The following is a 112975-nucleotide window of genomic DNA, read 5'->3' on the forward strand; positions in this document are numbered from 1 at the left end:
GCTCGACATGGCCGCCAACGTGCTCTACCTGCTCGCCCAGCGCCAGGGCATGCTGAGCCTGGTGGCCGTGCTGGTGTCGCTCTACCCGGCCAGCACCCTGCTGCTGGCCAGGCAGGTGCTCGGCGAGCGGCTGCACCCGATCCAGATCACCGGCGTGGCCTGCGCGCTCGGGGCGGTCGCGCTCATAGCCGTTGCATAAGAGGCAAGCGCTTGCTACCTTTCGGCCGTGCGCCCTCGCCGGCCTCGACCTGACAGCGAGTCGTTGAGGCATGTCGCGTTGCCGTACGACTCCGACGAGCGGTTCGCCGCCGTGGTGCTGCCGCACGTGCGCGAGGCCCTGGACGAGGGCAGGCGGGTGCTCGTCGTCACCTGCACCGCCAGGCTCGGCCTGCTCGCCGAGGCGCTCGGCCGCGACGCGGGCCGCATCGACGGCAGGATCGCGGCCGCCTGGTACACCCATCCGCAGCGGACGCTGGCCGCGTACCACGAGTACGCGACGGAGGGGCCCGCGCTCATCGTCGGCGAGCCCGTCTGGGCGGGCCGTGGCCGGCGGGAGACCCGCGCGTGGATCCGCTACGAGTCGGTGCTCAACGTGGCGCTGCGGGGCACGGGAGCGCGGCTGCTGTGCCCGTACGACAGCCGCGGGGTGCCACCGGACGTGCTCGCGCACGTGGCGCTCACCCATCCCCTGGTCCTCGGCCCAGGCGGCGAGGCGGCGAGCGACGCCTACGTCCGGCCGCACGAGCTGGTGCTCGACGGGGACCACGCGCCGCTCCCGGACCCGGACGGGCGGGTGGAGGCGCTGCGTTTCACGGCGCCCGAGCTGAAGGCGCTCAGGCACGCGGTGGGCGACTACGCCAGGGCGGCCGGGATGGACCGCGACCTGATCTCCTCGCTGGTGCTCGGCGTCTCGGAGATCGCCGCCAACAGCGTCGAGCACGGCGCCGGGCACGGCACGATCAGGATGTGGGTGAACGGCAGGGAACTCGTCTGCGAGATCGCCGACCCGGGTGGCGCGCTGGACGACCCGCTGCCCGGCTACCTGCCGCCGGAGCCCGAGGCCTCACGGGGATACGGGCTCTGGATCAGCCGCCAGCTCTGCGACCACGTCGAGCTGCGCGCCGATCGGGGGACGCTGCGCGTGCGCCTGCACATGCGCCTGAACGCGGGATGAGGCGGGCGACCCGCCGCCGGCGTCAGGCGACGCCGGCGCTCTGCGCGGGGACGCGGACGGCGCCCTCCTCACGGGCGTACGACTCGAGCATGCCGCGGAGCTGGCGGCGGCCACGGTGCAGGCGGGACATCACGGTGCCGATCGGCGTGCCCATGCGCTCGGCGATCTCCTTGTAGGGGAAGCCCTCGACGTCCGCCAGGTAGACGGCGACGCGGAAGTCCTCGGGGAGCGAGCGCAGCGCGTTCATCACGACGCTGTCGGGCAGCCGGTCGAGCGCCTCCGTCTCGGCCGACTTCAGGCCGGTGGAGGAGTGCGACTCGGCGGCGTGCAGCTGCCAGTCCTCGATGTCCTCGGCGGCGGACAGTTTGGGAGAACGCTGCCGCTTGCGGTAGTCGTTGATGAAGTTGTTGGTCAGGATCCGGTGCAGCCAGGCCTTGAGATTGGTGCCCTCGCGGAACTGGTGGTAGGAGGTGTAGGCCTTGGCGACGGTCTCCTGGACGAGGTCCTCCGCGTCGGCGGTGTTGCGGGTCAGGCGCATCGCGGACGCGAAGAGCTGCGACGTCACGGGCACGACATCGCGCTCGAACCAGTCCTGACGCTGCTCATCGGTCATAGTGATCAAGTCATATCCCCCTAGCGCTATAGCCCCATCCCGGCACAGGCCTGCCGACAGTAGATTCCATGGTCGCAAGGCCCACGTAAGGGCCGCGTTAACGGTTACGCCTGGTCAGGGAGGTGAAGAGTCCATCTGGCTCGCGGCGTGCGTTATCACGTCCACGGCTGGACTTGTCTCATTACCATAACACTGCCCTTCCGATTTGCCGGAAAAAGTGGCGAGAGTCACATGAGATAGCGTATGACCATGGAATTTGTCGATCGTCACGACACCGGCACGCGTCACTGGGTGGCGGAGGCCATCCGCAAGGTGGAGGCCGACGCCAATCGAAGCTGTGACACGCACCTTCATGTCTTTCCGTTGCCCCCGCAGTGGGGGGTAAACCTCTACTTGAAAGACGAGTCGGTGCACCCGACCGGTTCACTCAAACACCGTTTGGCCCGTTCCCTGTTCCTGTACGGCCTGGCCAACGGCTGGATCGGGCCGTCGACCACGATCGTGGAGGCGTCCAGCGGATCGACGGCGGTGAGCGAGGCCTACTTCGCCCGGCTGCTGGGCCTGCCGTTCATCGCGGTGATGCCCGCCTCCACCTCGCCGGAGAAGTGTCACCTGATCGAGTTCTACGGCGGCAAGTGTCATCTGGTCGACGACCCCACCACGATCTACGAGGAGTCGCACCGGCTCGCCGCCGAGACGGGCGGCCACTTCATGGACCAGTTCACCTACGCCGAGCGGGCGACGGACTGGCGCGGCAACAACAACATCGCCGAGTCGATCTTCGCTCAGCTTGCGCTGGAGCCGCATCCGGTGCCCACCTGGATCGTCGTCGGCGCCGGCACCGGCGGCACCTCCTCCACGATCGGCCGCTACCTCCGCTACCGCCGCCACCCGACGCGCCTGGCCGTCGCCGACCCGGAGGGCTCGGCCTTCTATCCGAGCTGGGTCTCGGGCGACCCCTCGATCACCGCCCGCGGCTCGCGCATCGAGGGCATCGGACGGCCCCGGGTGGAGCCGTCGTTCCAGCCGACCGTGATCGACCGGATGCTGGCCGTGCCCGACGCCCGCTCCATCGCCGCGATGCACTGGGTGCGCGAGGTGACCGGTCGCGACGTCGGCGGGTCCACCGGCACCAACGTCGCCGCGTGCGTCGAGCTGATCAAGCAGATGCGCGAGGCCGGCGAGCGCGGCAGCGTCGTCACCCTCATCTGCGACGGCGGCGAGAGATACCGGGGCACCTACTGCGACCCCGCCTGGCTCGCCGCCCAGGACCTCGACATCCACCCGCACCTGGCCGATCTGCGCGCCTTCCTGCCCGGCTGACGGGCGCACGACCGACGCGGGGCGGGCAGGGACGGCAGCACGAGCGGGACGGGCGGGACGGGCTAGGAGGTGGCCTTGGCCGGGTCCACCCCGAAGATCTTGGCCACGTCGTCGAGCATCGCATGGGCGCCCTGGATGCCCACCGCGGTCATCCACGTCTGGTCGCTCACGTCGTGCTTCTCACCCTTGAGCTTGTTCCACAGCGGGTTGCCGACGAACTTCGCCTTGGGCCCGTCGCTGGTGGGGTCGGGGTAGGTCGCGACGAAGATGTGGTCGGCGTCGAGGTCGGCGATGCGCTCCTGGCTGACGTCCACCACGATCGAGTCCTCGACGGTGGGCTGGCCCTCGGGGCGGGGGAAGCCGACGTCCTTCATGACCAGGCCCGAGTACGACTTCTCCACGTACAGGCGGACCGTGGGCTCGCCGGCGAACCGGACGATGGAGATGGCCGGCAGCTTGCCGCCCTCCTTCTCCTTGATCGCCGCGCCGATCTTGGCGGCGCGGTCCTCGAACTCCTTGAGCCTGGTGTCCGCGAGGTCCTCCTTGCCGAGCGACTGGCCGACGAGGCGGAGGTTCTCCTTCCAGATCGCGCCGGTCGTCTCGCTGAAGACCGTCGGGGCGATCTTGGCGAGCTTGTCGTAGAGGGCCTCGTGCCGGACCTTGGCGGAGACGATCAGGTCGGGCTTGAGCGCCGCGATCTTCTCCAGGCTCGGCTCCTCCAGGGTGCCGACCGGGGTGGCCTCCTTGCCGTGCTCGGCGGCGACCGTGCCCAGGTAGTCGGGGAGCTTGTCCTCGATCGACCGGTAGGTCGTGTAGCCGACCACCGGCGTCTCCAGGGTGAGCACCGCGTCGACGAAGCTCTGGTCGAGGGCGACGACCCGCTTGGGCTGGGTCGGGATCACCGTCTCGCCCATCGCGTGCTTGATGGTGCGGAACGGCTGTCCGCCCTGGTCGGCCGTGGCCTGCCCGGCCGCCGGCGTCCCGGAGTCTGTCGAACCGCAGGCGGCAAGCCCCGCGAGCAGAGCCATGGCGCCCACAAGCGCGCGCAACGGTCTCATCGGAATCCCTCTCCCTTGCAAAGTTTAGGTAACCCTAATTTAGGTTAGCCCTGCCTAAGCTGACATACTTCACCGGGATCGGGCAAACGCTTGGAGGGAAACGTGACCGCCACCGCCGTCGCGCCACGTCTCCACGACCTGCACCGCCGGCGCCTCGTCGTGCTCACCGCCCTCCTCGCCGCCCTCGGCGTGGCGGTGGTGCTCAGCATCACCATCGGGGCCAAGGCCGTCCCGCTCCACGACGCCTGGCGGGCCCTGACCGACCCGACCGGCACCGAGAACGACATCGTCATCCGCTCGCTGCGCCTGCCACGGACGGCGCTCGGCGTGCTGGCCGGCCTCGCGCTGGGCGTGGCCGGGGCTCTCATGCAGGGCCACACCCGCAACCCGCTCGCCGACCCCGGCCTGCTGGGAGTCACTCAGGGCGCGGCGTTCGCGATGGTGTCCTCGATCATCCTGCTCGGCGCGCAGAGCGTGTTCGCCTACATCTGGTTCGGCCTGGCCGGCGCCCTGCTCGCCAGTGTCGGCGTGTTCGCGCTCGGCATGGTGGGCGGCAGGGGCGGCCCCACTCCGGTCACGCTGGCGCTCGCCGGAACCGCCGTCAGCGCCTTCCTGTACGCGCTGACCTCCGCCATCGTGCTCCTGGACGAGCAGGCCATGGACGTCTTCAGGTTCTGGCAGGCCGGCTCGATCGCCGCCCGCGGGTCCGACGTGGTCTGGCAGGTCCTGCCGTTCATCGCCGCCGGACTGGTGCTGGCCATGGCCAACACCCCGGGCCTGAACGCGCTGTCGCTCGGCGAGGACGTGGCCCGCGGCCTCGGCCAGAACATCGCGCTGACCCGTGCCGTCGGCGTCACCGCCGTCACGCTGCTGACGGGCGCCTCGGTGGCCGCCTGCGGGGCGCTGGCGTTCGTCGGCCTGCTGGTGCCCCATCTGACCCGGCCGCTGTCCGGCACCGACCACCGCTGGCTGGTGCCCTACTCCGGGCTCGCCGGCGCCGCGCTGCTGCTGCTCGCCGACGTGATCGGCCGTGTCGTCGCCCATCCCGGGGAGCTGGAGGTGGGTGTGGTGCTCGCCCTGGTCGGCGCGCCGTTCTTCGTCGCGCTGGTGCGCCGCAGGAAGCCGGTGAGGCTGTGATGACCGCCTTCCCGCTGCGCGTGGCCGGCCTGTCCTGGCAGGTACGGCTGCGCGGCACCGTCGTCACGCTGGGCGGCCTGCTGCTGCTCGGCCTGCTCATGGCCCTGAACATGCGCCTCGGCGACATCGAGATGAGCCTCGGCGAGGTCGTGCGGGCCACGTTCGACCCGGCCGACGCCGGCCACTTCGTGGTCATGGAGCTGCGCCTGCCGCGCGCGCTGACCGGCGCGCTGGTCGGCGGCGCCCTCGCGCTGTCCGGCGCGATCATCCAGTCCATCGCCCGCAACCCGCTGGCCAGCCCGGAGATCCTCGGCGTGACCACCGGCGCCTCGGTCGCGGTCGTCGCCGGCGTCGTGCTCAGCGGCAGCGCGTACGGCGGCGCCAGCGGCCTGTTCTCGGCCGTGGGCATCCCGGTGCTCGCCCTGCTCGGCGGCATGGTGGGCGCGGTCACCGTCTACGCGCTGGCCTGGAGGCGCGGCCTCGACGGCTACCGGCTGGTGCTGGTCGGCATCGGCGTGGCCGCCGTGTTCACCAACGTGAAGTACTGGCTGCTGACCGTCGGCGACGTCAACGACACCGGCCGGGCCATGGTGTGGATCAGCGGCTCGCTCAACGGCCGCGGCTGGGAGCACGTCGGCCCGGTGGCGCTGGCCCTGGCCGTGCTGGTGCCCCTGACGCTGCTCGGCACCCGCTCGCTGGCGGCGCTGCGGTTCGGCGACGACACGGTCACCGCGCTGGGCGTGCGGATGAACCCGGCCCGCGCGCTGATGATCCTCGCCGCGGTCCTGCTCGCCGCCGTGGCCACCGCCTCGGCCGGCCCGATCGCGTTCGTCGCCCTGGCGGCGCCGCAGATCGCCCTGCGGCTGGCCCGCTGCCCGCAGCCGCCGCTGCTGTCGTCGGCCGTCGTCGGCGCGGTCCTCACGGCCGGCGCCGACCTGATCGCCCGCACGGCCTTCTCCCCGCTCGAACTGCCCGTCGGCATCGTCACCGCCGTGCTCGGCGCCCCGTACCTGATTCACCTGATCTGGAGGGCAAGGAAATGAGGCTTCAGGCGGCCGGCGTCACGCTCGGGTACGGCGAACGCACCGTCGTCGAGAAGCTCGACCTCGGCGTCCACTCCGGCACGGTGACCACGATCATCGGCCCGAACGGGTGCGGCAAGTCCACGCTGCTGCGCGCCCTCGGCCGGCTGCTGAAGCCGCAGGGCGGCGAGGTGCTGCTGGACGGCAAGCGCATCGACCGGACGCCGACCCGCGAGGTGGCCAAGGTGCTCGGCGTGCTCCCCCAGGCGCCGACCGCTCCCGAGGGGCTGACGGTGGCCGACCTGGTCGCGCGGGGCCGCCACCCGCACCAGACCTGGTACCGGCAGTGGTCGTCGGACGACGAGGCGGCGGTGGGCCGGGCCCTGGAGATGACCGGCCTGGCCGACCTGGCCGAGCGGCCCCTGGACGAGCTGTCGGGCGGGCAGCGGCAGCGGGCCTGGATCTCGATGGCGCTGGCGCAGGGCACCGACCTGCTGCTGCTCGACGAGCCGACCACGTTCCTCGACCTGGCGCACCAGGTGGAGGTGCTGGAGCTGGTCCGGCAACTGCACCGGGAGGCGAGCCGGACCATCGTGATGGTGCTGCACGACCTCAACCTCGCGGCCCGCTACGCCGACCGGCTGGTGGCGATGCGCGAGGGCCAGATCGTCGCCGCCGGCGATCCGCACGAGGTGCTGACGGAGGACCTGCTGCGCGAGGTGTTCGACCTGGACGCCAAGGTCATTCCCGACCCGGTGGCGGGGACTCCTCTGGTCGTGCCGATCGGTCCCCGTTCCCGTCCGTGAGCGACCCCGGGAGGTCGGGGGCGAGCGCGGCGGCGCCGGCCGGTGGACCCCGGTGCCCGCGCGATGGGTTGACGGCCGGCGGCGGCCGGTCCTCGACGGCTCACTCCCCGGCGAGCGCCCGCGTGATGTCCGGATCGTCGGGAGCCAGCTCGGCGGCTCTGAGCAGGTCCTGTCTCGCCTCGTGCGCGCGGCCCGCGGCCCGGTGCACCAGTGCCCGGTTGAACAGCAGCTCGGCCGACTCGGCGAGCTTGAGCGCCTGGGTCAGGTCGTCCAGGGCGGCGGCGTGGTCGCCCGACTCGAACGCCAGCGCGCCCCGGCTCGCCCAGGCCGCCACCAGGTCGGGATCGAGCTCCAGCGCCAGGTCGAAGGCGGCCAGCGCCGCGGCCCGGCTGCCGGCGGCCGCCTCCACCTGCCCGAGCACGCACCTCAGGTGGGGGTCGCGCGGGGCCAGCGCCAGCCCGCGCTCGGCGTCGCGCCGGGCGGCGTCGTGGTCGCCGGCGGCCGCCAGCAGACCTGACCGGTTCGCGTAGGCGGGGACGAACTCGGGGTCCAGCTCCAGCGTGTGACCGAGATCGGTGAGGGCGCCGTCGAGGTCGCCGGTGGCGTAGCGCACCTCCGCCCGGTTGTAGTACGCCTCGGGGAAGGGCGGGCTGAGCCGGATGGCGGCCTCGTAGTCGGCCAGCGCGTCCGCGTGCCTGCCCAGCCCGTGGAGCACGGAGCCGCGGTCGAGGTAGTAGTCGGGGTAGCCGGGATCGGCGCCGATGGCGACGGCGTAGTCGGCCAGCGCCTCCTGGACGCGGCCGGCCCGGGCCAGGAGCTGGGCGCGGTTGGCGTACAGCACGAGCCGGTGGATCGGGTGCTCGCCGGGCAGGTCGCGCTCGGCCAGCTCGACGGCCTCCTCGACCAGGGCGAGCGCGGCGGCCATGCGGCCCCTGCGTACCTCGACGAGGGCCTTGCCGTTGAGGTCGAAGCCGAGGTGGAAGGCCCGCTCGCGGCGGTCGGGGAGCAGCGCGGTGATCGTGACGGCCTCGTTGATCCAGGCCAGCGCCTCTTCGGGGTCACGCCGGGCGTGGTCATGGTGGCGCACCAGGATCATGGCGGTGCCGTACGCGAGGGTGGCGCGGTGGCGGGGGTCGGTGCTGTCCCGGCGGGCGCGGTCGTACAGGGCGCGCGCCTCGTCCTCTCGTTCGACGGCCTCCAAGGCCGCCGCCACCCGCTGGACGAGGAGCCGCCGGCGCTCGGGCGCGGACGCGTACGACGTCCCGCGCAACGCCTCCAGACCGGCCTCGGCCATCGCGTGATGGAACCCCTCGTCGCGGAAGCGGTCGAAGTCAGCGCGCAGCGGGCCGGTCCGGGGTTCGGCGCCGCCGGGGACGATCCGCAGCAGGCCGGGGTCGATCCGCCTCCGCAGCACCTCGACCAGCTCGGTGTCGGTGGGGTCGGCCTCGCCGAGGTTGTCGGCCGTGACGGTCAGCGGCCCCGCCCGCTCCAGGTGGTCGCGGACGAACTCGGCCAGCCCGTTGGCGATCCGGAGCGTCCGGCGGGCGCCGGGGATGAGGATGCGCTGCGCTCTCGGCAGACCTTCGGCCAGCGTCCGCCTGCGGGCCGTGATCCCCAGGCCGGGCGCGGCCACGCGGATCTCGATGTCGTGCGCGGCCACCAGGTCGGGGCTGCGCTCCAGTGCCTCGGGAACCAGCCGGCCCAGCAGCGCGGCCCCGAGCGTGTAGGGGCCGCGGATCCGGCGGTCGGCGTCCAGAACGATCGTGTCCATGCGTCCCTCTCCCGTGGTGCGTGTCCGGTGCGGCCGCGGCCGGCGTCCCGGTGCGGGACGCCGGCGCAGGCCGTTTCAGACGCCGTGCCTCGGGGCGGCGCTCCCGGAAGGCTTCACGGTTCCGGGCTTGTGAACGACGATCTTCTTCATCGGGACCCTCTCACGTTCCAAACACGACGAGATCGCCCGAAAGGCGATCTCGGAGATGACCGGTTCATGTGAACACACGCCACCTCGGCGATCAAGGCTTGTCCCGGTAAGAGGTATTTCCTGTCACCCTATGAAAAAGGCCGAAATATGAGTGATATGTCGCCAAAAAGCGGGATCTAGTCGCCGAGGATGGCGTCCACGAAGACCTCGGGGTCGAACGGCGCGAGGTCGTCGGGCCCCTCGCCGAGACCGGCCAGCTTGACCGGCACCCCCAGCTCCCGCTGGACGGAGATGACGATGCCGCCCTTGGCCGTGCCGTCGAGCTTGGTCAGCGCGATGCCGGTGATGTTGACCACCTCGGCGAACACCTGGGCCTGCCGCATGCCGTTCTGGCCCGTCGTGGCGTCGAGCACGAGCAGCACCTCGTCGACCGTGGCCTTCTTCTCGATGACCCGCTTGACCTTGCCCAGCTCGTCCATGAGACCGGTCTTGGTGTGCAGCCGGCCGGCGGTGTCGACGATGACGACGTCCGCCTTGGCCTCGATGCCCCTGGCCGTCGCGTCGAAGGCGATCGACGCCGGGTCGGCCCCCTCCGGTCCGCGCACGACCTCCGCGCCGACGCGGTCGCCCCACGTCTGGAGCTGGTCGGCCGCCGCGGCGCGGAACGTGTCGGCCGCGCCGAGCACGACCTTCCTGCCGTCGCCGATGAGCACCCGGGCCAGCTTGCCGGTGGTGGTCGTCTTGCCCGTGCCGTTGACCCCGACGACGAGCACCACCGCCGCCCGCTCGCCGTGCTTGGCGACGTTGAGCGTGCGGTCGAGGCCGGGGTTGATCTGGACGAGGAGCTGCTCGCGCAGCAGGGCGCGAACGTCCTCGGGGCTGCGGCTGCCGAGCACCTTGACCCTGGTGCGCAGCTCCTCCACGATCGCCTGCGTCGGAGCCACCCCGACGTCGGCCGTGAGCAGGAGTTCCTCGATCTCGTCCCACACGTCGTCGTCGAGGCGGTCACGCGAGAGCAGGTCGAGCAGCCCGCGGCCGAGCGCGCTCTGCGAGCGGGCCAGCCTCGACCGCAGCCGCACCATCCGGCCGGCGGACGGCGGCGGCACCTCCAGCTCGGGCTTGACGACGACCGGCTCGGCCGGCTTGACCGGCGGCGGGACCGTGGTGGTCGCGCCCTCACCCTCCTCGCCCGCCGGCGCCGGGCGCTTCTCCTTCTCCTCGGGAAGCGGCACCGTCTCGGGCGGCTTGACCGGCGGCGGCGCTACCTTACGGCCCGGTCGGAAAAGCAGGAACAGGCCACCCGCCGCCAGCAGGGCGACGAGTGCCACGATCACGATGACACCGAGGTAACCATCCACAACATGTCAGTTTTCCAGATCAACCGGCATGGTCGGGCCCAGGGCCACGCCGATCGAGCGGACTTGTGGCTGATCAGGCGGGTTCGCACTCGCGCAGGCGCCGGCCGATCAGGCGGGCTCGCGCTCGCGCAGGCGCTGGCTGACCACCTGGGTGACGCCGTCGCCGCGCATCGACACGCCGTACAGCGCGTCGGCGATCTCCATCGTCCGCTTGTTGTGCGTGATGACGATCAGCTGCGAGCTCTGCCGCAGCTCCTCGAACAGGGTCAGCAGCCGCTGCGTGTTGGTGTCGTCGAGCGCCGCCTCGACCTCGTCCATGACGTAGAACGGCGAGGGCCGCGCCTTGAAGATGGAGATCAGGAACGCCACCGCCGTCAGCGAGCGCTCGCCGCCCGACAGCAGCGACAGCCGCTTGACCTTCTTGCCGGGCGGCCGAGCCTCGACCTCGATGCCGGTGGTCAGCATGTCCTCGGGGGCGGTGAGCACCAGCCGCCCGTCGCCGCCGGGGAAGACCCGGGTGAAGATCTGCTCGAACTCGCGCGCCACGTCCTCGTAGGCCGAGGCGAACATCTGCTCCACCCGGTCGTCGACCTCCTTGACCACGGTCAGCAGGTCGCGCCGGGTCTTCTTGAGGTCCTCGAGCTGCGAGTTGAGGAACGCGTGGCGCTCCTCAAGGGCCGCGAACTCCTCCAACGCCAGCGGGTTGACCTTGCCGAGCTGCTGCATCTGCCGCTCGGCGACCCGGGCGCGCTTCTCCTGCTCCTCGCGCACGTACGGCGTGGGCGGCTCGCCGGGGACGGGCGCCTGCGGGCCGTACTCGGAGATCAGCGTCTCGGCCTCGACGCCGAACTCCTCCAGCGCGCGCTGCTCCATCTGCTCCAGGCGCATCCGCTGCTCGGTGCGGGCCATCTCGCTGCCGTGGACGCGGTTGACCAGCTTGTCGAGCTCCTGCCCCAGCTCGCGGACGCGCACCCGGACCTGCTTGAGCTCGGCGTCGACGGCCACGCGGGCCAGGTCGGCGTCGTCACGCTCGCGCGCGGCGAGCCGGACCGACTCGGCGAGAATGGCGAGGACCTGCTTGGCGCCCGTGCTCACGGCCTCGGCCACCGCCGCCTGCCGCCTGCGCCTGGCGCGCTGGGCGGCGGCCTGGGCCCGTTCCTGCCGTTCGCGCTGCGCGGCGCGGATGAGGCCGTCGGCCCGGCCCTCGATGCCCTTGACGCGCTCCTCGGCGGTGCGCACCTGCAGACGGGCCTCCACCTCCCGCTGCCTGGCGCTCTGGCAGGCGGCGGCCAGCTCGTCGCGGGCGTCGGTCGTGGGTTCGGTCTCCAGCTCCTGGGAGTATTCGGCCTCGGCCAGCCGGATCTCCAGCTCGGCCAGCTCCTCCAGACCCTCGGCGCGCGCCTCCTCGGCGGCGGCGACGCTCCTGGCCAGGCGTTCGGCCTCGTCGTGGGCGGCCTTGGCGGCGGCCTCGAACTGGGCCAGCCGCCTGGCCACGGCGGCGTGCCGCTGGTCGGCCTCCCGCTGCCGGGCCCTGACCTGGTCGAGACCGCTCTGGGCGGCGCTCACCCCGGCCTGGGCGGTGCCGGCCGCGGTCTGCGCCTCGCTCACCCTCGCCTGGGCCGCCTCCAGCGCGGCCCGCGCCTCGTGCTCGGCCGCCACCGCCTCGTCCAGCGCCAGGGCGGTGCGCTCGGCCCTGGCCTCGGCCTCCGCCAGGTCGGCGACGGCCTCGTCCAGCGCGGCCCGCACCTGAAGCACGGACGTGCCTCCCTCGGAGCCGCCGCTGGCCAGGTGGGGACCGACGAGGTCGCCGTGCCGGGTGACGGCCCGCAGCCCGTGGTGCCGCTCGGCCACGCGGTGCGCGGCGTCGAGGTCGTCCACGACGACGACGCCGGCGAGCACGTGGTCGACGGCCGCCCGAAGGTGGCCGGGCACGGTCACCAGCGCGGCCGCCCACTCCCCGCCCTCGGGCGCCGGTCCGCGCGCCGGAGCGCCTTCGGAGTCGGCCCGGACCGAGCCTGGGACGTCGGTGCCGGGCGCGCCCGCGACCAGCAGGGTGGCCTGGCCCCCGTCCTTGGCCCGCAGCAGCTCCAGAGCCTGGACGGCCGTGCCGAGCGCGACCACGGCGACCGACTCGGCGACCGGCCCGAGCACGGCCGCGACCGCCGGCTCGGCGCCCGGCGTGACCTGCAGCGAGGCGGCGAGCGGCCCCAGCACCCCGTCGAGGTCGGCCTCCAGCAGCCTCGCCCCGCCGTCGCCCCCGCGGGCCAGGCCCAGCTCCAGGGCCTCTGTGCGGGCCCGGAGAGCGGCCACGGCCCGCTGGGCCTCCTGGTCCGCGGCCCGGGCCGTGCCGACCGCCGACGAGGCCGCCTGGAGGGCCGCGCGGGGCGCGTCAAGGCCGGCCTTGGCCTCCTCGACGGCGACACGGGCCTCGTCGGCGACGGCCTTGGCCTGCTCGACCAGCTCCTGGGCGGTGGCCAGTTCCTCGGCCAGCACCGGGTCGGCGGCCGGCTCCTCCTGGCGCTGCGTCTCCAGGTCGTCGAGGGCCCGCCGCTCGCGGTCGGCCGCGTCGGCGACGGCCCGGCTGAGCCGGCCGATCTCCTCCTCGGCGGCGCGCGACCTGCTGCGTACGGAGTCGACCTTGCCGCGCAGCCGGGCCAGTCCCTCGCGGCGGTCGGCGGCGGCCCGTGCGGCCAGGGCCAGCCGCTGCTCCTCGGCGCCCAGCGCGGCCTCCGCCTCGGCGCGCCGCTGCACGGCGTCCTCCAGCAGCTCCTGGGCCTGCTCCAGCTCCGCCCGGAGGATGAGCTCCTGCTCGCGCACCTCGGCGGCCTCGCGTTCGAGGTCCTCGGGGTCGCGTCCGCGGCGTTCGACGGCCGCGGCGTCGAGGGCGTGGCGGTGGCGCTCGGCGGCGAGCTGCTCCAAACCGGTGATGCGTTCGCGCAGGGAGGACAGCCGGAAGTAGGTCTCCTGGGCGGCGCTGAGCCGTGGCTGGGCCTCGGCCTCGGCGCTCTCCAGGGCGGTCTCGCGCTGCTGGGCCTCGGCCAGCTCGGCCTCCACCTGGGTGCGCCGGGCCAGCACCGCCGCCTCGTCGGCCGCCTCCCGCTGGAGGGTGTCACGCAGGATGCCCACGTCGTCGGCGAGCAGGCGCAGCCGCGCGTCGCGCAGGTCGGCCTGGATCACGGCGGCCTTGCGGGCGATCTCGGCCTGGCGGCCGAGGGGCTTGAGCTGGCGCCGCAGCTCGGTGGCGAGGTCCTGGACGCGGGTGAGGTTGGCCTGCATCGCGTCGAGCTTGCGCAGCGCCTTCTCCTTGCGCTTGCGATGCTTCAGGACTCCGGCGGCCTCCTCGATGAACGCCCGCCGGTCCTCGGGGCCGGCGTGCAGCACGGCGTCGAGCTGCCCCTGGCCGACGATGACGTGCATCTCACGGCCGATGCCGGAGTCGGACAGCAGCTCCTGGATGTCCAGCAGCCGGCAGGTGTCGCCGTTGATGGCGTACTCGCTCTGGCCCGACCGGAACATCAGGCGGCTGATCGTGACCTCGGTGTAGTCGATCGGCAGCGCGCCGTCGGAGTTGTCGATGGTCAGCGTCACCTCGGCGCGGCCCAGCGGCGGCCTGGACGAGGTGCCCGCGAAGATGACGTCCTCCATCTTGCCGCCGCGCAGCGACTTGGCGCTGTGCTCGCCCATGACCCAGGCCAGGGCGTCGACGACGTTGGACTTGCCGGAGCCGTTGGGGCCCACGACGCAGGTGATGCCCGGCTCGAAGCGCAGGGCCGTCGCGGAGGCGAAGGACTTGAAACCGCGCAGGGTGAGGGTCTTCAGATACAAGCGCCGGCCCCCTTCTCCCTGGACGACCTTCGACGTGCCCGGCGTCCCTGGACGGGACCCGGAGAAGCCTACTGGTCATCACCGGCCGGGCGCTGGCCGCCGCGACATCCTCAGCGGCCGGCCAGGCAAAACGCCGGGAAAGAGCTCCCGCAAGAGGGCAAATAACAAGGGACGCCTCGTGGAGACGTCCCTGGATCTTGCGTTCCGATCACTCTCAGGTGAGTGCCGGCTCGCGCTCCTGCATGCGGCTGAGTGCCTCATCGCGGGTTTGCGCCGCAAGAGCGTCATTCTGGGCCTGAAGCCGGATGAGTTCTGCCTCCAGGTCGCGGATGCGCTGCTGCAAGCGACGCATCTCGGAGACCATCCGAGGGTCAGGACCACCGACGTGGCCGAGTAGAGCCTTCGCCATGGTAAAGGGTCCTCCACGCTGAGTGACCAGACTGGTTCGCGCACTTCTTATTCCGCGGGAGGGGTGCGCGTGGTACCTAACAAGAGTCGCACCGGCAGTGTGGGCGGTCAAGTCGGACGGACCACCACGCCCCGCAGAGGGGCACTCCCGACATATAACTATACCCCATTTGGGCGGTTTAGCGAAACCGGCTACCGCTCCCTGAAACCGCCCAAACTACCTCGGACTTCGCTCCATCGTTCCACTACTCCATCGACCCTGCCCGGCGTGTCGCAACCCCTCAGCAGCTCCAGCAACTTGACGCACGCTTGACGCGGCCCCTGGGCCACCACCTCGACCCGGCCGTCGTCGGTGTTGCGAGCCCAGCCCTGCAGGCCCAGCTCCAGCGCCCGCGCCCGGGTCCACCAGCGGAACCCGACGCCCTGCACGTGTCCCCTGACCCACGCGGTCAGCCGCACGTCCTCCACATCCCACCCCTTCCCGGCGGATCTCACGCCACCCGGTGACGCCCGGCGGCCTCCTCGGCGGCCACCTGCGCGGTCACCTCGGCGAAGGCGCGCACCGCGGCGGTCTCGGCCGCGCCCAGCCACACCAGCCCGAGCACCGAGGCGGGCAGTCCCGTGACGGGGACGAAGGTCACGTCGTCCCGCTCGTGGTAGACCGCCGTCGGCGTGCAGAACAGCATCCCGCCCCGGCCGAGCGCCACCAGCGTGATGCCCTCCTGGCTGGTGGCGACCGTACCGCCCAGAGTGACGGGACGGCCCGCCGGGGTGCTGGCCGGGGCCACCAGCTCGCGCCAGCGGCGCGGCGCCGGCCCCTCCAGGCCGATCAGCGGCAGGTCCGCCAGCTCCTCCGCCGCGATGGCGGACCTGCCGGCGAGCGGATGCCCGGCGGACAGCCCGAGCCGTACGGGCACCTCGTTCAGCCCTGGACTCGTCCGCAGGTCGGGCTCGTCCACCGGCAGCAGGGTGAAGGCCACGTCCACCAGGCCCGCGCGGACCTTCCCGAAGGGGTCGGCGAGCGGCACCTCCACCAGATGGACCTCACACGACGGGTACAGCCGCTCGAACGCCCGCACGGCGCCGGTGACCAGGCCGGTCGGCGTCCCGAGGAAGCCGGCCCGCAGGACGCCCGTCACCTCGCGGGCGGCCGACCTGGCCCGCTCCACCGCGCCCGTCAGGCCGTCGTAGGCCGGTCGCAGGTCTGCCAGGAACCGCTCGCCCAGCGGCGTGAGCCGGACCCGCCTGCTGGTCCGCTCGAAGAGCCGGGCGCCGATCCGCGTCTCCAGCCCCCGGACGAGCTGGCTGACCCGGCCGGGCGACAGGTACAGCCGTTCGGCGGCCCGCGCGAAGTGCAGCTCCTCGCTCAGGACGACGAAGCACTCCAGTTCTCTGAACTCCATGTCACCCCTTAGTCCCACTAAACCAAGCCTGAGGGTCCCGTCATTGTTCCCCCGGCGCCACAGTCCGACGCTGGAGCGCATGACCACGACCACGACCCCGCCCCGGGACACCGGGGCCGCCTGGCTCGCCGTGACCACGGTCGCGGTGGGCACCTTCACCGTCGTCACCGGCGAGATGCTGCCGGTCGGGCTGCTGACCCCGATCGCGGCCGAACTGGAGGTGTCCGAAGGCACTGCGGGGCTGACGATGACGGCTCCCGGCCTGGTCGCCGCCGCCTCCGCCCCGCTGCTGACGCTCGGCGCGCGGCGCCTCGACCGGCGGACGGTGCTGTACGGGCTGATGGCGCTGCTGGCCGCGGCCAACCTGCTGGCCGCGCTGGCCCCCGCCTACCCGGTGCTGCTGGTGGCCCGGGTGCTGACGGGAGTGAGCATCGGCGGGTTCTGGGCGTTCGCGTTCGCCATGGCGGGCCGGCTGGTGCCGGAGCCCCAGGCCGGCCGGGCGGCGTCGGTGGTCGCGTCGGGGATCGCGGTGGCGTCCGTGCTGGGTGTGCCGGCCGGGACCCTGGTCTCCTCGTTCGCCGGCTGGCGGGTGGCGTTCGCCGCGGTCGCGCTGCTGGCGGCGGGCGTGTCCGTCGCGCTGGCCAGGGTGCTGCCGCCGCTGCCCGCCGAACGGGCCGCCCGCGCGGCCGATCTCCGGCGGGTCTGGCGTCCCGGCCCGCTCAGGGTCGTGCTGATCGTCACGGCTCTGGTGGTGACCGGTCACTTCGCGGCCTACACCTACGTCCGGCCGTTCCTGGAGCAGGTGGGGGGTGCCGGCGCCGCGGGCGTCGGCGCGATGCTGCTCGGGTACGGCCTCGCCGGTGTGCTCGGCAACTTCGCCGCCGGCGCCCGCGCCGCACGGCGGCCGGCGCGCGTGCTGGTCACCCTGGCCGCGCTGATCGCCGTCGCGACGATCGCCCTGCCGGTGGCCGGGGCGGCGACGGGCCCGGCCGCCGCGCTGCTCCTGCTGTGGGGCGTCGCCTACGGAGGGGTCTCGGTGACCCTGCAGATCTGGGTCGCCGGGACGGGCGGCGGCGAGGCGGGCACGGCCATGCTGACGGCCGTCTTCAACGCGGCCATCGCGCTCGGCGCGCTGGCCGGCGGGCGCGTGGTGGACGGCGTGTCGGTGTCGGCCGTGATGTGGCTCGGCGCCGGTCTCGCGCTGGTCAGCGCGGCCGTCGCTGGCATCGCGGGCAGGAGAACGACGAGCGGTTCATGAACGCCTCACGCATGATCGGGGTCCCGCAGCGCGAGCAGGGTCGATCGCGCCGGCCGTACACCTCCAGCGAGCGTTCGAAGTAGCCGCTCTCGCCGTTGACGTCGACGTACAGGCTGTCGAACGACGTGCCGCCCTGGTGCAGGGCCGCGGTCATGACCTCGCGCACGGCCGCCAGCAGTTCGGCGATCTTGGGCCGGGTGAGGGTCTGGGTCGGGCGGGCCCAGTGCAGCCTGGCCAGCCAGAGCGCCTCGTCGGCGTAGATGTTGCCGACGCCGCTGATCAGCGACTGGTCGAGGAGGGCCCGCTTGACCTCGGTCCTGCGCCTGCGCAGGGCGGCGGCGAACCGGTCGTCGTCGAACGACTCCTCGAACGGGTCGGGGGCGATGTGCGCGATCGGCTCCGGAACCCCGCCGGCCAGCGCGGTCAGCATGACGTGGCCGAACGTCCGCTGGTCGACGAAGCGCAGGTCGGAGCCGCCGTCGCCGAAGCCCAGCCGGACACGCAGGTGCTTCTCCGGCGGCGAGCCCGGCGCCACCACCAGCAGTTGGCCGCTCATCCCCAGATGGGCGAGCAGCGCCTCCTCGGGACCCGAAAGCGGGAGCCACAGGTATTTGCCGCGGCGTTCGGCGGAGAGCACCACCCGGCCCTTCAGCCGGGCGGCGAAATCGTCGGGGCCGGCGAGGTGGCGCCGGACGGCGCGCGGGTGCAGCACCTCGGCCGAGGTGATCTCCCGGCCGGCCACCCACTGCGCCAGGCCGCGCCGGACGACCTCGACCTCAGGCAGCTCAGGCAACCTAGCCCGCCGGCTGGCTCTCGCGCTGCTCGCGGCGGGCCCGGATGCGGGTCCAGGCCGCCTCGGCCGCCTGCTGCTCGGCTTCCTTCTTGCTGCGGCCGCTGCCCGAGCCGTAGGACTCGCCGCCCACCCGCACCTCGGCGATGAACGACTTGGCGTGGTCGGGACCGCTCTCCTCGACGTGGTATTCGGGCACGCCGAGCGCCTCGGAGGCGGTGAGCTCCTGCAACGAGGTCTTCCAGTCGAGCCCGGCGCCGAGCGAGGCCGAGCGGACGATCAGCGGGTCGAACAGCAGATGGACCGCACGGAAGGCCTCGTCGAGGCCCTTGTCGACGTAGACGGCGCCGATCAGCGCCTCCAGCGTGTCGGCCAGGATCGACGACTTGTCTCGCCCTCCGGTGCCCTCCTCGCCCCGGCCCAGCCGCAGGAAACGGCCCAGCCCGAGGCCCCGGGCCACGTCGGCCAGGGCACGCATGTTGACCACCGCGGCCCGCAGCTTGGCGAGCTGTCCCTCGGGCAGGTCGGGATGGTTGCGGTAGAGGGTGTCGGTGACCACCAGGCCCAGCACCGAGTCACCCAGGAACTCCAGGCGCTCGTTGGTGGGCAGGCCACCGTTCTCGTAGGCGTAGGAGCGGTGCGTCAGCGCCCGCTCCAGGATGTCGGGGTCAAGGCTGACGGACAGCACCCGATCGAGCTCTGCTCTGGCGACCTCCACGGCCACCGGCTTGGGACCTGCGCCCACGGCTTTCCTCCTCGGACATCTTCACAAGGCGCGACGGCTGCGGAGATGCCCGAAAACGTGGTGGGCGTCGGGGAGACTGAGCCCCGGCGTCCACCACGACCGCGGGCGAACCACTACCGCACGCATCTAGACGTTAACGCCGACCGGGGCACAATGGCACCCGGTCGGCAACACGTCAACTACGCGGGATCAGGCAGACGGCTCGACGACCTGACGGCGGTTGTAGGTGCCGCAGGTGGGGCACGCGATGTGCGGCTGCTTGGGCGAACGGCACTGCGGGCAGCTCACCAGGGCGACAGCAGTCGTCTTCCACTGGGAGCGACGGGCGCGGGTGTTGCTCCGCGACATCTTTCGCTTCGGGACGGCCACGTCACTTCTCCTGATCGTTATCGTTCTCGGTAATCAGACCTTGCAACGACGCCCATCGAGCGTCGATCTTCTCGTGCCGGTGATCGGCGCCGGCCTCGGCCAGCTTGACCCCGCACTCCACGCAGAGCCCCTCGCAGTCGTCACGGCAGACGGGGCTCAACGGCAGTGCGAGCACCACCGCGTCGCGGAACGTCGGCTCGAGGTCGAGCAGCTCCCCGTCGAGCAGCGAGTCGTCCTCCGAGGCGTCCTCGTCGGAGTAGAAGAACAGCTCCTGCAGGTCGACCTCGATCTCCGAGGTCACCGGGTCAAGGCACCGCGCGCACTCCCCGGCGAGCGGGGCCTGCGCCGTGCCCGAGACGAGCACGCCTTCCATCACTGCTTCGAGCCGGAGGTCCAGCTCGACTTCGGCGTCCTTGGGGACACCGATCATGTCGACGCCGAGATTCGCCGGAGCCGGGAGGGTCAGGGTCAACCGCCGCATCGTGCCCGGCCGCTTTCCCAGGTCGTGAGTGGAGATCACCCAAGGGGAGCGGGGGTCGAGGTGCTTAGTCATCCTGCTCTCGCTAGGCATGGCGGAACTGTCGCCGTCGTACAAGGCCGAAATGAAAGGATAGCAGGTGCGGCTCAGCCCCTGAGCCGCTCGGTGAGCAGCTTGTGCACGAGGTCCGGCACCAGACCCGACACGTCGCCCCCGTACCTGGCGATCTCCTTGACCCTGCTGGACGACAGGAACGAGTATTCGGGGTTCGTCGGCATGAACAGCGTCTCCACGCCCGACAGCCGGTAGTTGAGCTGGGCCATCTGCAACTCGTAGTCGAAGTCGCTGACGACCCGGATGCCCTTGACGATGGCCGGGATGTCGTTCTGCTTGCAGAAGTCGACCAGCAGGCCGTGGAACTTGCGCACCTTGACGTTCGCGAACTCCTTGGTCACGGTCTGCAGGATCTCTATCCTCTCGTCCACCGTGAACAGGCTGCTCTTCTCCAGGTTGATGAGCACGGCCACGGTGACCTCGTCGTACAGCCGGGCGGCCCGGCCGATGATGTCGAGGTGACCGTTCGTGATGGGGTCGAACGACCCCGGGCAGACAACGCGGCGCAAGACGCCTCCCAGGTCTAGGGGCAGGTCTACGGGTTCCCGGCGGCGCGACCGTACCAAACGGACGCTTCCCCATAACGACGGACCCTCTCCTCAACGTAGCCTTCGGGCCACATCAGGGCCTTTCCCCTCGTCTCCCTCTCGAACGCCACCAAAGCGCCCTCCCCCAGCCACCCGTTGTCCCGCAACAGCTCCAGCACCCGGGTGACCTCCTCACCGGACACGGCGTACGGCGGATCGGCGAACACGATGTCGTACGGCTCGCCTCGCGGCTCCTCGGGCGACCCCTCGCCCCGCCCCCCTCCCCCGGGCGGCCTGGCCAGCAGGCGCTCCACCTTGTCCGCCACCACCTGGGCCCCGTCCAGCTCCAGCGTCCGGACGTTGGCCCTGATCGTGCGGACCGCCCTGGGGTCCGACTCGACGAGCAGCGCGTGGGCCGCCCCCCGCGACAGCGCCTCCAGCCCGACGGCCCCCGAGCCCGCGTACAGGTCCATCACCCGCGCGCCCGCCAGCCCGTACAGCGAGTCGAGCGTCAAGAAGATCCCTTCTCGTGCCCTGTCACTGGTCGGCCTGGTGCCGCGCCCCGGCGGCACGACCAGGCGTCGCCCACCCGCGACGCCCGCGATGATCCGAGTCATGGGGGTCATTGTTCCGCATATCGGCGCAGGTCAAGAGTGGACAAGTGTCGGCCTCGACAGCGCAAGGGTGATTCACAACACCCCGCCTGCCACGCATGATGAGTCTGCGGCCTTCGAGGTGACCCATAAGAAGGCCGACCGGCGTGGTCGTGAGCCCTTCCGCACGCCGGTTCCCCCGGCACCTGACCCGGGGGGCTGGGCCCAGCCGGGGACGGCATTCGGGGGGAGGCCGTCCCCAAGGCTGGGCCCAACACCTTTTCCACACCGGCCACCCGTACGGGGCCCCAGGGCCTCGCCCACGTCCGGCCGCGGCTCCTGCAACGGGCCCCGTGTGGTCAGCGGTCGCCGGACCGGGCCGTCAGGTCTTCTCCAGGTATTCGGCCCGCTCGTCCGCCAGCAGCCGGTCGATCTCCGCCCGCAGCCCCTCGTGCGCCACCAGCTCCGGATCGCCGGCCAGCAGCAGCGCCGCCTCCTCCCGGGCCGCCTCGATCACGTCCTCGTCGCGCAGCAGTTGCAACAGCTTCAGCGACGACCGCTTGCCCGACTGGGCGGCGCCGAGCACGTCGCCCTCGCGCCGCTGCTCCAGGTCCACCCGCGACAGCTCGAACCCGTCGAGCGTCGAGGCCACCGCTTCGAGCCGGGCGCGCGCCGGGGTGCCCTCGGGGAAGTCGGACACCAGCAGGCACAGCCCCGGCAGCCCGCCCCGGCCGACCCGGCCGCGGAGCTGGTGGAGCTGGGAGACCCCGAACCGGTCGGCGTCCATGATGACCATGACGGAGGAGTTGGGCACGTCGACGCCCACCTCGATCACGGTCGTCGCCACCAGCACGTCGAGCTCGCCCTTGGTGAACGCCCGCATGACCGCGTCCTTCTCCTCCGGTGGCAGCTTGCCGTGCAGGACGCCGAGGCGCAGGCCGTGCAGCGGCCCTTCGGACAGCAGCTCGGCCACGTCGAGGACGGCCAGCGGCGGCCGGCGCTCGTCGTCGGCGGGAGGCTGGTCAGCCGACGCCCGCAGGTCGCCCTCGTCGCCCTCCAGGTCACCGATGCGGGGACAGACGATGTAGGCCTGCCGGCCCAGGCCGACCTCCTCGCGCACCCGCTCCCAGGTGCGATCCAGGAAGTGGGGCTTCTCGGCGGCGGGCACCACGTGGGTGGTGATCGGAGCACGCCCGGAGGGCAGCTGCGACAGCGTGGAGACCTCCAGGTCGCCGAAGACGGTCATGGCGACCGTGCGCGGGATCGGCGTGGCGGTCATGACGAGCACGTGGGGCCGCCCGCCGCCGGCCTTCTCGCGCAGGGCGTCGCGCTGCTCGACGCCGAAGCGGTGCTGCTCGTCGACCACGACGAGACCCAGATCGGCGAACTGGACGTGCTCCTGCAGCAGGGCGTGCGTGCCCACGACGATGCCGGCCGTGCCGGAGGCCGCGTCGAGCAGGGCGGAGCGGCGGGCGGCGGCCCCCATGGAGCCGGTGAGCAACGTGACGGCGGTGCCGCCGAACATGCCGCCCTGCGCCAGGTCGCCCAGCATGGTGGTGATCGAGCGGTGGTGCTGCTGGGCGAGCACCTCGGTGGGGGCCAGCAGCACGGCCTGGCCGCCCGCGTCGACCACCTGGAGCATCGCGCGCAGCGCGACCACGGTCTTGCCCGCGCCGACCTCACCCTGCAGCAACCGGTGCATGGGGTGCTCGCGGGCGAGGTCGTCGGCGATCTCCTCGCCGACGAGCGCCTGCCCCTCGGTCAGCGCGAACGGCAGGCGGGTGTCGAAGTCGGCCAGCAGCCCGTCGCCGCGGCGCGGACGCGCCTTGGCGGGCCAGGCGACCGCCGCCTGCCTGCGCTGCAGCAGCACGGCCTGCAGCACGAACGCCTCGTCGAACTTCAGCCGCTGCCTGGCCCGGTGCACGTCGGCGAAGTCCTTCGGGCGGTGGATCGCGATCAGCGCCTCGCCGAGGTCCTGCAGGCCGTGGCGCACGCGCAGGTCGCCGGGGAGGGGATCGTGGAGCGGCCCGAGCGTGTCGAGCACCACGCCGACCGCCCGCCGGATCACCCAGGGCGTGAGGTCCTTGCCGGCGGGGTAGATCGGCACCGGCGCGGCCGAGAACTCCTCGGCGCTGGCCTCGCTCTCCTCGAACAGCTCGAACTCGGGGTGCGCGAGCTGCCACCGGGGGTGGGCGCGCGCGCCGAACAGCCCCACCTTGCCGGCGAACATGCCGCGCCGCCCCGGCTTGAGCCGCGCCTCGGCGACGTGGGAGCCCTTGCCGAAGAACGCCAGGTAGATCTTGTTGCGGGCGCCGTCGACGACCTCGACCTCCAGCCAGGTGCCGCCGCGGTTGCGCATGGGCTTGCGCATGAGCCTGCTCACCTCGCCCACCACGGTGACGTGCTCGTCGACCTCCAGCGCGTCGAGCGAGGTCAGCTCGCCGCGCTCGGCGTAGCGGCGTGGGTAGTGGCGCAGCAGGTCGCCGACCGTCTCCAGGCCGAGCACGCTGTGCAGCAACTTGGCGGTCTTCGGGTCGAGCGCCTTGGTCAGCGGCTCGTCGAAACGGCTCACGGCTCTATGTTCTACCGCCTGCGACCGACAGGAACCACGCGCCGCCTCACTCCACGCCGATGAGCAGCGGGTAGCCGCCCTGCTCCCCGTCGTAGACCACGAGGTCGGCGTCGGGCCGTGTCCTGCCCAGGTGGTGTTCGAGCCGTACGGCCAGCTCGGCCGGCGCGTCCACCCCCGTCACCAGCGTCACGAGCTCGCCGCCGCCCGCCAGCATCCGGTCGACCACCGCCTCGGCCACCTCGTCGAGCCGCGCGCCGATCACCGCGACGTCGCCGTCGATCAGGCCCAGCACGTCGCCGGGACGGCACGGCCCGGCGCTGGTGACGGCCTCCCTGTCGGCCACCACGACGTGCCCGTGCCGGGTGTGCCCGGCCGCGTCGGTCATCGCGACCACGTCGTCGTCGAAGCGGCGCAGCGGGTCGTGGACGGCCAGCGCCGCCAGCCCCTGCACGGTGGCCCTGGTCGGGAGCACGCTGACCACGGCCCCGTCCTCGCGGGCGATCTCCGCCGCGGCGACCGCGACGGCCCGGGCGCCCTCGTCGTTGGGCAGCACGGCCACCTCGCCGCCCGCCTGCCTGATCGCGGCCAGCATGTCGGGCAGGGAGGGGCTGGTGCCGGGCGCCCGCCGCACCACGACCGCGCCGCACTCCTCGAACAGCGCCGCGATGCCGTCGCCGGCCGCCACCGCCACCACTCCCCTGCCGGCGCCGCCGCGGTGGGTCCGCTCGGCCAGGTAGGTGATGCGGATCCGGTGCGGACGGCCCACGCGCAGCGCCGCCTCGACGGCGGGGCCGGCCTCGTCCACGTGGACGTGCACGTTCCACAGCCCGTCGCCGCCCACCACGACCAGCGAGTCGCCCATCTCGTCGAGCTCGCGGCGCAGCCCGGCCACGGCCGGGTCGTCGGCGTCGAGCAGGTACATCACCTCGTACCCGGCGCCCACCTCGCTCATCGGCGCCACCCGGCCGGTCGGCGCCGGCACCTCGAAGCGCTCGCTGGTGGCACCGGTGACCACGGCCACCAGGGACTCCAGGATGATGGCCAGCCCGGCGCCGCCCGCGTCCACGACGCCGCTGCGCGCCAGCACGTCGAGCTGCTCGGGGGTGCGCCGCAGCGCCGAGCGGGCCGCGCCGGCCGCCCGCCGGGCGACCTCGGCCAGCCCGCCGTCACAGTCCTGTACGGCCCGCGCCACCGCGCCGAGCACGCTCAGCACCGTGCCCTCGACGGGTCTGGCCACCGCCTCCCGGGCCAGCGACGCCGCCCTGGCGAGCCCGGCGCGCAGGTCGGCGCCGTCCTTCAGCACGTCGGCGAGCCCGCGCAGCGCCTGGCTGACGATGACCCCCGAGTTGCCCCTGGCGCCGACCAGCGCGCCGTACGAGAGCGTCTGCCACACCACCGACGCCTCCACGTCGTCGGGCAGCGCCTCGACGGCCTCGGCGGCGGACAGCATGGTGAGGTGGAGGTTGGTGCCGGTGTCGCCGTCGGCGACGGGGAAGACGTTGAGCGCGTCGATCTCGGCGCGGGCCCGCCCGAGCGCGTCGGCGGCCAGACGTATCCAGCGGCGTACCCCGGACGGGTCGAGAACCTCCATGCGCGACGTTCCAACCTCCCGGGTGCGCTACCGTTAGCGAGGAGAATATCTCCGCATCCGTCCGAGTCCAGTGCTCGAGTTCGCACCGAGGGGTGTGGATCGGATATCCTCGGCTGGCTAGCCGGTTGTCCCGGCATGCCCTCCGCCCGACAGCATCAAGCGGACTGGGCTACATCGACTGTTAAAAGGAGCGATACCGTGGCTGCCGTCTGCGATGTCTGCCGCAAGGGGCCGATCTTCGGCAACAACGTGTCCCACTCCCACCGCCGCACCCGCCGTCGTTGGAACCCCAACATTCAGACGGTTCGCGCGGTCGTCGGCGGCACGCCGAAGAAGCTCAACGTCTGCACCTCGTGCATCAAGGCGGGCAAGGTCACCCGCTAGTTCGACTTCCGTACGAAGGCCCGCCGCCCGTGACTCACGGGCGGCGGGCCTTCGTCGTGCCCGGCGGCTCAGCGCCAGCGCCAGGCGTGGTCCACGGGGCCGATGCCGTCACCCAGCGGGAAGCCCTGCCGGATCGCGCCCGTCACGTACTCCTTGGCCCTGCCCACCGCGCCCGGCACGTCCTCCCCCAGCGCCAGGTACGACGCGACGGCGGAGGCGAGGGTGCAGCCGGTGCCGTGGGTGTGGCGGTTGTCGAGCCGCTCGGCGGCGAACCGGTGCTCGCTCGTGCCGTCCGTCAGCAGGTCAACCGGCTCGCCCGGCAGATGGCCGCCCTTGATCAGCGCCCACGCCGGCCCCAGTTCCAGCACGGCGTCGGCGGCGCGGCGCAGGTCGTCCTCGCCCTCGACCTTCACGCCGGTGAGCTGCTCCACCTCCCACAGGTTGGGGGTGACGACGGTGGCGAGGGGCAGCAGCCGGGTCTTGACCGTCTCGACGGCCTCGGGGGCGAGCAGCGGGTCTCCATGCTTGGACACCCCCACGGGGTCGACCACCAGCGGCGCCCCGTACGCGCCGAGCGACTCGGCCACGACCTCGACGAGCCGGGGCGAGGCCAGCATGCCGGTCTTGACGGCCTGCGCGCCGATGTCGCCCAGCACGGAGTCGAGCTGCGCGCGCACCGCCTCGGGCGGCAGTTCCCAGTAGCCCTGGACGCCCAGGGAGTTCTGGGCCGTCACCGCGGCGATGACGCTCATGCCGTGCACGCCGAGCGCGAGCATGGTCTTGAGATCAGCCTGGATGCCCGCCCCGCCGCCGGAGTCGGATCCGGCGACGGTGAGCACGCGAGGAGGGGTCAAAGCGGTCATGTACCCCATCCAACCATTCAGCTGACGGCGCAATCCCCACCGATCAGCCCACAGTTGGCCGGCGGGGCTGCCTTGCCCGTCGCGGAGAAGGTGACCGTGGCCGACCGGCCCGCCTCCAGCGAGCCCTTCATGTCGATGATCAACAGGTCGCCGTCCTGCGACCACTCGGCGCCCTGCACCTTCAGGACGCGCCCCTCGACCGGCAGGGACAGGGTGGGCGACCGCAGCGTCTCCGCGGAGGCGTTGACGACGTCCACCTGCGCCGTGTAGGCGGTCACGTTCTGGCGGACGACGTCGAAGTCGACGTTCACCGTCTGCCCGCCGCCCTGCGCCGGGGCGGTGACGGTGCCGGTCGGCAGCGGGGCGGCGGTCGTGCCGTCGGTCGGCCGGCCTCCGGGGTCGATGATCGTCGTGACCTCGTCGGTGGGCGTCTCGGCCGGAGTGCTCTCCTCGAAGGTCGTCGGGAACGGGTCCACCGTCGGCTTGGCCGTCGCCTTCTTCGTCCGGGTCGGCTTGGGCTCCGGCGAGCTGGTACGGCGGGGCGCCGGCCCGGTGGCCGTGGCCCGCGGCGTCGGGGTGTCGGACGGCGCGGCTTCCTCGGTGGGCTCCTCGGTGGGTTCCTCGGCCTCCTCTTCCCCCTCCGCCGGTGCGTCGGCTTCACCGGCGGGCGAGGAGGCGAGCGGCTGGTTGGAGCCCTGCACGGCGGCGCAGGTGGCGCCCTGGCACTGCTCGGGCCCGCCGGAGCCGCTCATCAGCTTCACCCCGGCGACGGTGCCGCCGAGCACGACGACCACGGCGGCGACGGAGAGCAGCGCGAGCCGTCCCCTGCGCCCGCCGTTCGGGGCGTCGATCCTGCCGTCGTCGCCCTCGCCGGGAGGCGGCTTGCGGCGCCCGCGCCGGCGCGAGACCGGCTCCTCCTCGCCCTTCGGCTCGTCGGACGACCAGCCGGAGCCGAGGAAGCCGTTGTCGCGTTCGGACCATTCCGGCGCTGGGGCGTCGACCATCGTGGGACTGCCGTACACCTTGATGTCACCGGGCTCGGGCGGTCCGGCGGGAGCCTGGAGCACCTGGGTGCCTTCGGCGCCGTCCGGGCCGTACGGAGCCCCGTGGCCGTCGACGGGTCCCGCCGGGCCGGGTGCGCCGAACGGGTCCGCTCCGGGCGGCGCGGCCGGCCGCCCGAAGCCCTGGGTGCCGGTGTCGCCGAAGGCCGGCTGCGGGCCCGTGTCGCCGAACGCGCCGGCTCCCGGCGCCGCCGTGGAGGGCCCGAAGACGTGGGTGTCGGACGGCTCCGGCACTCCGGGACGTCCGGCGGCCGGGAACGGGCCGGAGCCGCCGCCGAAGGGATCGGCCGGACGGGGGCCGTCGAAGGCGGGCGGGCCGCCGAAGGCCTGGGTGCTCTCCGAGACCTCACCGGCCCCGGGGGTGTCCCACTCGGGCGGTCGCGTGAACGCGCCCGTCGTCTCGAACGGCTGCTCGGCCGGTGGTACGGCGGGGCTGTCGGCGCGGGGCGGCGGCGGGGCGAAGGCCCCGGTCGTCTCGAAGGGGTCGGGCTGCGACTGGCGGATCGTCTCGCCGGGGTCGCGCTTGGGCATGGGCGCCCACTGGCCCGTCACCTCGGCCCGGTCCGGGAGCTCCGGCCAGCCGGGCGGCTCGGCCCGCTGCTCGTCCACCTTGTCCCAGAAGGAGCTCTTGGCGGTCGGGTCCGGCACGGCGGCCCACTGCGCGGCGCGGTCGGCGTTGATCCCGAGGTCCCCCTCCGGAGAGTCGTCGGATCTGCCGTTCCCCCGTTCGTTCGCGTCGTCGGATCCACCTGTGCCGTGGCGGCCCATTTGGCTGCCCTTTCTGCCGGTTACCGATGGCCGCCAATCTTCATAACACCTTTGCTACGCCTTTGTCACAGCAATCCCGTGAGTCAAACCTCATATAGGCAAAAATGTCCGCAATCCGGAACAAGCGGTCACCGAAAGTGATCCCATCCGCCCTGAACCGCGGACCGTCCTCGTACGTACACTCCTTCGCCCGCCACGACCCGCCCCACGACCTGCCACGACGGCGGCAACGCCACGTCCGGCGGGAACGTCGCAGCTAGTGCGTGGTCATCACCCCCCGTGAGCACCCAGTCGAGCGGATCGGCCCCGAGCTCCTTCGCGGCGGCGGCCACCGGCTCGCCCACGGTGAAGGCGGCGGGATCCAGCTCGATCCGCACCCCGCTCGCCTTCGCGACGTGCCCGAGGTCCTGCAGCAGCCCGTCGCTCACGTCCAGCATCGCGCCGGCTCCGAGCCGGGCCGCCTCGGGACCGCACCGGTACGGCGGGCGCGGACGCCGATGCGCCGCCACGGCCTCCCCCAGCGCCGACCCCTCCTCGACGGGAGCCTGCCCGTAGCGGCCCGCCTCCAGCAGCGCGAGCCCGGCGGCGGCGTGTCCCAGCCGCCCGGCCACGGCGACCACCTGCCCCGGCCGGGCCCCGGACCGGGTCACCGGCGCGCTCCCGCCCAGGTCGCCCAGCGCCGTCACGCCGAGAACCACCAGGTCGCACCCGGTGACGTCGCCCCCGGCCACGCTCGCCCCCACCTCGGCGCACTCGTCGCGGAACCCGTCGGTCAGCGCGTCGAGCCAGTCGACCGGCAGGTCCGCCGGCATCCCCAGCCCGATCACGAGGCAGGTCGGCACCGCCCCCATCGCGGCCACGTCGGCGAGGTTCTGGGCGGCGGCCTTGCGGCCGACGTCGTAGCCGCTGGACCAATCGCGACGAAAGTGCCTACCCTCGATCAGGAGGTCCGTCGACACCACGACACGCCCGTCGGGCGCGCTGACCATCGCGGCGTCGTCTCCGGGGCCGAGTAGAACAGCCGCACTCTGGGGTAGACGTCCGGAAATCCGACCCACCGCTCCGAATTCGCCTAGATCACCTACTCTGATGACACACCTCCTGACCCTCTCAGGGTACGGTGGCCCTTCGGCGTGATCCAATCGCCCGGGAGGACGTAATGGTGCAGGCCTACATCCTTATTCAGACCGAGGTGGGCAAGGCCGCGAGCGTGGCCCACGAGATCTCCGGCATTCAGGGGGTCACACAGGCGGAGGACGTCACGGGACCCTATGACGTCATCGTCCGCGCTGAGGCCCACAACGTCGACGAGCTGGGCAAGCTCGTCGTCGCCCAGATTCAGGCGGTGGAAGGGATCACACGTACCCTGACGTGCCCGATCGTCCATATCTGAGGTAGATCTTTCGTATGCGTGCCGCTGCCGTCCCGCTGCTCCTGCTCGTGCTCGCCGGGTGCGGTGCCGTTCACGTGGAGCCGCCCGCCCCCCAGGGCGAGGCGGCTGCGGCGTGCGACCGGCTCGCGCCGTTGCTGCCGCGGACGCTCGACGGCGCGGACCGGACCACGTCCACGCCCGAGTCGCCGTACGTCGCCGTGTGGGGCGAGGCGGAGATCGCGCTGCGCTGCGGCGTGCCCCGGCCGCCCCGGATGGCCCCCACCGACCAGGTGCAGGAGATCAACGGGGTGGGCTGGTTCGCCGATCCCGACAAGCCGGCCCTGTACACCGCGATCCAGGCCCCCCTCTACGTCGAGGTGACCGTCGCGGGCACGCACACCCCCGGCCGGGTGCTCACCGAGCTCTCGGAGCCGATCGGGCAGGTGTCAGCGCAGACCCGCTGACCGGTGCAGCGCGAGCTGGACGAGCCGGTCGACCAGGGCGGGATAGGACAGCCCGGACGCCGCCCACAACTGCGGCGCCACCGACAGCGAGGTGAACCCGGGCATCGTGTTGATCTCGTTGAGGACCAACTCGCCCTCGGGCGTGTAGAAGAAGTCGACCCGGGCCAGCCCCTCGCACTCCAGCGCCTCGAACGCCCGCACCGCCATCGCCCGTAGTTCCTCGGCCACCTCGGCCGGCAGGTCGGCGGGCACGGTGAGCGACATCTGGTCGGGGTAGTACTTGGCCTCGAAGTCGAAGAACTCCTGCCCGCCCTCGACCTTCACCTCGCCGGGCATCGACGCGCCGGGCGGCTCGTCGCCGAGCGACTCCAGCACCGCGCACTCGATCTCGCGACCGGGGATCGCCGCCTCGATGAGGACCTTGGGGTCGTGTCGCCGGGCGAACTCGACCGCCTCCTCCAGCGCCGCGCGGTCGTTCGCCTTGGAGATGCCCTGCGACGACCCCGCCCGCGCCGGCTTGACGAACACCGGCCAGCCGAGCGCCTCGGCCTCCTTGAGCACTCTCTCCCGCTCCAGCCGCCAGTCGCGGTCGCGCACCACCACGTAGCGCCCGACGGGCAGCCCGGCCGCCGCCATGACGGTCTTCATGTACGCCTTGTCCATGCCGACCGCGCTGGCCAGCACGCCGGAGCCCACGTAGCGCACCCCGGCCATCTCCAGCAGCCCCTGGATGGTGCCGTCCTCGGCGAACGGCCCGTGCATCACGGGGAACACCACGTCGACCGAGCCCAGCTCGACCGGGATGCTGCCCGGGTCGTAGGCGACCAGCGTGCCCTGGCCCGAGGGCAGCGCGAGCGCCGCGCCGGACGTGTCGACCGCGGGCAGCTCACCCTGCTCGATGGCGAACCGCTGGTCGGACGCCCCGAGCACCCACCTGCCGTCCTGGGCGATCCCGATGGGGATCACCTCGTACTTGCTCTTGTCGATCGCCTCCAGCACGCTGCCCGCGCCCATCAGGGAGACGGCGTGCTCGGAGTTGCGACCACCGAAAACGACGGCGACGCGTGGCTTGCTCATGAGGTCCGAATCTACCGGCGTGTCCCTCCTACAGCGAGTCAAGGCCGGGCGTGGTGTCCGCAATGGTCGTTCGGCCCGGGCCTGACCGGAGCGGTCAGACGCCGTACCGCTCGGGTTTCGGCGACCGCGACATGAGCAGCATCCCCGCCTCGGTCGGCGACATGCCGTCGTGCACGACGCCCACGACCACCTCGGTGATCGGCATCTCGACGTCGTGCTTCCTGGCCAGCTCCAGCACGGACTCGCAGGACTTGACGCCCTCGGCGGTCTGCCGGGTGGCGGCGATCACCTCGGCCAGCGTCATGCCACGGCCGAGGCGCTCGCCGAACGTGCGGTTGCGCGACAGCGGCGAGGTGCAGGTGGCCACGAGGTCGCCCATGCCGGCCAGCCCGGCGAAGGTGTGCGGGTCGGCGCCGAGCGCCGCGCCCAGCCGGGAGATCTCGGCCAGTCCCCGGGTCATGAGCATGGCGGAGACGTTGTCGCCCATGCCCATGCCCACGGACACGCCCACGGCCAGCGCGATGACGTTCTTGACGGCGCCGCCGAGCTCGACGCCCACGACGTCGGGGTTGGTGTAGGGCCGAAACCACGGCGGCAGGTGGCAGGCCTCCTGCAGCCGGGCGGCCACGCTCTCGTCCACGCAGGCCACGACCGTCGCGGCGGGCTGGCGCTGGGCGATCTCCTTGGCCAGGTTGGGCCCGGAGACGACCGCGACCCGCTCCTCGGGCACGCCCGCCACCTCGCGGATGACCTCGCTCATCCGCTTGGTGGTGCCGAGCTCGACGCCCTTCATCAGGCTGACCAGCACGGCCTCGCGCGGGAGGTGCTCGCGCCAGGCGGCCAGGTTGGCCCGTAGCGACTGAGAGGGCACGGCCAGCACCACGAAGTCGGCCCCCTCCAGCGCCTCGGCGGGATCGGTCGTGGCGCGCAGGGACGGGGGCAGCGCCACGCCCGGCAGGTAGTCGAGGTTGGTGTGGGTGCGGTCGATCGCCTCGACCAGCTCCGGCCGGCGTCCCCACAGCGTGGTGCGGGTGCCGGCCTCGGCCAGGATCATGGCGAACGTGGTGCCCCACGATCCGGTGCCGAACACGGCGGCCTTGGTCATCGGGTCACCGTCCGGCCGGGTCGTAGGGGTTCTCGGGCGCCTTCTCGCCGCGCAGCTCGGCGAGCTGCGCGGTGATGGCGGCCATGATGTCGGCGGTCGCCTCGCGCAGCACGCCGGCGTGCGGCGGCTGGCCCGCGTACGTCGACAGGTCGACCTGCGGCCCCACCGACACGCGGAACGTCTTGCGGGGGAACAGCCGCGGCCGCTTCTCCCCGTAGGGCAGCAGCTCGTGCGCCCCCCAGTGGGCGACCGGGATCACCGGGGCGCCGCTCTCCAGCGCGAGCCTGGCGGCGCCGGTCTTGCCGACCATCGGCCACAGGGCGGGGTCGCGGGTGCAGGTGCCCTCCGGGTAGAAGAGGATCGCCCCGCCGTCCTTGAGCCGCTGCGCCGACTCGTGCAGCGACCTGGCCGCGTCGCTGCTGCCGCGGTAGACCGGGATGGCGCACAGCGAGCGCACCGCGTGACCCAGCAGGGGCACCTTGAACAGCGCCGACTTGGCCAGGACGACCGGCCAGCGGCCGTTGTTGTACAGGAAGTGCGCCAGCAGCACCGGATCGGACCACGACAGGTGGTTGGCGGCGATGATGATCCCGCCCTCGCGCGGGATCCGCTCTCCGTGGCGCCAGTCCCTCTTGACCAGGAGCAGCGACAACGGCTTCACGATCACCACGGCCAGGCTCTCCCAGAAACGCGATGGTCGCGTGAGGCGCCTCATGCTCTCCTCCAAGCCGAACGGTGTGCGCCCCAAGTCTCCCGGTTGGTCGCCGGGGATGTCGAGGCGCGATGCTTACCCTATGAGCAACCGCTGGTCACTGGTCATCCCGGTGAAGACACTGGTCGCCGCGAAGACCCGGCTGGCCGCCGCGACGGGTCCGCACCGCACGCGGCTGGCCGTCGCGGTCGCCTGCGACACCGTCTCGGCGGCGCTCTCCTGCCCCGTGGTGGAGCGGGTAATCGTGGTGACCGCCGACCCGGCCGCCGCGGGGCCGCTCGCGGCGCTGGGCGCCGAGGTGGTGCCCGACCCGGACCGGGGGCTCAACACCGCGCTGCGCACGGGCGCCGCGCACGCGGCGCGGCTCGCGCCCGGTTCCCCGGTGGGCGCGCTGCAGGCCGACCTGCCCGCGCTGCGCCCGGCGGAGCTGGCCGTCGTGCTGGCCTCCGCCGCCGAGTTCGACCAGGCGTTCGTGCCCGACGCGCTCGACGTCGGCACGACGTTCTACGGGGTACGGCCGGGCGTGCCGTTCACGCCGCGGTTCGGCGGGGAGTCGCGGGCCAGGCACCTGGCCGGCGGCGCGAAGGAGCTGTGCCCGGACGGGATCGAGTCGGTCCGGCGGGACGTGGACACCCCCGACGACCTGCGCGCCGCCAGGGCACTCGGCCTCGGCCCGCACACCGCCGCCGTGGTCGAGGAGCTGTGGCCCGCGCCGTGACCTCGCCCGCCGGGGGCGATCGGTTTACGCTGGTGTCCGTGCAGGCCACGGTGCGCAGCTTCGACGAGACCACCCGATCGGGCACGGTCTTCCTCGACGACGGAACGGTGCTGGCCTTCGGCGCGCCCGCCTTCGACGCGGGGCCGCTGCGGCTGCTCCGGCAGGGCCAGCGGGTGCGCCTGGTGACGAGCGGCGGCGAGATCACCTACATCACGCTGTCGACGTTCGCCGTGCCGCCGGAGTGACGTCGCCCCACATGCGTGAAGCCCGGCTCCCCAGATGTGCGGAGCCGGGCGCTTGCGCTGTCGTTACTTCTTCTTCGCGGCCTTCTTGCCGCCGGCGTTGACCAGTTCCTTGAAGTCGGAGCCCGGACGGAACTTGGGCCCCCAGCTTTCCTGAACCTTGATCTCCGCCCCCGTCGACGGGTTCCTGGCCGAGCGAGCCGGCTTGTGAACCATCTCGAACGCGCCGAAGCCCGTGATCGAGACCTTGTCCCCGCTGGCTACCGCCTTCTGGACGACATCGATGATCGCGTTGACGGCTTCGGTGGCCGTGCGCCGGTCGCCGACCCGCTCTACGATGGCGTCAACGAGCTCTCGCTTGTTCATATACGTTGTGCTCCCCCCGTTACGGCTCGGGGTTCCAGCTCACGAAGCTAAGACGTAGAAACCCCTTACTCTCCCGAAACTAAGCCTGATTGCGGGCGAACTCAATCACCCGGCGTGCTTTCAGCTGCGCGTGGCGTGTCGAAATCGCCGTCCAGCGAGGCCAGGAGGGCCTCCAGCCGGGCCGCGGCCCGCGCGGGATCGCGCTTGGCGAGGTCGCAGATTGCCAGGTATCTACGGGCATATCGTGCTTTGTCGGCGCTGGTGAGCGCGCGAACGCGGCGGTGCGCCTCGCGCAGCCGCCGCGCCAGCTCGTCGTCTTCTAGACGGTCGTCGGCAGCCATGGCTGCCGACCATTCTCGTACACCGCCACCTCGTCGGCGTGACGCAGGGTCAGTCCGATGTCGTCGAGGCCCTCCATCAGGCGCCAGCGGGTGTAGTCGTCGATCTCGAAGCCCACGGCCTCGTCCGCCCAGCGGACCTCGCGTCCGGCCAGGTCGACGGTCACCCGCAGCGACGGGTCGGCCTCGACGGCGGCCTGCAGGGCCTCCACCTTCTCGCCCGGCAGGACGACCGGCAGCAGGCCCATCTTGGTGGAGTTGTTGCGGAAGATGTCGCCGAACCGTGCGGCCACGACCACGCGGAAGCCGTACTGCTGCAGGGCCCAGACGGCGTGCTCGCGCGAGGAGCCGGTGCCGAAGTCGGGGCCGGAGACGAGGATCGAGGCGCCCTGGTACACCGGGTCGTTCAGCACGAACGCCGGGTCCTCGCGCCAGGCGGCGAACAGGCCCCTCTCGAAGCCGGTGCGGCTGACCTGCTTGAGCCACACGGCCGGGATGATCTGGTCGGTGTCGACGTTGCTGCGGCGCAGCGGCACCGCCGTACCGGTGTGGGTGGTGAAAGCGTCCATGGTCGGGATCTCCTAGAGGTCGGCATAGGGAGGCGCGTCGGTGAGGCGGCCTGGCCGCCTCACCGAGACCGCGCTAGAGGTCCGCCGGGGCGGTGAGGCGGCCGGTGACCGCGGTCGCGGCGGCGACCTGCGGCGACACCAGGTGGGTGCGACCGCCCTTGCCCTGGCGGCCCTCGAAGTTGCGGTTGGAGGTGGAGGCGCTGCGCTCGCCCGGCTGGAGGGTGTCGGGGTTCATGCCGAGGCACATCGAGCAGCCGGCCTCGCGCCACTCGGCTCCGGCCTCCTTGAACACCTCGTGCAGCCCCTCCTGCTCGGCCTGCAGCTTGACCAGCATCGAGCCCGGCACGATGAGCGTGCGGGTCCTGACCGTGCGGCCGCGCAGGATCTCGGCGGCCGAGCGCAGGTCCTCGATGCGGCCGTTGGTGCACGAGCCGACGAACACCGTGTCGACCTCGATCTCGCGCAGCGGCGTGCCGGCGGTCAGGCCCATGTACTCCAGGGCGCGCTCGGCGGCCGAGCGCTCGATCGGGTCGGCGAAGCTCTCCGGCTCCGGCACGGCCGCGCCCAGCGGCAGGCCCTGCCCCGGGTTGGTGCCCCAGGTGACGTACGGGGTGAGCGTCGAGGCGTCGATCTCGACGACCTTGTCGAAGACGGCGTCGTCGTCGGTGCGCAGCGTCTCCCAGTAGGCGACGGCCTGGTCCCACAGCTCGCCGGACGGCGCGTGCGCGCGGCCCTTCAGGTAGGCGAACGTGGTCTCGTCGGGGGCGATCAGGCCGGCCCGGGCGCCCGCCTCGATCGACATGTTGCACACCGTCATCCGGCCCTCCATGGAGAGCTTGCGGATGGCCTCGCCGCGGTACTCGACGATGTAGCCCTGGCCGCCACCGGTGCCGATCTTGGCGATGATGGCCAGGATCAGGTCCTTGGCCGTGACGCCCACGGGCAGCTCGCCCGACACCTCGATGGCCATGGTCTTCGGCCGGTAGGCCGGCAGCGTCTGCGTGGCCAGCACGTGCTCGACCTCGGAGGTGCCGATGCCGAACGCGATGCCGCCGAAGGCGCCGTGGGTGGAGGTGTGGGAGTCTCCGCAGACGATCGTCATGCCGGGCTGGGTGAGCCCGAACTGCGGGCCGATGATGTGCACCACGCCCTGGCCGGCGTCGCCCATCGGGTGCAACCGGATGCCGAACTCCGCGGCGTTCTTGCGCAGCGTCTCGACCTGGGTCTTGGAGACCGGGTCGGCGATGGGTCCGAGCACGGTCGGCACGTTGTGGTCCTCGGTCGCGATCGTGAGATCGGGCCTGCGCACCTTACGGCCGGCGAGCCGGAGCCCGTCGAACGCCTGCGGGCTGGTCACCTCGTGGATGAGGTGCAGGTCGATGTAGAGCAGGTCGGGCTCGCCGTCGGCGCGGCGCACGACGTGCTGCTCCCAGACCTTCTCCGCCAGTGTGCGGCCCATGATCTCCTCCTGTTCGATGCGATGCACCGCATCGCGGCTCGCTCGCTCAGACCCGGTCTCGTGCCTCGCGGCCCCGGCGGCCACGCCCCCTGCGCCCCTCGGCCCGCGGACCGGCCCGACTTGCCTTCTCATATGTCGAGACGGCAGTATCGGTCTATGGACAACTCTAGCGGAGTCGGAGTACTCGACAAGGCCGTTCTGGTGCTCAACGCCCTCGAAGCCGGCCCGGCGTCGCTGGCACAGCTCGTTCAGGCCACCGGATTGGCCCGCCCCACCGCGCATCGGCTGGCCGTCGCGCTTGAGCACCACCGCATTGTGAGCCGTGACACACAGGGCAGGTTCGTCCTCGGCCCGCGCCTTTCGGAGTTGTCCACGGCCGCCGGCGAGGACCGCCTGCTGGCCGTCGCCGCGCCGGTGCTGATGCAGTTGCGCGACCTGACCGGCGAGAGCGCGCAACTCTACCGGCGCCAGGGTGACGAGCGGGTCTGCGTGGCGGCGGCCGAACGCACCAGCGGCCTGCGTGACACCGTGCCCGTCGGCTCGGCGCTGCCCATGACGGCGGGTTCGGCGGCGCAGATATTGCTGGCCTGGGAGGAGCCCGACCGGCTGCACCGGGGGCTGCGCGGGGCCAAGTTCACCGCCGCGACCCTGGCCTCCGTACGGCGCCGGGGATGGGCGCACAGCGTGGGCGAGCGCGAGCAGGGCGTGGCGAGCGTGTCGGCCCCGATCCGGGGCAGCGGCGGCAAGGTGATCGCGGCCGTGTCGGTGTCGGGCCCGATCGAACGGCTCACCAGGGCGCCCGGCCGGCTGCACGCGGTGCCGGTGATGGCGGCCGCCGAACGCATCACCGAGTCGATGCGCCGCACGTCATGATCAGCCAAACCACGTATTTGGGGAGCCGAGTGCCTCGCGGGCGCACTAGCCTGAGTGCGTGACAGACCGCATCGAGGTAGCCGCCACTGAGCTGCGACCCCTGCTCGAAGAGTTCATCATGTGGGCGCGCGCCAACGCGCCCGACAGTGACCCCGAGCTCGTGGGGCCGGCAGCTCTGTGGCACCGTCTCGCCTTCTCCCAGGATCTCGGCACGTGGAAGCGCGCCGACCTGCGAAATCTGCTGCTCGACCGCATGCCCAAGGTGGTGGAGGACCCCGACTCCGCCGCCGACGGCATGCTCCCGGCCGTCGACGCCTACCTGACGTTCCTGTCCCAGACCGGCAGGCTCGCCACGGGCTCCGACTCGCTCGCCGAGCTGCAGGCGGAGCTCGACGATGTGGAGGACGAGTTCGTCGAGCTGATGGAGGACCTCCTCGACGACACCGAGGGCGACGACGAGGACGAGGACGAGACCGGCGACCTCGGAGACTTCGAGCCGTTCGCCGACGAGCTGGCCGACCTGCCCACGATCCGGCTGCGCCCCGACACCGAGCTGGCCGCCGCCGCCCGGGAGGTGCCGCTGATCGCCAAGGCCCGTGACCTGGCCCTGTGGGTCGGCTCGGGGCGCCGAGTGGGCGAGGACACGCTGCTGTCCGACGCGGAGGTCGAGGAGGCGCTGACCGCCATCGGGCTGCCCAGGCCGCAGACCGACGGCCCGCTCGCCGAGGCCGTCCCCATGCTGTGGAACATCTGGAACCTCGCCGTGGACCTCGAGTTCCTGGAGCCGGGCGACGGCGACACGGTGGCGGTGCAGGACGACACCTCCGAGTGGCCGTTCGACGACGACGAGGACGTGCTCGAGGCCTGGATGCTCGGCCTGCACTCGGTCGACTACGGCGACCCCGAGCTGGCCGACGACGACCTCGCCATGGCGCTGGCGGGGCTCACCCGCGGCCTGCTGGTCCGGCTGTTGCTGGCCGGCGGCACCCGCGACCTCGACGGGCTGCGCCAGGAGCTGGCCGAGGCGGCCGCCGACCTCGACGAGCTGGGCGCCGACGCCTGGGAGGCCGCCGGAGACCCGCTGACCCCGGTCATCGACTGGCTGGTCGGCTACGGCATGATCACCGTCGAGGGCGCCGCGATCGTCGACGGCGTGGCGACCGGCGGCACGCTCGCCCTGACGCCGCTCGGCACCGAAGGCGTCGTCCACCTGGTCGACGACGCCGACATCGAGGTGGACGCCCGTCCCGCCATCGAGTCGATGAGCGCCCACGAGCTGCTGGCCCTCAGCGCGGAGCTGCCGGAGGAGGAGGCCGACGCCGAGTTCGCCGCCTGGATGCGGCTGCGCGAGCCCGGCCGGGCCGCCGAGGAACTCCTGGAGGCCGCGGCCGAGGACGAGAGCGACGCCCTCATCCGGGTGCAGGCCGCCAGCGTGGTGGGCACCCTCGGCGAGGCCGCCGTCCCGGCCTGGCAGGAGGCGCTCAAGCAGGCGTCGCTGCGGCCGTACGCCGCCACCCACCTGAGCCAGCTCGGCGTGGAGGGCGCGCCCGAGCCGACCCAGGACGACACCCACTGGCTCATCCTCGACATGTGGACCATCTCGGCCGGTCTGGGCCGGGCGGAGTTCGTGGGCAGCCTGCGCGACATCGGGCCGGAGCTGCTCAACAGCCTCCTCGAGGTGATCTGGAAGATCCCGCACGCGCATGTGGAGGAGCTGCTGGACCTCATCTCGCAGGTCCACCCGGACAAGCAGGTGGCCAAGGCGGCCCGCCGCGCGCTGTTCAAGGCCCGCTCCCAGACGTGACGTGACCCACGGGCCCCGCCCTGGGTCGTCGGCCGGGGGCGGGCCGTCCCGGCCCTCAGGAGGCCCGTCCGCCCATCACCGGCGGCGGGTCGCCGTGCGGCATCGTGGCGGGGCTCAGACGAACAGGTCGTCGACCGATGCGACCGTGACCGCCCGGCGGACCCACGCCCGGACCTGGTCGAGGTCCGCGCAGGAGGTGATGCGGGCCCTGTCGTCGTCGTTCACGGCCAGCCCACGCGCGTCCAGGACGGTGAGCAGCGCCTCGACCTCCCCTTCGACCCGCCCCTCCTCCCTGCCTTCGGCTTTTCCTTCGGCCTTACCTTCGGCCTTTCCTTCGGCCTTGCCCTTGCCGAAGTGCTCACGAGCGAAGGGGCTGTAGACCGGCCACGCAGTGGACGACATGATCTCCTCCAGGAACCGTTTCGCGGCTGTCGAGGCCAGGCGGTATGCGTATTCATAGTACTGCGGAGCGTGTTCGCCGCCCACCTTCGTCAACGCGGCGACGAACGCCTCGAGGACGGGCGGCTGATCGCCGTGCACCATGACGGACACCGTGGCCAGTTCCATGCAGTCAGCGGCCTGTACGGGGTCGGTGATGGCCGGGATCTGCTCCGGGCCGAGAACCAACGGGCTGAGCGTGAAGCCGGACAGATCGGTGACGATCGGCTCGCCGGCCCAGGTCGCGAGCCGGCCGGTGGGACAGACGACGAGCACCACGACCGGACAGCTGAGCCGCAGCCAGAGCGCCGCCGCGTAGCGAGGCCAGGCGAGACGTTTGTCGTCGTCGGAAGCGAGCTGGACCTCGACGACGACAGCGAGGTCGGGGCTTTTCGGAGGACCCACGGTGATCACCGTGTCCGCGTAGAAGTCACGCGAGGAACGGTCGTTGAATTCTCCTGAGGAGACCTCGACATAGCTGTCTGTCGAGAGGGTGGGGTCGTACAGCCGTTGGAGGATCTCCACGGCGAAGGCCGGGCGGCTTCTGAAGAGCGCGTTCAGCGTGTCATGCACGGGGGATGGCATGTCACGTGACGTTAGCATTCATGTGCGGATAGTGATGAAGCTTCCGCAGAAGTCATCTGGCCACCGATACGCCGGGGGGAGAAAAGCGAAAACGCCCCGGGCACAAGAGGCATCCGGGGCGTTCGAGAAGGCTGTGTAGTCCCGACCGGATTCGAACCGGCGCTACCGCCTTGAGAGGGCGGCGTCCTGGGCCACTAGACGACGGGACCTTCGCGATGACTTGTGTGACTGTGGTAGTCCCGACCGGATTCGAACCGGCGCTACCGCCTTGAGAGGGCGGCGTCCTGGGCCACTAGACGACGGGACCGTGTCCCACAAGTGATCGTTGCCGGGCCTCCCCGGCAACGGAGGTAACTCTACCGCACCCCGAGGAGCACAACCAAACCGTCGCCGGCTCGGCAGATCGGGGCCTGTGGCGGCGGACCCGGTCGCCCGCGGGCCGCCTTCCCACCGCCGGCCCGGCCGACCGGCCGGCGGTCCTCAGTGAGCCATGGCGGGCGGGGACGACACCGGGGCGACGTCCGGAATTCGCCCATAAACAAAAAGCGGATGTCTCTGTGAGACATCCGCTACATGCTGGGGTACCAGGACTCGAACCTAGACTAACTGAACCAGAATCAGTCGTGCTGCCAATTACACCATACCCCACCGGATCGAGCCCCTGCTGGGGCGCGTTCTGGCGACGTCCGAAAGAATAGCCCAGCTTGGCCGCCACCACCAAAACGATTGCCGGCAAGCGCCCGGCGCGGGTTCGGTCGTGCCAAGCTGAGGGGGACAAAACCCCACGTGGAGGAGCCCGACCGTTGGCCGAGAACCCGTTGTTCGCCCCCAGCAGCCTGCCCTACCAGCTGCCGCCCTTCGCGGAGATCCGCGAGGAGCACTACCTGCCCGCCTTCGAGAGGGGCATGGCCGAGCAGCTGGCCGAGGTCGAGGCGATCACGGGGAGCGACGAGCCGCCCACGTTCGACAACACGATCGCCGCGCTGGAGCGGTCCGGGCGCGTCCTGCAGCGCACGGCCACGGCGTTCTTCAGCGTCGTGGCGTCCGACTCGACGGACGGCGTCATGGAGATCGAGAAGCGGATCTCCCCGGAGCTGACCCGCCACAGCGACGCGATCCGGCTCAACCGGGCGCTGTGGGCGCGCATCAAGCAGGTGACCACCGAGGACCCGGAGGAGGCGTGGCTGCTGGAGAAGTACCGCGACGACTTCGTCCGGGCGGGCGCCGACCTGTCGGAGGAGGAGCAGGCACGGCTGCGGGAGCTGAACGAGGAGCTGTCGCGGCTGTCCACCGAGTTCGCCCAGAACCTGCTCAAGGCCTCGAACGACTCGGCCCTGGTGGTCGAGGACGCCAAGGAGCTCGACGGGTTCGACGAGGCCCGGATCGCCTCGCTGGAGCGCGACGGCCGGTACGTCCTGCCGCTGCTGAACTTCACCAACCAGCCGGGCCTTGCCCAGCTCACCGACCGTGACGTGCGCCGCAGGCTCTACACGCTGAGTGTGGAGCGCGCGCCGCAGAACTTCGGGCTGGCCGTGCGGATCGCCGGGCTGCGCGCGGAGCGGGCCGGCCTGCTGGGCTTCCCCAACCACGCCGCCTACCGGGTCGCCGACCAGACGGCCAAGACCGTCGAGGCGGTCGAGGAGATGCTGGGCCAGCTCGTCGGCCCGGCGGTGCGCAACGCCCGCAAGGAGGCCGAGGCGCTGGCCGAGCAGGCGGGGTTCGCGATCGAGCCGTGGGACTGGTCCTTCTACTCCGAGAAGGTGCGCCAGGCCCGCTACGACTTCGACGCCTCGGCGATGCGCCCGTACTTCGAGCTCGACCGTGTCTTCCGCGACGGCATCTTCCACGCGGCGACCAAGCTGTACGGCATCACGTTCGGCGAGCGACCGGACCTGCGCGGCTACCACGAGGACGTGCGGGTCTTCGAGGTGTTCAACGAGGACGGCAGCGCGCTCGGCCTCTTCGGGCTCGACCCGTACGCGCGGCCGGGCAAGCGCGGCGGCGCGTGGATGAACAACCTGGTGGACCAGTCGTTCCTGTTCGGCGAGAAGCCGGTGGTGCTGAACAACCTCAACATCACCAAGCCGGCCGCCGGTCCGACGCTGCTCACCTACGACGAGGTCAACACGGCCTTCCACGAGTTCGGGCACGCGCTGCACGGCCTGTTCTCCGAGGTGCGCTTCCCGCGTGTCTCGGGCACCAGCGTGCCGCGCGACTTCGTCGAGTACCCGTCGCAGGTCAACGAGATGTGGGCGACCTGGCCCGAGGTGCTGGCCAACTACGCCAGGCATCACGAGACGGGCGAGCCGATGCCGGCCGAGCTGGTCGAGAAGATGCAGGCGGCGGAGAAGTTCAACCAGGGCTTCATGACCGTCGAGTATCTGGCCGCCACCCTGCTCGACTGGGCCTGGCACAAGCTGGCCCCGGGCGAGGACGTCGCCGACGCCGAGGCGTTCGAGCAGAAGGCCCTGGAAGCGGCTGAGATCGCCTTCCCGCTCGTCCGGCCGCGCTACCGGACCAACTACTTCGCCCACATCTTCTCGGGCGGCTACAGCGCCGGCTACTACTCCTACATCTGGAGCGAGGTGCTCGACGCCGAGAGCGTGGAGTGGTTCAAGGAGAACGGCGGGCTGAAGCGCGAGAACGGCGACCATTTCCGGCGGACGCTGCTGTCGAGGGGCGGCAGCCTCGACCCGCTGGCCGCCTTCCGCGACTTCCGCGGGCGTGAGCCGTCCATCCAGCCGCTGCTGGAGCGCCGCGGCCTGGTCTGACCCAGCCGCCCGGCGCCGTGGCGGGGTGCGTCATCGCATCCCGCCGCGGCGACCGGTCACAGGAACGCCTCGGCGTGCTCCTCCGCCCACTGCCGGAAGGTGCGCGGCGGGCGGCCGATGACCTGCTCGACGGTCGGCGTCACCCGGTAGGCGCCCTCGGGCACCTCGCCGAAGGCCTCGATCTGGAAAGCGATCATCTCCTCGGGCACGCCCTGCGCGCGGTAGCGCTCGCGCATCTGCTCGACGGCGAGCTCCACGTACGCGATCTCCCGGCCGAGCGCCTCGCCGAGGACGCGCACCTTGGCGGGCATGTCGAGCAGCTCGGGCCCGGTCAGCCCGTACGACCGGCCGGCGTGGCCGTCCTCGGTGAGCGCAGTGGCGATGACGGCGCCGATGTCGGCCTCGTGCACCATCGCCGTCCTGGTCGCGCCGAACGGCTCCTCGACCACTCCCCCGGCCCGCACCGACTCCGTCCACGCCAGGGCGTTCGCCATGAACTCGGTGGGCTGCACGTACGTCCACTCCAGGTCGCCGCCCGTCACGGCGGGCTCCAGCGTGCCCGGCGCCCAGCCGCTGAGCAGCGTCACCCGGCGCACGCCCGACCGGGCGAGCAGGTCGGCGATCTCCTGGCCGTTGGGCAGGGGCGCGTAGTTCGCGCCGCCCACGTCGATGAGGTGGACACCGGTGACTCCGTCGAGGGCGGGCGCGAGGGTCTCGGTCCTGCCGAGATCGCCGCGCACCACCTGGACGCCTTCGGGCAGGGCCGCTCGGGCGGGGTCGCGGGTGAGCGCGCGAACCGGGTGACCGGCCCGCAGCAGCTCATCCACCACGTGCCTGCCGACGGAACCGGTCGCGCCTGTCACGAGATAGGTCATGCGGCCGACGGTAGGGACTATCGCGGAAGATCCAGTTCCGCGATCCGCCCTCTGAGCCAATCCCGCTCGGCCTGGCTGGCGGCTCGGGCGATCACCAGCATGCCGCGCCGGTACGGGTCGGGCTCGTCGCGCGCCCGGACCGGCCGGCCGCCCTCGTAGAAGAAGCCGGCGGGAGCCTCCAGGAAGGCGAGCCGGCGGCGCAGCACCCGTGCCTGGTCGGCGGGGTCGGGCAGCGCCGACAGGAACGCGAGCAGCGCGAAGAACCTGCTCTGGTCGCTGATCTGCAGGTCGGCGGGCTCGCGCAGCCGCCCCAGCAACTCTTCGCGGCCGGCGGGGGTGATGGTCAGCACCTGCCTGCGCGCGGCGGCGGCGCCGGCCTCCTCGTGCCGCTTGACGAGTCCGGCCGTTTCGAGCCGGGAGATGGCGGGATAGAGGGCGCCGTCGCTGACCGGGCGCAGGTGGCCGGACAGCCCCGTCAGGCGGGCCTTGAGCTCGTAGCCGTGCATCGGCCGCTCGTTGAGGAACCCCAGGATCGTCAGGGCGAGGTCACCGCCGCTTGCCATGGGCGCATCGTAGCGCTATACCTCTAATCGAGATACCACGAATCGAGGTACACATGATCCGGCTGGCCCTTCCCGTCTACGTGGAGCTGGTCACGGCGGTGGTCGCGGTCGGCCTGATCGACCTGCTGTGGGTGTCCGGTCTCGGCGAGGCCGCCATCGCGGCGGTGACCGTCGCCACCACGGCCGAATACCTGGCCTACGGGCTGTTCCTGGCCGTGCCGACAGGTTTGACGGTGCTGGTGGGCCGCCGTGACGGCCGCGAGCCGCTCGGTCCCGTGGTGCGGGCCGGCTGGAAGCTGTGGGCCGTCCTGTCGGTGGCGATCACCGTGCCCGCGGTGCTGCTGCGCGAGCCGCTGGCCGCCCTCTTTTCTGCGGAGTGGCGGCTGACGGCGGAGTTCTTCCTGATCTCGCTGGGCGGCCTGCCGGTCTACTTCGCCCAGACGGTGGCGGACGGCGTGCTGAAGGGACGGGGCGACACGAGGCGGCCCATGCGGCACGCGCTCGTCTGCAACGCGCTCGTGGTGGCCCTGGACCCGCTGTTCATCCACGGGCTCGGCCTGGGTGTCCAGGGGGCGGCGCTGGCCACCGTGGCCGCGCGTGCGGTCACGCTGGCGATCACGCTGGTCGCCCTCTCACGAGCGCTGTCACAAGCACTGTCACGAGCCCCGTCACAAGCTCTGCCGCGCGTGCCGTCACCAGTGCCGTCGCGGACGGCCGGGGCGTCCCCGAAGGCCGGACCGGGCGGCGCGGGCCTGGCCCGGGAGGTGGTGCGGACCGGACTGCCCATGTCGGGCGACTTCCTGGCCCGTTCGGCCGTGGGCCTGGCTCTGGTGGACCTGGTGGCCGGGTTCGGGACGGCGGAGCTGGCCGGTTACGGCATCGGGCAGAAGATCATGCTGGCCGGGGTCATGGTCTTCTACGCCCTGCGGCAGGCCGCGCTGATCCGCACGGCCCGCGGCGAGGCCACCGGCTCGCCCCTGTGGCTCGGTCTGGGAGCCGGGGCGGCGGTGGCGGCCGTGCTGAACGCCGTGGCGGTGCCCGTCACAGCGCTCTTCGCCGCCGACCCGGCTCCCGCCGTCGGCTTCCTGCGCTGGATGGCGCTCTATCTGGTGCCGTTCGGCGGGCTGATCGCCGTGGGCGGGGTGCTGCAGGCGAGCGGGCGTGGCGGCCGCCTGCTCGCCGCCACGCTGGCCGGCTTCGCCGTGCAGCTTCCGCTGGCGTACGCGCTGAGCGGGTGGCTCGGCGTGACGGGCGTGTGGCTGTCGATGGCGGCCGGCGCGTGCGTCAGCCTCGCAGGCGCGCTAGTGCCACGCGGATCCGGTCCTGGGTCCGCTCGCGGCCGAGCACCTCGATCGACTCGAACAGCGGCAGGCCCACCGTCCGGCCGGTGACCGCCACCCGCACCGGGGCCTGCGCCTTGCCGAGCTTGAGCCCGTGGGCCGCGCCGACCTCCTCCAGCGCCGACTTCAGCGACTCGGGGTCCCAGCTCACGGTGTCGAGCCGCTCCAGGAAGCCGGTGAGGATCTCCACCGGGGAGTTCTTCATCGCCTTGTCCCAGGACGCCTGGTCGAACACCGGCTCGTCGAGGAACAGGAAGTCGACGTTCTGCCGGATCTCCGACAGCAGCGTGATGCGCGTCTGCGCCAGCCCGGCGACCTTGCTGAACGTCTCGCGGTCCCAGTCGGGCTCCAGGTAGGGCGCGCAGCGGTCCTCGAAGGTGTCGACGGGCAGGGCGCGGATGTACTCGCCGTTGAACGCGCGCAGCTTCTTCTCGTCGAAGTACGCGCTGGAGCTGTTGACGTCCTCCAGCCGGAACAGCGGCACCATCTCCGACCACGGCATGATCTCGCGGTCGTCGCCGGGCCCCCAGCCGAGCAGCATGAGGTAGTTGACCATGGCCTCGGCGAGGTAGCCCTCGGCGCGGTAGTCCTCCAGGGCCACCTTGTCGCGCCGCTTGGACAGCTTCTTGCGCTGCTCGTTGACGATGACCGGCAGGTGGGCCCAGACCGGCGGGGTCGCGCCGAGCGCCGGCCACAGCAGCTGCTGCTTGGCGGCGTTGCCCAGGTGCTCCTCGCCGCGCACCACGTGGGTGATGCCCTGGGTGATGTCATCGACCGCGTTGGCCAGCACGTAGAGCGGCGAGCCGTCGGTGCGGGCGATGACGAAGTCCTCCTGGGCGTCGTTGGGGAACTCGACCCGGCCCCGGATCACGTCGTCGACCACGGTCACGCCCTCGTCGGCGGTGCGGAAGCGCACCGCGCCCTCGGTCAGGCCCCGGTCGCGGCAGTGGCCGTCGTAGCCCTTGTGCTCGGAGCCGGTGCGGCGCTGGAGGTCATCGCGCGTGCAGTCGCAGTGGTAGGCCTTACCGTCGGCGAGCAGCTTGGCGACCGCCTCGCGGTGCTGCGGCTCGTACGCCGACTGGAAGTAGGGGCCCTCGAACGCCGGGTTGGTCCCGTTGATGCCGATCCAGTCGAGGGCCGAGATGATGCCCTCGGTCCACTCGGGCCGGTTGCGGGTCGCGTCGGTGTCCTCGATGCGCAGCACGAACCTGCCGCCCGCCTGCTCGGCCAGCGCCCAGTTGAACAGCGCCGTCCGGGCGCCGCCGACGTGGAACATGCCGGTGGGAGACGGGGCGAAACGCACCCGTAGATCAGTCACGAGCGACCACCTTGTTCGTCAGAGTGCCGATGCCTTCGATGCCGACGCTGACCTCGTCGCCGATCTCGATCGGGCCGACGCCGGCCGGGGTGCCGGTCAGGATAACGTCACCGGGGATCAGCGTCATGACCGCGCTGACATAGGCCACCAGGGCCGGGATGTCGTGGACGAGCTGGTTGGTGCGGCCGCTCTGGCGCACCTCGCCGTTGACCGTCGTGGTGAGGGCCAGGTCGCTCGGGTCGAGGTCGGTGCGGATCCACGGGCCGAGCGGGCAGAAGGTGTCGAAGCCCTTGGCCCGGGTGAACTGCACGTCGCGCTTCTGCAGGTCGCGTGCCGTCACGTCGTTGGCGCAGGTGTAGCCGAAGATGACGTCCTTGACCCGCTCGACCGGCACCTCGCGGCACAGCCGGCCGATCACCACGGCCAGCTCGCCCTCGAAGTCGACCCGGTGGGACAGCGTGGTGGGGTAGGCGATGGACTCGCCGTGGCCGATCACGCTGGTGGACGGCTTCATGAAGATGAGCGGCTCGTCGGGCACCTCGTTGCCCAGCTCGCGGGCGTGCTCGGCGTAGTTGCGCCCGATGGCCACGACCTTGCTGGGCAGCATCGGGGCCAGCAGCTTCACCTGGCTCAGCGGGTGGCGCTCACCGGTGAACTGCACCTGCCCGAACGGATGACCGGAGATCGCGGAGACGAACTCCTCGCCCGGGCCGCCCTCGACCACGCCGAACGACACGCCTTCGCCTGTGGAGAACCTCGCTATACGCACCCGTCAAGGCTATCGCCGCCGCCGGGTCGCGAGGTCCGGCGACGCCCCCCGGCGATAGCCTGGAGCTCGCACCGGTTCACGCAGGGGGGTGCGATGAGGCCGTCGCGAGAGGGGTCGCGTTGTCCGTCGTGAAGATCAATGTGCTGACGGTGCCCGCCGAGATGCGGGACGAACTGGAGCGCCGGTTCGCCGGCCGGGCCGGGATGGTGGAGTCGTCCGACGGGTTCGAGTGGTTCGAGCTGCTCAAGCCGGTCGACGGCACCGACCGCTACCTCGTCTACACGCGCTGGCGCAGCGAGGACGACTTCCAGGCGTGGCAGCAGGGGCAGTCCTTCGCCCGCGGCCACGCCCAGGCTGCCGCCGACGCCGGGCGCGGCGAGGCGCCGGGCGGGTCACACGGCGAGTCGGGCGCACAGGGTCAGGGGCACGGCCACGGGCGCGGCCCTGCCGCCACGGGCTCGGAGGTGTGGTCGTTCGAGGTCGTCCAGAGCGCCGGCCCCAAGCAGTAGAGCCGGCCCGGGCGGCGGGGAGGTTCTTTGATCGAGCGCCTCTACTTTCGGCGGCGGGTTGCCAGCCGCACGACGAGGAACACCAGGCCGCCGATCACAAGAAGCTGGAGGAGTTCGGGGACGCCTAAGTTCATGGTTGTCCTCGTGTCGAGGGTGGCCGTCTTCACGCCATATCCTACCCAGGATCGCGAAGTGTCACCGGAGTACTAGGAGCGGTCGAGCGGGTTGGCGGCGATGCGTTCGGCGATGCCGGACCGGACGAACCCGCCGGCCAGGCTCGACGGCTTGCGCTCGCCCTGGTCGGCCACGCACGCGGCGAACTCCTTGGCGATGTCCAGCCGGGGGTGGCGGGCCAGCACCTCCTCGCGCAGGTCGGCGGGGATCTCGTCGGTGCGCCGGCCGGAGATGTCCATGCCGGTCGAGAGCTCCAGCAGGTGCCCCTCGGGGTCCTCCTCGACCGGCACCTCCGCCCACATGTGCCGGACGATCACCTCGTGGGCGCGCTGCCTGCGCTCGGGCGACCAGCCGGCGCCGGCGCAGAAGGCCCAGGCCACGTGCCCGCCCGCCTCCTCGTACGGCACCGTGTGGCTGTCGAACTCGGCGGTCAGCCCGATGTCGTGCAGCATGGCCGAGACGTACAGCAACTCCGCGTCGAAGCCGATGTCGTGCAGCCGGGCGTGGGCCGCGGCCCACACGTACGCCCTGATGGAGTGGTTGAGCAGGGACGGCGAGTGGTAGCGGGCCGCCACCTCGTAGGCGGCGCGGCAGGCGGCGGTGTCGGGGAGCACGAGGTCGGTCAGGTTCATACCGCCCATCATGTCGGCAGGCGTCCGCGGACGGGAGCGGCCGTGCGGTCACCTATCGAAAAGATCCGGCCAACCTAGCCCACAGGCTGCTGAGACGCCCGCTCGGGCACCGCCCGCGGCGGTGAGCCGGCCGGGCGGCGGGCGACGGCGAGACCGGCGGCCAGACACGCGAGCGGCACGGCCGGCAGCACGTAGCGGTGGTCGAAGGCGGCGATCAGCACCGGCAGCACGAGCAGCGTCACCGACGCCGCCCACGGCAGCAGCACCTCGCCGCCGAGTCGCCGCCACCGGAGCACCACCCCGGCGAGCCCGAGCAGCAACAGCGCGGCGAGGAACGGCCCGCGCAGGAAACCGAACGCCTGGTAGCCGCGGATCCAGCCCGCGTACGGCTCCACCATGACCGTCTCGCCGGAGCGGCCCTGGTAGGCGATGGTGATCTCCTCGGCGGTGCGGTCGCCGGAGGCGATCGAGTCCTTGAACGGGGCCGGCCGCTCCGGGAAGACGTAGGCGCTCTGCGGCCCCTTGACGGGGTAGACCCGGCGGTCCCAGGAGAAGACGTGCGCGAGGTCTGCCAGGCCGGCGGCGAGGAAGTCGACCGGCTGGGCGAGGATGGCCTGCCTGGCGAAGGCGCCGGCCACCTCGTCGCGCCGGGCCGAGCCGCCCTTGACGGAGGTGATCGGCGAGTCGGCGGACCAGATGTACTCCGGCGGCGCCTTGCGCTGCCCGAGCGGCTCGGCCGGGCACAGCTCGGGCGTGTCCGGGTCGATCTTCGCGCAGTCGGCGAACGTCATCGTGCGCGCCCACAGGAACGTGCCGCCGCGGCTCAGCGCGTACGCGCCGTGCTCGGCGTGGAACCACACCGCGTAGCCCGCGAGCGGGATCGCGCTCGCCACGGCCAGCGCGACGAGGGGCCGCCACCCGGCCCGGCGCAGCAGCAGCGCGGCCAGCACCACGGCGATGAGCGGCAGCCCGATGGTCCTGGTGACGGTGGCCGCGGCCAGCAGCAGGCCGGCCGCCGCGGCGGTCCAGGGGGTGGCGGTCCACGGCGGCGGCCGCCACATCAGCAGCGCCACCGCCGCCATGACGAGGAACACGAACAGCAGGTCCGCCATGATCAGGTGTTCGAGCTGGATCTGGAAGGCGTCCAGCAGCACCGGCAGCGCGAACACCGTGGCCGCCCAGCCCGGCAGCCGGCGGCGCAGCAGCGCGTACACCAGCACGCCGATGCCCAGGCCGAGCAGGTGCTGCACGACGACGACCAGTTCGATGCCGGACAGCGGCCGCAGCGCCCACAGGAACAGCGAGTAGCCCGAGGTGCGCGTCTCCAGCGGGCGCGGGTCGAGCCCGGCGTTGAGATAGGCGAAGGAGTCGGCCCAGAACCAGATCGCGGGCTGGTAGCCGAGCACGGCGACGGCGCGCAGCAGCACCCCGGCCAGCAGGGCGAGGAGAAAGGCCCCGTGTGCGCGCACCCTGGACACCATCCGCCTCCTCAGCCTTGACATGGGCGAACCAGGATACAAAGGTCTGCGCGGCACATCGGGCCGCTAACGATCCTGCAGCCAACTTGACCGGTTGATCCAGATTCGGCCAGCATGTTCCGCCCCGAGACTTTTTGATCTGGAAGGACCCGGCGTGCGGCGCCTCGCGATCCCCCTTGCCCTCATGCTCGCCACCGGCATGCTGGGGAGCCCCGCGCAGGCGGCCACTCAGACGGGCACCCAGGCCGTCGCACAGACGACGGCGGCGCCGAAGCGGACCAGCCAGTGCCAGGGCGACTGGATCCCCGGCACACCGACCGTGGACGACGTCATGAAGGGCGAGATCTCCCTCGTCGGGCTGCCGCCGTTCAAGCTGGGCAAGAAGATCGACTGGGACGCGAGCCCGTACCGCAACCGCTCGTGGGAGTTCGTCTTCCACTCGCTGCGCTGGATGGGCACGCTGGTCGTCGCCTACGAGAACACCGGCGAGGAGCGCTACCTCGACCGGGCCGAGGAGATCACCAAGGACTGGGTGACCGGCAACCGTCGCGGCGCCCCCGGCACCCCGTCGTACGTCTGGAAGGACCACCCCGTCTCCCTGCGCTCGCAGGCGCTCGTCTGCCTGAGCATGCACGTCAAGGACGGCTGGCTGAAGAACAGCCTGGCCGAGCACGCGCGACTGCTGGCCGACCCGAGGCTCTACAAGAAGGGCCACAACCACGGCATCGACCAGGACATCGCGCTGATGAGCATCGGCTGCCGCTACGGCCGCAAGGACTGGACGGGCCTCGCCGTCAAGCGGCTCACCGGCACGGTCAAGCTGGACGTCGACTCCCAGGGCGCGCTCATGGAGCAGGCGCCGCGCTACGCCGTCTACGTCCACGGCCGCCTCCAGGTCGCCATGACCAACCTGAAGGACTGCGGGCGCAAGGTGCCCGGCGAGATCTCCCGGCGGGCCGAGGCGCTGAAGGACTTCGTCGCCCACTCGACCCAGCCCAACGGCTACATGGTGCCCATCGGCGACGGCAGCGCCGAGACCGAGCCGAGGATGGACACCGGCACGCCCGGGCAGAAGGTCAAGGTCTACCGGGCGGGCTACGTCTACGGCCGCACCGCCTGGGGCAAGCCCGACTCGGCGTACTACTCGATCAGGTTCGGCCCCGGCACGAAGTTCCACGGCCACGAGGACCACCTGGGCGTCACCTACTACGCGCACGGCCGCGACATCCTGGTGGACGCCGGTTTCCACTCCTACGAGAAGAGCGCCTACCGTTACTGGACGATGTCGCCCGAGGCGCACAACGTGCCCACGGTCGTCGGGCAGCGGTTCCGGCCGCGCACCGCCAGCAGGCTCACCAAGACCGCCTACGGCGACAACAGGCAGGCCTTCCGCCTCACCGACAAGGCCTACGGGGTGAGCCGCACCCGGTCGGTGCTGGTCAACCACGGCGAGGACCTGATGGCCGTGCACGACACCGCCTCGGGCGGCGAGAAGGTGCGCAACGTGTGGCGGTTCGCCCCGTCGTACAAGGTGGTGTCGAACGGCGGCGGCCGGGTCGTGCTGAGCGACGGCAAGTTCAGGGTGACGCTGCTGCAGCTCTCGCCCGACTGCAAGCCGGTGGGCGGGCAGAAGGTGGAGCGTGGCGGAAAGCTCGGCTGGGTGTCGCCGACCTACCTGTCGAAGCAGCCGGCCGAGGTCGTCGTCTCCCCCGCCGCCGAGTCGCTGCTGACCGTGATCGTGCCGGACACCGACGACCCGAAGGTGTCGTGCTCGGGCGGGAAGGTCAGGGTCCAGGGCATGACCTTCCCGGCCACGTTGCTCTAGCGGCTCAGGACGTCTCGCGGCCCGCGCGCAGCAGGCCGTACGTGACCGCCTGCTCCAGCGCCTGCCACGAGGCGTCGATGATGTTCTCGGCGACGCCGACCGTGGCCCACTCGGCCGTGTCGTCGCTGGAGGTGATGAGGACCCGGGTGATGGCGCCCGTGCCGTGGGTGCCCTCCAGGATGCGCACCTTGTAGTCGACCAGCTCCAGCTTGGCCAGCTCGGGGTAGAGCTTCTCCAGCGCCAGCCGGACCGCGCGGTCCAAGGCGTTGACCGGGCCGTTGCCCTCGCCGGTGGCGACGATCCGCTCGCCCTTGGCGTGCAGCTTGACCGTGGCCTCGCTGACCAGTTCGCCGCCCTTGGTCCGCTCGACGATCACACGCCACGACTCGACCTCGAAGTGGCGGCGCCGCTCGCCGTGCACGGTGTCGCGCAGCAGCAGCTCGAACGAGGCGTCGGCGGCCTCGAAGGTGAATCCCTGGGACTCCAGGTCCTTGACCCGAGCGACCAGCGTCTTCGTGCTCTCCGGGGTGAGCTCGTAGCCCAGCTCGCGGCCCTTCAGCTCGACCGAGGCCCGGCCGGCCATGTCGGAGACCAGCATGCGCATGTCGTTGCCGACCTGGGCCGGGTCGATGTGCTGGTAGAGGTTGGGATCCACCTTGATGGCGCTGGCGTGCAGGCCGGCCTTGTGCGCGAAGGCGGAGGTGCCCACGTAGGGGGCGTGGGAGTTGGGCGTGACGTTCGTGACCTCGGTGATCGCGTGGGCGATGCGGGTCATGTCGGCGAGCGCCTGCGGGGGCACCAGGTCGAAGCCGCGCTTGAGCTGGAGGTTGGCGACCACGGTGAAGAGGTTGGCGTTGCCGGAGCGCTCGCCGTAGCCGTTGGCGCAGCCCTGCACGTGCGTGGCGCCCGCCTTGACGGCGGCCAGGGTGTTGGCGACGGCGCAGCCGGTGTCGTCGTGGCAGTGGATGCCGACGCGGGCGTCGGTCTGGGCGGCGGCGTGCACGATCTCGGCCAGCTCGTCGGGCAGCATGCCGCCGTTGGTGTCGCACAGGGCGACGACGTCGGCGCCGGCCTCGGCCGCCGTCCTGAGCACCTCCAGCGCGTACGCTGGGTTGGACCGGTAGCCGTCGAAGAAGTGCTCGGCATCGAGGAAGACTCGCTGTCCCTCCGCACGAAGGTGGGAAACCGTGTCGCGGATCATCGCCAGGTTTTCCTGGAGACTCGTGCGGAGGGCCAGCTCCACGTGCCGGTCGTGGCTCTTGGCGACAAGAGTCACGACCGGCGCGCCGGATTCGCGCAGTGCGGCCACCAAAGGGTCGTCGGCTGCCTTCACACCGGCCCGGCGGGTCGCGCCGAACGCGGCAAGCTGCGCGTGTCTCAGGTCGAGCTCTGTTCGAGCGCGCCTGAAGAACTCCGTGTCCTTGGGGTTGGCGCCCGGCCAGCCCCCTTCGATGAAGCCGACGCCCAGGCCGTCCAGGTGGCGCGCGACGGCGAGCTTGTCAGCGACGGTGAGGTTGAGCCCCTCCTGCTGTGCGCCGTCACGCAGCGTCGTGTCATAGACGTGGAAGCGGTCGTCGGCCATGGTGTCGTCTCTCCCTGGAAAACCCTGAAACCCCGGAAAACAAAAAGACCCCTCACGGACGTGAGAGGTCTGCGCGCTGGCGGTGTCCCTTTGTCAGCCAGCGCGCCTGCTGATAATGAGCAGACCGTAGAACATGGTGCCTGGCAGTCTGCCACACGCACTCACGATCTGGCACATCGGTCTCATCCTCTGGGACGAACGATCGACCCGGGCCGGGCTCACACCGTGACGCCGGGCTCCCCGACGACGGCCGCTTCCAGGGCGTTCGGGTCGAACGCCTCGTCACCCAGCACCCGCCCGTCGAGCACCAGCGTGGGCGTGCCGTCGATCCGGACCTTGGCGCTCTCCTGCAGGTGGGCCTCGGCGTACACCTGGGAGGTCACGCACTCGTCCACGGCCGCGCCCGCCTTCCGCGCGGCCCCGGCGAGCTCCTCCACCGTGAAGCCCGACGCCTCGCCGTGCGGGGCGGGCTGCATGCGGTAGAGCTCGTCGCGGAAGGCGAGCCAGTTGGCCTCCGGGACGCACCGCGCGGCGGCGGCGGCCCGGACGGAGTTGGAGCGCATCGGCTCGTCGCGGAAGATCGTCACCGGGTGGAAGACGACCTTGACCTTGCCCTCCCTGGCCAGGCGCTGGATCGTCGCGTCGACCCGGGTGTGCAGCTCCTTGCAGACCGGGCAGTCGTAGTCCTCGTAGACGTCGAGCACGGGAGCGTCACCACCGGTGTCGGCCAGCACCATGCTGCCGTCGCCCTGCCGTACCAGCCGGACGCCCTGCGACGACGTCGCCGGCTCGGTGAGCCCCAGCGCAGCGATCACGGCCAGCACCGCGCAGGCGGCCACGACGGCCACCGCCAACCTCGTCTTCATTCCCCGCCTCACCTCGTTGATCGGCCGAGACACTACCCCAAAGCGGGCGCAAAGGGTCGGCCGGGCGGGCCGGGCGCCGCGAAGATCGTGACGGTCCGCCACAATGGCCTGATGAAGGCTTCCGTGCTCCAGCCCGACGTCGCCCGCTACCTCCTCGACCACTGCACGCCGCCCGACCGGCTGCTGGAGGAGCTCGCCGCCGAGACGCTCGCCGCGACCGGCGACAGCGCGGGGATGCAGATCTCCCCCGACCAGGGCCGCTTCCTCACCATGATCACCCAACTGGTGGCGCCGGACGTGGCGGTGGAGGTGGGGACGTTCACCGGTTACTCGTCCATCTGCATCGCCCGCGGGCTGTCCGGCGGCCGGCTGCACTGCTTCGACGTGAGCGAGGAGTGGACGTCGATCGCCCGGCGCCACTGGGAGCGCGCCGGGCTCACCGACCGCGTCACGCTCACCCTCGGGCCCGCCGCCGACACGCTCGCCGCCTTCGACCAGCCGGTCGACCTGGCCTTCCTGGACGCCGACAAGCAGGGCTACCCGGTCTACTACGAGCTGCTCGTCGAGCGGCTGCGGCCGGGCGGGCTGCTCATGGTGGACAACACCCTGTGGTCGGGCCGCGTCACGGACCCGGCGGACGAGACTCCGACGACGGTGTCGATACGTGAGTTCAACGACCTGGTGGCGGCGGACCCCCGGGTCACGACGGTGCTGCTGCCCCTGGCCGACGGGTTGACCATGATCCGAAAGAACTAGCGAACGAGTTTGCGAAAGCTTGGGCGAATGTTGACGCGCATCGTTACGGTGAGTATCTCACGAAGCACGTTGCGCTTATCGCCCAGGAGGGGATGATGGAAGCATGGCCAAGGTTCTGGAACGCCCCAAGACCGAGCACGTCCAAACGCTGCCACTCGACCAGCACTATCAGGCCGTCTGCGATCTGCTGCCCAAACACCGGGTGGAGCTCATCCACGACCGGATCGTGGTGAACGAGGTGCCGACATGGAACCACAACAAGGCCATCTCCAGGCTGCTCAAGCAGATCATCCACCGGGCCACCGAGCACGACTGGGACATCGGGACCCACATCACGCTCTTCCTCGGGGCCCAGGCTGATCGCTATATCCCCGACCTGACCGTCGCGTCGCCGGAGCCGCGCACGTGGGGTGACGACCAGCTCTACGCCGCCGACACCCTGCTGGTGGTGGAGGTGGTGTCGCCCAGCAGCGTCCACGACGACTACGCCATCAAGCCCGGCGGCTACGCGGCGGCCGGGGTGCCACTCTTCCTCCGGATCGACCCGCTCAAGGGCATCTGCAGCCTGATGAGCCATCCTTCCGACAGGGGCGTCTACCTGCACCACACCGATGTGGCCATCGGTGAGCCGCTGGACCTTCCCGGACCGTGGAAGCTCACTCTCGACACCGGCAAGCTCGTCGACGAGTGAGCCCCCATGGCCGGGGGTGACGGCTAGCAGATCTTGTGGACCCAGCCGTGCGGGTCGGGGCGCGAGCCGTACTGGATGCCGACCAGTTCCTCGCGCACCCGCATCGTGACCGGGCCGGGCGTGCCGTCGCCGATGGTCCAGGCGCGGCCGGCGCCCTTGACCGAGCCCACCGGCGTGACCACCGCGGCCGTGCCGCAGGCGAAGACCTCCGTCAGCTCGCCCGACTCGCAGCCGGCCTGCCACTCCTCCACCGAGACGAGGCGCTCCTCCGCCTCCAGGCCGAGGTCGGCGGCGAGGGTGAGGATCGATTCGCGGGTGATGCCGGGCAGCAGCGTCCCGGTGAGCGCGGGGGTGACGAGCTCGTCGCCGAAGACGAAGAACAGGTTCATCCCGCCCATCTCCTCGACGTACTCGTGCGCCTGGGCGTCCAGCCACACGACCTGGTCGCAGCCGTTCTCGACGGCCTGGCGCTGGGCGACGAAGGCGGCGGCGTAGTTGCCGCCGCACTTGGCGAACCCGGTGCCGCCCGGGGCGGCGCGGGTGTACTCGGTCGACAGCCACACCGAGACCGGCTTGACGCCACCGCTGAAGTAGGAGGCGGCCGGGGAGGCGATGACGATGTAGGAGTAGGTGCGCGAGGGGTAGTTCACGCCGAGGCCGACCTGGGTGGCGATGAGGAAGGGCCGCAGGTAGAGGCTGTGCCCTTCGGTGGTCGGCACCCACTCCCGGTCGGTCTGCACGAGCAGTTCCAGCGACTCGACGAACGTCTCCTCCGGCAGTTCCGGCATCGCCATGCGAGCGGCCGAGCGGTTGAGCCGGGCCGCGTTGGCGTACGGGCGGAAGGCCACGATGGAGCCGTTGACCTGGCGGTAGGCCTTGAGTCCCTCGAACAGTTCCTGCGCGTAGTGCAGGACCGACGTCGCCGGGTCGAGGCTGAGCGGCCCGTACGGCACGAGCCGGGCGTCGTGCCAGCCGCGGCCGTCGGTGTAGTCGATGACGACCATGTGGTCGGTGAAGGTCTGCCCGAAGCCCGGGTTCGTCAGTACCTGCTCCCGCTCGGCCGCGGTGCGAGCGTGGTCGGATAGCTGCACGTCGAAGCTGAGCTTCTGAGCGATGGTCATGACGGACGTCCTTCTCTCTACTGTGGCGCGGTGCCGGCCTGGACTGCTCGGCGGCGGTCAGTACTTCCTATTGTCTCGCCATTTGGGATGGCAAGGGGTGATGGGGTGTGTTTTGTGCCCTTGGCATGCGAAAAGCGCCTGGCGGGTCCGGTGCGGACCGCCAGGCGCTTGGTCGAGCTGAGGCGGCCCTAGCTCGATACTCGCGCGGTGATGTCGTCGCCGATCTCGTGGGTGGAGCGGCCCACCCCTCCGGCCGGCCGCTCGACGATGTCGTCGGCGACGGCCTGCTCGACGCGGGCGGCCTCGGCCCGCAGGCCGAGGTGGTCGAGGAGCATGGCGACCGACAGGATGGTGGCGGTCGGGTCGGCCTTGGCCTGCCCGGCGATGTCGGGGGCGCTGCCGTGCACCGGCTCGAACATGCTGGGCGCGGTGCGGTCGGGGTTGACGTTGCCGCTGGCGGCCAGGCCGATGCCACCGGCGATGGCGGCGCCGAGGTCGGTGATGATGTCGCCGAAGAGGTTGTCGGTGACGACCACGTCGAAGCGCTCGGGCTGGGTGACGAAGTACATCGAGGCCGCGTCGATGTGGCAGTAGTCGGTGGCGACCTCGGGGAACTCCTCGGCGACCTGGTTGACCGTGCGCTGCCAGAGGTCGCCGGCGAAGGTCAGCACGTTGGTCTTGTGGACCAACGTCAGCTTCTTGCGGGGCCGCGAGCGTGCCTTCTCGAAGGCGTAGCGGACCACGCGCTCGACGCCGTAGGCGGTGTTGAGCGACTCCTGGGTGGCGATCTCGTGCGGCGTGCCGCGCCGCATGGCGCCGCCGGTGCCCGCGTAGAGGCCCTCGGTGCCCTCACGCACCACGATCATGTCGATGTCCTCGGCCGAGGTGTCGGCCAGCGGGGTCTCGACGCCGGGGAAGAGCTTGACCGGGCGCAGGTTGACGTAGTGGTCGAAGGTGAAGCGCAGGCGGAGCAGCAGGTCGCGCTCCAGGATGCCGGGCGGCACGCTGGGGTCGCCGACGGCGCCGAGCAGGATCGCGTCGTAGCCGCGCAGCTCCTCCAGGACCGCGTCGGGCAGCGTCTCGCCGGTGCGGTGGTAGCGGGCGGCACCCAGATCGTAGTGGGTGGCCTCGATCTTGGTGCCGACAGCCTCGAGCACCTTGAGTCCTTCGGCGACGACCTCGGCGCCGATGCCGTCTCCGGGGATCACGGCCAGGCGTATGTTGCGCGACTCCATGGGCGGTACCTTACCGGCTCGTCTCGGCTGACGAACACCGCATCTCAAACACCGGACATCCCTTTTACCCGTATTGCGGTGCTTTGACCGTTTCGTTAGAGTCCCTCAAGCCTAATCCGCGCAGCCGTTGCGCGGAGCCGGGGACCCACTCCCCTCTGGGGCGAATCGGCACGTCCGCGCGCCGTAGGGCCACTTCCAGGCCCGAGCCCGTCAGCTAACCCGGCCGGCCGTGTGGAAGGACTCCTCGTGCCGCGCATCGCCATGCCCATCACCCTGCCCATCCCCCTACCCACCCCCGCGCTCATCCCCGCGCTCGCCGCCGCCGTGACCATCGCCGGACTCGCGGCCGCCTCCCCCGCCGCCGCGGCGGCGCCCGCCACGGTGGCCTCCCCCGCAGTGACCTCACCTGCGGCGGCCTCCCCCACAGTGGCGCCTGACCCCGAAGGCGTCACCCTCACCGGCGCCGACGTCAAGCGCGCCAGGACCCGGAACGTCCAGCTCCCCGCCTGGAAGATCGCCGTCAGGTACGCCCTGGACAAGCAGGGCACCCCCTACGTGTGGGGCGGGACGAGCACGAGCGGCTACGACTGCTCCGGCCTCATGCTCCGCGCCTACCAGGCCGCGGGCATCGAACTGCCTCGCGTCGCCGCCTCCCAGTACGGCGCCTTCTCCAGGAAGATCGCCTGGAAGGACCTCAGGCCCGGCGACCTCGTCTTCTTCCACGGCCTCGGCCACGTGGGCATGATCTCCCGCCCCGGCCACATGGTCCACGCGCCACGCACCGGCGACGTGGTCAAGGAGGAACGCCTGGACGCGGGACGCCGCAGCTCCTTCGTGGGCGCCGTCCGGCCCGATCCGAAGGGCGTCAAGCGCTGGGCGCACATCCGCGAGCTGCGCCAGGCTCCCCCACCGGCCATGCCGGTCGCCACCACGCTGTAGTCACCCGGACGGGTGCGGTCGCGCGTACTACCGTGAGGACATGGCAACCGAGAAGGTGCGACTGACCGCCGAGAAGGCCACGCTCCTCGCCACCCTGTACGGCAGGGCGCTCGACGCCCGCGCGCCGCACCCGATCCTCGCCGACACCCTCTCCCTGGAGATCGCCCGGCGGATCGACCACGACTTCCGCCGCACCGGCATGACGCGGGGCAGCGCCGCCGCCGTGGCGCTGCGGGCCCGGTTCCTCGACGGCTGGGCCCGGGAGTTCCTGGCCCGCCACCCGGAGGCGAGCGTGCTCCATCTGGGCTGCGGCCTCGACACGCGCGCCCACCGGCTCGACCCGCCGCCGGGCGTCGACTGGTACGACGTCGACTACCCCGACGTCATCGAGCTGCGCCGGCGCCTGTTCCCCGACCGGCCCCGGTACACGATGATCGGCTCGTCGGTCACCGACACCGGGTGGCTCGACCGCGTCCCTCAGGACAAGCCGGTGCTGGTCGTCGCCGAGGGTCTGCTCTACTACCTCGACCGGGACGGCGGCCGGGCCCTGCTGCGGCGGATCGCCGAGGGGTTCGCGAGCGGCCAGTTGCTCTTCGACGCGCTGCACTCCCGCGGCCTGCGGCTGCAGAAGCTCAACCCGCCGGTCCGCAAGGCCGGCGCCACGATGCGCTGGGGCATCGACGGGCCGGCCGACCTGCTGTCGATCAGCCCGAAACTGCGCTGCGTGGACGCGCTGAGCGTCTTCGACCTCGACGGCTACGACCGGCTGCCGGGGCCGTACCGGCTCCTGGTGCGGGTGGCGGGCAAGATGCCGGGCGTGCGGCGGCTGGCCGCGTTCTACCGGCTGGAGTTCGGGGCCTAGCGGCCCGGGCTCTCGGGGGCTCCGCCGTTGTCGCGGCGGTCGAGGGCGGTCTGCAGGGCCTCGGCGGCCTCGTTGTCGCGCTCGTCGGCACGATTCCAGGGATACATCTCGTACATGTCGCTGCTCATCTCGTTTCGCAGGGCGTCGGGTGAGGAGAGCCGGATCCCGGTCACGGATCCGACCGGGCCTGAACTCGTGGTCCGGGTCACGGACCGGACGAAAGGGACTGATGGCCGACGCGACGCCGCTCACCGCGGCGGGTGGTCGACCTGCCCTAACAGGCCCCGCCGCGGCAGGTAATGAGTACGAGAACCTGGCGCATCACAGAAAACAGTACCTGGTGGCAGACATGCTGTCTCGTTGGATGTCCTAATATCTCGTATCTTGAGACAAAAATGCGGCTGCCGCCGGACCACGCCGGCGGCAGCCGCACACCCGTACGGGCTCAGTCCTCCAGGTCGACCGTGCGGCCGCTCTCGGCGCCGATCTCGGAGACGATCTGCTCCAGCACCTCGGCCGGGATGGCCGAGTCGACGGTCAGCGCGATGAGCGCCTTGCCGCCCTTGACGTCACGGGCCACCTGCATCGAGGCGATGTTGATGCCGTGCTCGCCGAGAAGGTGACCGACGACGCCCACGATGCCGGGGCGGTCGGCGTAGGTCAGGAAGCACAGGTGCTCGGTCGGCTCGATCTCCATCTCGTAGCCGTTGACCTCGACGATCTTCGTGATCTGCCGGGGGCCGGAGAGCGTGCCGGACACCGAGACCTGGCGGCCGTCGGCGAGCACGCCGCGCACGGTCACCACGTTGCGCCAGTCGGGGCTGTCGGAGCTGGTCACCAGCTCGACGCTGACGCCGCGCTCCTTGGCCAGCAGCGGGGCGTTGACGTAGGTGACGGAGTCCTCCACCACGTCGTTGAAGACGCCCTTGAGCGCGGCCAGTTCGAGCACGCGCACGTCCTGCGAGGCGATCTCGCCGCGCACCTCGACGTCGAGCTTGGTGGCGACCTCGCCCGCGAGGGCGGTGAAGACCCGGCCCAGCTTCTCGGCCAGCGGCAGGCCCGGCTTGACCTCCTCGGCCACCGCGCCGCCCTGGACGTTGACCGCGTCCGGCACGAACTCGCCCGCCAGCGCCAGCTTCACGCTCCGCGCGACCTGGGTGCCGGCCTTCTCCTGGGCCTCGTGCGTGGAGGCGCCGAGGTGCGGCGTGGCCACGACCTGGTCCAGCTCGAACAGCGGGCTGTCGGTGCAGGGCTCCTTGGCGAAGACGTCGAGGCCGGCGCCTGCCACGCGGCCCTCCTTGATCGCCGTGTAGAGGGCGCCCTCGTCGACGATGCCGCCGCGGGCCACGTTGATGATCCGCACCGACGGCTTGACCTCGTGCAGCTCCTTGTCGCCGATGAGGCCGACGGTCTCCTTGGACTTGGGCAGGTGCACGGTGAGGAAGTCGGCCTGCTTGATGACCTCGTCGAGGGAGACGAGCCTGACGCCCATCTGCGCGGCGCGGGCCGGCGGCAGGTAGGGGTCGTAGGCGATCAGCTCGACGCCGAACGGCTGCAGGCGCTGGGCCACGAGCTGGCCGATCTTGCCCAGGCCGAGGATACCGATGATCTTGCCGTCGAGCTCGACGCCGGTGTACTTGGACCGCTTCCACTCGCCGTTCTTCAGCGCGGCGTGGGCCTGGGCCGTGTTGCGGGCGCTGGCCAGGATGAGCGCGAGGGTCTGCTCGGCGGCGCTGGTGATGTTGGAGGTCGGCGCGTTGACGACCATGACGCCGGCCTTGGTGGCCGCCTCGACGTCGACGTTGTCGAGACCGACACCGGCGCGGGCGACCACGCGCAGCTTCGGCGCGGCGGCGATGGCCTCCGCGTCGACCTGCGTGGCGGAGCGGACGATCAGCGCGTCCACGTCGGCGAGCGCGGGCAGCAGCTGGGAACGGTCGGCGCCGTCGGTGTGGCGGACCTCGAAATCGGCGCCGAGGACGGCGAGGCCAGCCTCGGAGAGCTCCTCTGCGACCAGAACGACGGGCTTTGTCACGGGATGGATCCTTAAGGCGTGCGGCGGGCTGGGGGACGCGTCGGCGAGTCCCCCGGGATCCCTCGCAGTCTATCCGCGCTTGTGAACGCGTTCACGAGGGACCCGGAATGTGAGACGGCCCGCCCTACCCCGGAGCCGCAAACTCATCCGCACGATGCCCATCTTTGTCTTGATAGAGAGATTTATTGGCCATTAGCCTGATAAGCCGTGGCCGACTACCTAGGGTTCGTCCTATGAGCATCGGGAATCCTGCGCTTGCCGACGTGCTCGCACAGCATGGCGCCCCGCACCGCCTGCTTGCGGCTCTGGCCGAGGGTGGAGTCCTGGTGGCCGTGCGACCCGACCGCTCCGTCGTCCTGGGCACGACCCAGGCCGGTGACCGGGTGCTGCTCGGATACACCGGACCGGTGACCTACGCCAGGCATCGGGGCAGCCATTCGCTGTCGGCCTGCGACGCCGACACCATCCTCGACATCCAGCGCGTCACCGGCGTGCGCGAGATCGTGATCGACGCGGCCGGGCCCGCGGCGGCGGCCGTGCCCATCGACGACCTGCAGCGCTTCCTCACCTCGACCCGGACCGGGCCCACCCCGGTGCTGTCGGGGGCCGCCCCCGCCGCGTACGCCACCGGTGCGATGGCCACGGTGTCGCGCGGAGCCGCGCTCGCCCAGGTGGCGCCGCCCTCGCCGGAGGCGCCGTCGCTGCCGTGGATCCCGGCGCCGCGACCGCATCTGTCGGGCCCCATGCAGCAGGTCGATCCGGGCTACCGGCGCTGCACGCACCCGATCCTGCCGGCGCTGCGCCGCGCGATCGGATACCTGCTGGCGGACTTCCCCCTGGTGCACCACGTGTGGATCTCCGAGGCGCGCACCGCGTCGGGCGCGCCGGGGATCATGCTGCACGTGAAGGTGCACATGTCGGCCGCCGAGGACGTGGTCCGCGACCTGCACCGCCTGGTGCGCGCCCGGCTGCCGCAGTTCGCGGCCAGCGAGGCGCCGATCCTCATGGCCCGGGTGGCGGACGCGCGCAGCGAGCGCCGGATGATCGAGATCGGCGCCCACGTGGTGTGCGCCGCGGTCTCCGACTAGCGACCCAGGGGACGGGTCAGGGCACGGGGTCACGCCGAAACCGGGCCTACCGAACAAGGGCTCGCTAGGTTTAGATGAGCCCATGATCACACCGGCCCTCGACGTGCCCACGGTCTCGCGAGGCGTGCGCATCGGCTACGGCGTCGGGTCCTTCTGCACCGCGACCTACAACGCGGTGCCCGGCCTGCTGCTGCTCTACTACATGACGAACTTCCTGGCCGTGCCCGCCTGGCTGGCCGGGCTGGTGGTCGCCGCCCCCAAGGTCTGGGACCTGCTGATCAACCCGCTGGTCGGCCGCTGGTCGGACCGCACGACGTCACGGCTCGGGCCGCGGCGGCCGTGGCTGCTGGCGGGCGCGTGCACGCTGCCGGTCGCGTTCTTCCTGGTCTTCGCCGGGCCGCCGCTCACGGGGGTCCCGGCCGCGCTGTACGTGGGGGGCTGCTTCATGGCCGCGGCCACGGCGTACGCGCTGTTCGAGGTGCCGTACAAGGCGATGCCCGCCGAGATGACCTCCGACTACCACGAGCGCACCTCCCTGCTGCAGTGGCGGATGGTCTTCATCGGGGCCGCCACCGTGATCAGCGGCATCCTGGCTCCGGCCATCGTCAACAGCCAGGGCGACGACGGCACGCTGGGCAGCTACCGGCTGATGGCCGTGACGATCGCCGCGGTGCTGCTCGCCTCGATGCTCGGGTCGTTCTTCGGTACGGCCCGCGCCCCCATGACCGGCGCCCCCGAGCCCGACGGCGGCCGGCTGCGCGACCAGATCGCGGCTGCCCGGGGCAACTCCGCGTTCATGTGGCTGCTGGCGCTGAGCTGCGCCCAGATGATGGCCGTCAGCATGATGCTGGCCGCCGCGCCCTACTTCGCCGCCTACGTCCTGGGCGATCCCAAGGCGACGAGCACCCTCTTCGCCGCGCTGGTCGGGCCGATGCTGCTGACGATGCCGGTCTGGGTCCGGCTGGCCAAGCGGTTCGACAAGCGCGGCGCGATGATCCTGGCCGCCCTGATGTTCGGTGTGGGCACTGTGGCGGCGCTGGCCACCCCCGCCATCGGCGCCTGGTACGCCCACGTCATGCTGCTGCTGGTGGGCATGGGCTATGCCGGGGTGCAACTGCTGCAGTTCTCGATGCTGGCGGACGTGATCGCGGTGGACGCCGAGGAGACGGGCAAGCGGCGGGCCGGGGTGTTCACCGGGTTGTGGACGGCGGTCGAGAGCGGGGTCGCCTCCTTCGGCGCCCTCGTCTTCGGCGGCATCCTGTCGCTGGGCGGCTTCCTGGAGTCGGAGCCCAGCCGGCCCGTCGAGCAGCCGGACAGCGCCCTGACCGCGGTCCTGGTCGGCCAGGCCGCGGTCCCGGCGCTCATCATCTTCCTGTCGGTGCTGATGACGCTGAAGTACCGGCTCAGGCCAGCCGACGCGCCACCACCAGCCGCGTCCGCGTGACCAGACCCGCCACGACGGCGGCCAGGATCGGCAGGCCCACGACGCCCACGGCGACGGGCAGCCACGGGACGGCGACCACGGTGGGACCCGGATCCAGGACGGAGTCACCGCCGACGGCGCCGTGGCGCGTCATGGGCCAGGTCAGGGCGATCCCGGTGACGAGGCCCGCGACCAGCCCCACCAGGGTGCCCGTGGCGGCGATGAACCCGGCCTGGGTGGCCACCACGAGCCTGCGCGTCCGCGGCGCGGCGCCGACGGCCGAGAGCGTGTCGAGGTCGCGCCGCATGTCCGCCGCCGCGAGCCCGGTGGCGGCGAAGGTGCCGCCGAGCGCCAGGACCGCCGCCAGCGCGAACGCCGCCATGTGCAGGAAGCGCGCGTCGTTCTGGTAGCCCCGCTCCAGTTCGGTCCAGACTCCGCGGTTCACCGCGCGGAGATCGCTCTGGAACTGCATCGGGTCAGCCGGCCGGTGCATGACGTGCAGGCGCCGCTCCGCCGTCTTGACCCCCAGCCGGGTCAGAGCCGACAGCGGGACCACCGCGCCGCGCTGCCGGGGTTCGGCTCCCTGGGCCGGCACGGCCGGGATCCTGAGCTCCCGGTGCCGCTCCTCCTCGCCCTTGCCGTAGGTCACCAGGTCCAGTACGAGCGTCCCGCCGCAGAGCATGGCGGGGTCGAAGACCACCGCCTTGCCGGCGGACAGGGCGGCGGCCGCCGCGGGGTCCGTCCGTCCCTGCTGGAACGCGAGCAGATCGGCGCCGCCGATCAGCACGTTGGGCTCGCTTCCCCGGCCGCACACGCTGTCCCATCCCATGTGTACGCCTTCGTCCTGCGCCGGGACGTGCGAGGCCACGACTGGCACCTCGGACAGGCGTTCCCGCACCGCCGCCCGGGCGGCGGCCCACTCACGGTCGTCCAGTCCGAAGCCGATGATCGTCGCGCTGCCGATGGGCCCCCTCGCCCGGTAGCGTGCCTCCTCCTCGGCGGCGTTGCTGGTGACGCCGACGCTCACCGCGACCGCCGCCATGGTGGCCGCCATGACAGCCGCGGCGGCCGACGCCGTGCGGCCGCGGTGGCGGCCGGCGTCCCGTACGGACAGGCGCATCGGGAGCGGCAGCGAGGAGGCGGCGCGCCCCACGAACCGCACCAGCCAGGGCATCAGCACCACCAGGCCGAACACCACGAGCACCGACGCCGCGACGATGGCCAGCTCGGTCCCCCGCAGGGCGTGGACCATGGCGGCGAGGCCCGCCACCACCAGCACGAGTCCCAGGAGCGGGCGGCCGGCCCGGTCGCGCACCTGTCCGCCGCGCCCCGCCAGGATCTCGGCGGCGCTCTGCCGCGCGGCCTGTACGGCCGGCACGACGGCGGCGACCAGACCGCTGATCAGGCCCAGCGTCGCGATCGCCAGCGTCTGCCACCAGGCCACCTCCAGCGGGCCGAGCGAGCCGGACCACTGGGCGAGGACGGCGGCTCCGGCCCATCCGGCGGCGACGCCCAGCGCGGCGCCGAGCAGCGCCGCAGCGCCGCCCAGGACCAGGCCGTCGGCGAGCACGATCGTTCTCAGGTGCCCGGCCGAGGCGCCGTGGGCGGCGATCACCGCGAGCTCCCGCCGTCGCCGGCGCAGGCCCACGGCGAACGCCGGCCCGGCCAGCAGGACCGTCTCCATGACGATGAGGACCACGGTGATGGCGATCCAGAGCGGCGCTTCCCGGTCGAGCGGGCGTTCCTCCTCCCAGAAGGGCTGCGGCGGGTCCTCGATCACGGCCCGGGAGACGACCCGGATGCCCGCCTCGTTGAGCCGTCGCACGTCGTTCCACAGGACCGGTGACGGGGTGTCGACGAGCCAGCCCGGGGCGAGCTGGTCGCGCGCGTTCGCCAGGCCCCCGGGGAAGGACACCACCTCCCTGTACGTGGGTTCGTGCGGGTGCTCGACCACGCCGACCACGCGGAAGGGCGCGTCCCGCTCGGTGAGCTTGATCGTGGTGCCCACTTTCGCACCGCGGTCGGCCATCGCCGGAGTGACGGCGATCTCTCCCGGGGCGGTGGGCAGGCGACCCTCGCTCAGGGCCCGGACGCCTCGCGTCATGGGGTCCCGCAGGTCGAGCTCGACGGCCGGGACGTCGGAGTAACCGCCGGGGAACCGCACCTCCAGATATCCCGTGTGGTACGGGATCAGCCGGCCCCGGAGCAGGGTGCCGACCTTGTCGGCCGTCCAGGTGGTGCGCGGCTTCTCCTGGGCGCCCTCGGTCGTGTAGCCACGGCCCGAGGGGTCCTGCCGCACGATTCTTCCCGGCACGGTGACGAGGTGGGCGTCCGCCTGCCCCAGCGAGGCCGTAATCCCTTCCTGAGGGTTGACCTGCATGGTGGCGTAGCCGGTGAAGGCGGCCGTGAAGACCAGCACCGGCAGGCCGATCATCACCATGATGAGGGCGGTGCGGCCCCGCGCGCGGAGCGCGTCCCGGCGGGCGATGCGCAGGGCGGCGCGGAAGGCGCTCATCGCGCGGTCTCCAGGCGGACCGCTGCCGCGTCGACGATCTGCCCGTCGCGCAGGTAGACGACCCGGTCGGCCCAGCCGGCGTAGCGCGGCTCGTGGGTGACCAGCAGGACCGCCGCGCCCCCGTCGCAGCGCTCCCGCAGCAGGCCGAGGATCTCGTCGCCGGTCGCCGTGTCGAGGGCGCCCGTCGGCTCGTCGGCCAGCAGCAGCCGCCGCTCGCCCACCAGGGCGCGGGCGATCGCCACGCGCTGGCGCTGGCCGCCCGACAGTTCCTCGGGGAAGCGGTCGGCGATCTGGTCCGCCCGCACCTCGGCCAGCACGGACAGCGCCTCGGCCCGGGCCCGCGCGGCGCGGACGCCGTCGAGCTCGCGGGGCAGCATCACGTTCTCGGCGGCCGTGAGCGAGGGGATGAGATTGAGGTCCTGGAAGACGTAGCCGACCTCGCGGCGCCGCAGCGCGGCCAGGTCCTTCACCGAGGCGAGGTCGGTGCCACCGATCGTCACACTGCCCGAGGTGGGCCGGTCGAGGCCGCCCGCCACGTTGAGCAGCGTGGACTTGCCCGAGCCCGACGGGCCCATCACCGCGACCAGCTCGCCGGGCGAGACGTCGAGGTTCACCCCGTTGAGCGCGTGCACGTCCCCGTGCGTCCGGGTCACCTCCCGTAACGTCACCACAGTCATCAGCGCTTCTCCTTGAGTACGGCCTCGCAGTGGTCCAGCCAGCGCTGTTCCGCTTCGGCCTTGAAGATCATCGAATCGAGGACGAGCCGCTCGGCGAGCCCGTCGGTCGCGGCGCGTTTGGCCCTGGTCAGCTCCTGCAGCGACCGCATCGTGGCGGTGCGCTGGGCGTGGATGACCGTGCGGACGTCGACGTCGTGGGCCGCGACGGCCATCGCGAGTTTGATGGCCAGCTCGTCCCGAGGCCGGTCGGCGGGGGCGACGGGGGTGCTGAACCATCGCCCGACCTCCTGCCGACCGGCCTCGGTGATCGTGTAGAGGGCGCGCCCCTGGTCGTCCTCGCCACCGGGGGCGACCAGGCCGTCACGCTCCATCCGCGAGAGCGTCGTGTAGACCTGGCCGATGTTGAGCGGCCAGGTCGCCCCCGTCGACGCCTCGAACTCCACCCGGAGTTGGTAGCCGTATCGCGGTCCCCTGCTGAGGAGCGCGAGCAGTCCGTGCCTGATCGACATGGATACTGAGTATGCATACTGAGTATGCCCGAGGCAACTCCTTCATCTGAACCGCCTGTAGATTCGGGGTTTCTGGACAGAGAACGCAGGAAAGGCCGATACTCGGGGCATGAGCTCGACGCATCCACCGTTCCGCGCGTCCGATGGGGAACGTGATCGGGCGATCGACGAGCTGCGGGATCGGGCCGTCGAAGGGCGGATCTCCCACGACACGTTCGTCGGCCGCGTCGACCAGGCACTACGCGCCCGCAACCGCGACGAGCTCGACCAGTTGGTCGCCGATCTCCCGCGCCGCAGGTCGTTCCGGCAGCGGGTGACCGACGTGGTGGCCTCCGCCTCCGACTTCACCACCGGGCTGCGCGCCGCCTGGCGCCGGCCGCGGCTGCCCCGGCTCGCGCTGCCCGATGACGACCGGGCCCGTTACGTGGTGGGCCGCGGGTCCGCGTGCGACCTCGTGCTGTCCGACCTGACGGTCTCGCGGGTGCACGCCGAGCTGCGGCGCGAGGGCGACGGCGGCTGGATGCTCATCGACCTGGGCTCGCTCAACGGCACGCGGCTCAACGGGTGGCGGCTGGTGGGGCCGGCCCGGATCAAGTCGGGCGACGAGATCTCGTTCGGCGACTGCGGCTTCCTGGTGACCTCGCCCCTGCTCTCGGGCTGACGCCTCTCGTGGTGGGGGTGCCGCGTACAGGAAGTCCGAAAGATACGGATATTTGCGTATTACAGCCCGGGCGCGCTGCCTCCATGATCCAGGCGAGACCCCCAGTCCCTTGGAGATCCCATGCGGCGCACCTCAGCCTCCCTCCTCGCGGGCACGCTCGTCGCGGCCCTCGCGTGGGCGTCCGGCCCCTCCTCCCCCGCCATCGCCCAGGACCCCACGCCCGGCGTGGCGGACCTGACCCAGGACATCAACCAGATCCTCAGCGACTCCCGGCTCACCATCGCCCGAGCCGGCGTGGTCGTCAGAAGCGCCACCGGCGGTGAGGAGCTCTACAACACCGACGGCGGCAAGCTCATGATCCCCGCCTCCAACACCAAGCTGTTCACGGCCGCGGCGGCGGCCGAGACGCTCGGCCTCGACTACCGCTTCACCACCAGCGTGCTGGCGGCCGGGCGCAAGGCCGGCTCGGTGCTCACCGGCGACCTGGTGCTGCGCGGCACCGGCGACCCGACCATGCTGGCCGAGGACTACGACGCGCTGGCCGCCGAGGTCGCCGGCGCGGGCGTCAAGACGGTGGCGGGCAGGCTGGTCGCCGACGACACCTGGTTCGACGCCGTACGGCTCGGCAACGACTGGGCCTGGGACGACGAGACGGCCTACTACGCGGCGCCCATCTCCGCGCTGACCGCCTCACCCGACCGTGACTACGACGCCGGCTCCGTGGTCGTCTCGGTGGCGGCCGACGGCGACAAGGTGAAGGTCGCCACCACGCCCGAGACCGACTACCTGAAGATCGTCAACAGGGCCACGCCCGGCACGTCCACCGACGTGCTCATCGAGCGTCTGCACGGCACCCGCACGGTCGTGATCACCGGCACCGTGGCGACGCCGTACCAGGAGTGGGTCGCCGTCGACGACCCCACCGCGTACGCCTCCGCCCTGTTCCGCCAGGCGCTGAAGAAGCACGGCGTGCGGGTGCTCGGCCCGACCGTCACCGGCGCGGCGCCATCCGGGGCGGCGAAGCTGGCCGAGCGCGAGTCGATGCCGCTGAGCGAGTTGCTGGTGCCGTTCATGAAGCTCAGCAACAACATCCACGCCGAGATCCTCACCAAGGCGATGGGCCGCAAGGTCTCCGGTCAGGGCACCTGGGCCGCCGGGCTCAAGGTGAGCACCGACTTCGCCAAGGCGAACGGCGTACAGGTGCTCAACATGCGCGACGGCTCCGGCCTGTCACGCCGCGACGGCTTCTCGCCCGCCTCGATCGCCCAGTTGCTGACCGCCGTCCGCGGCAAGCCGTGGTTCCAGGCCTGGTACGACTCGCTGCCCGTCGCGGGCAACGCCGACCGCTTCGTCGGCGGCACCCTGCGCAGCCGGATGCGGGGGACCCCCGCCGCGGGCAACGTCCGCGCCAAGACCGGCTCGCTGACCGGCGTCACGTCGCTGTCGGGCTACGTCACCAGCGCCGACGGCGAGCCGCTGGTCTTCTCCGTGATGCTCAACCAGTACCTGTCGGGCTCGCCCAAGGACATCGAGGACAAGATCGCCGTCCGGCTCGCCCAGTTCTCGCGCACCCGGACCGTGGACGCGCCGGCGCAGCTCCGCCAGCCCGCCGCGGACGCGCCCGAGCTGGAATGCTCCTGGCTCAAGCCCGCGCACTGCTGACGCCACACCCCGCGGGAGGGCCCGGTCACCATGCGTGGCCGGGCCCGTTCCATGCCCGGAAGAGCGTTAGATGTCCTCAGATCGGCCGTAGTTCACCGGGATCGACACGATTTTGATCACGATTAGGATACCTGGAGCTCCAGATATTGCCCGGATTGGCGTGACATGTCCGTTGTGTACCCACCAGAATGCGGGTTCGACGTAGTGTCTCAAACCCCAGGGAGCACATCTTGCGCAGGCGACTGCAGGTTCTGGCCTGTCTCGGCGGTCTGACGGCAGTGGGTCTGATCAGCACCCCGGCGTGGGTGCCCCCCGCCCTGAAGGCACCCGCCGACGAGGCTCCCTCCGCCACCGGAGCCGCTGCGGGAGGCGCCGCCCTCCCCTCGGATGCCCGCGCCACCGGCCCTTCGGAGGCCCGCGCGGGCGCCGGGGCCTCGGACACCCGTGACGGCGCCGCGACGACCACCCGGCAGGCGTGCCGCGTCGCCGCGGCCAGGCCGGTCATCGCCAAGGGCACGATCAGGGCAGCGGCCTCCAGGACCGGCTGCGCCGACAGCACCCGGCTCAGGGTACGGCTCACCAAGGTCCTGCCCGGCCCCGACCGCACGCTGAAGAGCGGTTCCCGACTCGTCACCAACGGCAAGATCGTGGCAGGCGTGCGATGCATCAGGACGCCGGCCCACTACTACGTCACCGCCATCGACGTCGACGGCGCCGTCACCACCAAGTCCCGCCCGGTGAAGCTCTCCTGCGAGCCCCCCTCCCCGCCGAAGAACACCGCCACTCGCAGCGACCCCACCCCCTCCCCCTCCACCGCTTCGACCGGCGCGTCCAGCCTCGAGGAGGCGGTCGTCAAGCTGACCAACCAGGCGCGGGCCACGAACGGCTGCCGCCCCCTCGTCCACGACCCCAAGCTCCGCACCGCGGCCGAACGGCACTCCGCCGACATGGCGGCCCGCGGCTTCTTCGACCACGACTCCCCCGACGGCCGCGACCCCGGCGACCGGGTCCGCGCGTCGGGCTTCGCGCCGACCAGCACCTGGGGCGAGAACATCGCCATGGGCCAGCGGACCGCTGCCCAGGTCGTCCAGGGCTGGCTCGACAGTCCCGGCCACCGCGCCAACATCATGAACTGCGCCTTCACCCACATCGGCGTCGGCCACGCCGCCAAAGGCTCGCACTGGACCCAGGTCTTCGCCGCCCACTGACCGGGTACGGCCGGGTGTCCCATCTGGCCGGAAAGCCCGCCCACCAGGAGAGACCGGGTGCGGCAGGGGGAATGACCAGCACGGAAGCCGTCCATCGCAGGGGGTGGTCCGTGCACTGGCATGCCTACACCTGGATCGGTAGTGGCGAGGAGCGCGAGCGGGAGGAGGAACGCCGCCCCGGCTCGCCGGAGTTCGCGACCTCGTCCGTGCCGCCCATGCGGACCGGCGACTGGCTGGCCAAGCCGGCCTCCCGGATCGCCGCCACGTTCGACGACCCCGACGAGGCGGTGGAATGGCTGGCGAGCCGGTACGGCACGGTGCGCAAGGCGTTCCTGCACCCGGACCGGGTGGGCCGGCGGGCCCGGCTCGACGGCGCGGCGGACGCGCTGCCGCGCGGGGTGGACGTGCAGTGGGGCGAGTGGCTGACCGGCGGCCGGTTCGTCACGATGGGCGTCATCTGCTGCCCGAACCGCCACACCGCCCACCCGTGCCCGGTCCGCCGCCCCGCGAGCGCGCGACTGCCGCGTACCAGCCCAACCGCAACCCCGTCTACGGCGGGCCGCGCGACGCCGTCATCAAGGAGTAGGCACGCATGATCTCCCCGTTCCGGGGGAAGGAGAGATCAGCAACGAGGCCGTGGGGAGAACCTTGCGTTGACATCCTCCCCCTCGTAAACGAGGGGGATTCCAACCGTCGCCGGTTGGTCTTCCTGCTTCACCGCCGGTCGCCCGCACGAGAGGACTCTCGTTGAGGTCTTACACCAGCTCCACAGGCGTTTCAGCTCTCCGCAAGCCCTGCGGCGAGCACGTTCTTGGCCGCATTCACATCCCGGTCGTGGACCGCGCCACAAGGGCACTCCCACTCCCGGACATTCAACGGCATCTTCTCCCGCAGCGCGCCGCACGCCGAGCACAGCTTGCTGGAGGGGAACCAGCGGTCCACCGCCACCAGCGTGCGGCCGTACCACTGGGCTTTGTACTCCAGCATGGAGCGCAGTTCCCCCCACGACGCGTCGGAGATGGCGCGGGCCAGGGAGTGGTTCTTGACCATGTTGCGGACGGTCAGGTCTTCCACGGCGATCACTTGGTTCTCGCGGACAAGCCGTGTGGTGACCTTGTGCAGGTGGTCCCTTCTGCGGTCGGTGATCCGGGCGTACACCTTGGCCACCCGCAGCCGGGCCTTGGCCCGGTTGTTCGACCCCTTCTCCTTGCGGGCGAGCGCCCCCTGGGCCTTGGCCAGCTTGCACCGGTCGCGGCGCTCGTGGCCAGGGTTGACGATCTTCTCCCCGGTGGAGAGCGTGGCCAGCGCGGTGATGCCCGCGTCCACGCCCACCGACTGCTCTACCGGAGCGAGCGGGCTGATCTTCTCCTCGACCAGGAGGGACACGAACCAGCGCCCGGCCGCGTCCCGGCTCACGGTCACCGTGGACGGCTCCGCACCCTCCGGCAGCGGGCGCGACCACACGATGTCCAGCGGCGTGTCCATCTTCGCCAGCGTCAACCGGCCGTCCCGCCAGCGGAACGCCGATCGGGTGTACTCCGCGCTCGCCTTGGACTTCTTCTTGCTCTTGAACGTCGGGTACTTGGCCCGCTTGGCGAAGAAGTTGGCGAACCCGGCCTGAAGATGCCGCAGCGCCTGCTGGAGCGGCACGGACGACACCTCGGACAGGAAGTCGAACTCGCCGCTGCGCTTCCACGCCGTGAGCATCGCCGACGACTCCACGTAGGAGACGCGCTTGCCTTCCAGGGTGTAGGCGCGGGTGCGTTCCTCCAGCGCCTTGTTGTACACGAAGCGGACGCAGCCGAACGTCCGGGCAAGCTCGGAAGCTTGCTCAGAGGTCGGGTAGAAGCGGTACTTGTAGGCCCGCTTCACGATCTGCGCTATGCCTCACATCATACCGCACGATCAGCTAAGGATCGTGTGTGTGTTCGAGACGCCGGTTCGCCTGACGGCGAATCGGCTACCCCTGTCCTGCTCCGCAGGGGTCCGATTCCTCCCCCGCCTGAAGGCGGGGGTCTCCTCGGAGGTATCTGATGAGGCCTGTTCCGTTCGAGCTGCACGTGACCGTCACCGGAGACTCGCCCCACGAGATCGAGCGGGCGGCCTATCCGGTGGCCCAGCGCTTCTACGGCGGCGACGCCGAGATCGACGTGCTCAGCGCCAAGGCCGAGCCCGACCCCGGCGCGCCGGGCACGTTCCGCGCGACGATCGTGTTCCGACGGATCGCGACGCACAGCGAGTGAGCGGAGCCGCCCCGCCTGGTGGGACGGCGTCCCACCAGGCGGGGCAGGGCGTCAGGCCTTGAGCCAGCTCATCATCGGGCGCAGCTTGGCGCCCGTCTTCTCGATCGGGTTGTCGGCCAGCTCCTCGCGGTAGCGGCCGAACTCCTTCTGGCCGCCGTCGAACTCCTCGACGAGCTGACGGGCGAACGTGCCGTCCTGGATCTCGCCGAGGATGCGGCGCATCTCCTGACGGGTCTCGTCGGTGATGACGCGCGGGCCGCGGGTGTAGCCGCCGTACTCGGCGGTGTCGGAAACCGACCAGTACATCTTCGAGATGCCGCCCTCGTACATCAGGTCGACGATGAGCTTCATCTCGTGCAGGCACTCGAAGTAGGCGACCTCCGGCTGGTAGCCGGCCTCGATCAGCGTCTCGAAGCCCGCCTTGATGAGCTCGGACACGCCGCCGCACAGCACGGCCTGCTCGCCGAACAGGTCGGTCTCGGTCTCCTCGGTGAAGGTCGTCTTCAACGCGCCGGCCCGGGTGCCGCCGATGCCCTTGGCGTACGACAGCGCCAGGTCGAAGGCGTTGCCCGAGGCGTTCTTCTCGACGGCCACGAGACACGGCACGCCGCGGCCGGCCTCGAACTGGCGGCGCACGAGGTGGCCGGGGCCCTTGGGGGCGACCATGCAGACGTCGACGCCCTCGGGCGCCTCGATGAGGCCGTAGCGGATGTTCAGGCCGTGGCCGAAGAACAGCGCGTCGCCCTCGACGAGGTTGGGGGCGACGTGCTCGGCGTACAGGTGGCGCTGGATGTGGTCCGGCGCGAGGATCATCGTGAGGTCGGCCTCCTCGACCGCCTCCGACGGGGTGAGCACGCGCAGGCCGTCGTTCTCCGCCTTCTCGCGGCTCTTGGAGCCCTCGGGAAGACCGACGCGCACGTCGACACCGGAGTCACGCAGGGAGAGCGCGTGGGCGTGGCCCTGGCTGCCGTACCCCAGCACGGCCACGTGACGCCCCTGGATGATCGACAGGTCGGCCTGGTCGTCGTAGTAGATCTCGGTCACTTGCATAAAACCTTTCAGGCGGTACGGTCCAGTGCCCTGAGGGACCGGTCGGTGATGGAACGGGCGCCGCGGCCGATGGCCACCATGCCCGACTGGACGAGCTCCTTGATGCCGAACGGTTCGAGCACCTTGACGAAGGCCTCGAGCTTGTCGGGCGTGCCCGTGACCTCGATGGTCACGGCGTCGGCCGCCACGTCTACGCAGCGGGCGCGGAAGAGCTGGACGAGCTCCAGCACGTGGGAGCGGCTGTCGGCGTCGGCCTTGACCTTGATCAGCATCAGCTCGCGCTGAACCGACTGCGACGGGTCCAGCTCCACGATCTTGAGGACGTTCACCAGCTTGTTGAGCTGCTTGGTGACCTGCTCCAGCGGCAGCTCCTCGACGCTCACCACGATCGTCATGCGGGAGATGTCGTCGTGCTCGGTCTGCCCGACGGCGAGCGAGTCGATGTTGAAGCCGCGCCTGCTGAACAGCGCGGACACCCTGGCCAGGACGCCCGGCTTGTTCTCCACGAGCACGGACAGCGTGTGCCTACTCATCTTCGCTCTCCCACGTCGGCGCCATGTCACGGGCGATCTTGATCTCGTCGTTGCTGGTGCCCGCCGCGACCATGGGCCAGACCATCGCGTCCTGGTGGACGACGAAGTCGACCACCACGGGCACGTCGGTGATCTCCATGGCCTTGCGAATGGTCGCGTCGACGTCCTCGGGCCGCTCGCAACGCAGGCCCACACAACCATAGGCCTCCGCCAGCTTGACGAAGTCGGGGATCCGGCGTGTCGTCTGCAGGTCGGTGTTGGAGTAGCGCTGATCGTAGAAGAGAGTCTGCCACTGGCGGACCATGCCGAGGTTGCCGTTGTTGATGACCGCCACCTTGATCGGCACGCCCTCGAGGGCGCAGGTGGCCAGCTCCTGGTTGGTCATCTGGAAGCAGCCGTCGCCGTCGATGGCCCACACCGTGGACTCGGGCCGGCCCATCTTGGCGCCCATCGCGGCCGGGACGGCGAAGCCCATCGTGCCGAGCCCGCCCGAGTTGATGAACGTGCCGGGGTTCTCGTAGTGGACGAACTGGGCGGCCCACATCTGGTGCTGGCCGACGCCCGCCACGTAGTAGGCGTCGGGGCCGACGATGGCGCTCAGCCGCTCCATGACGTACTGCGGGGCCAGCGAGCCGTCGTCGAACTCGTCGTAGCCGAGCGGGTAGGTCTCCTTGATGCCGTTGAGCAGCGTCCACCAGGCGGTGTAGTCGCCCTGCCGGCTGGAGTTCTCGATCGCGGCGATGAGGTCGCCCAGGACCTCCTTGCAGTCGCCCACGATCGGCACGTCGGCGTGGCGGTTCTTGGAGATCTCGGCCGGGTCGATGTCGGCGTGCACGACCTTGGCGTGCGGCGCGAACGTCGAGAGCTGGCCGGTCACCCGGTCGTCGAAGCGCACACCGAGGCCGATGAGCAGGTCGGACTTCTGCAGCGCGCCCACCGCGGCGACGCTGCCGTGCATGCCCGGCATGCCCAGGTGCTGCGGGTGGCTGTCGGGGAACGTGCCGCGGGCCATCAGCGTGGTGACGACCGGGATGCCGGTCAGCTCGGCCAGCCGGAGCAGGTCGGGCGCCGCGCCGGCCTTGTGCACGCCGCCGCCCACGTAGAGGACCGGGCGCCGCGACTCGGCGATCAGCTTGGCCGCCTCGCGGATCTGCTTGGAGTGCGGCCGGGTCACCGGACGGTAGCCGGGCAGCTGCATGACGGGCGGCCAGGAGAAGGTGGTGTCGGCCTGCAGCGCGTCCTTGGAGATGTCGACCAGCACCGGGCCCGGCCGGCCGGTGGAGGCGATGTGGAAGGCCTCCATGATGGTGCGCGGGATGTCGAGCGGGTCGGTGACCAGGAAGTTGTGCTTGGTGATCGGCATGGTGATGCCGGAGATGTCGGCTTCCTGGAAGGCGTCGGTGCCGATCGCCGCGCTGGCCACCTGCCCCGTGATCGCCACGATCGGCACGGAGTCCATGTAGGCGTCGGCCAGCGGCGTCACCAGGTTGGTGGCGCCGGGGCCGCTGGTCGCCATGCAGACGCCGACGCGGCCGGTGGCCTGGGCGTACCCCTCGGCCGCGTGGCCCGCGCCCTGCTCGTGGCGTACGAGGACGTGCCGGACCTTGGTCGAGTCGTAGAGGGGATCGTAGGCCGGGAGGATGGCGCCGCCCGGGATCCCGAAAACGGTGTCGACTCCCACGTGCTCCAGCGCCCTGACCAGGGCCTGTGCACCTGTCATCCGTTCGGTCATCGGCTCGTTCCTTGCGTGGCTGTCGCTTGGAGGACATAAAAAAGGCCCCTCCCCACCATGTGGCGGGACCAGGGGCGGCGCGCAGGTCGAAGTGCTTCGCTATCGGCCCGCGCGCCGGCGAAGTACTACGAGAATCTCACTGCGAAGCATGGCCACACCTTAGCCTCTCCCTAACCCCCGGTGTCAACTTGGTGGGACGCCCGTCTCAGACGGTGAGACTCGTGCGCATCAGGGAGTCCACTCCGCGGGCCGCCATGGGCCGCGCGACCAGGAACCCCTGACCCCGTGTGCAGCCCATCTCGCGCAGCAGCTCCAGCTGCTCGGGCCGCTCGATGCCCTCGGCCACCACGATGAGGCCCAGGTCGTGGCCGAGCCGCACGATCGTGCGGGTGAGCAGGCTGAGGGTGTCGTCGCGACCCAGCCCGGACACGAACGACGGGTCGATCTTGATCATGTCGACCGGGAGCTGCCGCAGGAACGCCAGCGAGGCGTAGCCGGTGCCGAAGTCGTCGATCGCCAGCCGCACGCCCAGGGCGCGCAGCTCGGACAGGCGCTTGATCGTCTCCTCGGCGTCCTCGACCAGCATCTCCTCGATCACCTCAAGGGTGAGCGCGGAGGCGGGCAGCCCGCTCTCGGCGAGCGCCTCCTCGACGGTCTCCACGAACCGGGGGGCGGTGATCTGGCGGGCCGACAGGTTGACCGACAGCCCGATGTCCCAGGAGGAGGCCCGCCAGGCGGCCACCTCGCGGCACGACTCGCGCAGGATCCACTCGCTGAGCGGCACGATCAGCCCGGTGTCCTCGGCCGGCCCGAGGAACTGTTCGGGCGGCACGTAGACCGAACCGCGCCACCACCGCACCAGCGCCTCGACCGCCGTCACCCGCGAGGTGGCGAGGTCGACGACCGGCTGGTACTCGATCGCGAACTGCTGCTCGATCAGCGCCCGCTGCAGGTCGGCGGCCAGCTCCAGCCGGCGCACCACGTCGGCGTGCATCTGCGCGGCGAACACCTCGACCCGGCGGCCGCCGAGATCCTTGGCCCTGGCCATGGCGACGTCGGCGTTGCGGATCAGGTCGCCCGCGGGCATGTCGTCCTCGGCGAAGGCCACGCCGACGCTCGCGGTCAGCGCCACGTCGCGGTCGGCCACCCGGAACGGCTCCTGGGAGACCGCCCGCAGCAGCCGCTCGGCCAGGTCGACGGCGAGCTGCGCCTCGCCGCCCGTCTCCACGAGCACGGCGAACTCGTCGCCGCCCCACCGGGCCAACGTGTCGTCGGGCCGGACGGCCCCGCGCAGCCTGCGGGCCGCCTGGCCGAGGAGGTGGTCGCCGCTGGCGTGGCCCACCGAGTCGTTGACCGAGGTGAACCCGTCGAGGTCGAGGAAGATCACCGCGACGTGCCCGGTGCGGCCGGAGAGCACCTCGCGGGTGCGCTCCTCGAAGTAGGAGCGGTTGGGCAGGCCGGTGATGCCGTCGTGGAAGGTCAGATGGGCGACCTGGTTGCGCAGCGCCTCCTCGTCGCTCACGTCTCGGGTGGTGACGAGCAGCAGCTCCTTGCCGCCCACGTTGCAGGTGGCCACCGACTCGGTGGGCCGCCAGGTGCCGTCGGCCGCGCGAACCCGGCAGGCGACCATGCAGGCGCCGGGGTCGGCGCCCTCGTCGTCGGGGCTCATCGCGCCCAGCGCGGCCTGGATGCCGGGGACGTCCTCCGGGTGGATGTAGTCGAAGATCGTGCCGCCCACGATCTCCTCGGGGCGGTAGCCGTAGGTGGCCTCGACGCCGGGGCCGATCTCGCGCACCACGCCTTCGTAGTCGCACAGCAGCACCACGTCGCCGGTGCTCTCGGCCAGCTCGCGGAGCTGCCGGTCGGCGAGCGAGACCAGCCGGCGCAGCCGGGCGTTGGCGCCGGCCACCACGATGAGCCGCACGAGCAGCAGCAGCACCGCCGAGCCGGCCAGCAGGACGACCCCGGTGACCGGTGTGACCTGCCGCCCGGCCCCCAGGTGGACGATCAGCGTGCCCGTGGCCACGGCGACCAGGACGAGCGGCACCACCGCGAGCAACGTGCCGACCATGGGCGTAGCGGGAGGTGTGCCGGGCTCGTCGGGATCGCGTGGCCGCTGCGCCCAGGGCGCCGCGGCCAGCAGCAGGAAAGCCACCGGCGCTGGGATGACGCTCCACACCGGCTGGCCGGTCTCGGTGAGCCGCGCGACCGCGTCGGCGGTGCCGGCCACCGTGGTGGTGGCGAGCACACCCAGCCCCGCCAGGCCGAGCGGCCAGGCCGTGGCCCGGTTTCTGACCACCGACGGGATCGCCGCGCAGGTCACCAGCAGCGAGATCATCGGCGGGACCATGGTGAAGGTGAACGTCGCCGGATCGGACTGGTGGTAGACGTGGCGCAGGGCCAGCACCCAGCCGATCAGGAAGAGGGAGGCCGCGCACAGGTAGGCGTCGGTGACGAGCCGTAAAACGACCATGCCCGGCAACGTGCGGCCGCACGCGATGAGCGCCCCGCCGCCCATCAGCACGGTGCCCAGCAACAGCGCCAGATCGGCGAAGCTGAGCGCGAAGCTCGCGCTCTCGGCGATCGGCCGCAGGACGACTCCGGCCGCCCAGACCAGGGCGCCGCCGCCCATCCAGCGCGCGCCCGTCGCGAGCGCGCGGTCGTCGGCGAGCCTGGACGCGGCGCTCAGCAGCGAGACCGCCGCGAGGACGGCCGTCAGGACCCCGGCGATGGCGCCGGCGACGCCCCGGGCCGGACCGCCGGCCAGGAGGACGGCCGCGAACCCTGCAGCGCCCGTCGCCGCGGCGGCGGTCAGCGGTGCCCGAGGGTCACGCCAGCGGATCACAGTCGTTGTCCATCCCGTCTCGAACTCTGCCCGGGGGCCGCCGGGGCTCGGCGGACCACACCGCCAGTGTGCGTGGTCGCGGGTGTCCGGGGGGCGACAACGCCGATGTCGTCACCGATCTGATAACCACACAGACCAATCTCTCCCAGGACTTACTTGACAGTGAGTCAGGAAGTACTTGGTAGATGCAACCGTACGCACCGAAGGTCACGACCCAGCCACGGTCCGGATTCCTCTCAGGTACGCGTACGCTCAGTAAGCCTCGGTGATCACGTTCTTCAGCGGCTCGCCGGCCAGGTGGCGCAACACCTGGGAGCGGACGAGGCGGAGCGTGCGCCGGACCGACGCCGGGGTGCTGCCGGCCACGTGCGGGGTGATGAACACCCCGGGAGCGGTCCACAGCGGGTGGCCGGGCGGCAGCGGCTCGGGCGCCGTCACGTCGAGAGCGGCGCGCAGCCGGCCCGCCTCCAGCTCGGCGACCAGCGCGTCCGTGTCGACCACCCCGCCGCGGGCGGCGTTGACGAGCACGGCGCCGTCCTTCATGCGAGCCAGGAAGGCCGCGTCGACCATCCCGGCGGTGTCGGGGGTCGCGGGCACGAGCAGCACCACCACGTCGGCGCCGGGCAGCAGGCCGGGCAGTTCCTCCATGGCGTGCACGCCGTCACGGGCGCTCCTGGCCACCCGGACGATCTCCACCTCGAAGCCGTCGAGCCGGCGTTCGAGCGCGGCCCCGATGGACCCGTGGCCGACGATGAGCACGGTCGCGTCGGCCAGCACGCCGGTGTGGTGGTAGGTCCACTCCCCCTTGCGCTGGGCGTCCACGAAGCCGGGGAACTCCCGCAGCACCGCGATCATCGCGCCGACCGCCCACTCGGCGGTGCCCGCGTCGTGCACGCCGCGGGCGTTGCACAGCACGACGCCCTCGGGCAGGTGCGGCCGGTACGGCTCCACGCCCGCCGTGACGGTCTGCAGCAGGCGCAGCGAGCGCATTCCGGCCAGCAGGCCCGGCACGTCGGGCACGGTCTGCAGCGGCGGGATCCACACCTCGACCTGCTCGGCCCCGTCGGGCACCGGGCCCTTGCCGTCGTAGACGACGCACTCCACACCGGGCAGGTCGGACAGGACGCCGGCGACGGCTTCGGAAGCAACCCAGATCTTCATGCCGGAAACTTTATGGCGCGCGAGGAAGTATGGGACACATGAGGAAACTCTTGACGATCATGGCGGCGGCCGCGCTCACCTCCTGTTCCGGCGCGGGCGGGACGTCCTCGGCGGGCGACTCCCCCGGCGGCGACGTGACGCCGACGGCCACGGTGTCCGCCGCCACCCCGCCCGGGGAGCCGAGGACGGTGGCCCGCGACCTGGCCGTCCCGTGGGCGATGGAGTTCCTGCCGGGCGGCGACGCGCTCGTGACCGAGCGCGACACGGCCAGGCTGCTGCGCGTCGGCGCGGACGGGCGGGTGACCGAACTGGGCACCGTCGAGGGCGTGGAGCCCGACGGCGAGGGCGGGCTGATGGGCGTGGCGGTCAAGGATGACCAGGTGTTCGTCTACCACACCGCCGCCGAGGACAACCGGATCGTCCGCTACCGCCTCGGCGAGAGCGGCGTGAGCGAGCCGAAGGTGATCGTCGAGGGCATCCCGAAGGGGGTCATCCACAACGGCGGCCGCCTGGAGTTCGGTCCCGACGGCCACCTGTACGCCAGCACGGGCGAGGTCGGCGACCGGGAGCTGGCCCAGCGGCGCGACTCGCTGGCCGGCAAGATCCTGCGCATGACCGTGGACGGCGCCCCCGCCCCCGGCAACCCCTTCGGCACGCTCGTCTACAGTCTCGGCCACCGCAACGTGCAGGGCCTCGCCTGGGACTCCTCCGGCAGGCTGTACGCCTCGGAGTTCGGCGCGAACGAGTGGGACGAGCTCAACCTCATCAAGCCGGGCGCCAACTACGGCTGGCCGGAGGTCGAGGGCCGGGGCGACGACCCGGCGTTCGTGAACCCGGTCGCCACCTGGGCCACCTCCGACGCATCCCCGTCGGGGCTGGCCTACGCGGGCGGCTCGCTGTGGATGGGCGCGCTGCGCGGCGCGCGCCTGTGGCAGATCCCGCTGGGCGAGGACGGCTCGCCGGGCGAGCCGGTGGCCCACCTCTCCGGCACGTACGGCCGGCTGCGCGGCGTGGCGGCGGCGCAGGACGGCACGGTCTGGGTGTCGACCAGCAACAAGGACGGGCGGGGCTCGCCCCGCGACGGCGACGACAAGATCCTGTCGGTCACCCCGGGCCGCCCGTGAGCGACCCGCAGAGGGCATCCCGGGCGCCCTTGAGCGACCCGCAGGGGCATCCTGGGGCCCGTGAGGCCCCTCGGGGCATCTCCGGGCGCCGGTGAGCGACTCTCGGGGCGGCCCCGGACGCCCCGAAGGCGGTCAGGGAGCGTGGGTCATCCCGTGGCGTTGGTGGAGGCGCAGATCACCTGGGCCTGCGGCCGGTACTTGGTGGTCTGCTTCTCGTCCCGCTTGACCTCTTCGCCGTCCTTGAAGAACACCCGGGTGACGTCGATCGTGAAGCCCGGGGTGCCGACCGTCGGGACGCACCCGGGCGCGCTGCTGGTCGTCCGCCGGAAGGTGGTGGGCGCGCGCCGCTCCGACTCCACGGCCTGGATCTTGTCGTAGCGCCGGGTGCTCCAGAGCCTGACGGTGACCGACGTGCCCGTGGAGGCCGTCTTGATCAGCACGCCGTACTCGGAGTCGTTGCGCCACTTCAGGTCGCGGTCGGGGTAGAGCAGCGCGGCGTCGCGGCCGGCCGGGTAGCGGGCGGCGTAGTAGTCCATCGGCGTGCGCTCGACCTCCTCGAACCCGCCGAAGTAGGCCGCGTTGTGAAGCGTGGTGGCGAACTGCGAGACGCCGCCTCCGATGATGTTGACCATCCGGCCGCCGACGATCTGCCCGGCCTCGACGTAGCCGGTCTCGCGGGTGCGCTCGCCCACGGTGTCGTTCAGGGAGAACGTCTCTCCCGGCTTGACCACGTGCCCGTCGAGCTGGGCGGCCATCCGCTGGATGTTGACGGCGCGGGGCTGGCAGCACTCGAAGGTGGTGGTGAACTCGGCGACGTTCTCCTTGATGCCGAGGTTGCTCACCTCGGCGGTGGCGACCTCGGGCCGGACGACCGCCAGCTTCACGGGGACGATCCGGCTGTCCTGCTTTCCGATCACCCTGGCCACGTCTCGGGCCAGCCGCCTGTCGTCCACTCCCCGGCCGGTGCGGGCGGGGAGCAACTCGGGCTTGCCGCCGACGATCTGGTAGGTGGCGTCGCGCGGCGCCTGGCTCTCGTCGACGAGGTCGCGTTCGACGGCGGCGAGCGCCGCCTCGGCGTCGAACCGCGGCACGAGCCCGCCCTTGCCGTCGGTGACGAAGCTCAGGTGGGCGGCGATCGTGGCGGGCGGCAGCGTGGCCCGCTTGGCGCCGATGGCGAGCGTGATGGGCGCCGAGACGGCCCGCTGGGCCTCCGCCTTGGCCTTGGCGACGGCCTCGGGGGTGGTCTCCGCCTTGGCGGGCCGCAGCGTGAGCACGGCGGTGTCGCGGGAGGCGAGGAAGGCGTCGCCGATGCGGCGGACGGCGTCCTCGCGGTCGAGCAGCACCCCGTCCTCGGGCTCGGTCACCACCGGGCGCAGCCCGTCGAAGGCCACCCCGCCCTCGCGCGGCTCCTTGTCGTGGCCCTTGGCGAGCCCCTCGACGGTCCGGACGAGCTGGGAGGTGTCGATGGTGAGCTTCGGCTGCAGCTCGGTCGTGCCGGTGAGCCCCTGCCACACGTCGAGGGGGCCGGGAAAGCCGCTGCGCGCCTCGCCGATGGTGGCGACGACGTCGAGTTCGAGCCCGGCCTCGTCGGCCTGGATGGTCTCCTTGCGGCCGGCGATCTCGACGGTGACCGGCTTGTTGATCTTCGTGACCAGCTCGGCACGGAGCTTGTCGGCCGCCTGCGTCACGGTCAGGCCGCCGATGTCGATGCCCGCCACACGGGTGCCGCGCAGCACCGAGCCCGACATCATCACGGCCGGCACCAGGTAGGCGAACAACGCCAGCACCACGAGCAGGACGGCCAGGCCCGGCAGCACGCGGCGGCGCCGCGGCGGCTCGGGGTCCACGAACGCCGGCGGCCGCGCGGAACCGCCGGGCGCGCCGAACGCCGGGGCGCGGGAGGCGGACGGCTCCGGCTTGCCCTGGCTCACCGGCCACGGCTGGGCGGGCGGCGCGACGGGCGGCAGGGCGCCGCCGCTCGGCCCGTCGCCCGGGGCCGCGGTGCTCGCCGGAGCGGGACGGGACGGCTGCTGGCCCTCCGGGCCGCCGAAGATGTCGCGGGAGACGCCGGGCGGCAGGCCCTCGATGCGAGGTCTCCTGCTCGTGGTGCCCGAGGAGGGGAGCGGCACCGACGCGAAGGGGTCGGTTGGTGATTGGATCGGCTTGGGGTTACCCACGCCTCAATCTCCTCCCGTTCCGCTGCCAAACCCTCAGGCAACAGTAAGGCACGCGCATCCAGATATGTCACCGAATCCGGCTACGGAAGGGTGTCAACCTAGCCACCGATACCGGTGTTCCGGGCGGCCGGCGGTGCCGTATCGGGGACGCAGTTCGGCCCGGCCCACCACGCACAGGTACTCCAGGTAACGGCGGGCGCTGACCCGTGACAGGCCGGCCAGCTCGGCGGCCTCGGCGGCCGACAGGTCGCGGCCCGCCGCCCGCAGCGTGTCGGCGACCAGCGCGCAGGTGGCCGGCGACAGGCCCTTGGGCAGCGCGGACACCGAGCTGGGCGTGCCGAACAGCCGGTCGACGTCGTCCTGGCGCGCCTCGGGGCCGATGGCGGTGAGCTGCCTGCGGGTCTCGGCGTACTGCTGGAGCCGCTCGGCCAGGGCGGTCGCGGTGAAGGGCTTGATCAGGTAGTTGACCGCGCCGCGGCGCATCGCCTCCCTGACGGTGGGCACGTCGCGGGCGGCGCTGATCACCAGCACGTCCACGTCGGCCAGGTCCTTGAGCACCTCCAGCCCCGACATGTCGGGCAGGTAGATGTCGAGCAGCACGAGGTCGGGCCGGAGCCGGGCGACCGCGGCGAGGGCGTCGGTCCCGCTGTGGGCGGTGGCGACCACCTCGAAGCCGGGGACGCGGGAGACGTAGCCGCCGTGGATGCGCGCCACCATGAAGTCGTCGTCCACGACGAGCACGCGGATCCGCGTCATCGGGCCGCCGCCTCGACGGGCGGCGGCAGCAGGGCCGTGAACACCGCGCCGTCGTCGTTGCGGACCTTCACCCAGCCGCCCCGGCGCAGGCACGCCTGCCGGGTCAGGGCCAGGCCCAGGCCACGGGGCCCCGACTGGGCCGCCTTGGTCGTGAAGCCCTCCCTGAAGACCTCCTCGACCAGGTCGGGGGCGATGCCCGGCCCGGAGTCGCCGACGCGCACGCGCAGGCCGTCGGCGCCGGCCCGGACGGACACCTCGATCGTGCCGGCCGCGCCGTCGAGCGCGTCGATCGCGTTGGCCACCAGGTTGCCGACGACCAGTACGGCGTCCTGCGGGTCGCCGAGCTCGCCCTCGGGCACGTCGGAGTCGTCGGCGAGGACCAGCCGGGCGCCGCGCTCGGCCGCCTCGGCCGACTTGGCCAGCAGCAGCGCGGCCAGCGTCGGGTCCTGCACCCGTTCGCGCAGGTCGGCGGCGTAGGCGCCGACGGTGCCTTGGGTGATGAAGCCGATGGCCGCCTCGTGCTCGCCCAGCTCCAGCAGGCCGACGACCGTGTGCATGCGGTTGGCGAACTCGTGCGCCTGGGCGCGCAGCGCCTCGGTCGCGCTGCTGGTGTCGTCGAGCTCGCGCGCGAGCCGTACCAGCTCGGTGCGGTCGCGCAGCGTCACCACCCAGCCGCGGTGCTGGCCGCGCACGGAGACCGGCGTGCGGTTGAGCACCAGCACGCGGTCACCGTGCAGGACGATCCGGTCCTCGCCGGGGTCGGCGCCCCCGAGCACGTCACGCATGCGGTCGGAGACCGGCATCCGCGTCAGGTCCTCGCCGACGTCACCGAGCAGTTCGCGGGCCGCGTCGTTGACCAGCGTCACCCTGCCCGTGAGGTCGAGGGCGAGGACGCCCTCCTTGACGCCGTGCAGCACGCCCTCGCGCTGCTCCAGCAGCGCGGCGATCTCGCTCGGCTCCAGGCCGAACGTCTGCCTGCGCACCCGCGCGGTGATCAGCGCCGCCGCGGCGAGCCCGGCGAGCAGCACCGCCAGCGCCGTCCACAGCAGCGGCGGCAGCGCGCCCGCGAGCTCGCCGATGACGGTGGCCTCCAGCACGCCCACCGAGACCAGTCCGATGACGTCGCCGTACTCGTCGAAGACGGGCGCCTTGCCGCGGACCGTGGTGCCGATCGTGCCGGTCTCGGTGCCGACCCAGCTCCTGCCGGTCGTGAGCACCGACGTGCCGTCGGTGGACAGCTTCCGGCCGATCAGCGCGGCGTTGGGGTGGGCGTAGCGGGTCTGCTCGCGGTTGGCGATGACGACGTAGTCGGCGCCGGTGGACTGCTGCACGCCCAGCGCGAGCGGCTGCAGCACCGTCTCCGGTTCGGGCAGGTCGAAGGCGGCGCGGACCTGCGGCAGCCCCGCGACCGACTGGGCGATGGCCAGCGCCCGCCGCTGGTGCAGCGAGTCGAGCTGGTCACGGGTGCGGGTGGCCCACACGCCGGCGGTGCCGCCGACGGCGAGCAGCACGATCACCATCTGCAGCACGAAAAGCTGGGTGCCGAGGGAGGCGTCACGAACCCGTCTCATCTGCCTCATCGAAACAGTTGCAGGTCACAGCCGGGTCGCGACCAAAACGACCTAAAAGACTACTATCAGAGAAAGCTCGACTCTGCCGGGGACGGACTTCACCATCCAGATTCCATAGCGTGAAATCCCCCCTTGGAGTACACATGCGTCTGCGCACCCTCGCCGCTCTGGCGGCGCTCTCATTGGCCGCGCTGACCGGCTGCGGCGAAAACGCTACCGGCGGAGGTGGCGGCGGCACCGGCACGCTCCGCATCATGGCTCCCGCCTCGCCGGGCGGCGGCTGGGACCAGACGTCCCGCGTGGCCGAGCAGGCACTCAAGGCCGCCGACCCGAGCCGCAAGTACGAGGTCTTCAACGTGCCCGGCGCCGGCGGCACCATCGGCCTCGCCCAGCTCGCCGGGGAGAAGGGCAACGGCAACCTGCTGATGACCATGGGCCTGGTCATGGTGGGCGCGATCGAGCAGAACAAGTCGAAGGTCACGCTCACCGACACCACGCCCATCGCCAAGCTGACCGAGGAGTACGAGATCGTCGTGGTCCCGGCCGAGTCGCCGCTCAAGTCACTGTCGGACCTGGCGGCCGCCTGGAAGGCCGACCCGGCGAAGGTGTCGGTCGCGGGCGGTTCGGCCGGCGGCACCGACCACATCGTGGCGGGCCTGATGGCCAAGGCCGCGGGCGTCGACCCCAAGCAGGTCAACTACATCGCCCACTCCGGCGGCGGCGAGGCGCTGAACGCGCTGCTCGGCAACAAGGTCACCATCGGCATCTCGGGCGTCGGCGAGTTCGCCGAGCACGTCAAGTCCGGCAAGCTGCGCGCCCTCGGCGTCACCTCGGGCGAGCGCCTGGCCGACCTCGACGCGCCCACGCTCAAGGAGGGCGGCCTGGACGTCGAGGTGGCCAACTGGCGCGGTTTCGTGGCCCCCGGCGGGCTCAGCGACGCCGACAAGAAGACGCTGACCGACCTGGTCACCAAGATGCACGACAGCCAGGTGTGGAAGGACGCGGTGGCCAAGAACGGCTGGATCGACTCCTTCCAGACCGGCCAGCAGTTCGCCGACTACCTCACCTCCGAGCAGACCAGGGTCAAGGCCATCATCGCCGAGATGGGCCTCGTGTCCTGATGTCGCCTGACATACCCGTACCGGAGGCTCCCGCCACCGGCGCCGCGCCCGACGGCGAGCGGCGCGGGTGGTGGCGGCCCGAGCTGGCGCTGGCCCTGGTGGTGCTGGGCCTGGGCGTGTTCGTCATCGTGGGCACCCTGGACGTGGCGGCCGCCGCGTCGCAGCTCGGCATCGGGCCGCGGTTCTTCCCGATCCTGGTGGGCGGCGCGATGATCGTCGTGGGCGTGTTCTACGTGGTGGACGTGCTGCGCGGCGGGCGGGGCGACCCCGAGGAGAGCGAGGACGTGGACGCCGACGCGCCCGCCGACTGGCGCAGCGTCGCGCTGGTGAGCGGGATCTTCCTGGCGTTCACCGCGGTCCTGAACGTGGTCGGCTGGATCATCGGCGCGTCCCTGCTGTTCTTCGGGCTGTCGGTGGTGCTGGGCGCCGAGCACAAGATGCGGGCGGCGGTGGTGGGCGTGATCATCGGGATCGTCACCTACCTGCTGTTCGTCAAGGGGCTGGGCGTCACCCTGCCGGACGGCCCGCTGCAGGGGGTGATCTGACGTGAGCTCCTTCCAGCTCCTGATGGAGGGGTTCGCGGCGGCGCTCACGCCGGTCAACCTCCTGTACGCGCTGGTCGGCGTCACCCTCGGCACCCTCGTCGGCGTGCTGCCGGGCATCGGGCCCGCGATGACCGTGGCGCTGCTGCTGCCGATCACGTTCACCGTGCCGCCCGCGAGCGCGTTCATCATGTTCGCCGGCATCTACTACGGCGGCATGTACGGCGGGTCGACGACGTCGATCCTGCTCAACACGCCCGGTGAGTCCTCCTCGATGATCACCGCGCTGGAGGGCAACAAGATGGCCCGGCGCGGGCGGGCGGCGCAGGCGCTGGCCACGGCGGCCATCGGCTCGTTCGTGGCCGGCACCATCGCCACCGCGCTGCTCGTCGTGGCCGCGCCCGCGGTCGTGGACTTCGCGATCGGCTTCGGTCCCGAGGACTATTTCGCGCTGGCGATCCTGGCTTTCGTGGGCGTGTCGGCGGTGCTGTCCCGTTCGCTGGTGCGCGGGCTGGCCTCGCTCGGGCTGGGCCTGGTCATCGGGCTGATCGGCATCGACCAGCAGACCGGGCAGGCGCGGCTGACGCTGGGCGTACCCCAGCTGCTCGACGGGATCGACGTGGTGATCGTCGCGGTCGGGCTGTTCGCGCTGGGCGAGGCGCTGTACGTGGCCTCGCGGCTGCGCCACGCCACTCCCGAGGTGGTGCCCGTGGGCCGAGCCTGGATGGGCCGTTCGGACTGGGCGCGCTCGTGGAAGCCGTGGCTGCGCGGCACCGCGTTCGGCTTCCCGTTCGGCGCGCTGCCCGGCGGCGGCGCGGAGATCCCCACCTTCCTGTCGTACGCGACGGAGAAGAAGCTGGCGCGGGGCGTCGCCCGCGAGGAGTACGGCAAGGGCGCCATCGAGGGCGTCGCGGGGCCCGAGGCGGCCAACAACGCCTCGGCAGCCGGCACCCTCGTCCCGCTGCTCACGCTGGGCCTGCCCACCTCGGCGACGGCCGCGATCCTGCTGGCCGCCTTCCAGCAGTACGGCCTGCAGCCCGGCCCCCAGCTCTTCGACCACAACCCGGCCCTGGTGTGGGGCATGATCGCGTCGCTGTTCATCGGCAACACGATGCTGCTGGTGCTGAACCTGCCCCTGGCCCCGCTCTGGGCCCGGGTGCTGCGCATCCCCCGCCCCTACCTGTACGCCGGGATCGTCCTGTTCGCCGCACTGGGCGTCTACGCGCTCAACGGCACGGTGGTCGACCTGGTGGTGCTGTTCGTCCTCGGCCTGCTGGGGTTCGCGATGCGCCGCTTCGGGCTGCCCATCGCCCCGGCGGTGATCGGCATGATCCTGGGGCCGATGGCGGAGATCCAGTTGCGCCGGGCGCTGGCCATCGGGGCGGGCGACGTCACGGTGCTGGTGCAGAGCCCGATCGCGGTGGTGCTGCTCCTGCTGTCCCTCGGCGCGCTGCTCACTCCCGTGGTGCGCAAGCTGCTCGAACGCCGCGAGTTGGCGCCCACGCACATCCGCGAGGAATAACCCGCCGCCTCCTGGGCACCAGGGACAGTGCTTCAGGGGAGGCTGCAGGGATGCGCGAAGGCCCCGCCCGGTCCATCGGGACCGGACGGGGCCTTCACGTGTCCTGCACGGCCCGCCCGTGTCTCCTTCGGGAAGGCCGGCTTCTCCAGGTCTGCTCAGAGACGCCCGGCAAGCTTCTCCAGGTCTACTCGGAGACGCCCAGCTTCTCCAGGATCATCGCCCTCGCGCGGGCAGCGTCGGCCTTGCCGCGGCTGGCCTTCATCACGCCGCCCACCAGCGCGCCGGCCGCCGCGACCTTGCCGGAGCGGACCTTGTCGGCCGCGTCGGCGTTGTCGGCGATGACCTGGTCGACGATCGCCGACAGCTCACCCTCGTCATTGACGATCTTGAGCCCGCGCTTCTCGACCACCTCGTCCGGCGAGCCCTCGCCGGCCAGCACGCCTTCGAGCACCTCGCGGGCCAGCTTGTCGTTGAGCGACCCGGCGGCCACCAGCTCGGTCACCCTGGCGATCTGGGCGGGCGTGATCGGCAGGTCGGCCAGCGCCACGCCGGTCTCGTTGGCGCGACGCGCCAGCTCGCCCATCCACCACTTGCGCGCGTCGGCCGGCGGGGCGCCCGCCGCGACCGTCGCCTCGACCAGGTCGATGGCGTCGGCGTTGTGCATCGCCTCCATGTCCAGGTCGGACAGGCCCCACTCGGCCTGCAGCCGCTTGCGCTTGACCGACGGCAGCTCGGGCAGGGCCGCCTTCAGCTCGGCGACCCATGCCGGGTCGGGCGCGATCGGCACCAGGTCGGGCTCGGGGAAGTAGCGGTAGTCCTGCGCCTCCTCCTTGGACCGGCCGGACGTGGTGGTGCCGGTGTCCTCGTGGAAGTGACGGGTCTCCTGCACGATGCGGCCGCCGTCGGCGAGGATCGCCGCCTGCCGCTCGATCTCGCTGCGCACCGCGCGCTCGACGCTGCGCAGGGAGTTGACGTTCTTGGTCTCGGTGCGGGTGCCCCACTCGGAGGAGCCGCGCGGCATCAGCGACACGTTGACGTCGCAGCGCAGCGAGCCCTCCTCCATGCGCACGTCGGAGACGCCCAGCGAACGCATGATCTCGCGCAGTTCGGTGACGTACGCCTTGGCCACCTCCGGCGCCAGCCGGTCGGAGCCCGGGATGGGCTTGGTGACGATCTCGACCAGCGGGATGCCGGCCCGGTTGTAGTCGACGATCGAGTAGTCGGCGCCGTGGATGCGGCCGGTCGCGCCGCCCATGTGGGTGGACTTGCCGGTGTCCTCCTCCAGGTGCACCCGCTCGATCTCGATCCGCACGCTCTTGCCGTCGACCTCGATGTCGAGGTAGCCGTCGAAGCAGAGCGGCTCGTCGTACTGGGAGATCTGGTAGTTCTTCGGCATGTCCGGATAGAAGTAGTTCTTCCGGGCGAAGCGGCACCATTCGGCGATGGAGCAGTTGAGCGCCAGGCCGATGCGGATCGTCGACTCGATCGCCTTGGCGTTGGCCACCGGCAGCGAGCCGGGCAGCGCCAGACACGTCGGGCAGACGTGGGTGTTGGGCGGCGCGCCGAACGTCGTCGGGCAGCCGCAGAACATCTTGGACGCGGTGCCCAACTCGACGTGCGTCTCCAGGCCGAGGACCGGCTCGAACCGGCCGAGCGCCTCGTCGTAGGCCATCTTCGTGGTCGTCCCGGTGTCCGTCACAGTGCCGGAGCCTCCTTCAGCAGCGGGCCGCCCCAGCGGCTCTCCAGGGCCTTCTCGACTGCGGCGCCCACCCGGTAACAGCGGTCGTCGCCCAGCACCGGCGCCATGATCTGCAGACCGACGGGGAGCCCGTCCTCGTCGGCCAGGCCGCACGGCACCGAGATGGCCGCGTTGCCCGCCAGGTTGGTCGGGATCGTGCACAGGTCGGCGAGGTACATCGCCATCGGGTCGTCGGCCCGCTCGCCGATCGGGAACGCCGTGGTCGGCGTCGTCGGCGAGACCAGCACGTCGACCTGGTGGTAGGCGGCCTCGAACTCGCGCGAGATGACCGTGCGCACCTTCTGGGCCTGGCCGTAGTAGGCGTCGTAGTAGCCGCTGGACAGCGCGTACGTGCCGAGCATGATGCGCCGCTTGACCTCGGGCCCGAACCCGGCGGCCCGGGTCAGCGCCATGACCTCCTCGGCGCTGCGGGTGCCGTCGTCGCCGACGCGCAGGCCGTAGCGCATGGCGTCGAAGCGCGCCAGGTTGGACGAGCACTCCGACGGCGCGATCAGGTAGTAGGCGGGCAGCGCCGTCGCGAACGACGGGCACGACACCTCGACGACCTTGGCGCCGAGCGACTCCAGCAGCGCCACGGCCTCGTTGAAGCGGGCCAGGACACCCGGCTGGTAGCCGTCGCCGCCGAACTCCTTGACCACGCCGATCCGCATGCCGGCCACGTCGGCCTGCCGCGCGGCCTCCACCACAGAGGGCACCGGGGCGTCGATCGAGGTCGAGTCGAGCGGGTCGTGCCCGGAGAACGCCTCGTGCAGCAGCGCCGCGTCGAGCACGTTGCGGGCGAACGGGCCCGGCGTGTCGAGCGAGCTGGCGAACGCGATCAGCCCGTAGCGGGACGAGCCGCCGTAGGTGGGCTTCATCCCGACGATGCCGGTGACGGCGGCCGGCTGGCGAATGGAGCCGCCCGTGTCGGTGCCGGTGGACAGCGGCGCCTCGTAGGCGGCCACGGCGGCGCTCGACCCGCCGGACGAGCCGCCCGGCACCCGGTCGAGGTCCCACGGGTTGCGGGTCGGGCCGTAGGCGGAGTTCTCGGTCGAGGAGCCCATGGCGAACTCGTCGAGGTTGGTCTTGCCGAGGATCACCAGCCCGGCCTCGCGCAGCCTGCGCGTGACCGTCGCGTCGTACGGCGGGTGCCAGCCTTCGAGGATCTTGGACGCGGCCGTGGTCGGCATGTCGCGGGTGGTGAAGATGTCCTTGTGCGCGATCGGCACGCCGGCCAGCGGGCCGAGCCGCTCACCGGCCTTCAGCCGCTCGTCGACGGACCTGGCCTGCGCGAGCGTGACCTCGCGGTCGACGTGCAGGAACGCGTTGACCTTCGGCTCGACCTCGGCCATGCGGTCGAGGTGCGCCTCGGCCACCTCCACGGCCGACGTCTCGCCGCCGGCGATCAGCGCGCCCAGCTCCGCGGCCGTCTTGTGGATCAGACTCATGCCTCCTCCCCCAGGATGCGCGGCACCCGGAAGCGGTCGTCCTCGACGGCGGGAGCGCCGGAGAGGGCCTGCTCGGGGGTGAGAGACGGTCGCACCTCGTCGGCACGGAAGACATTGGTCAGCGGGAGCGCGTGCGACGACGGCGGCACGTCCTCGGCGGCGACCTCGGCTACTTTCGCGACCGACTCGATGATGGCATCGAGCTGCGTGGCGTAGTGGTCGAGCTCGTCGTCCGTGAGCGCCAGCCTGGACAACCGGGCCAGGTGTGCGACCTCGTCGCGGGTTATGGCGGACATGAGTCGTTGAACCCGTTTCGTGGATGGAGTTTGGACACTCACATCCTAGGGGCCTTGACGGAACGCCTCCGAACCATTAACCACCTGGAAACACGCCCCGAGCCGCCGTCACCCGTACAGCTCGTCCACCCCCACCGCCCGCACGTCCGCCTCCGAGGCCAGAGCACCGTCGAATCCCGTCGCGCTGTAACACGCCAGCACGGTGTCACGCACGTCGTAGCCCTTCGCGCCGAGCACCTCCCTGGCCCGCCTGAGCCGCGCGCTGTGCCTCGGCCCCATCCTCTTGCCCCACTTCACCTCGCCCAGCGAGAGCACCCGCCGGGGCTCGCCGGGCATCGCGGGCGCGAAGACCACGACGTCCACCTCGATCTGCTCGCGACGCTCGGCATCGGCGACGACGCCGGCCCCGACCTCTCCCGGCAGTTCGCCGAAGACGTCCTCGATCCGGGCGAACTGGCGGCACAACTCCTCGAAATGCGGCCCCACCACCCGGTCGTGGAAACGTCCCTGCGAGTCCGCCCAGACGGCCGCCGCCCGCCCGCTCTCCAGCAGCCCCCAACGAGGGCGCATCACGACCTGGTAGAACGTCACCAGTGGTTCGCACACGTGATAGACCGAGCGAGACGGGCGGAAGACGTCGGGATCCCGCCGCAGCAGGCAGCTGTCCTCCAGCACGTTGAGGTGATGGCCGATGTCGGCGGCCTTGCGTCCGATGTATCCGGCTATCCCGCCCCGGGTGCCGTTGCCGGTCGCGACGGCGGCCAGCACGGAGTGGTAGAGAGCCGAGTCTCGTACGTCCGTCTCCTCCTCCAGGAGGTAGCGGGCCTCGCGGAACAGCGGCGTCCCCGGGTCGAGGACGGTCCGCTGAACCCATGCGTCGAAGTCGTCGAGACCCTGCGGCGTGTCGTCACCGACGAACCGCAGGTACGCAGGCGTGCCACCGACCACAGCGTGGGTGCGCACCGCCAGCCGGGGGTCCGTGATCCGCCAGTAGTCCGCTGCCAGGCGATAGTCGAACGGGCGCACCACCAGTTCCATCGACGCCCGGCCACGCAGCGGCGCGCCCCCCGCCAGTAGGCGGCCCATCACCGACATCGCCGATCCGCACAGCAGCAGGGACACCGGGGCATCCACGGCGATCGCCCGGTCGATCTCCCGCTGGATGATCGACGGCAGCGCGGGCGACACCTTGCTCAGGTAGGGGAACTCGTCGATCACCATGATGTCCCGGCGTTCGGCGCCGATGGCGAACGTCTGCCGGATCGCCTCGTCCCAGTTGCCGAACCGGAACGGCGCGGGGGCGCCCACGTGCTCGGTGAGGGCCTCGGCGTAGAGGCTCAGCGACTCGGTCTCGGTGGCCTCGGTGGCCCCGAAGTAGAACCCGCCGGCCTCCCTGACGAGCGCCTCCACGAGGAACGTCTTGCCCTGGCGGCGCCGGCCGCTGACCACCCCGAGCTGTGGGCGGCGCCCTGCCCCCGCTGCGAACCGGGCCAGGTGCCGCCACTCGAAGTCACGGGCGAAGACGCGCTCAGGCTTGAGGATCACAGGCCGTCCAAGATATCGAAGTGTACTTCGACGAAGTGTACTTCGATGCTCAGGCCGTGTGGGTGACCTCGGGGTGGTAGGCGTACTCGATGTCGGAGCCGGCGTGGCGCTCCTGGAGCCAGGCCGTGGCGTCGGCGGGAGGCATGGGGCGGCCGAAGAGCCAGCCCTGGCCCAGGTCGCAGCCCATCTCGGCGAGTCGCAGGGCGATCTCGTCGGACTCGACGCCCTCCGCGACCGAGCGCAGGCCGAGGGAGCGGACCAGGTCGACGATGGAGCGGACGATCCTGGCGTCGTCCTCCGACTCGGCCATCCGCCTGACGAACGACGCATCGATCTTCACCTCGGAGACGGCCAGGCGCTGCAGCCGGATCAGCGAGGAGTAGCCGGTGCCGAAGTCGTCCAGGGCGAGCGGCACCCCGAGCGCCGCCAGCGCCTTGATCGTCTCGTGCAGGTAGGCCTGGTCGCCCATGAGGATGCGCTCGGTGACCTCGAGCTGAATCGCCGCCGGCGGCAGGTCGTACTTGGCCAGACCCAGCTCCAGTTGCTCGGGCAGGGCGGAGCCGAGCAGGTCGCGGGCCGAGACGTTGACCGACACCCGCACCCGCAGGCCCGTGTGCCACCAGCGGGCGGCCTGCTGCAGCGCGGCGTCGATGACGTAGGCGGTGAGCTGGCGCATCAGGTAGGACTGCTCGGCCAACGGGATGAACTCCGCCGGGGCGATCGGCCCGTGCACCGGGTGGCGCCAGCGCAGCAGGGCCTCCACCCCGTGCACCGTGCCGCTCGTGAGGCAGACCTTGGGCTGGTAGTGCAGCGCCAGTTCGCCGTTGTCGACGGCACGGCGCAGGTCGCCCAGTAGGTTGAGGCGTTCGGGAGAGTTGCGGTCCTTGTCGGGCTGGTAGAGCTCGACGCCGGTGCGCCCCTCCTTGGCGAGGTACATGGCCACGTCGGCGCGCTGGAGCAGCAGTTCGAAGTCGGGAGCGTGGTCGGGGTAGAGCGCGATGCCGACCGAGCCGTCGAGGTCGAACGTCATGCCCTCCAGCCGGACCGGCTCGGTGAGGGCGGCCCGCAGCCGGGCCGCCACTTCGCGGGCCGCGTGGGCGTCCCTGATGGACGGCAGCAGGACGGCGAACTCGTCACCGCCGAGCCGCGCCACGACGTCGCCGGGCCGTACGGAGTGGGTGAGCCGGTGCGCCACCATCTGCAGCAGCCGGTCGCCCACCGGGTGGCCGAGCGTGTCGTTGACCTCCTTGAACCGGTCGAGGTCGAGCAGGAACAGGCCGACCCGATCCTCCTGCCGGGCCTCGGCCAGCGCCTCCTCGGTGCTGACGATCAGCATCTTGCGGTTGGGCAGTCCGGTCAGCTCGTCGTGCATCGCCTGGTGGTCGCGACGCATGGACAGCGTGGCCGTGAAGTAGACGGCCGCCAGCGGCGCCACGAACAGCGGCACGAGTTCGGGCGCGCGGCTCATCACCACCACGACCAGCGGCGCGAGGCCGAGCAGCCCGGCGTAGACGAGGCTCTGCGGGCCGAGCGACGCCCTCAGCACCCGGGTGATCGAACGCCGCTCGTGCAACGCCACCGCCCCGCTCACCAGCGCGGCCCGTACGGCGAAGTAGGCGACGCCCGCCAGCACCATGGCCGGCAGGTCGCTCCCGGACGGCACCCACGGCCGTTCGGGAGCGGGCACGATCCCGAACGCGCCGAGCACGGCGGCCGCCGAGGTCAGCGCGAGCGTCGACTGGGCGGTGTTGAACAGCACCCGGTGCCACGCCTTGCGCGTCACCACCCCGTTGAGAGCGACGGCCACCGCCTGCATCAGCACGGCGACGGGCAGCCCGAGGTGCAGCAGGACGGCGAAGGTGAACATCGTCGAGGGGTAGGTGCCGCCCACCTGGGTCGCGGACGACACCATGACGGGGCGCAGCTCTCCCAGGATGACCAGCACCGCCAGCACCCAGAACAGCGGCGAGCGCGCGAGCTCGGCCAGCGGGGCCGGATCGAGCCCGAGAATGGCGGCCACCAGCGCGGTGAAGCCGATCACGGAGACGCCCGCGAGGTACGCCCACAGGGGCGTGCCGACGCGTGGTCCTGTGTCGCGGGTGTCGGTTGGGTCAGTCATCGGTAAACAGAACCCCCATCAGGTCACTATGGGAGGGTACGACCTTTACCCCACTTCGCGAAACCAAGCGCGTACGTTCTGTCACTTCTCCTTTCGGACATATGCCCAGAAACAACACTCTGTAGACAGCATATCGACGCTCTGTACCTGTGGAGCGGGTTTCCGGCCTTTTGCCGCCGTCGCGGGAAATCTCCGCGGGAAGACCTGTCAGCGGTCGCGTCAAGGGATACGGGCCGCCAGGGCGTACCGGACGAGGCGGCGCCCGGCTCTCCGCGCCACGTCGTCCCGTCAGGACCATCAGGACCTCGGGACCACCTGACCGTCAGGACCATCAGACCGTCAGGACCGTTAGACCGTTGGGACCTCGGGACCACCAGGGCCGTCAGGACCATCAGACCGTCGGGACGTCTCCCGAGAGTTTCACTGACCGCGACGGCGGCCGTCTCCTCTCAGCCGGCGGCTGTGGAGATCTCGCGGGCCGCCGGGGAAGATCCGGCGGACGGTCCTCCTGCTCAGGATGCCCGGGTCCGCTCCGGCCCACCGCATGGTCGTCCGGTGGCGGGAGGTAGGGCCGGACGTGGCCGGCGACGATCGCGGCGACGTCCCCGGCATCGCGGGTCCCGTCGGTCTCGATCACCCGGACGCCGAGCAGCCGGGCCGAGCGGACGGCGTCGTCGGCGACGAGGCGGTCCCGGGACGTCGGCAGGTAGGTCATCCGGGGTGCGACGACGCGGGCGCCAGGCGAACTCGATGCCGACGCGGGACGACATCCCGGACGCGACCACGCAGACGCCGGACGAGCGATGCCGACGTGGGACGCCGAGTGAGAGGACCGTGCGGCCCCGGCAGGGTCGGGTGCGTGTCCACGCCGGCGAGGACGTCTCGCGGGCGTGATCCGCGAGCCGGGCGGCGGCCTCGTCACACTTCGACGTGTTCGACCGGAGCGACGTCGCGGCGCCGCTCCGGGCCGGTGTGTTCGGCGCGGTGACCCTGGCCGTGGCGAGGGGAGGTCGCGGTCTCGGCGGGCCCCTCGTGCAGCGTGCGGCGCTCGGCGTCGAAGCCGTGTCCGCGGCAGAAGCCGTTGGCGACGATCAGCCGCGCGCGAGCGGGCGTGTAGGCACTGGCGTGCAGGGCGACGGTCACGCCCTGGCACCTCGGGCAGATGGCCGGCTGTTCGACTGTCATGGAAGCCCTTCCGGGGGAGACACGCGGGCGCTGACTGGATGGGCCTGCCCGGGAAACGCGATCACACACCCCACCGTGCGCCCTTGTCGTCCCGCCGGTGACCGTCCGGTGGCGCCCACGGCGCCCTGACCGCGGGCGGGCGCCTATTCCTTGTCCGGGGTGACGGCGACCGCGGAGGCGGCCTCCGGGCCGTCCTCGAGCAGGACCCGGAAGCCCTGCTCGTCGAGGATCGGCACGCCCAGGCTGACCGCCTTGTCGTACTTGGAGCCCGCGTTCTCCCCCACCACCACGAAGGACGTCTTCTTCGACACCGACCCCGCGACCTTGCCGCCCCGGCTGGTGAGGACCTCGGCGGCGCTGTCGCGGGTGAAGCCGTCGAGGGTGCCGGTCACGACGAAGGTGAGGCCCTGGAGAGTCTGCGGCCCCTTCTCCGGAGCCGGCTCGTCCGCCATGCGCACCCCGGCCGCCCGCCAGCGTTCGATGATCTCGCGGTGCCAGTCGACCGCGAACCACTCGCGGATGGTGGCGGCGACCCGGGGGCCGATGCCCTCGACGGCGGCCAGTTCCTCCTCCGAGGCGTTCATGATGGCGTCCATCGAGCGCATCTGGCCGGCGAGGACTCGGGCGGTGGGCGGCCCGATGTGGCGGATCGACAGGGCGACGAGGACCTGCCACAGGGGCCGCTGCTTGGCCTCCTCCAGCTCCTGCAGGAGCGTCAGCGCGTTCTGGCTGGCCTGACCGTTGACGTTGGAGAAGAACGAGACGACCTTCTCCTCGCCCGTCCTGGGGTCGATCTTGGGCAGGCCGGTGTCCTTGTCGCGCACCACCGACTTGATGGGGATGAGCTGTTCCAGCGTGAGGTCGAACAGGTCGGCCTCGGTGCGCACGGCCGGCTGCTGCGGCGGGAGTGGCTGGGTGAGGGCGGTGGCCGCGACGTAGCCGAGGCCGGTGATGTCGAGCGCCGTGCGCCGGGCGGCGAAGTAGATGCGCTCGCGGATCTGCGCCGGGCAGCCGCGGGCGTTGGGGCAGCGCAGGTCGGCGTCGCCCTCCTTCTCGTAGGCCAGCTCGGTGCCGCACTCGGGGCAGTGGGTCGGCATGACGAACTCCCGCTCGGAGCCGTCACGCATCGCCACGACCGGACCGACGATCTCGGGGATGACGTCGCCGGCCTTGCGCAGCACGACCATGTCGCCGATGAGCACGCCCTTCTTGACCACGATCGCGGCGTTGTGCAGCGTGGCCCGCTCGACCGTGGAGCCGGCGACGACGACGGGCTCCATCACCGCGAACGGCGTGACCCGGCCGGTGCGGCCGACCCCGACCTGGATGTCGAGCAGCTTGGTGTTGACCTCTTCGGGCGGGTATTTGTAGGCGATCGCCCAGCGCGGCGCCCGTGAGGTGGAGCCCAGCTCGCGCTGGGTGCGGAAGTCGTCGACCTTGACGACCACGCCGTCGATCTCGTAGGGCGGGTCGTGCCGGTGGACGCGGTAGTGCTCGATGAACTCGTTGATCTCGTCGAGGCTCCCCACCACCTTGTAGAGGTCGCTGACCGGCAGCCCGAACTCGCCCAGCCGGTCGTAGACCTCCGACTGGGCGCGCGGCGCCGTCGCGCCCTCCCATACGCCGACCCCGTGGACGATCATGCGGAGCGGGCGCTGGGCGGTGATGCGCGGGTCCTTCTGGCGCAGGGTGCCCGCGGCGGAGTTGCGCGGGTTGGCGAAGGGGGCCTTGCCCTGCTCGACGAGCTGCTCGTTGAGCTTGGTGAAGTCGTCGACCGGGATGTAGACCTCGCCGCGCACCTCGACCAGGCTGGGCACGTCGTCGCCGCGCAGCCGGTGGGGGACGCCCTTGATGGTGCGGACGTTGGGGGTGACGTCGTCGCCCGTGCGGCCGTCGCCCCGGGTGGCGCCGCGCTCCAGCTTGCCGTCACGGTAGACGAGCGCCACCGCCAGCCCGTCGATCTTGAGCTCGACGAGGTAGGGGCCGGGGTCGCCCTCGGCCAGCCGCGCGGCCCTGGCCTGCCAGGCGGCCATGTCGTCGGCGTCGAAGGCGTTGTCGAGGCTCTCCATGCGGGCGAGGTGCTGGACCTTGGCGAAGTCGCCCGAGACCGGCGCGCCCACCTTCTGCGTCGGCGAGTCGGGGGTCTGGAGCGACGGGTGCGCCTTCTCCAGGGCGAGCAACTCGTTGAACCAGCCGTCGAACTCGGCGTCGCTGACCGTCGGCTGGTCGAGCACGTAGTAGCGCCAGCGCGCCTCCTCGACCAGCTCCGCCAGCTCCGCGTGCCGCTTCAGCGCGGCCACCGGCACGCCCCCGGCGCTTGGCTCGCCCACGCGAGTCCTCCTTCGCTCTCGCCGCGTTCCCGACCTGAGGAAACGCTATCGCCCGGCACTGACAACAACGGCCCGTGAAGCCACCATGAGACCCCCACGAGACCGCCACGGGTCACCGCCCGCGAGACTCGCCCTCCGGGTCGTCCCTGAGCACCTGGGCCGCCTTGCGGCAGGCGGCCAGCGCCGCCCTGGCGTAGGCCGGTGAGGCTCCTGCCAGTCCGCAGGCCGGGGTCAGCACGACCTGCCCGGACAGCCGGTCGGGCGCGAAGCCGAGCCGCCGCCACAGCTCCAGCGCCGGTTTGGCGACCACGTCCGCGCCGGGCAGCCGGGTGTCGGTGCCCGGCACCACGCCGAGCAGCAGCACCATGCCCGCCTCGACCGCCGAACCCACGGCCTCCTCCTCACGCCGCCTGACCAGCGAGGCGTCCACCGACACGCCCCGCACGCCGGCCCTGCGCAGCAGGTCGTACGGGACGGCCGGCGCGCAGCAGTGGACGACGGGGTCGGGGAAGGCGCGCAGCGACTCCTCCGCCCGCCACTCCTCGACGGCCGCCAGCCGCCCGAACCCCGACGCGGTCGGCACCGTGCCGGCCAGCGCGCCGGGCAGCCCCGGCTCGTCGAGCTGGAGCACCACCTCGGTGACGCCGGGCAGCCGCCGCCGCACCTCCGCCACGTGGTCGGCGACCCCCTGCGCGAGCGAGGCGGTCAGGTCGCGCACCGCGCCGTGGTCGGACAGCATCTTGTCGCCGTGGCGCAGCTCCACCGCGCCCGCCAGCGTCCACGGCCCGCACACCTGCACCTTGATCGGCCCCTCGTAGGCGTGCCCGACCTCCTCCAGCCCGTCGAGGTCGCGTCTGAGGTGGTCGACGGCCCTGCGGTGGTCACGACCGGGCCGGTCGGTGAGCCGCCATCCCGACGGCTGCACCTCCACCGGCAGGTCCACCAGCAGCGCCGCCGTCCGGCCGGCCATGTCGGCGCCCACGCCACGCGCGGGCAGCTCCGGCAGGTACGGCAGGCCGGGCACCTCGCCGAAGACGACCCGTGCCGCCTCCAGATGATCCTGTCCGGGATGTGACCCGACCCCGGTGGCTTCCCACGTCAACATGGGACAAGCGTAGGCTCTCGTGGATGAGGCTCACCAAGTACGGCCACGCGTGCGTACGGCTGGAGAAGGACGGCAAGGTCGTCGTCATCGACCCGGGCACGCTCAGCGAGGCGGCGGCGTTGGACGGCGCCGACGCGGTGCTCATCACGCACCAGCACTTCGACCACGTCGACGTCGAACGCCTGAGGTCCGCCTCCTCCGAGCTGGAGGTGTGGACCTGCGAGGGCGTCGCCGGGGAGTTGACCGATGTTCCGCCCAAGGTGCGGGTGGTGCGGCACGGCGACGACTTCACGGCTGCGGGGTTCGCGGTCCGGGTGTACGGCGAGTGGCACGCGAGGAACCACCCCGACATGCCGATCGTGCAGAACGTCGGGTTCCTGCTCGACGACGAGGTGTTCTACCCGGGTGACGCGCTGACGGTGCCCGACGTGGAGGTGCCGACGCTGCTGGTGCCGACCAACGCGCCGTGGCTGAAGGGCCTGGAGATGGTCGAGTATCTGCGCACGGTGCGCCCGGCACGCGCCTACTCGACGCACGACGGCCTGCTCAACGACGCCGGGCTGTCGCTGGTGGACGGCTGGCTGAAGCTGGAGGCCGACAAGCAGGGCGCCGACATGCGCAGGCTCGCCGTCGGCGAGTCGGTCACCCTGGGCTGAGACCGGGCCTTCAGGCGGCGTGCGTGATCGTGGCGGAGCCGATCACGGTCGAGCCCGTGTAGAGCACCGCCGCCTGCCCGGGGGCCACCCCGGTCGCGGGCCGGTCGAGCTCGATGCGCAGCCCGCCGTCCGACTCCTCGACGCGACACCCGTAGACCTCGCCGTGCGCGCGGAGCTGGACGGTGAGGTCGTCGAAGACGGACGGGCCGTTCCAGACGGGCGGCCCGCAGACGATGGACGTGACCTCCAGCGCGGCGCGCGGCCCGACGGTCACCGTGTTGGACACCGGCTCGATCGACAGCACGTAGCGCGGCCTGCCGTCGGCGGCGGGCCGGTCGATGTGCAGGCCCTTGCGCTGCCCCACCGTGAACCCGTGGGCTCCCTGGTGGCTGCCGACGACCTCGCCGGCCTGGTCGACGATGGGGCCCTCGGCCGAGCCGAGCCGCTTGGCCAGGAAGCCCCGCGTGTCGCCGTCGGCGATGAAGCAGATGTCGTGGCTGTCGGGCTTGTCGGCCACGGTCAGGCCGCGCCGGGCCGCCTCCTCCCGCACCTGCGCCTTGGTGGAGTCGCCCAGCGGGAACAGGGCGTGACCGAGCTGCTCGCGGGTGAGCACGCCCAGCACGTAGGACTGGTCCTTGCCCATGTCGACGCTGCGGGACAGCACGCCGTCGACGAGCCTGGCGTGGTGGCCGGTCGCCACCGCGTCGAACCCGAGCGCCAGCGCCCGGTCGAGCACCGCCGCGAACTTGATCTTCTCGTTGCACCGCAGGCACGGGTTGGGCGTGCGGCCGGCGGCGTACTCGGCCACGAAGTCCTCGACCACGTCGCGCTGGAAACGCTCGGCCATGTCCCAGATGTAGAACGGGATGCCGATCACGTCGGCGGCGCGGCGGGCGTCGCGCGAGTCCTCGACCGTGCAGCAGCCCCGGGCGCCCGTGCGGTGGGATTGGGGGTTGGCCGACAGGGCGAGGTGCACACCGGTGACGTCGTGACCGGCCTCGGCGATCCGAGCGGCGGCCACGGCTGAGTCGACGCCGCCCGACATGGCGGCAAGCACACGCAGTCCCATGACCGTTCCAGAGTACTGTCCGATGGAGGGTGCGCTTCGCGCGGTGCCCCGGTGCGCTCCCCGCGCTCTTCTGGCGCGCTCTTCTGGAAGGATGCACGGCTATGCGACTGTTCGGCCGCAAGGGCGACGTGGAAGACGACGGCATCGCCGCGTTCTGGGCGTGGTGGGAGGGCGCGAGGCCCCGGATCGACGCCCTGGTGGCGGCGGGCGACGCCGGCGGGCTGGCCGCCGAGCTGGGCCCGATGGTGCGCGCCGTCCATCCGGACCTGGTCTGGGAGCTCGCGCCGGGCAAGGAGGCGGCGCACGCGCTGGTCGTGACGGCCGCGGGCGACGCCGAGCTGCGCCCGCTGGCCCACCGCTGGGCCAGGGCGGCGCCCACGGGCGACCTGCTGTGGGAGTTCCATCCGTCCCGCCAGGCCAGTTCCCGGGCGCAGGAGCTGACGTTCGAGGTGGGCGGCGTCGAGGTGTCGGTGGGCAAGCTGGTGCTCGGGCTGCGTGCCCCGCTGGGCGCCGCGCGGGTGGACGTGGCCGCCCACCACCCGATCTTCGGCGAGCTGGACGAGGACGACCGGATGGAGGCGGCGCTGCTCGCCCTCGACCGGGTGCTGGGCGAGGACGAGGTGGCCCGCTGGGTGGGCGAGATCACGGCGGTCACGCACCAGCCGATCGACGCCGTGGCGGCCGTGCACCTGCCGGCCGTGGTCGCCGACCTGGCCTCCGGCTACGAGGAGGAGCAGTGGGCGCTGCTGGAGGGGCAGACCGCCTCGGGCGCGCCGCTGGTGGCCACCGCCCGCCATCCGCTGCGGCCGGTCGACTTCCCGCTGTTCGACCAGCACGTCATGGTCACCTTGCCGTACGCGCACCGCGACGACACCGGGCTGCCCGCCGGGGAGTCGGTGGAGGCGCTGAGCGCGTTCGACGAGCGGCTGGCCGGGCTGCTGGCCGAGCCGGCCGCCGCGGCCGTGCTGGCCGTGCACCTGAGCGCGGAGGGGCATCGGATCGTCCACGTGTACGCCGACCCGGACGGTGACGCGGCCGACCGGCTGCGTGAGCTCGCGGCGGGCTGGCCGGAGGGCAGGGCGCGCGTCGACGTCACGGGCGACCCGGCGTGGAGCGCGGTCGTCCCCTTCGTGACCTGACCCGGCGTCACCTGACCCCGCGCGGGCCCGGCGGACGGGCCCGGCGGTCAGCTCAGGCCGGCCCGGCGGGCCCGCTCGACCGCGGCGGGCAGCACCTCGACGAGGCGGTCGACGTCGTCACGGGTCGAGGTGTGGCCGAGCGTGAACCGCAGCGACCCCCGGGCCGCCGCCGGCTCGGCGCCCATGGCCAGCAGCACGTGGGACGGTTGCGCCACGCCCGCCGAGCAGGCCGACCCGGTCGAGCACTCCACGCCCTTGGCGTCGAGCAGCATGAGCAGCGCGTCGCCCTCGCAGCCGGGGAAGGAGAAGTGGGCGTTGCCGGGCAGCCGGTGGTCGGGGTCGCCGTTGAGCACCACGTCGGGCACCGCCTGCCGGACGCGCTCGATCAGCTCGTCGCGCAGCTCGGTCAGCCGGCGCCGCTGCTCGTGCTGCTCCTTGACCGCGATGCGGACCGCGGCGGCGAACCCCGCGATGGCGGGCGCGTCGAGCGTGCCGGAGCGGACGTCGCGCTCCTGGCCGCCGCCGTGGAGCACCGAGACGGGGGTCACTCCCCTGGCCAGCAGCAGGGCTCCGACGCCCATCGGGCCGCCGATCTTGTGGCCGCTGATGGTGAGCGCGTCGGCGCCGGAGTCGGCGAACGACACCGGGAGCTGCCCGACCGCCTGCACCGCGTCGGTGTGGAACGGGATGCCGTGGTCGTGGGCGATCGCCGCGAGGACGTGGACGGGCTGGATGGTGCCGACCTCGTTGTTGGCCCACATGACGCTGACCAGGGCGACGCTGTCGGGGTCGGCGGCGATGGCGGCGCGCAGCGTGTCGGGGTGGACCCGGCCGGCCGCGTCGACCTCCAGCAGCTCCACCTGCGCGCCCTGGTCGTCGGCCAGCCAGTGGGCCGGGTCGAGGGCGGCGTGGTGCTCGACGGCGCTCATGAGGATGCGCCTGCGCGGGGCGCGCGCCCAGTAGAGTCCTTTGACGGCGAGATTGTCGGCCTCGGTGCCGCCGGATGTGAAGACCACCTCGCTGGGCCGCGCGCCGAGCGCGTCGGCGATCGTCTCGCGCGCCTCTTCCACCACCCTGCGCACCCGCCGGCCCGCCGCGTGCAGCGATGAGGCGTTGCCGACCCGGCCCAGCTGCTCCGTCACGGCCTCGATCGCCTCGGGCAGCATGGGCGTGGTCGCCGCGTGGTCGAGATAGGCGGGCGGTCTGCTCACCCGGCTAGGGTATCTCGTTTGCCGCTATACCGTCCGGACGGTATAGTAGGCGGCATGAGAAGGGACGAGTTGCTGGACGCCGCGGAGGAGCTGCTCTGCGACCAGGGCTCCACCGCGCTCACCCTCTCCGCCGTCGCCGACCGGGCCGGCGTGAGCAAGGGCGGCCTTCTCTACCATTTCAACAGCAAAGAAGCCTTGATCAAGGGCATGGTCGAGCGGCTCATCGACGACTTCGACCAGCTCCTGGTCGGCCAGCCGGGCCAGACCTACACCGAGCGCTACCTCAAGGCCACGCTCGCCGCGGTCCGTTCGGGCCGGCTGCGACGATGGGCCGTGGTCACCGGCGCCTCGGGCAACCTCTACCTGCTGGCCCCGCTTCGTGAGGCCATGACGCGCTGGCACCGTGAGGGGCTGGACGACGAGCCCGACCCGACGGCGTCCCAGGTCGTCCGGCTCGCGTGTGAGGGCCTGTGGGACGTGGCGAGCCACGACCCCGGTCTCAACACCGAGGACGACCTGGTGGCCCTGGAGGCCCGGCTGATGGCGCTGCTGAAACCGGAGGCCATGCCGTAACGCTCGGGGCGGGACGACGTCCCGCCCGCGTCCGCGCGGCCTGCCCGCAGGCCCGCCTCCCGCGACCGGCCGCGGTGCTCTCCCAGGAGAGCGCCGCCACCGGCCTGTGCCCAGGCCCCCGCGAGGGGCCTTCCACCATCGGGACGTCCGTCCCCGCGCGCCCTACCCCGCCCACCGCCGAGCCCGCGCCCCCGCGCGGGCCGCCGCCCCCTGCCCCGCCCTCCAACGGCCGTCCAGGGGCCCGCCCGGCGGGCGCGCGCGTCACACATCCCTGTTTCGAGATTTTGAGAGGTACGAACGATGACGCAGGAGCTGCGGACCGCCCGCTACGGCGCGGTCCTCACCTTCGTCGTGGCCGGCCTGATGGTGGGCACGATGACCGTGCGCATCCCGGCCCTGACCGACAAGCTCGGCCTGTCGCCCTCCACCGTGGGCACCGTCCTGCTGGTCTGGGGCCTCGGCGCGCTGGTCACCATGCAGTCCATGCGCCGCGTCATGGCCCGTACGGGCAGCAAGACCCTGCTGCGCGTCGGCGGCCCGGCGACGGCGCTCGGCCTGGTCGGCGTGGCCTTCGCCCCCAACCTGCCGCTGCTGCTGGTGGCCGCCACGTTCTTCGGCATGGCCTTCGGCGTGGTGGACATCGCGATGAACGCCCAGGGCTCCACGGTGGAGCGGGCCTACGGCCGGCCGTTGCTGAACGGCATGCACGCGGGCTGGTGCGTCGGCGCCATCTCCGCCGGCGCGCTGGGCAGCCTGTCCATCGCCTTCGGCCTGTCGTTCACCGCGAACGTCGCCCTCGTCGGCCTCGTCTCGCTGCCGCTCATGGTCGTGATCGGCCGCGCGTACCTGCCCGAGCCTCCGTCCACGGGGCGGGCGGGGACGGCGGCCCGCCGGCGCATGCCGCCCATCGTCTACCTGCTGGGCGCGCTGATGTTCTTCGCGTTCATGGTCGAGGGCACGGTCGCCGACTGGAACGGGCTGTTCATGCGCGACTCGCTGGGCGCGCCCGAGGCGCTGGCGGCGCTGGGCTACCCCGTGTTCGAGGCGGGCATGCTGGTCGCCAGGCTCACCGGTGACCGGCTGCGCTCCCGGTTCGGCGTGCGCGGCATGCTGACGGTGTCCGGGCTGGCCACGGCCGGGTTCTTCGGTGTCGTGCTGGCGGCGCCCGCGCCGCTGGTGGCGCTGTTCGCGATGTTCTTCGTCGGGCTCGGCGTGGCGACGATCTCGCCGATGACGCTGTCGCTCGCGGGCACCGCCACCGACAACCCCGGCCCGGCGATCGCCCAGGCCGGCGCCATGGGCTACGCCGGGCTGCTGCTGGGGCCCGTGGTGATCGGCTTCCTGTCCGACGCCACGTCTCTGCGCGCCGCGCTCGGCATCGCCGTCGTCCTGGGGCTGCTGATCGCCCTGGCGGCCCGCTTCCTGCCGCGCGAGGAGCCCGCCCAGATCACCGTCCTGCCGCCCGCCGAGCGCGAGCCCGCCCACGCGGCCGCCTGACCGGCGGCCCGTGACGGGCGAACTGTGGCGTGCGGCGCTCGGCGTGCGGACGGGTGGCGGGGTGGCGGGCTGACGGGCCCTGACAAATGTCACGGCCCGGCCCAGCGAACCTCCCGGCCACCTGCTGAGATCGGCGACTGCCGGACCCGGTGCGCGGACCGGCACAGTGAGGTCCGTGAACACGACAGTGATCGAGGTGCGCGACCTGCACCAGCGCTACGACGACTTCGAGGCGGTCCGCGGGATCAGCTTCGAGGTCGCCCGCGGCGAGTTGTACGCCCTGCTCGGCACGAACGGCGCGGGCAAGACCACCACGCTCGACGTGCTGGAGGGCTTCCACCCGCCGACGAAGGGACAGGCGCGCGTGCTCGGCCACGACCCGCTGACCGAGCGGGCCGCGGTGCGGCAGCGCGTGGGCCTGGTCCTGCAGGAGGCGGGCTTCTACAAGGACCTGACCGTCGCCGAGACCGTGGACGCCTGGCGCCGCTGGACCCCGCGGGCCCTGGAGCGCCGCCACGTCCTCGAACGGGTCGGGCTGGCGCACCGCGAGGCCGTCCGGGTCGCCCAGCTCTCCGGCGGCGAGAAGCGGCGCCTGGACCTGGCCCTGGCCATCCTCGGCCGTCCCGAGGTGCTCTTCCTCGACGAGCCGACCACCGGTCTGGACCCCGAGGCGCGCCGCAACGTGTGGGCGCTGGTGCGCGAGATGGTCGCCGAGGGCGTCACCGTGCTGCTCACCACCCACTACCTCGACGAGGCCGAGCACCTCGCGCAGCGCCTGGCCATCATGCACGCCGGGCGGATCGTCACCGAGGGCACCCTCGGCGACGTCGTCGCCGGCCGAGGCACCCGCATCGCGTTCCGGCTGCCCGGCGTGCGGCCCAGCGAGCTGCCCTACGTCCCCGGGCTGACGCGGCGCTCGGTCCGAGCGGACGGCGACGCGTACGCGGTCGAGACGGACGAGCCGCAGGAGGACCTGCGGGTCCTGCTGACCTGGGCGCACGAGCGCGGGCTGGAGCTCACCGGCCTGGAGGTGCGCAGGCCGTCGCTGGAGGAGATCTTCCTGGAGGTCGCGGAGACGGAGAGGGTGGCGGCATGAGCGGGTTCGCGGGCTGGACGTCGATGGTGTGGGCGCAGGCACGCCTCAACCAGACGGTGCTGCTGCGCCAGCGCGGGCTGGCCTTCAGCGTGCTGCTGCTGCCGCTGTTCATGGCGTTCGCCTACACGAGCGCCGACGGGGGGCCGGGCGCCACGGTGAACGGGGTGCCGGTGGCGGTGTTCGCCGCCGTGGGGGCCGTCGCGATGGTCTTCCCGTTCTCGTACATGACGATCTCCACGGGCATCGTGGTGCGGCGGGAGGAGCGCGTCTACAAGCGGCTGCGCGGCAGCGCGCTGCCCACGAGCGCGATCTTCGCCGGCGACATCCTGCACGCGACGCTGGTCGGCGCCGTGCAGGGCGCGGTCATCCTGGTGTACGTGATCACCATGGTGGGCGCTCCCGTGCCGCGCAACATCCCGCTCATGGTGCTGGCCTTCCTGCTGGGGGCGGCCGTGTTCGCCGCGCTCGCGATCGGGACCGCCGGTCTCATCCCCAACTACGAGGTGGCCCAGCTCGTGGCGCTGCCGGTGCTGCTGGTCTGCATGTTCGGCTCGGGCATGATGCTGCCCCTCTCGGAGCTGCCCGACTGGGGGCAGCGCGTGGCCGAGCGGCTGCCGCTGACGCCCATCGTGACCATGATGCGCACCGCCTTCCTCGGCCGCGACTTCAGCCGGGACGGCGCCCCCGAGGTCGGGTTCCTGGAGGCGTTCCAGGTGTCCGCCGTGGGACTCGGCGTCGCCCTGCTGTGGATCGGCGTGGGCCTGTGGAGCACCCGGCGCTACTTCCGGTGGGACCCGCGCCGGGTATGACCGTAACCTTGGGGCCGATGAAGGCGCGCGTGGTCAGCACCAGGGTCATCGCCGGGGCGGCGGTGGCCGTGCTGTCCGGGTCGATGGTGGCGGCGCTCGCCCTGCCCGCCGCCGGCGTCGCGCTGGAGACCCGGTCCGGACGGGTCCTCCTGGTCGTGGGCGTGTTCGGCACGCTGCTCACGGTGTGCTACTCGCGGGTCCTGTGGGCGGCCTTCCTGCGCCGGCTGACCCTGCTGCACCATCTCGACGTGGCCGTGGTGGCGGTGGTCTCCTACGGGGTGCCGCTGTTCGCCGGGGCCCAGTGGGTCGCGCTGCCGATGGCGTTCATCTCGGTGGCGACGGTCGTCTTCGCCCGCGCCGCCGTCGCCTGGGCGGTCACGCTCGCGGCGATCGCCGCCGGGACGCTGATGATGGTCTTCGTCGGGCTGCCGCTGCCGCTCGCGCTGTTGTACGGAGCCGTCGCCCTGCCGTTCGTGGCGCCGATGACGTACGGCGTGGCCTGGCTGTGCCACGTGGTCGACGACCTGCGCGAGGCCCGGGCGGAGCTGGCGCGGCGGGCCGTGGACGAGGAGCGGCTGCGCTTCTCCCGCGACCTGCACGACACGCTCGGCCACACCCTGAACGCGATCGCGCTGCGGGCCGAGCTGGGCGAGCGGCTGGTGCGTACGAACCCGGACGGAGCGGACGCCGAGCTGGCCGAGATCCAGCGGATCGCCCGCACGGCCGTGCACGACGTGCGCGAGATCGTCCGCGGCTACCGGGCGATGTCGCTCGACACCGAACTGGACGGCGTCGCGGCCGTGCTCGGCGCGGCCGGCGTCCGCTGCGACCGGCCCGAGCTGCCCGCCGACCTGCCCGGCCACGTGCACGTGCCGCTCGGCTGGGTCGCCCGCGAGGCCGTCACGAACGTCCTGCGCCACAGCACCGCGAGCTGGTGCGAGGTCTCGGTGCACATCGAGGGGGACCAGGTGATCCTGGAGATCGTCAACGACGGCGGGCCCGGCGGCGCCCTGGTGGTGCGCGGCAACGGGCTGACCGGGCTGGCCGAACGGGTGACGGCGGCGGGCGGATCGCTGACCACCGAGGCGGGCGGCGGCACGTTCCGCGTCAGCGCGGCCGTGCCGCTGGCGGGGGTGGCCGCGTGATCGAGCCCGCTGCCCGCGGGGCCGGCCGCGTGATCACGTTGCTGCTCGCGGAGGACCACCACCTGGTGCGCGGCGCGTTCGTGGCGCTGCTCGGCGCGGAGCCGGGCATCGAGGTCGTGGCCGAGACGGGCCGCGGCGACGAGGCCGTACGGCTCGCCGGCGAGCTGCGACCGGACGTGGCCATGCTCGACATCGACATGCCCGGCCTCGACGGGCTGGCCGCGGCCGAGCGGATCGCCGAGGTGGCGCCGGCCTGCAGGGTGGTGATCGTGACCGGTTACGGCCGCCCCGGCTACCTGCGCCGGGCGATGGCGGCGGGCGTGCGCGGCTTCGTCGGCAAGGACAACCCGGCGGCCACTCTGGCCCAGGTGATCAGGCAGGTCCACGAGGGCGGCCGCTACATCGACCCGGAGCTGGCGGCCGACGCCCTGACCATGCGGGAGTGCCCGTTGACGCCGCGCGAGCTCGACACCCTCCGGGCGGCCGCCTCCGGCGCGCCGGTGTCGCGCATCGCCCGCGAGCTGCACCTGTCGGAGGGCACGGTGCGCAACTACCTGTCGTCGGCGGTGACGAAGCTCGCGGTCGAGAACCGCCACACCGCCGTCCGCCGCGCCCGCGACATGGGCTGGCTCTGAGACGACGGCGCCCCTTCATCTGACCGGGCGCGCGAAAAGGGCGCCGCACGCGTGTGCGGCGCCCTTTTCGCGTTCGCTACCTGCGCTTCTCGATCTCCTCGGTGAGCTGCGGGACGACCTGGTTGAGGTCGCCCACGACGCCGTAGTCGGCGAGCTCGAAGATCGGCGCCTCCGGGTCCTTGTTGATCGCGACGATGTTCTTCGCGGTCTGCATGCCGGCCCGGTGCTGGATGGCGCCGGAGATGCCGGCCGCGATGTAGAGCTGCGGCGACACCGTCTTGCCCGTCTGGCCCACCTGGAACTGGTGCGGGTACCACTGGGCGTCCGTCGCGGCCCGGGAGGCGCCCACGGCGCCGCCCAGCGAGTCGGCCAGCGCCTCGATGATGGCGAAGTTCTCGGCCGAGCCGACGCCGCGGCCGCCGGAGACCACGATCGCGGCCTCGGTCAGCTCGGGCCGGGCGCCCTTCTCCTGCTTGACGCGCTCGACGATCCTGGCCGCCTTCGCGCCGTCGCTCAGGGAGACGGCCACCTCCTCCTCGGCACCGGCCCCGGCGGCGGCCTCGGGGGCCGTCGAGTTGGGGCGTACGGCGACGATGGGCGTGCCCCTGCGCACCCGCGACTGGACGTTGACGCCG

Annotated in this window: 103 protein-coding genes, 3 tRNA genes, 1 pseudogene and 1 riboswitch (2 of these 108 cut by a window edge); of the genes and pseudogenes, 41 read left to right on the forward strand and 66 right to left on the reverse strand. The window is 71.9% G+C overall.

Annotated features, from left to right (window positions below; genetic code table 11):
- Positions 1-199, forward strand: the end of a protein-coding gene (locus FHU36_RS39600; protein ID WP_185089243.1) for an EamA family transporter. The gene continues 635 nt to the left of window position 1, outside the view; only the last 199 of its 834 coding nucleotides appear in the window; the start codon falls outside the window, past its left edge; its stop codon occupies positions 197-199.
- 63 nt (positions 200-262) lie between these two features.
- Positions 263-1174 carry an anti-sigma factor RsbA family regulatory protein gene (locus FHU36_RS39605; protein ID WP_185089244.1) on the forward strand — a complete coding sequence of 304 codons (912 nt, stop codon included), beginning with the start codon at positions 263-265 and terminating at the stop codon, positions 1172-1174.
- A 22-nt stretch (positions 1175-1196) separates the two neighbouring features.
- On the opposite strand, the gene FHU36_RS39610 is transcribed toward FHU36_RS39605, so the two are convergent.
- Positions 1197-1787 carry a sigma-70 family RNA polymerase sigma factor gene (locus FHU36_RS39610; RefSeq protein WP_221497289.1) on the reverse strand — a complete coding sequence of 197 codons (591 nt, stop codon included), beginning with the start codon at positions 1785-1787 and terminating at the stop codon, positions 1197-1199.
- 249 nt (positions 1788-2036) lie between these two features.
- Between FHU36_RS39610 and FHU36_RS39615 the strand changes: the two genes are divergently transcribed.
- A complete protein-coding gene (locus FHU36_RS39615; RefSeq protein ID WP_185089246.1) occupies positions 2037-3110 on the forward strand; it encodes a PLP-dependent cysteine synthase family protein in 1074 nt (357 codons plus the stop codon).
- A 62-nt stretch (positions 3111-3172) separates the two neighbouring features.
- On the opposite strand, the gene FHU36_RS39620 is transcribed toward FHU36_RS39615, so the two are convergent.
- Positions 3173-4168, reverse strand: coding sequence for an ABC transporter substrate-binding protein (locus FHU36_RS39620; protein WP_185089247.1), 996 nt, complete (start codon positions 4166-4168; stop codon positions 3173-3175).
- Between the two features lie 102 nt (positions 4169-4270).
- Here FHU36_RS39620 and FHU36_RS39625 point away from each other — a divergent pair, with 102 nt between their 5' ends.
- From FHU36_RS39625 to FHU36_RS39635, 3 genes are read left to right on the forward strand one after another with little or no spacing between them, the layout of a single operon-like run.
- A complete protein-coding gene (locus FHU36_RS39625) occupies positions 4271-5305 on the forward strand; it encodes a FecCD family ABC transporter permease (protein ID WP_185089248.1) in 1035 nt (344 codons plus the stop codon).
- Entirely contained in the window at positions 5305-6348 is a 1044-nt protein-coding gene (locus FHU36_RS39630; protein WP_185089249.1) for a FecCD family ABC transporter permease, read from the forward strand. Before FHU36_RS39625 ends, FHU36_RS39630 begins: the two co-directional genes overlap by 1 nt.
- Positions 6345-7133 carry an ABC transporter ATP-binding protein gene (locus tag FHU36_RS39635; protein WP_185089250.1) on the forward strand — a complete coding sequence of 263 codons (789 nt, stop codon included), beginning with the start codon at positions 6345-6347 and terminating at the stop codon, positions 7131-7133. Before FHU36_RS39630 ends, FHU36_RS39635 begins: the two co-directional genes overlap by 4 nt.
- A gap of 100 nt (positions 7134-7233) precedes the next feature.
- Here FHU36_RS39635 and FHU36_RS39640 read toward each other — a convergent pair whose 3' ends face one another.
- From FHU36_RS39640 to FHU36_RS39665, 6 genes are all read right to left on the reverse strand, one after another.
- A complete protein-coding gene (locus FHU36_RS39640; protein WP_185089251.1) occupies positions 7234-8904 on the reverse strand; it encodes a tetratricopeptide repeat protein in 1671 nt (556 codons plus the stop codon).
- A gap of 326 nt (positions 8905-9230) precedes the next feature.
- Positions 9231-10412, reverse strand: coding sequence for a signal recognition particle-docking protein FtsY (gene ftsY / locus FHU36_RS39645; RefSeq protein ID WP_185089252.1), 1182 nt, complete (start codon positions 10410-10412; stop codon positions 9231-9233).
- Positions 10413-10520: 108 nt separating this feature from the next.
- Positions 10521-14237 (reverse strand): chromosome segregation protein SMC, encoded by a 3717-nt coding sequence (smc, locus tag FHU36_RS39650; protein WP_185089253.1) that lies wholly within the window; start codon positions 14235-14237, stop codon positions 10521-10523.
- Between the two features lie 214 nt (positions 14238-14451).
- Positions 14452-14646 (reverse strand): hypothetical protein, encoded by a 195-nt coding sequence (locus FHU36_RS39655; protein WP_055505123.1) that lies wholly within the window; start codon positions 14644-14646, stop codon positions 14452-14454.
- Positions 14647-14837: 191 nt separating this feature from the next.
- A complete protein-coding gene (locus FHU36_RS39660) occupies positions 14838-15113 on the reverse strand; it encodes an acylphosphatase (protein ID WP_185089254.1) in 276 nt (91 codons plus the stop codon).
- Between the two features lie 23 nt (positions 15114-15136).
- Positions 15137-16048, reverse strand: a complete 912-nt coding sequence (locus FHU36_RS39665) for a LysR family transcriptional regulator (protein WP_185089255.1) — start codon at positions 16046-16048, stop codon at positions 15137-15139.
- A gap of 79 nt (positions 16049-16127) precedes the next feature.
- Between FHU36_RS39665 and FHU36_RS39670 the strand changes: the two genes are divergently transcribed.
- Positions 16128-17306, forward strand: coding sequence for an MFS transporter (locus tag FHU36_RS39670; RefSeq protein WP_185089256.1), 1179 nt, complete (start codon positions 16128-16130; stop codon positions 17304-17306).
- On the opposite strand, the gene mutM is transcribed toward FHU36_RS39670, so the two are convergent.
- From mutM to FHU36_RS39710, 8 genes are all read right to left on the reverse strand, one after another.
- The gene (gene mutM, locus FHU36_RS39675; protein ID WP_185089257.1) at positions 17254-18099 is read right to left on the reverse strand and encodes a bifunctional DNA-formamidopyrimidine glycosylase/DNA-(apurinic or apyrimidinic site) lyase; all 846 of its coding nucleotides are present in this window, start codon (positions 18097-18099) and stop codon (positions 17254-17256) included. The genes FHU36_RS39670 and mutM overlap by 53 nt on opposite strands.
- 1 nt (position 18100) lies before the next feature.
- Positions 18101-18820, reverse strand: coding sequence for a ribonuclease III (gene rnc, locus FHU36_RS39680; RefSeq protein WP_185089715.1), 720 nt, complete (start codon positions 18818-18820; stop codon positions 18101-18103).
- Positions 18821-19030: 210 nt separating this feature from the next.
- Positions 19031-19210 carry a 50S ribosomal protein L32 gene (gene rpmF / locus FHU36_RS39685; RefSeq protein WP_082535183.1) on the reverse strand — a complete coding sequence of 60 codons (180 nt, stop codon included), beginning with the start codon at positions 19208-19210 and terminating at the stop codon, positions 19031-19033.
- Position 19211: 1 nt separating this feature from the next.
- Positions 19212-19781, reverse strand: a complete 570-nt coding sequence (locus tag FHU36_RS39690) for a YceD family protein (protein ID WP_376774206.1) — start codon at positions 19779-19781, stop codon at positions 19212-19214.
- A gap of 53 nt (positions 19782-19834) precedes the next feature.
- Complete coding sequence (gene coaD / locus FHU36_RS39695) at positions 19835-20311, reverse strand: pantetheine-phosphate adenylyltransferase (protein WP_185089258.1); 477 nt, start codon at positions 20309-20311, stop codon at positions 19835-19837.
- Between the two features lie 26 nt (positions 20312-20337).
- The gene (rsmD, locus tag FHU36_RS39700) at positions 20338-20946 is read right to left on the reverse strand and encodes a 16S rRNA (guanine(966)-N(2))-methyltransferase RsmD (RefSeq protein WP_185089259.1); all 609 of its coding nucleotides are present in this window, start codon (positions 20944-20946) and stop codon (positions 20338-20340) included.
- 358 nt (positions 20947-21304) lie between these two features.
- Positions 21305-23494 carry an ATP-dependent DNA helicase RecG gene (gene recG / locus FHU36_RS39705; RefSeq protein ID WP_185089260.1) on the reverse strand — a complete coding sequence of 730 codons (2190 nt, stop codon included), beginning with the start codon at positions 23492-23494 and terminating at the stop codon, positions 21305-21307.
- Between the two features lie 46 nt (positions 23495-23540).
- Entirely contained in the window at positions 23541-25085 is a 1545-nt protein-coding gene (locus FHU36_RS39710) for a fatty acid kinase ATP-binding subunit FakA (protein ID WP_185089261.1), read from the reverse strand.
- Between the two features lie 198 nt (positions 25086-25283).
- On the opposite strand from FHU36_RS39710, the gene rpmB reads away from it, so the two are divergent.
- A complete protein-coding gene (gene rpmB / locus FHU36_RS39715; RefSeq protein WP_101787934.1) occupies positions 25284-25469 on the forward strand; it encodes a 50S ribosomal protein L28 in 186 nt (61 codons plus the stop codon).
- Between the two features lie 68 nt (positions 25470-25537).
- On the opposite strand, the gene thiD is transcribed toward rpmB, so the two are convergent.
- The 3 genes from thiD to FHU36_RS39730 form a co-directional block, all read right to left on the reverse strand.
- Positions 25538-26341 (reverse strand): bifunctional hydroxymethylpyrimidine kinase/phosphomethylpyrimidine kinase, encoded by an 804-nt coding sequence (gene thiD / locus FHU36_RS39720; RefSeq protein ID WP_185089262.1) that lies wholly within the window; start codon positions 26339-26341, stop codon positions 25538-25540.
- Positions 26342-26349: 8 nt separating this feature from the next.
- A complete protein-coding gene (locus FHU36_RS39725) occupies positions 26350-28161 on the reverse strand; it encodes a hypothetical protein (protein WP_185089263.1) in 1812 nt (603 codons plus the stop codon).
- 128 nt (positions 28162-28289) lie between these two features.
- On the reverse strand, positions 28290-29252 hold the full coding sequence (locus FHU36_RS39730; RefSeq protein ID WP_185089717.1) for a thiamine-phosphate kinase: 963 nt from the start codon (positions 29250-29252) through the stop codon (positions 28290-28292).
- Positions 29253-29320: 68 nt separating this feature from the next.
- On the opposite strand from FHU36_RS39730, the gene FHU36_RS39735 reads away from it, so the two are divergent.
- Positions 29321-29554, forward strand: coding sequence for an Lrp/AsnC family transcriptional regulator (locus FHU36_RS39735; RefSeq protein WP_101787931.1), 234 nt, complete (start codon positions 29321-29323; stop codon positions 29552-29554).
- Positions 29555-29568: 14 nt separating this feature from the next.
- Entirely contained in the window at positions 29569-29997 is a 429-nt protein-coding gene (locus FHU36_RS39740) for a DUF3515 domain-containing protein (protein WP_185089264.1), read from the forward strand.
- Here the strand turns inward: FHU36_RS39740 and FHU36_RS39745 are convergent.
- From FHU36_RS39745 to FHU36_RS39755, 3 genes are all read right to left on the reverse strand, one after another.
- The gene (locus tag FHU36_RS39745) at positions 29980-31074 is read right to left on the reverse strand and encodes a D-alanine--D-alanine ligase family protein (protein WP_185089265.1); all 1095 of its coding nucleotides are present in this window, start codon (positions 31072-31074) and stop codon (positions 29980-29982) included. The two genes, FHU36_RS39740 and FHU36_RS39745, sit on opposite strands and share 18 nt — an antisense overlap.
- Positions 31075-31168: 94 nt before the next feature.
- Positions 31169-32179 (reverse strand): NAD(P)H-dependent glycerol-3-phosphate dehydrogenase, encoded by a 1011-nt coding sequence (locus FHU36_RS39750; protein WP_185089266.1) that lies wholly within the window; start codon positions 32177-32179, stop codon positions 31169-31171.
- A 4-nt stretch (positions 32180-32183) separates the two neighbouring features.
- Positions 32184-32894 carry a lysophospholipid acyltransferase family protein gene (locus FHU36_RS39755; protein WP_185089267.1) on the reverse strand — a complete coding sequence of 237 codons (711 nt, stop codon included), beginning with the start codon at positions 32892-32894 and terminating at the stop codon, positions 32184-32186.
- 79 nt (positions 32895-32973) lie between these two features.
- On the opposite strand from FHU36_RS39755, the gene cofC reads away from it, so the two are divergent.
- Both cofC and FHU36_RS39765 read left to right on the forward strand, forming a co-directional pair.
- The gene (cofC, locus tag FHU36_RS39760; protein WP_185089268.1) at positions 32974-33609 is read left to right on the forward strand and encodes a 2-phospho-L-lactate guanylyltransferase; all 636 of its coding nucleotides are present in this window, start codon (positions 32974-32976) and stop codon (positions 33607-33609) included.
- A gap of 38 nt (positions 33610-33647) precedes the next feature.
- Positions 33648-33854 (forward strand): hypothetical protein, encoded by a 207-nt coding sequence (locus FHU36_RS39765; protein ID WP_185089269.1) that lies wholly within the window; start codon positions 33648-33650, stop codon positions 33852-33854.
- A 63-nt stretch (positions 33855-33917) separates the two neighbouring features.
- On the opposite strand, the gene FHU36_RS39770 is transcribed toward FHU36_RS39765, so the two are convergent.
- The 4 genes from FHU36_RS39770 to leuC all read right to left on the reverse strand — a co-directional run bounded on the left by FHU36_RS39770 (position 33918) and on the right by leuC (position 36583).
- Positions 33918-34217, reverse strand: a complete 300-nt coding sequence (locus tag FHU36_RS39770) for an HU family DNA-binding protein (protein WP_185089270.1) — start codon at positions 34215-34217, stop codon at positions 33918-33920.
- A 101-nt stretch (positions 34218-34318) separates the two neighbouring features.
- Positions 34319-34558, reverse strand: coding sequence for an SCO5555 family protein (locus tag FHU36_RS39775; protein WP_185089271.1), 240 nt, complete (start codon positions 34556-34558; stop codon positions 34319-34321).
- Positions 34537-35124 (reverse strand): 3-isopropylmalate dehydratase small subunit, encoded by a 588-nt coding sequence (gene leuD / locus FHU36_RS39780; RefSeq protein ID WP_185089272.1) that lies wholly within the window; start codon positions 35122-35124, stop codon positions 34537-34539. Before leuD ends, FHU36_RS39775 begins: the two co-directional genes overlap by 22 nt.
- Positions 35125-35197: 73 nt before the next feature.
- Positions 35198-36583, reverse strand: a complete 1386-nt coding sequence (gene leuC, locus FHU36_RS39785) for a 3-isopropylmalate dehydratase large subunit (protein ID WP_185089273.1) — start codon at positions 36581-36583, stop codon at positions 35198-35200.
- 156 nt (positions 36584-36739) lie between these two features.
- Between leuC and FHU36_RS39790 the strand changes: the two genes are divergently transcribed.
- On the forward strand, positions 36740-37456 hold the full coding sequence (locus FHU36_RS39790; RefSeq protein WP_185089274.1) for an IclR family transcriptional regulator: 717 nt from the start codon (positions 36740-36742) through the stop codon (positions 37454-37456).
- Between the two features lie 58 nt (positions 37457-37514).
- Positions 37515-39260 (forward strand): hypothetical protein, encoded by a 1746-nt coding sequence (locus FHU36_RS39795; RefSeq protein WP_185089275.1) that lies wholly within the window; start codon positions 37515-37517, stop codon positions 39258-39260.
- A gap of 114 nt (positions 39261-39374) precedes the next feature.
- On the opposite strand, the gene FHU36_RS39800 is transcribed toward FHU36_RS39795, so the two are convergent.
- From FHU36_RS39800 to FHU36_RS39815, 4 genes are all read right to left on the reverse strand, one after another.
- Positions 39375-40283: an RpnC/YadD family protein gene (locus tag FHU36_RS39800; RefSeq protein WP_246503236.1), complete on the reverse strand. Its 909-nt coding sequence runs from the start codon at positions 40281-40283 to the stop codon at positions 39375-39377.
- 136 nt (positions 40284-40419) lie between these two features.
- Positions 40420-40492: transfer RNA gene (locus FHU36_RS39805), tRNA-Glu, on the reverse strand.
- 22 nt (positions 40493-40514) lie between these two features.
- A tRNA-Glu gene (locus tag FHU36_RS39810) sits at positions 40515-40590 on the reverse strand.
- Between the two features lie 269 nt (positions 40591-40859).
- A tRNA-Gln gene (locus FHU36_RS39815) sits at positions 40860-40931 on the reverse strand.
- Between the two features lie 155 nt (positions 40932-41086).
- On the opposite strand from FHU36_RS39815, the gene FHU36_RS39820 reads away from it, so the two are divergent.
- On the forward strand, positions 41087-43054 hold the full coding sequence (locus FHU36_RS39820; protein WP_185089276.1) for a M3 family metallopeptidase: 1968 nt from the start codon (positions 41087-41089) through the stop codon (positions 43052-43054).
- Positions 43055-43110: 56 nt separating this feature from the next.
- On the opposite strand, the gene FHU36_RS39825 is transcribed toward FHU36_RS39820, so the two are convergent.
- Both FHU36_RS39825 and FHU36_RS39830 read right to left on the reverse strand, forming a co-directional pair.
- Entirely contained in the window at positions 43111-43929 is an 819-nt protein-coding gene (locus tag FHU36_RS39825; protein WP_185089277.1) for an NAD(P)H-binding protein, read from the reverse strand.
- 17 nt (positions 43930-43946) lie between these two features.
- Positions 43947-44492, reverse strand: coding sequence for a PadR family transcriptional regulator (locus FHU36_RS39830; protein WP_185089278.1), 546 nt, complete (start codon positions 44490-44492; stop codon positions 43947-43949).
- Between the two features lie 53 nt (positions 44493-44545).
- On the opposite strand from FHU36_RS39830, the gene FHU36_RS39835 reads away from it, so the two are divergent.
- Complete coding sequence (locus tag FHU36_RS39835; RefSeq protein ID WP_185089279.1) at positions 44546-45883, forward strand: MATE family efflux transporter; 1338 nt, start codon at positions 44546-44548, stop codon at positions 45881-45883.
- Here FHU36_RS39835 and gltX read toward each other — a convergent pair.
- Together gltX and FHU36_RS39845 are read right to left on the reverse strand one after the other, a co-directional pair.
- Positions 45777-47150 carry a glutamate--tRNA ligase gene (gene gltX, locus FHU36_RS39840; protein WP_185089280.1) on the reverse strand — a complete coding sequence of 458 codons (1374 nt, stop codon included), beginning with the start codon at positions 47148-47150 and terminating at the stop codon, positions 45777-45779. The genes FHU36_RS39835 and gltX overlap by 107 nt on opposite strands.
- Complete coding sequence (locus FHU36_RS39845; RefSeq protein ID WP_185089281.1) at positions 47143-47919, reverse strand: fumarylacetoacetate hydrolase family protein; 777 nt, start codon at positions 47917-47919, stop codon at positions 47143-47145. The genes gltX and FHU36_RS39845 overlap by 8 nt, the downstream gene beginning before the upstream one ends.
- A 119-nt stretch (positions 47920-48038) precedes the next feature.
- On the opposite strand from FHU36_RS39845, the gene FHU36_RS39850 reads away from it, so the two are divergent.
- Complete coding sequence (locus FHU36_RS39850; protein ID WP_185089282.1) at positions 48039-48428, forward strand: antibiotic biosynthesis monooxygenase family protein; 390 nt, start codon at positions 48039-48041, stop codon at positions 48426-48428.
- A 41-nt stretch (positions 48429-48469) separates the two neighbouring features.
- On the opposite strand, the gene FHU36_RS46070 is transcribed toward FHU36_RS39850, so the two are convergent.
- From FHU36_RS46070 to FHU36_RS39860, 3 genes are all read right to left on the reverse strand, one after another.
- On the reverse strand, positions 48470-48595 hold the full coding sequence (locus FHU36_RS46070; RefSeq protein WP_281394599.1) for a hypothetical protein: 126 nt from the start codon (positions 48593-48595) through the stop codon (positions 48470-48472).
- Between the two features lie 39 nt (positions 48596-48634).
- Positions 48635-49234 carry an HD domain-containing protein gene (locus tag FHU36_RS39855; protein ID WP_185089283.1) on the reverse strand — a complete coding sequence of 200 codons (600 nt, stop codon included), beginning with the start codon at positions 49232-49234 and terminating at the stop codon, positions 48635-48637.
- 74 nt (positions 49235-49308) lie between these two features.
- Complete coding sequence (locus FHU36_RS39860) at positions 49309-50703, reverse strand: hypothetical protein (protein WP_185089284.1); 1395 nt, start codon at positions 50701-50703, stop codon at positions 49309-49311.
- A 163-nt stretch (positions 50704-50866) separates the two neighbouring features.
- Here FHU36_RS39860 and FHU36_RS39865 point away from each other — a divergent pair, with 163 nt between their 5' ends.
- A complete protein-coding gene (locus FHU36_RS39865; RefSeq protein WP_312892164.1) occupies positions 50867-52537 on the forward strand; it encodes a heparinase II/III family protein in 1671 nt (556 codons plus the stop codon).
- A 4-nt stretch (positions 52538-52541) separates the two neighbouring features.
- On the opposite strand, the gene cimA is transcribed toward FHU36_RS39865, so the two are convergent.
- The gene (cimA, locus tag FHU36_RS39870; RefSeq protein ID WP_185089285.1) at positions 52542-54119 is read right to left on the reverse strand and encodes a citramalate synthase; all 1578 of its coding nucleotides are present in this window, start codon (positions 54117-54119) and stop codon (positions 52542-52544) included.
- Between the two features lie 218 nt (positions 54120-54337).
- The gene (locus FHU36_RS39875; RefSeq protein WP_185089286.1) at positions 54338-54985 is read right to left on the reverse strand and encodes a DsbA family protein; all 648 of its coding nucleotides are present in this window, start codon (positions 54983-54985) and stop codon (positions 54338-54340) included.
- Positions 54986-55096: 111 nt separating this feature from the next.
- Here FHU36_RS39875 and FHU36_RS39880 point away from each other — a divergent pair, with 111 nt between their 5' ends.
- Entirely contained in the window at positions 55097-55741 is a 645-nt protein-coding gene (locus FHU36_RS39880) for an O-methyltransferase (RefSeq protein WP_185089287.1), read from the forward strand.
- Between the two features lie 103 nt (positions 55742-55844).
- Entirely contained in the window at positions 55845-56432 is a 588-nt protein-coding gene (locus FHU36_RS39885; RefSeq protein WP_185089288.1) for a Uma2 family endonuclease, read from the forward strand.
- Positions 56433-56455: 23 nt separating this feature from the next.
- On the opposite strand, the gene FHU36_RS39890 is transcribed toward FHU36_RS39885, so the two are convergent.
- On the reverse strand, positions 56456-57553 hold the full coding sequence (locus FHU36_RS39890; RefSeq protein ID WP_185089289.1) for a branched-chain amino acid aminotransferase: 1098 nt from the start codon (positions 57551-57553) through the stop codon (positions 56456-56458).
- 188 nt (positions 57554-57741) lie between these two features.
- A complete protein-coding gene (locus FHU36_RS39895; RefSeq protein WP_185089290.1) occupies positions 57742-58788 on the reverse strand; it encodes a 3-isopropylmalate dehydrogenase in 1047 nt (348 codons plus the stop codon).
- A 98-nt stretch (positions 58789-58886) separates the two neighbouring features.
- A riboswitch (cyclic di-AMP (ydaO/yuaA leader) is annotated at positions 58887-59031 on the forward strand.
- Between the two features lie 3 nt (positions 59032-59034).
- On the opposite strand from FHU36_RS39895, the gene FHU36_RS46075 reads away from it, so the two are divergent.
- Together FHU36_RS46075 and FHU36_RS39905 are read left to right on the forward strand one after the other, a co-directional pair.
- Positions 59035-59727, forward strand: coding sequence for a C40 family peptidase (locus FHU36_RS46075; protein ID WP_185089291.1), 693 nt, complete (start codon positions 59035-59037; stop codon positions 59725-59727).
- A 40-nt stretch (positions 59728-59767) separates the two neighbouring features.
- Positions 59768-60589, forward strand: a complete 822-nt coding sequence (locus FHU36_RS39905; protein ID WP_185089292.1) for a class I SAM-dependent methyltransferase — start codon at positions 59768-59770, stop codon at positions 60587-60589.
- Here the strand turns inward: FHU36_RS39905 and FHU36_RS46080 are convergent.
- Positions 60586-60717, reverse strand: coding sequence for a hypothetical protein (locus FHU36_RS46080; RefSeq protein ID WP_281394601.1), 132 nt, complete (start codon positions 60715-60717; stop codon positions 60586-60588). The two genes, FHU36_RS39905 and FHU36_RS46080, sit on opposite strands and share 4 nt — an antisense overlap.
- A 317-nt stretch (positions 60718-61034) precedes the next feature.
- The gene (gene serA / locus FHU36_RS39915) at positions 61035-62624 is read right to left on the reverse strand and encodes a phosphoglycerate dehydrogenase (RefSeq protein WP_185089293.1); all 1590 of its coding nucleotides are present in this window, start codon (positions 62622-62624) and stop codon (positions 61035-61037) included.
- Positions 62625-62857: 233 nt separating this feature from the next.
- On the opposite strand from serA, the gene FHU36_RS39920 reads away from it, so the two are divergent.
- Both FHU36_RS39920 and FHU36_RS39925 read left to right on the forward strand, forming a co-directional pair.
- Positions 62858-63712, forward strand: a complete 855-nt coding sequence (locus tag FHU36_RS39920; RefSeq protein WP_185089294.1) for a hypothetical protein — start codon at positions 62858-62860, stop codon at positions 63710-63712.
- Between the two features lie 82 nt (positions 63713-63794).
- On the forward strand, positions 63795-65156 hold the full coding sequence (locus FHU36_RS39925; RefSeq protein ID WP_185089295.1) for an MFS transporter: 1362 nt from the start codon (positions 63795-63797) through the stop codon (positions 65154-65156).
- Here FHU36_RS39925 and FHU36_RS39930 read toward each other — a convergent pair.
- The 3 genes from FHU36_RS39930 to FHU36_RS39940 are packed head-to-tail and all read right to left on the reverse strand — an operon-like array spanning position 65116 to position 68836.
- Positions 65116-67650, reverse strand: a complete 2535-nt coding sequence (locus tag FHU36_RS39930) for an FtsX-like permease family protein (protein WP_185089296.1) — start codon at positions 67648-67650, stop codon at positions 65116-65118. The genes FHU36_RS39925 and FHU36_RS39930 overlap by 41 nt on opposite strands.
- Complete coding sequence (locus tag FHU36_RS39935) at positions 67647-68327, reverse strand: ABC transporter ATP-binding protein (RefSeq protein ID WP_185089297.1); 681 nt, start codon at positions 68325-68327, stop codon at positions 67647-67649. Before FHU36_RS39935 ends, FHU36_RS39930 begins: the two co-directional genes overlap by 4 nt.
- Entirely contained in the window at positions 68327-68836 is a 510-nt protein-coding gene (locus FHU36_RS39940) for a PadR family transcriptional regulator (protein WP_185089298.1), read from the reverse strand. The genes FHU36_RS39935 and FHU36_RS39940 overlap by 1 nt, the downstream gene beginning before the upstream one ends.
- 109 nt (positions 68837-68945) lie before the next feature.
- Between FHU36_RS39940 and FHU36_RS39945 the strand changes: the two genes are divergently transcribed.
- The 4 genes from FHU36_RS39945 to FHU36_RS39960 all read left to right on the forward strand — a co-directional run bounded on the left by FHU36_RS39945 (position 68946) and on the right by FHU36_RS39960 (position 72963).
- Positions 68946-69497, forward strand: coding sequence for an FHA domain-containing protein (locus tag FHU36_RS39945; RefSeq protein ID WP_185089299.1), 552 nt, complete (start codon positions 68946-68948; stop codon positions 69495-69497).
- A 120-nt stretch (positions 69498-69617) separates the two neighbouring features.
- A complete protein-coding gene (gene dacB, locus FHU36_RS39950; protein WP_185089300.1) occupies positions 69618-71159 on the forward strand; it encodes a D-alanyl-D-alanine carboxypeptidase/D-alanyl-D-alanine endopeptidase in 1542 nt (513 codons plus the stop codon).
- A 230-nt stretch (positions 71160-71389) separates the two neighbouring features.
- A complete protein-coding gene (locus tag FHU36_RS46085) occupies positions 71390-72367 on the forward strand; it encodes a CAP domain-containing protein (protein WP_185089301.1) in 978 nt (325 codons plus the stop codon).
- A gap of 110 nt (positions 72368-72477) precedes the next feature.
- Positions 72478-72963, forward strand: a complete 486-nt coding sequence (locus FHU36_RS39960; RefSeq protein ID WP_185089302.1) for a hypothetical protein — start codon at positions 72478-72480, stop codon at positions 72961-72963.
- A gap of 26 nt (positions 72964-72989) precedes the next feature.
- Here FHU36_RS39960 and FHU36_RS39965 read toward each other — a convergent pair.
- Positions 72990-74251, reverse strand: a pseudogene (locus FHU36_RS39965) (RNA-guided endonuclease InsQ/TnpB family protein).
- A 149-nt stretch (positions 74252-74400) separates the two neighbouring features.
- Here FHU36_RS39965 and FHU36_RS39970 point away from each other — a divergent pair.
- Positions 74401-74610 (forward strand): hypothetical protein, encoded by a 210-nt coding sequence (locus FHU36_RS39970; RefSeq protein ID WP_185089303.1) that lies wholly within the window; start codon positions 74401-74403, stop codon positions 74608-74610.
- A 51-nt stretch (positions 74611-74661) separates the two neighbouring features.
- Here the strand turns inward: FHU36_RS39970 and ilvC are convergent, their stop codons facing one another.
- The 5 genes from ilvC to FHU36_RS39995 form a co-directional block, all read right to left on the reverse strand.
- Positions 74662-75654: a ketol-acid reductoisomerase gene (ilvC, locus tag FHU36_RS39975; RefSeq protein ID WP_512699256.1), complete on the reverse strand. Its 993-nt coding sequence runs from the start codon at positions 75652-75654 to the stop codon at positions 74662-74664.
- A 14-nt stretch (positions 75655-75668) separates the two neighbouring features.
- The gene (ilvN, locus tag FHU36_RS39980) at positions 75669-76193 is read right to left on the reverse strand and encodes an acetolactate synthase small subunit (protein WP_101787893.1); all 525 of its coding nucleotides are present in this window, start codon (positions 76191-76193) and stop codon (positions 75669-75671) included.
- Positions 76186-77925 (reverse strand): acetolactate synthase large subunit, encoded by a 1740-nt coding sequence (locus FHU36_RS39985; RefSeq protein WP_185089305.1) that lies wholly within the window; start codon positions 77923-77925, stop codon positions 76186-76188. Before FHU36_RS39985 ends, ilvN begins: the two co-directional genes overlap by 8 nt.
- A gap of 205 nt (positions 77926-78130) precedes the next feature.
- Positions 78131-80770, reverse strand: a complete 2640-nt coding sequence (locus FHU36_RS39990) for a putative bifunctional diguanylate cyclase/phosphodiesterase (RefSeq protein ID WP_312892165.1) — start codon at positions 80768-80770, stop codon at positions 78131-78133.
- A 252-nt stretch (positions 80771-81022) separates the two neighbouring features.
- A complete protein-coding gene (locus FHU36_RS39995; RefSeq protein ID WP_185089306.1) occupies positions 81023-81931 on the reverse strand; it encodes a 2-hydroxyacid dehydrogenase in 909 nt (302 codons plus the stop codon).
- A 38-nt stretch (positions 81932-81969) separates the two neighbouring features.
- Between FHU36_RS39995 and FHU36_RS40000 the strand changes: the two genes are divergently transcribed.
- Positions 81970-83055 carry a PQQ-dependent sugar dehydrogenase gene (locus FHU36_RS40000; RefSeq protein WP_185089307.1) on the forward strand — a complete coding sequence of 362 codons (1086 nt, stop codon included), beginning with the start codon at positions 81970-81972 and terminating at the stop codon, positions 83053-83055.
- A 146-nt stretch (positions 83056-83201) separates the two neighbouring features.
- Here FHU36_RS40000 and FHU36_RS40005 read toward each other — a convergent pair whose 3' ends face one another.
- The 3 genes from FHU36_RS40005 to FHU36_RS40015 form a co-directional block, all read right to left on the reverse strand.
- Complete coding sequence (locus FHU36_RS40005) at positions 83202-85232, reverse strand: VanW family protein (protein WP_185089308.1); 2031 nt, start codon at positions 85230-85232, stop codon at positions 83202-83204.
- Positions 85233-85325: 93 nt separating this feature from the next.
- Positions 85326-85988: a response regulator gene (locus tag FHU36_RS40010; protein WP_185089309.1), complete on the reverse strand. Its 663-nt coding sequence runs from the start codon at positions 85986-85988 to the stop codon at positions 85326-85328.
- Positions 85985-87559 (reverse strand): ATP-binding protein, encoded by a 1575-nt coding sequence (locus FHU36_RS40015; protein ID WP_246503238.1) that lies wholly within the window; start codon positions 87557-87559, stop codon positions 85985-85987. The genes FHU36_RS40010 and FHU36_RS40015 overlap by 4 nt, the downstream gene beginning before the upstream one ends.
- A 143-nt stretch (positions 87560-87702) precedes the next feature.
- Between FHU36_RS40015 and FHU36_RS40020 the strand changes: the two genes are divergently transcribed.
- From FHU36_RS40020 to FHU36_RS40030, 3 genes are read left to right on the forward strand one after another with little or no spacing between them, the layout of a single operon-like run.
- The gene (locus tag FHU36_RS40020; RefSeq protein WP_185089311.1) at positions 87703-88680 is read left to right on the forward strand and encodes a Bug family tripartite tricarboxylate transporter substrate binding protein; all 978 of its coding nucleotides are present in this window, start codon (positions 87703-87705) and stop codon (positions 88678-88680) included.
- Positions 88680-89225 carry a tripartite tricarboxylate transporter TctB family protein gene (locus FHU36_RS40025; RefSeq protein ID WP_185089312.1) on the forward strand — a complete coding sequence of 182 codons (546 nt, stop codon included), beginning with the start codon at positions 88680-88682 and terminating at the stop codon, positions 89223-89225. The genes FHU36_RS40020 and FHU36_RS40025 overlap by 1 nt, the downstream gene beginning before the upstream one ends.
- 1 nt (position 89226) lies before the next feature.
- Positions 89227-90744, forward strand: coding sequence for a tripartite tricarboxylate transporter permease (locus FHU36_RS40030; RefSeq protein WP_185089313.1), 1518 nt, complete (start codon positions 89227-89229; stop codon positions 90742-90744).
- Positions 90745-90928: 184 nt separating this feature from the next.
- On the opposite strand, the gene gatB is transcribed toward FHU36_RS40030, so the two are convergent.
- The 8 genes from gatB to FHU36_RS40070 form a co-directional block, all read right to left on the reverse strand.
- Positions 90929-92416: an Asp-tRNA(Asn)/Glu-tRNA(Gln) amidotransferase subunit GatB gene (gene gatB / locus FHU36_RS40035; protein WP_185089722.1), complete on the reverse strand. Its 1488-nt coding sequence runs from the start codon at positions 92414-92416 to the stop codon at positions 90929-90931.
- Positions 92417-92439: 23 nt separating this feature from the next.
- Positions 92440-93930, reverse strand: coding sequence for an Asp-tRNA(Asn)/Glu-tRNA(Gln) amidotransferase subunit GatA (gene gatA, locus FHU36_RS40040; protein WP_185089314.1), 1491 nt, complete (start codon positions 93928-93930; stop codon positions 92440-92442).
- Positions 93927-94226, reverse strand: coding sequence for an Asp-tRNA(Asn)/Glu-tRNA(Gln) amidotransferase subunit GatC (gene gatC, locus FHU36_RS40045; protein WP_113699768.1), 300 nt, complete (start codon positions 94224-94226; stop codon positions 93927-93929). Before gatC ends, gatA begins: the two co-directional genes overlap by 4 nt.
- A 108-nt stretch (positions 94227-94334) precedes the next feature.
- Positions 94335-95771 (reverse strand): ATP-binding protein, encoded by a 1437-nt coding sequence (locus FHU36_RS40050; RefSeq protein ID WP_185089315.1) that lies wholly within the window; start codon positions 95769-95771, stop codon positions 94335-94337.
- Positions 95772-95820: 49 nt separating this feature from the next.
- On the reverse strand, positions 95821-97890 hold the full coding sequence (locus FHU36_RS40055; RefSeq protein WP_185089316.1) for a putative bifunctional diguanylate cyclase/phosphodiesterase: 2070 nt from the start codon (positions 97888-97890) through the stop codon (positions 95821-95823).
- 918 nt (positions 97891-98808) lie between these two features.
- Entirely contained in the window at positions 98809-99075 is a 267-nt protein-coding gene (locus tag FHU36_RS40060; RefSeq protein ID WP_185089317.1) for a hypothetical protein, read from the reverse strand.
- Between the two features lie 143 nt (positions 99076-99218).
- On the reverse strand, positions 99219-101405 hold the full coding sequence (gene ligA, locus FHU36_RS40065) for an NAD-dependent DNA ligase LigA (protein ID WP_185089318.1): 2187 nt from the start codon (positions 101403-101405) through the stop codon (positions 99219-99221).
- A 112-nt stretch (positions 101406-101517) separates the two neighbouring features.
- Positions 101518-102510, reverse strand: coding sequence for a methionine synthase (locus FHU36_RS40070; protein ID WP_185089319.1), 993 nt, complete (start codon positions 102508-102510; stop codon positions 101518-101520).
- A gap of 23 nt (positions 102511-102533) precedes the next feature.
- Here FHU36_RS40070 and FHU36_RS40075 point away from each other — a divergent pair, with 23 nt between their 5' ends.
- Positions 102534-103166 carry an MBL fold metallo-hydrolase gene (locus FHU36_RS40075; protein WP_185089320.1) on the forward strand — a complete coding sequence of 211 codons (633 nt, stop codon included), beginning with the start codon at positions 102534-102536 and terminating at the stop codon, positions 103164-103166.
- A gap of 10 nt (positions 103167-103176) precedes the next feature.
- Here FHU36_RS40075 and mnmA read toward each other — a convergent pair whose 3' ends face one another.
- Positions 103177-104235, reverse strand: a complete 1059-nt coding sequence (mnmA, locus tag FHU36_RS40080) for a tRNA 2-thiouridine(34) synthase MnmA (protein WP_185089321.1) — start codon at positions 104233-104235, stop codon at positions 103177-103179.
- Between the two features lie 101 nt (positions 104236-104336).
- Between mnmA and FHU36_RS40085 the strand changes: the two genes are divergently transcribed.
- Positions 104337-105374 carry a DUF695 domain-containing protein gene (locus tag FHU36_RS40085; RefSeq protein WP_185089322.1) on the forward strand — a complete coding sequence of 346 codons (1038 nt, stop codon included), beginning with the start codon at positions 104337-104339 and terminating at the stop codon, positions 105372-105374.
- A gap of 47 nt (positions 105375-105421) precedes the next feature.
- On the opposite strand, the gene FHU36_RS40090 is transcribed toward FHU36_RS40085, so the two are convergent.
- Positions 105422-106585 carry a cysteine desulfurase family protein gene (locus tag FHU36_RS40090; protein ID WP_312892167.1) on the reverse strand — a complete coding sequence of 388 codons (1164 nt, stop codon included), beginning with the start codon at positions 106583-106585 and terminating at the stop codon, positions 105422-105424.
- A 54-nt stretch (positions 106586-106639) separates the two neighbouring features.
- On the opposite strand from FHU36_RS40090, the gene FHU36_RS40095 reads away from it, so the two are divergent.
- The 6 genes from FHU36_RS40095 to FHU36_RS40120 all read left to right on the forward strand — a co-directional run bounded on the left by FHU36_RS40095 (position 106640) and on the right by FHU36_RS40120 (position 112340).
- Positions 106640-107158 carry a TetR/AcrR family transcriptional regulator gene (locus FHU36_RS40095; RefSeq protein ID WP_185089323.1) on the forward strand — a complete coding sequence of 173 codons (519 nt, stop codon included), beginning with the start codon at positions 106640-106642 and terminating at the stop codon, positions 107156-107158.
- 300 nt (positions 107159-107458) lie between these two features.
- The gene (locus tag FHU36_RS40100) at positions 107459-108655 is read left to right on the forward strand and encodes an MFS transporter (RefSeq protein ID WP_185089324.1); all 1197 of its coding nucleotides are present in this window, start codon (positions 107459-107461) and stop codon (positions 108653-108655) included.
- Between the two features lie 175 nt (positions 108656-108830).
- Positions 108831-109751, forward strand: coding sequence for an ABC transporter ATP-binding protein (locus tag FHU36_RS40105; protein ID WP_312892169.1), 921 nt, complete (start codon positions 108831-108833; stop codon positions 109749-109751).
- Positions 109748-110560, forward strand: coding sequence for an ABC transporter permease (locus FHU36_RS40110; RefSeq protein ID WP_185089326.1), 813 nt, complete (start codon positions 109748-109750; stop codon positions 110558-110560). Before FHU36_RS40105 ends, FHU36_RS40110 begins: the two co-directional genes overlap by 4 nt.
- Positions 110561-110577: 17 nt before the next feature.
- Positions 110578-111705, forward strand: coding sequence for a sensor histidine kinase (locus tag FHU36_RS40115; protein WP_185089327.1), 1128 nt, complete (start codon positions 110578-110580; stop codon positions 111703-111705).
- Between the two features lie 29 nt (positions 111706-111734).
- On the forward strand, positions 111735-112340 hold the full coding sequence (locus tag FHU36_RS40120) for a response regulator transcription factor (RefSeq protein ID WP_185089724.1): 606 nt from the start codon (positions 111735-111737) through the stop codon (positions 112338-112340).
- Between the two features lie 76 nt (positions 112341-112416).
- Here FHU36_RS40120 and FHU36_RS40125 read toward each other — a convergent pair whose 3' ends face one another.
- On the reverse strand, positions 112417-112975 hold the 3' portion of the coding sequence (locus FHU36_RS40125; protein WP_185089328.1) for an electron transfer flavoprotein subunit alpha/FixB family protein. Its footprint extends 395 nt past the window's final position; only the last 559 of its 954 coding nucleotides appear in the window; the start codon falls outside the window, past its right edge; the stop codon is at positions 112417-112419.

This window comes from Nonomuraea muscovyensis, assembly GCF_014207745.1.
GTDB lineage: Bacteria > Actinomycetota > Actinomycetes > Streptosporangiales > Streptosporangiaceae > Nonomuraea > Nonomuraea muscovyensis.

Excerpts from the sequence above, each read along its gene's own strand:
- FHU36_RS39610 (WP_221497289.1), bottom strand. The coding sequence starts at position 1,787 with ATGACCGATGAGCAGCGTCAGGACTGGTTCGAGCGCGATGTCGTGCCC.
- FHU36_RS39615 (WP_185089246.1), top strand. The coding sequence starts at position 2,037 with ATGGAATTTGTCGATCGTCACGACACCGGCACGCGTCACTGGGTGGCG.
- FHU36_RS39620 (WP_185089247.1), bottom strand. The coding sequence starts at position 4,168 with ATGAGACCGTTGCGCGCGCTTGTGGGCGCCATGGCTCTGCTCGCGGGG.
- FHU36_RS39630 (WP_185089249.1), top strand. The coding sequence starts at position 5,305 with ATGACCGCCTTCCCGCTGCGCGTGGCCGGCCTGTCCTGGCAGGTACGG.
- FHU36_RS39635 (WP_185089250.1), top strand. The coding sequence starts at position 6,345 with ATGAGGCTTCAGGCGGCCGGCGTCACGCTCGGGTACGGCGAACGCACC.
- FHU36_RS39640 (WP_185089251.1), bottom strand. The coding sequence starts at position 8,904 with ATGGACACGATCGTTCTGGACGCCGACCGCCGGATCCGCGGCCCCTAC.
- FHU36_RS39655 (WP_055505123.1), bottom strand. The coding sequence starts at position 14,646 with ATGGCGAAGGCTCTACTCGGCCACGTCGGTGGTCCTGACCCTCGGATG.
- FHU36_RS39665 (WP_185089255.1), bottom strand. The coding sequence starts at position 16,048 with ATGGAGTTCAGAGAACTGGAGTGCTTCGTCGTCCTGAGCGAGGAGCTG.
- FHU36_RS39670 (WP_185089256.1), top strand. The coding sequence starts at position 16,128 with ATGACCACGACCACGACCCCGCCCCGGGACACCGGGGCCGCCTGGCTC.
- FHU36_RS39690 (WP_376774206.1), bottom strand. The coding sequence starts at position 19,781 with ATGCCTAGCGAGAGCAGGATGACTAAGCACCTCGACCCCCGCTCCCCT.
- rsmD (WP_185089259.1), bottom strand. The coding sequence starts at position 20,946 with ATGACTCGGATCATCGCGGGCGTCGCGGGTGGGCGACGCCTGGTCGTG.
- FHU36_RS39710 (WP_185089261.1), bottom strand. The coding sequence starts at position 25,085 with ATGGAGGTTCTCGACCCGTCCGGGGTACGCCGCTGGATACGTCTGGCC.
- thiD (WP_185089262.1), bottom strand. The coding sequence starts at position 26,341 with ATGGGGTACATGACCGCTTTGACCCCTCCTCGCGTGCTCACCGTCGCC.
- FHU36_RS39725 (WP_185089263.1), bottom strand. The coding sequence starts at position 28,161 with ATGGGCCGCCACGGCACAGGTGGATCCGACGACGCGAACGAACGGGGG.
- FHU36_RS39735 (WP_101787931.1), top strand. The coding sequence starts at position 29,321 with ATGGTGCAGGCCTACATCCTTATTCAGACCGAGGTGGGCAAGGCCGCG.
- FHU36_RS39740 (WP_185089264.1), top strand. The coding sequence starts at position 29,569 with ATGCGTGCCGCTGCCGTCCCGCTGCTCCTGCTCGTGCTCGCCGGGTGC.
- FHU36_RS39745 (WP_185089265.1), bottom strand. The coding sequence starts at position 31,074 with ATGAGCAAGCCACGCGTCGCCGTCGTTTTCGGTGGTCGCAACTCCGAG.
- FHU36_RS39750 (WP_185089266.1), bottom strand. The coding sequence starts at position 32,179 with ATGACCAAGGCCGCCGTGTTCGGCACCGGATCGTGGGGCACCACGTTC.
- FHU36_RS39755 (WP_185089267.1), bottom strand. The coding sequence starts at position 32,894 with ATGAGGCGCCTCACGCGACCATCGCGTTTCTGGGAGAGCCTGGCCGTG.
- cofC (WP_185089268.1), top strand. The coding sequence starts at position 32,974 with ATGAGCAACCGCTGGTCACTGGTCATCCCGGTGAAGACACTGGTCGCC.
- FHU36_RS39770 (WP_185089270.1), bottom strand. The coding sequence starts at position 34,217 with ATGAACAAGCGAGAGCTCGTTGACGCCATCGTAGAGCGGGTCGGCGAC.
- FHU36_RS39775 (WP_185089271.1), bottom strand. The coding sequence starts at position 34,558 with ATGGCTGCCGACGACCGTCTAGAAGACGACGAGCTGGCGCGGCGGCTG.
- leuD (WP_185089272.1), bottom strand. The coding sequence starts at position 35,124 with ATGGACGCTTTCACCACCCACACCGGTACGGCGGTGCCGCTGCGCCGC.
- leuC (WP_185089273.1), bottom strand. The coding sequence starts at position 36,583 with ATGGGCCGCACACTGGCGGAGAAGGTCTGGGAGCAGCACGTCGTGCGC.
- FHU36_RS39790 (WP_185089274.1), top strand. The coding sequence starts at position 36,740 with ATGGACAACTCTAGCGGAGTCGGAGTACTCGACAAGGCCGTTCTGGTG.
- FHU36_RS39800 (WP_246503236.1), bottom strand. The coding sequence starts at position 40,283 with ATGCCATCCCCCGTGCATGACACGCTGAACGCGCTCTTCAGAAGCCGC.
- FHU36_RS39825 (WP_185089277.1), bottom strand. The coding sequence starts at position 43,929 with ATGACCTATCTCGTGACAGGCGCGACCGGTTCCGTCGGCAGGCACGTG.
- FHU36_RS39830 (WP_185089278.1), bottom strand. The coding sequence starts at position 44,492 with ATGGCAAGCGGCGGTGACCTCGCCCTGACGATCCTGGGGTTCCTCAAC.
- FHU36_RS39835 (WP_185089279.1), top strand. The coding sequence starts at position 44,546 with ATGATCCGGCTGGCCCTTCCCGTCTACGTGGAGCTGGTCACGGCGGTG.
- FHU36_RS39855 (WP_185089283.1), bottom strand. The coding sequence starts at position 49,234 with ATGAACCTGACCGACCTCGTGCTCCCCGACACCGCCGCCTGCCGCGCC.
- cimA (WP_185089285.1), bottom strand. The coding sequence starts at position 54,119 with ATGGCCGACGACCGCTTCCACGTCTATGACACGACGCTGCGTGACGGC.
- FHU36_RS39875 (WP_185089286.1), bottom strand. The coding sequence starts at position 54,985 with ATGAAGACGAGGTTGGCGGTGGCCGTCGTGGCCGCCTGCGCGGTGCTG.
- FHU36_RS39880 (WP_185089287.1), top strand. The coding sequence starts at position 55,097 with ATGAAGGCTTCCGTGCTCCAGCCCGACGTCGCCCGCTACCTCCTCGAC.
- FHU36_RS39885 (WP_185089288.1), top strand. The coding sequence starts at position 55,845 with ATGGCCAAGGTTCTGGAACGCCCCAAGACCGAGCACGTCCAAACGCTG.
- FHU36_RS39890 (WP_185089289.1), bottom strand. The coding sequence starts at position 57,553 with ATGACCATCGCTCAGAAGCTCAGCTTCGACGTGCAGCTATCCGACCAC.
- FHU36_RS39895 (WP_185089290.1), bottom strand. The coding sequence starts at position 58,788 with ATGGAGTCGCGCAACATACGCCTGGCCGTGATCCCCGGAGACGGCATC.
- FHU36_RS39905 (WP_185089292.1), top strand. The coding sequence starts at position 59,768 with ATGGCAACCGAGAAGGTGCGACTGACCGCCGAGAAGGCCACGCTCCTC.
- FHU36_RS46080 (WP_281394601.1), bottom strand. The coding sequence starts at position 60,717 with ATGAGCAGCGACATGTACGAGATGTATCCCTGGAATCGTGCCGACGAG.
- FHU36_RS39920 (WP_185089294.1), top strand. The coding sequence starts at position 62,858 with ATGAGCATCGGGAATCCTGCGCTTGCCGACGTGCTCGCACAGCATGGC.
- FHU36_RS39925 (WP_185089295.1), top strand. The coding sequence starts at position 63,795 with ATGATCACACCGGCCCTCGACGTGCCCACGGTCTCGCGAGGCGTGCGC.
- FHU36_RS39930 (WP_185089296.1), bottom strand. The coding sequence starts at position 67,650 with ATGAGCGCCTTCCGCGCCGCCCTGCGCATCGCCCGCCGGGACGCGCTC.
- FHU36_RS39935 (WP_185089297.1), bottom strand. The coding sequence starts at position 68,327 with ATGACTGTGGTGACGTTACGGGAGGTGACCCGGACGCACGGGGACGTG.
- FHU36_RS39940 (WP_185089298.1), bottom strand. The coding sequence starts at position 68,836 with ATGTCGATCAGGCACGGACTGCTCGCGCTCCTCAGCAGGGGACCGCGA.
- FHU36_RS39945 (WP_185089299.1), top strand. The coding sequence starts at position 68,946 with ATGAGCTCGACGCATCCACCGTTCCGCGCGTCCGATGGGGAACGTGAT.
- dacB (WP_185089300.1), top strand. The coding sequence starts at position 69,618 with ATGCGGCGCACCTCAGCCTCCCTCCTCGCGGGCACGCTCGTCGCGGCC.
- FHU36_RS39970 (WP_185089303.1), top strand. The coding sequence starts at position 74,401 with ATGAGGCCTGTTCCGTTCGAGCTGCACGTGACCGTCACCGGAGACTCG.
- ilvN (WP_101787893.1), bottom strand. The coding sequence starts at position 76,193 with ATGAGTAGGCACACGCTGTCCGTGCTCGTGGAGAACAAGCCGGGCGTC.
- FHU36_RS39985 (WP_185089305.1), bottom strand. The coding sequence starts at position 77,925 with ATGACCGAACGGATGACAGGTGCACAGGCCCTGGTCAGGGCGCTGGAG.
- FHU36_RS39995 (WP_185089306.1), bottom strand. The coding sequence starts at position 81,931 with ATGAAGATCTGGGTTGCTTCCGAAGCCGTCGCCGGCGTCCTGTCCGAC.
- FHU36_RS40000 (WP_185089307.1), top strand. The coding sequence starts at position 81,970 with ATGAGGAAACTCTTGACGATCATGGCGGCGGCCGCGCTCACCTCCTGT.
- FHU36_RS40010 (WP_185089309.1), bottom strand. The coding sequence starts at position 85,988 with ATGACGCGGATCCGCGTGCTCGTCGTGGACGACGACTTCATGGTGGCG.
- FHU36_RS40015 (WP_246503238.1), bottom strand. The coding sequence starts at position 87,559 with ATGAGACGGGTTCGTGACGCCTCCCTCGGCACCCAGCTTTTCGTGCTG.
- FHU36_RS40020 (WP_185089311.1), top strand. The coding sequence starts at position 87,703 with ATGCGTCTGCGCACCCTCGCCGCTCTGGCGGCGCTCTCATTGGCCGCG.
- FHU36_RS40025 (WP_185089312.1), top strand. The coding sequence starts at position 88,680 with ATGTCGCCTGACATACCCGTACCGGAGGCTCCCGCCACCGGCGCCGCG.
- gatB (WP_185089722.1), bottom strand. The coding sequence starts at position 92,416 with ATGGCCTACGACGAGGCGCTCGGCCGGTTCGAGCCGGTCCTCGGCCTG.
- gatA (WP_185089314.1), bottom strand. The coding sequence starts at position 93,930 with ATGAGTCTGATCCACAAGACGGCCGCGGAGCTGGGCGCGCTGATCGCC.
- gatC (WP_113699768.1), bottom strand. The coding sequence starts at position 94,226 with ATGTCCGCCATAACCCGCGACGAGGTCGCACACCTGGCCCGGTTGTCC.
- FHU36_RS40055 (WP_185089316.1), bottom strand. The coding sequence starts at position 97,890 with ATGACTGACCCAACCGACACCCGCGACACAGGACCACGCGTCGGCACG.
- FHU36_RS40060 (WP_185089317.1), bottom strand. The coding sequence starts at position 99,075 with ATGACAGTCGAACAGCCGGCCATCTGCCCGAGGTGCCAGGGCGTGACC.
- FHU36_RS40070 (WP_185089319.1), bottom strand. The coding sequence starts at position 102,510 with ATGTTGACGTGGGAAGCCACCGGGGTCGGGTCACATCCCGGACAGGAT.
- FHU36_RS40075 (WP_185089320.1), top strand. The coding sequence starts at position 102,534 with ATGAGGCTCACCAAGTACGGCCACGCGTGCGTACGGCTGGAGAAGGAC.
- mnmA (WP_185089321.1), bottom strand. The coding sequence starts at position 104,235 with ATGGGACTGCGTGTGCTTGCCGCCATGTCGGGCGGCGTCGACTCAGCC.
- FHU36_RS40085 (WP_185089322.1), top strand. The coding sequence starts at position 104,337 with ATGCGACTGTTCGGCCGCAAGGGCGACGTGGAAGACGACGGCATCGCC.
- FHU36_RS40095 (WP_185089323.1), top strand. The coding sequence starts at position 106,640 with ATGAGAAGGGACGAGTTGCTGGACGCCGCGGAGGAGCTGCTCTGCGAC.
- FHU36_RS40100 (WP_185089324.1), top strand. The coding sequence starts at position 107,459 with ATGACGCAGGAGCTGCGGACCGCCCGCTACGGCGCGGTCCTCACCTTC.
- FHU36_RS40110 (WP_185089326.1), top strand. The coding sequence starts at position 109,748 with ATGAGCGGGTTCGCGGGCTGGACGTCGATGGTGTGGGCGCAGGCACGC.
- FHU36_RS40115 (WP_185089327.1), top strand. The coding sequence starts at position 110,578 with ATGAAGGCGCGCGTGGTCAGCACCAGGGTCATCGCCGGGGCGGCGGTG.